Raw genomic sequence first — 109,273 nt, forward strand, 5'->3', positions numbered from 1 at the left:
CCGTCGCGACAATGCCCATCGAGCCCCCATGTCAATTTCATGTCACGACTTCCGGCTGCGAACCAAGGAGCCTAGGTGGTATCCGAACAGTACGAAGGAGTTGCGGCATGGCACGGCCGAAATCCAAGAACCCCGGCGGGGCGCCACTCCGCCCTCGTCGAACGTCGATCTGGGACGCGGTCATCGCCGCAACCATCCACGGGTGGTCGGCAACCATGCGCCTGTGCGTCCTGCTGGCGGTGATCTGCACTGCCCTCATCGTGGCAGCGCTGCTCAACGCGCGGCTGCTGACCGCGCTGACCACGCTGTTCGGCCGCTGAGGACACGCAAGATCGGCAGCGAACAGCCGCCTTGCTTCCAGCGATGCGAGCGTGAGCAGTTCTTGTCTCGGAACATTCCGTCACAGGGGTCGGGAGCTCGTGAAAGGGGCGTTACCGATCGAGGCAAACCCACCGGGTTCTTGACGAGTCGCACTGACCACCGAAACTTGTCGGTGGTCGAATGTATGTTCGATAACATGATTCAGTGGTGCGCCGCCGACAGCGATGCACCGGCTGCGCTTGTCGACCTCGTGGAGGCATTGACCCACTTGTCCGATTTAGAGCTGGCGGGTCTGCCTCCACGCGAGATCGTGACGGCCCTGCAGTCGCTGCAGCTGGTGCGCAATGCGCTGCCTGCCGTCGAACACCGGCTGCTGGCCGCGCTGCAGCGCCAGACGACACCCGCCGAGATGGGCGAGGCACCGACCTGGGCAGTGTGGTTGCGTGACCTGCTGCTGTTGTCATCGGCTGAGGCGCGCCGTCGGGTAGATCATGCCGAGGCGCTCGGGCCACGCGCCGCACTGACGGGCCAACCCCTTGGACCCGAACTGCCGGCGACGGCTGCCGCCCAGGCTGACGGGCTGATCACGGAAGCGCACGTCGCGGTGCTGGCCGACTTCGCCGCGCGGATTCCCGACGGTGTCGACCCGCAGGAGGTCGCCGAGGCCGAAGCCAACCTCGCCGAGCTGGCCGCTGCGTTCACGCCCGAAGAACTCCGCACACTGGTCGCCAAGCAGCTCTACTGCTGGAATCAGGATGGTCAGTTCACCGACGCCGACCGTGCGAAGAAACGCGGAATCGTCATCGGCAAGCAAGGCCCGGACGGCATGAGCCGAATCGTGGGCTGGCTGACCCCGGCGATGCGGGCCAAATGGGAAGCGGCCCTGAAGAAAGAGGCCGCCCCGGGGCACAACATTCCCGAGAATCCCACCGTCCTGGGCGCGGGGACCACCGAAGATCAGATCAAGGCCGACACGCGCACGCCCGCTCAGCGCAACCACGACGGGATGGAAGCCTTGCTCACCGCGTTCCTGGCCGCTGACGTCCTCGGCACCCACCGCGGGCTACCTGTCAAGCTCATCATCCGCGCCGACCTGGCTGACCTCGAAGCCCGCGCCGGCCACGCGTTGACCTCCAGCGGGTCAATGATGCCCATCTCAGATGTCATCGCACTGCTCGACGGCAAGCAGGCGCACAACTATCTGGCCATCTTCCAGGGCGCAAAGTCATTGCAGCTCAACGAAGGCCGATCCAAGCGTCTCGCCACCGCCGCCCAGCGCCTGATGCTGTTCGCCCGTGACGGCGGCAGCACGCGGCCGGGATCGACCACCCCGTTCGACCATTGCGAGGTCAACCACAACATCAGATGGGCCGCTCCACACAACGGGCCGACGGACATCGACGGACTGTCGCTGATGTCGGGACCTGACAACCGCATCCTCGAAAAGGGCGGATACACGGTCACCCTCGGCAACAGAGGTATCGAATGGCGGCCGAGCCGCCGATCCACCCGCCGCCGACCACCCCGCAACTACTACTTCAACCCCCATCAGATCCTGAAGAGAGGGGACTGCGCAGACGGCACGGATCCGCCATGACCAGCCAGGCCACACCATCCACTCGCCGATCACTGTGACCAGGTCTTGGTCACAAGCCGCGTCGCGACGTCGTTGCGCCCACCAACAGAGAAACCCCGGCCGAAGCCGGGGTTCATCCGCTCAAAAATGTGGGCGAAGGGGGACTTGAACCCCCACGTCCCGAAGGACACTGGCACCTGAAGCCAGCGCGTCTGCCATTCCGCCACTCGCCCAAAACAACCGGGGGAGCGTATCACGATCAAGGGGGTCAACCTCAAACTGCGCCCTCGGCTCAGACCAGCCTAGCGACCGTCGTCACACTGCCTCGCGTGCGTGCCTGACCTGGTGGAACGTGATTCTCAGAATTCTCATGGTGACGGGGCATCGACCTGGGCCGATACCATGCAGATGAATATTGGCGACCCGCGACACGCTGCGGTCTCGAGCTAGGCGGTGAGATGAGTAACCAGAAAGGTCTGGTTCAACGCATCGAGCGCAAACTTGAGAACACCGTCGGTGACGCGGTCGCCAGGGTGTTCGGCGGATCGATCGTGCCTCAGGAGGTAGAAGCCCTGCTGCGGCGGGAAGCCTCCGACAATGTGCAAACGTTGTCGGGCGAGCGTTTTTTGGCCCCCAATGAATACGTCATTACGCTCAGTGCGTCTGACTTCGGCAAGGTCAGCGCCGATCGCGATCTCACCACGGACACTTTTGCCAGACACTTGGACGGATACATCCGTGATCAGGGGTGGCAAACGTATGGTGAGGTGGTCGTCAGGTTCGAGCAGTCGCCGAACTTGCACACTGGCCAGTACCGTGCGCGCGGTGTCGTCAACCCCGACGTCGACCCCCACTCGTCCGTTGCCATACCCGCCCCAGGACAATCGAACCAGGCGTACACCGCAGAACCAGGAGTACCAGCGATGAGCGACAACCCGAACTACCGCGGCGACCAGGGTCAGGGGCGGCCCGGCGACGACTATTACGACGACCGCTACCCGCGTCCGCAGGACGATCAGCGCCCGGCCGGCGAGCCGCGCGCGCCCTACCAGCCCGAGCAGGGCGGCTACCCGCCGGCTCCGCCGAGCGAGCCGGGTTACGGCCAGCGGCCGAGCTACCCCGACCAGGGTGGCTACCCGGGCGGTCCCGGCTACGGCCAGGGCTACGAGCAGCGTCCCCCGGCCGGTGGCGGCTACGGCGGCGGCTACGACCAGGGCTACCGTCAGGCTCCGCCGCCCGGATACGGCGCGCCGTCCTACGGCCCGCCGCAGGGCTACCCGCCGGCCGCCCCGCCCGCCGGTGACTACGACTACGGCCGCGGTCCGGGCCGTCACGAGGACGCCGGCTACGGCCGTCCCGAGCCTCGCCCGGCCTATCCGGACCAGGGCGGCTACGACTACGGCCAGGCCGGTGGCGCCTACGCCCCTCGTCCCGAGTACGGCCAGCCGGAATACGGCCGCCCCGAATACGGCCAGGGCGGTTATGCCGACCCCGCGGTCCGCGACTACGACTACGGCCAGCAGGGCGGCGGTTACGCCGGCTACGCGCAGCCGCCGGTCGAACAGGGCGGCTACCCGACCGCCGGGCATGCGGTGACCCTGCAGCTCGACGACGGCAGCGGCCGCACCTACCAGCTCCGCGAGGGCGCCAACGTCATCGGCCGCGGCCAGGACGCCCAGTTCCGGCTGCCCGACACCGGTGTCTCGCGCCGGCACCTGGAGATCCGCTGGGATGGCCAGGTCGCACTGCTCTCGGACCTGAACTCCACCAACGGCACCACGGTCAACAACGCCCCGGTGCAGGAGTGGCAGTTGGCCGACGGCGACGTCATCCGGCTGGGCCATTCCGAGATCATCGTCCGCGTTCACTGAGGTCTGCGGGGGCCGCGCCTTGGGCGATGCGGAGTGGCTTCACCCGCAGACCCACTGGCGTCCCAGTATCGTGACGGTGCCGAAGGTGGCTCCGTACCAGCTGCTTTTGCCGGCACGACGACAGCGGCACGAGGACGGAGAGGACGCCGGATGCAGGGACTAGTTCTGCAGCTGACGCGTGCCGGTTTCCTGCTGCTGCTGTGGCTGTTCATCTGGTCAGTGCTGCGCATTCTGCGCAACGACATCTATGCCCCCACCGGTGCGGTGATGGTTCGCCGGGGCCTGGCGTTGCGCGGCTCGCTGCTGCCCTCGCGCCAGCAACGCAACACCGCCCGCCACCTGGTGGTTACCGAGGGAGCGCTGGCCGGCACCCGCATCACGTTGGGCAGCCAGCCGGTGCTGATCGGCCGGGCCGACGACTCGACCCTGGTTCTGACCGACGACTATGCCTCGACGCGGCACGCCCGGCTCTCGCCACGCGGTGCCGAGTGGTACGTCGAAGACCTAGGATCGACCAACGGCACATACCTCGACAGGGCGAAGGTGACGACGGCAGTACGCGTTCCGCTCGGCACGCCGGTTTCCATCGGCAAGACGGTAATCGAGCTGCGCCCGTGACCCTTGCCCTTCGCTATGCCGCCCGCAGTGACCGCGGCCTGGTGCGCGCCAACAACGAGGACTCCGTCTACGCCGGCGCCCGACTACTGGCGCTTGCCGACGGCATGGGCGGCCACGCCGCCGGCGAGGTGGCCTCCCAGCTGGTGATCGCCTCGCTGGCCCACCTCGACGACGACGAACCCGGCGGCGATCTGCTCAGCAAGCTCGACGAGGCGGTGCGCGACGGCAACTCCGCGATCGCCGCGCACGTCGAGATGGAGCCCGAACTCGAAGGCATGGGCACCACGCTCACTGCGATCCTGTTCGCCGGCAATCGGCTGGGCCTGGTCCACATCGGCGACTCGCGCGGCTACCTGCTGCGCGACGGCGAGCTGACGCAGATCACCAAAGACGACACCTTCGTGCAGACCCTCGTCGACGAGGGCCGCATCACCGCCGAGGAGGCCCACAGCCACCCGCAGCGCTCGCTGATCATGCGGGCGCTGACCGGCCACGAGGTCGAACCCACCCTGATCATGCGGGAAGCCCGCGAGGGTGACCGGTACCTGCTGTGCTCCGACGGCCTGTCCGACCCGGTCAGCCACGACACCATTTTGGAAGCCCTGCAGATCCCCGACGTCGCCGAGAGCGCTGATCGCCTCATTGAGCTGGCCCTGCGCGGTGGCGGTCCGGACAACGTCACCGTGGTGGTCGCCGAGGTCGTCGACTACGACTACGCCGGGCAGACCCAGCCGATCCTGGCCGGAGCGGTCTCCGGCAACGACGACCACGTCGCCCCGCCCAACACCGCCGCCGGCCGCGCCTCGATCATCGCCCCTCGCCCGGCCGCCGCCAAGCGTGTGATCGCCGAGCCCGAACCGCCCCCCAAACCGCGCTCCCACAAGCGGATCGCCATCGCGGCCGCGGTGGTGGTGCTGCTGGTACTGGCCGGGCTGGCCGTCGGCCGGGAGATCATCCGCAACAGCTACTACGTCAGCGCCTACAACGGCACGGTCGCCATCATGCGCGGCGTCGAGGGCTCGATCGTCGGCTATCCGCTGCAGGAGCCCTACCTGTTGGGCTGTCTCAACGATCGCGACGAGCTCTCCCAGATCAGCTACGGCCAGGCCACCGAGCAGCTGGGCTGCCAGTTGATGCGCCTGCAGGACCTGCGCCCCTCCGAGCGGGCCCAGGTGTCGGCCGGACTGCCCGCCGGCACGCTGGACAACGCGATCGGGCAACTGCGGGAACTGGCCCACAGCTCGCTGCTGCAGCCGTGCGCGCCGCCGCCGACCGCCACCCCGACGCCCACACCGGCCCCCAGCGCACCCACCGCTCCGGGGCCGGCGCCCACCTCGGCACCCCGGTCCTCGACGTCGGCGTCATCACCGTCGCCGAGCACCACCGCAACCACCACCCCGGCGACCACCGTCGCCGCTCCCTCGCCGGCGCCGAGCGCATCGGCCACCCCCACCGTCACTGACGAAAGTGACTCTTCCGCAACCACTTCGGTCGTTCCCGCACCGTCACCCTCGCCGTCGCCGACCGTCACCCAGTTGCCCGCGGCTCCACAAAAGCCGGGTACCGATTGCCGGGCGGCGGCATGAGCACCCAACCGCAGTCACCCGTCGCGTTGACCCCCGCGACGCCTACCCGGCGCAACGCCGAACTGGCAATGCTGTGCTTTGCCACGCTGATCACCGCCGTCGCGCTGATGATCGTGGAGGCCAACCAGGAACAGGGCATCCGGTGGGACCTGGCCAGCTCCACGTTGGCATTCCTGACCCTGTTCGTCTGCGCGCACCTGGCCATCCGGCGCTTCGCGCCCTACGCCGACCCAGTGCTGCTGCCCGTCGTCGCGCTGCTCAACGGCCTCGGCCTGGTAATGATCCATCGCCTCGACCTGGTCAACGGCGCCATCGACCAAGCCCGCGGCCCCAGCGAGGAGCAGCAGATGCTGTGGACGCTGGTCGGCGTGGTCGGCTTCTCCCTGCTGGTGGTCTTCCTCAAGGACCACCGGATCCTGGCGCGCTACGGCTACACCTGCGGGCTGGCCGGTCTGGTGCTGCTGGCGATCCCGGCGCTGCTGCCGGCTCACTTCTCCGAGACCAACGGCGCCAAGATCTGGATTCGCCTGCCGGGCTTCAGCATTCAGCCCGCCGAGTTCTCCAAGATCCTGCTGCTGATCTTCTTCGCCGCGGTGCTGGTGGCCAAGCGCAACCTGTTCACCAGTGCGGGCAAGCACTTCCTGGGCATGGACGTGCCTCGACCGCGCGACCTCGCACCGCTGCTGGGTGCCTGGATCGCCTCGGTCGGTGTCATGGTCTTCGAAAAGGACCTGGGCACCTCGCTGCTGCTCTACGCATCGTTCCTCGTGATGGTCTACATCGCCACTGAGCGGCTGAGCTGGGTAGTCATCGGGCTGACGCTGTTCGCGGTGGGCAGCGTGGTGGCCTACCACCTGTTCGGCCACGTCCGGGTGCGGGTGCAGACCTGGATGGATCCGTTCGCCGATCCCGAGGGCGCCGGCTACCAGATGGTGCAGTCGCAGTTCAGCTTCGCCACCGGCGGCATCTTCGGCACCGGGCTGGGCAACGGCCAGCCCGGCACCGTGCCCGCCGCCTCGACCGACTTCATCATCGCCGCGGTCGGCGAGGAACTGGGCCTGGTCGGCCTGGCCGGGGTGCTGATGCTCTACACCATCGTGATCGTGCGCGGGCTGCGCACGGCGATCGCGGTGCGCGACAGCTTCGGCAAGCTGCTCGCCGCCGGGCTGGCATCGACACTGGCGATCCAGCTGTTCATCGTCGTCGGCGGCGTCACCGGGTTGATCCCGCTGACCGGTCTGACCACGCCGTGGATGTCCTACGGCGGCTCGTCGCTGGTGGCCAACTATCTGCTGCTGGGGATCCTGGTCAAGATCTCCCACGCTGCCCGTCGACCGATCATGGGCAACCCACAGCCGTCCATCGCGGCGGCCGGTACCGAGGTGATCGAGCGCGTATGAACACTTCGCTGCGCCGCATATCGGTGATGATCATGGCCTTGGTCGTGCTGCTGTTGCTCAACGCCACGATCACCCAGGTGTTCCGCGCCGACGCCCTGCGTGCCGACCCGCGCAACCAACGGGTGCTGCTCGACGAGTACTCCCGCCAGCGCGGCCAGATCACCGCCGGCGGGCAGCTGCTGGCGTATTCGGTGTCCACCAACGGCCACTACCGGTTCCTACGGGTCTACCCGAATCCCTTTGTCTACGCACCGATTACCGGTTTCTACTCGCTGCGCTACTCCAGCACCGGGCTGGAACGCGCCGAGGACGGCATCCTCAACGGATCCGACCAGCGCCTGTTCGGACGCCGGCTGGCCGACTTCTTCACCGGCCGCGATCCCCGCGGCGGCAACGTCGACACGACGATCGTGCCGCGCATCCAGCAGGCCGCCTGGGAAGCCATGCAGCAGGGTTGCAACGGCGGCTGCAAGGGCTCTGTGGTGGCGGTGGAGCCGTCGACCGGAAAGATTCTGGCGATGGTGTCCTCACCGTCGTACGACCCCAACCTGCTGGCCACCCATGACACCGAGGAGCAGGGCAACGCGTGGCAGCAGCTGCGCGACGACCCAGGCTCGCCGCTGACCAACCGCGCCATCGCCGAGACATTCCCACCCGGCTCCACCTTCAAGGTGATCACCACCGCCGCGGCACTGCAGGCCGGCGTCACCGACACCGACCAGCTGACCGCCGCGCCGCGGATCCAGCTGCCCAACAGCACCGCCACCCTGGAGAATTACGGCGGAACGCCGTGCGGAAGCGGCCCGACGGCGTCGCTGCGCGAAGCGTTTGCCCGGTCCTGCAACACCGCATTCGTCGAACTGGGTATCCGGGTGGGTGCAGAGGCGCTGCGCAACACCGCGCAAGCGTTCGGGTTCGACACCCCGCCGGCGCAGATCCCGTTGGAGGTCGCCCAGTCCACCATCGGGCCCGTGCCCGACGCCGCCGCACTGGGGATGTCGAGCATGGGGCAGAAGGACGTAGCGGTGACACCACTACAGAACGCGTTGGTCGCGGCGGCGATCGCCAATTCCGGTGTGATGATGCAGCCCTACCTGGTGGACAGCCTCAAAGGACCGGACTTGTCCAACATCAGCAGCACCGCGCCGCAGGAGCAGCGGCGTGCGGTGTCGGCGCAGGTCGCGGCTAAGCTGACGGATTTGATGATCGGCGCCGAACAGATGACCCAGCAGAAAGGGGCGATCCCCGGCGTGCAGATCGCATCGAAAACCGGCACCGCCGAGCATGGCACCGACCCCCGCAACACCCCGCCCCATGCCTGGTACATCGCGTTCGCGCCGGCGCAGAGCCCGAAGGTGGCCGTCTCCGTGCTGATCGAAAACGGTGGCGACCGGCTCTCGGCGACCGGCGGTGCCCTCGCTGCGCCGATCGGACGGGCCACGATCGCGGCCGCTTTACAGGGGACATCATGAGTACCCGATGCCGAGCGAAGCGAGGCGAGCAATGAGTCCCCGCGTCGGTGTGACGCTGTCGGGCCGGTATCGGCTACAGCGGCTGATCGCCACCGGCGGCATGGGTCAGGTGTGGGAGGCCGTCGACAGCCGGCTGGGGCGCCGCGTCGCCGTCAAGGTCCTCAAGGCGGAGTACTCCTCGGACCCGGAGTTCGTCGAACGCTTCCGCGCCGAGGCCCGCACCGTCGCCATGCTCAACCACCCCGGCATCGCCGCGGTGCACGACTACGGCGAGACGGACATGGACGGCGAGGGCCGCACCGCCTACCTGGTGATGGAACTGGTCAACGGTGAGCCGCTGAACTCGGTCATCAAACGCACCGGGCGGCTGTCGCTGCGGCACGCGCTGGACATGCTCGAGCAGACCGGGCGCGCCCTGCAGGTGGCCCACGCCGCCGGTCTGGTGCACCGCGACGTCAAACCCGGCAACATCCTGATCACCCCGACCGGTCAGGTGAAGCTCACCGACTTCGGTATCGCCAAGGCCGTCGATGCCGCACCCGTCACTCAGACCGGCATGGTGATGGGCACCGCGCAGTACATCGCGCCGGAGCAGGCGCTCGGCCATGACGCCACTGCCGCCAGCGATGTGTATTCACTGGGAGTCGTTGGCTACGAAGCAGTTTCGGGCAAGCGGCCGTTCACCGGTGACGGCGCGCTGACAGTGGCGATGAAGCACATCAAGGAGACTCCTGCGCCGCTGCCCGCGGACCTGCCGCCCAATGTGCGCGAGCTCATCGAGATCACCCTGGTCAAGAACCCCGGCATGCGCTACCGCAACGGCGGTCAGTTCGCCGACGCCGTTGCCGCCGTTCGAGCCGGCCGCCGGCCGCCGCGGCCCAACTCCGCACCGACCATCCGCGCGACGCCCGCGTCGATCCCGGGCAGCTCACCGCGGATGCCGGCGGCGCCAGCCACCGGGATGCGGCCCCGCGCCACCACCGGAAGCCATCGGCCGCCGCCGCCTCGGCGAACGTTCTCCTCGGGTCAGCGAGCGCTGCTGTGGGCCGCCGGTGTGTTGGGAGCGCTGGCCATCATCAGCGCGATCCTTATCGTGCTGGCCGACAAGGACCGCAAAGATAACGCGCCCGTCGAGCAAACCGTCACCGACACCGTCAGCCCGTCCACACAGTCCGCCCCGACGGGTTGGACGGATGGCCCCCGCACCGGTCATCCTGGAGAACAAATCGGGACAATCCGATTCGCCGCCGCGACCGTGGCCAGTCTCCCCTCGGGTGCTGCGCGGGCCCAACCTGATCGATACGACGAGATACCGCAATGACCACCCCACAGCACCTGTCCGACCGCTACGAGCTGGGTGAGATCCTCGGCTTCGGTGGCATGTCCGAGGTGCACATGGCCCGCGACACGCGGCTGCACCGCGACGTGGCGGTCAAGGTGCTGCGCGCCGACCTGGCCCGCGACCCCAGCTTTTACCTGCGATTTCGCCGCGAGGCCCAGAACGCGGCCGCGCTGAACCATCCCGCGATCGTGGCGGTCTACGACACCGGCGAGGCCGAGACCGCCAACGGTCCGCTGCCCTACATCGTCATGGAGTACGTCGACGGGGTCACTCTGCGCGACATCGTCCACACCGATGGCCCGATGCCACCACGTCGGGCCATCGAGATCATCGCCGACGCCTGCCAGGCGCTGAACTTCAGCCACCAGCACGGCATCATCCACCGCGACGTCAAACCGGCGAACATCATGATCTCCAAGTCCGGTGCGGTGAAAGTCATGGACTTCGGTATCGCGCGCGCCCTGGCCGACGCCGGAAACAGCGTCACCCAGACGGCCGCGGTGATCGGCACCGCCCAGTATCTTTCCCCCGAGCAGGCCCGCGGTGAGCCGGTCGACGCCCGCTCCGACGTGTACGCGCTGGGCTGCGTGCTCTACGAAGTGCTCACCGGTGAGCCGCCGTTTGTGGGTGACTCCCCGGTGGCAGTGGCCTACCAGCACGTCCGCGAAGACCCGGTCCCGCCGTCGCAGCGGCATGCGGGGATCTCGCCCGAGCTGGATGCTGTGGTGCTCAAGGCGCTGGCCAAGAACCCTGACAATCGCTACCAGACTGCCGCCGAGATGCGCACCGACCTGGTGCGGGTGCACAACGGCGAGGCGCCCGAGGCTCCGAAGATTCTCAGCGCCGCCGAGCGGACCTCGCTGCTGTCGGCCACCCCCCGCCCGTCGCACAGCGACCACACCGAGCAGATTCCCCGCCACACCGGGTCATCGGACGGCGACCGCGCCGGCGGCTCCATCGGCCGTTGGCTGATCGCCGTCGCGATCCTGGCCATCCTCACCGTGGTGGTGACCGTGGCGATCAACATGGTCAGCGGCAATCCTCGCAACGTGCAGGTGCCCGACGTGCGGGGGCAGTCCCAGCAGGACGCCGTCGCCACGCTGCAGAACAAGGGCTTCAAGATCCGTACCGCCCCCAAGACGGACAACACGATCCAGCCGGACAAGGTCATCGGCACTGATCCGGCGGCCGGCTCGATGGCCGCCGCGGGTGACGACATCACCATCAATGTGTCGTTGGGTCCCGAGCAGCGCACGGTGCCCGACTGCACACAGGGCATCAGCTACGCCGAATGTGTGAAGAAACTCAAGGACGCCGGCTTCCTGAAGTACAAGGAGGTGCCCGGGACCTCGACGCCGGAGCAGCGCGACAAGGTGGTGCAGACCATCCCGGCCGCCAACCAGTCAGCGGCGATCACCAATGAGATCACTGTCGTCGTCGGCAATGGGCCACAGACCGCCGAGGTTCCGGTGGTGGCGGGCCAGCCCGTCGACGTCGCGGGTCAGATCCTGACGGCATCCGGTTTCCAGAAGCAGCTGCCGGTTCAGGTCGACAGCACCGAGCCGAGTGGTCAAGTCGTGGGCACCGATCCGGCAGCTGGCCAGACGGTGCCACAGGACACCCTGATCCAGATCCAGGTGTCCAAGGGCAACGAGTTCGTCATGCCTGATCTTCGCGGCCAGTTCTGGACGGATGCGGAGCCGAACCTGCGCGGACTCGGCTGGACCGGCATCCTGATCAAGGGCCCGGACGCCCAGAACAGCGGTCAGCGTTCGAACGCGGTCGTCACCCAAAGCCCGTCGGCGGGAACGCCGGTCAAGTTCAGCGACCCGATCACGCTCAGCTTCGCGTCGTAGTCGCCAGGTCACCGGCGGCGTTGATCCCCCGGTCGCTGCGCTCCTGCCCGCCGAGTGCGTGGCGGACGGTGTCAGCGACCTCCTGCTCGAGCCGGCGCACCAGCGCCTCGTCGGGACCCTGACCGCAGTAGCCGAGCCAGTTGGCCAGCATCCGGTGCCCGCCCTCGGTGAGGATCGACTCCGGGTGGAACTGCACACCGTGAATGGGGAGTTCGGTGTGGCGCACCGCCATGATGACGCCGCCGTGTTCTATCCCGTCGCTTCGCTCGCCCTGAGCACCTATCCCGTCGCTTCGCTCGCCCTGAGCGGTCCTTGCCGTCACCTCCAACTCGGCCGGGACCGTGTCGGGCAGGATCGTCAGCGAGTGATACCTGGTCGCGGTGAAGGGATTCGGAAGCCCTTGCAGCACACCAACATTCGTGTGGTACACGGTGCTGGTCTTGCCGTGCAGCAGCTCCGGTGCGCGGTCGACCGTTCCGCCGAACGCCACCCCGATCGCCTGGTGGCCCAGGCACACGCCCAGTAGCGGAGTGCCGGCCGCCGCGCAAGCCCGGACCAGCGGGATGGACGCCCCGGCCCGCTCCGGACTGCCAGGGCCGGGACTCAGCAGCACCCCGTCGAACTCGGCGGCCACGGCATCGATCTCGGCCTGCCCGCTCAACCGCGCGTCGTCATTGCGCCAGACCTGCGCATCCACCCCGAGTTGGCCCAAATACTGGACGAGGTTGAACACGAAGCTGTCGTAATTGTCGACGACCAACACCTGCATCAGGCCAGGTTACCTGGGGTGCGCCAACTCAATATCCGACGGGACCCGCCGGCTGGGCGTAGCGCATCCGCACCGGCTCGGTGTAACCGGCGACATCGACGTCGCCACGCACCTCCTCGGTGTAGCCCAGCCCGAATCGGACCACGTACTGCTTGTACAGCGTCACCAACGGCGCTGCGGCCAGCGCGGCCTGCATGGCACCCGCGTCACCGATGGCCGTGATGACGTACGGCGGGCTGTAGGTGCGCCCGTTGAGCAGCAGGGTGTTGCCGACGCAACGCGGTGCGGAAGTCGCGATGATGCGCTGGTCCTGCATCTGGATGGCCTCGGCGCCGGCGCTCCACAGCGCGTTGAGCACCGCCTGGATGTCCTGCTGGTGGACCACCAGGTCGTCGGGGGAGGCATCGCGCGGAAACCGGCCGTAGGCGTCGCGCTGGGCGTCGGACAGCGTCACGACCAAACCGGGCCCGTGTACCGGGTCCAGGCCGGCGTCACCGCTCAACTCGTCAGCTCGGGCCAGCATCGCCGCCAGCGCGGTGCCTGCCGAGGCGCCGTGGGTGGAGTCGATCTGCGACGCCAGGGCGTCGCGCTGGGAGCTGAGCCGGTCGACGGAACTCTGGGCATCGTGAACCAGGTCGACCAGCCGGGGAGAGTCGCTGCGGCGGATCTCACTGCCGCCGGAGACGCTGTGGGTGGCGGCCAGCAGCAGACCGGCGAGCAGGCACACCACCGGCACACCGAATCGCCACGGCGAGCGCTGCGGGCTCGTCGTCGCTGATGCCGGAGTTGTCTGGTGCGTACGTCGCTGCGTTAATCTCATAGTCGATCTGCGCACCATCGTCGCAGAAGATCCCGGCCCGAAGGTACCCATGCCCAAGTCCAAGGTTCGCAAGAAGAACGACTTCACCGTCAACGCGGTCAGCCGCACCCCGGTCAAGGTGAAGGCGGGACCGTCGAGCGTGTGGTTCGTGGTGTTGTTCATCAGCCTGATGCTGATCGGGCTGATCTGGCTGCTGGTCTTCCAGCTCGCCGCCTCCGGCTACGACACACCAAGTGCCCTGCAGTGGATGTCCAACCTGGGCCCGTGGAACTACGGCATCGCCTTCGCGTTCATGATCACCGGGCTGTTGCTGACGATGCGGTGGCGCTGACCGGCGGCGAGCAGACTAGTGGATCCTTGCTGTGTTATCAGCGTTTCAGGACTGGCAACCTTCTGGTAATCCAATCACACGCATGTGATTCATCCCCATTGTTGATAGCGCCTGTGGATAACTCCATCGGTCGGGCTAGAAGCACACAAGGACCCCGTGCAGCAAACTGAGTGGGCGCCCAGCGCCACCGCCGTCGCAGGTCTTGGCATCGCAGGCGTGCTGATGGCTATCGCGTGTGTGACGGTCGTCACAGATCCACCCGGGCGGATCCTCACTGGGATTGCCGCGGCCGGACTGGTGGCGTTCGCGCTGGGGTCATGGCGGGCCCGGCCGAAGCTCGCCATCACCGCCGACGGCCTGGTGTACCGGGGCTGGTTCCGCACGCAGACACTGCACCGCACGGACATCAGCCTGATCCGCATCACCGAGTTCCGCCGGATCGGGCGCAAGACGCGCCTGCTGGAGATCGACACCAGCGCCGACCGGCTGATCGTGCTCAGCCGGTGGGACCTGGGTGCCGATCCGCTCAGCGTGCTCGACGCACTGACCGACGCCGGCTACGCGGGGTAGCCGGCGCCTGTTGCGTCAGGAGATGGTGATCGACTCGATCACGACCGCCTCGGTGGGGCGGTCGTTGCGATCGACGGCGGTGGTGGCGATGGCGTCGACGACCTTCTGCGACTCCGGGTCGACGACCTCACCGAAGATGGTGTGCCGGCGGTTCAGGTGCGGCGTCGGGCCGACGGTGATGAAGAACTGCGAGCCGTTGGTACCCGGGCCCGCGTTGGCCATTGCCAGCAGGTAGGGCTTGTCGAACTGCAGCTCACCGTGGAACTCATCGGCGAACTTGTAGCCGGGGCCGCCGCGGCCGGTGCCGGTCGGGTCGCCGCCCTGGATCATGAAGCCGTCGATCACCCGGTGAAAGACGGCGCCGTCGTAGAACGGTCCGGAGGTGCTGCCCGAAGCATTCTGCGTCGAGTACTCCTTGGTGCCCTGGGCCAGGCCGACGAAATTGGCGACGGTCTTGGGGGCGTGATTACCGAAGAGGGCGATCTTGATGTCGCCGCGGTTCGTGTGCAGGGTCGCGGTCGCGGTTGCAATGGGGCTCGTCACGGGATGCCAGTGTGCCACCACCGTCGTCTGCCCCATCTCGCGGCCACCCTCCGCGGTGCTGTGGCAGTGTTGATGCGACGAAGCTGCCAGGGCAGGGAGGATCCACATGGGCCGCAAGACCGAACCCAAACTCACCTCACGCGAGCGGCTGACGCGTGGGCTGCACTACACCGCGGTGGGCCCGGTGGACATCACCCGCGGAGTCGTCGGTATCAGCGCCCACTCGGCGGAAGCCGCTGCAGCCGGGATCCGGCGCCGCGCCCGCGAAGCCCGCGCCGTGCGCGACGACGTCGCGAAAGAGGTCGCCAAGGAAGCGGCCGCAGTCAAGCAGGTGGTAGCCGAGCTGCCGCAGGCCCTGCAGGAGGCACGCAAAGCCCCGCGCCGGCGCCGCCGTCGGCTGCTGGTGTTCGGGGGGCTGGGGCTGGCGGTGATCGGTGGGGCCGCGGCGCTCGTCGTGATTCGGCGGTCGTCCCAGCCGGAACCGTCCGCGCTGCCGCCCAGCGTCGAGGTCACCCCCAAGCTCTAGCGCACACCGTGGCCGTCAGTGTCTTCGACCTCTTCTCGATAGGGATCGGCCCGTCGAGCTCGCACACCGTCGGACCGATGCGAGCCGCCGCCCGCTTCATCGACCGGTTGGCAGCGACGGAAATGCTCGACGCCGTGCACCGGGTACACGTGCAGCTCTACGGTTCCCTCGGCGCAACGGGCACCGGGCACGGCACCGTCGCCGCGGTGGTGCTCGGGTTGACCGGCGCGGACCCGGAGACGGTGGATCCCGACGTGGTCACCACCCTGGTGCAGGCGGTGCGCGACCAGCGGCGCCTAGCACTGCCGGGCAGCCGGGTGATCGATTTCGACATCGATACCGATGTGCCGATGAGCCTGCAGCGCTTGGACTTTCATAGCAACGGGATGGAATTCACCGCGTTTCGTGCCGATGGGACCGAGCTCGATCGGCGCATCTACTTCTCCGTCGGCGGCGGCGCGGTGCTCGACGAGGACGAGGCGGCCACCCCGGCCACCGCCGATGCTGATGTGCCCCATCCCTTCAGCACCGCAAAGCAATTGGTGGCGCTGGCCGTCGACCGGGGTTGCAGCATCGCAACCCTGATGGCCGACAACGAACGGGCGCTGGCCCGACATCCCGATCTGCAAGCGGGGGTGTTGCGGATCTGGGCGGTCATGCAGCAGTGCGTGACCGCGGGGCTCAGCCATGAGGGTGTCCTACCGGGCGGGCTGGGGGTTCGGCGCCGGGCCGCGCAGCTGGCCGCCCAGCTCGAGCGCAACCCCGACGACCCGCTGTACGCGATGGACTGGGTGACCGTCTACGCGCTGGCCGTCAACGAGGAGAACGCGGCCGGCGGGCGCGTAGTCACCGCCCCAACCAACGGCGCGGCCGGTGTCATCCCGGCCGTGCTGCACTACTACCGCCGGTTCGTTCCAGGGGCCAGCGACGAGGGCGTCGTGCGATTCCTGTTGACCGCAGCGGCAATCGGCGTGCTGTTCAAGTCGAATGCGTCGATTTCCGGTGCCGAGGTGGGCTGCCAGGGCGAGGTCGGTTCGGCGTGCTCGATGGCAGCGGCCGGGCTGACGGCGGTGCTGGGCGGGTCGCCCGCCCAGGTGGAGAACGCCGCCGAGATCGGCATCGAGCACAACCTCGGCCTGACCTGTGACCCGGTGCGCGGGTTGGTGCAGATCCCGTGCATCGAGCGCAATGCTGTTGCGGCGGTCAAGGCGATCACCGCGGCGCGGATGGCGATGCACGGCGACGGCACCCACTTCGTCAGCCTGGACACCGCGATCAAGACGATGCGCGATACCGGCGCGGACATGGCCGACAAATACAAGGAGACCGCGCTCGGCGGGCTGGCCCTCAACGTCGTGGAGTGCTGAGGGCTCCGCGACGGGACCCGCGACGCGACGGCCGCCCGCCGAATGAGACGGTCAGCGCGATCACCGTTTCCGCGTTCGATGCGCGGCGGCCGGAACCGGGTGCGGTGGATCGGGTGAGCGGTGAGATATGCCGGCGGCGGCGTCTGCCGGTGAGAGGGTTTGTGGAGCCTAGGAGATTCGAACTCCTGACATCTGCCTTGCAAAGGCAGCGCTCTACCAACTGAGCTAAGGCCCCGTCCGAATGCCTCGGTCGTCGAGGTTGTGCCAGATCTCACCACGGCGGTTGCGAATCAACACCGCGGCGCCGGCAAGCACCGCCAGCAGCAGCACAATCCTCACGGGCGCCCTTCCCGTCGACCAGGACATCGTGGGCCTAGGAGGACTCGAACCTCCGACCTCTTCGTTATCAGCGAAGCGCTCTAACCGCCTGAGCTATAGGCCCGTAATCGCATTACGACCGAGCGACGAGATTACCGTACCGGCACCTTCGAACCCAAACCGCGCTGTCGCTCGGAGGCGGGCACAGCTCACATACCGTCCTGAAACGGCGGCGCAGTGACCTGCCGGGGTGTCAATCCCGGTCGGCCAGCGTGACCTCGACGCCGCCGACGATGTCGGTGCTCAGGTTGTAGATGAACGCACCGGCGGTGGCCATCGCGGTCAACAGCACGATGTTGACCAGCCCGACCAGAGCCGCGCCGCCGAAAATCGTGCCGCTGGAGACCAACTCGCCGCCACCGCCGCTGGTGGCGGTGAGTAGATCGCCGACATTGCTGTTGAGCTTGCTCCATACCCCCATGCCGCCGAGCACGAGGTAAAGGAATGCCACCGCGATCATCCAGACGAAGAACAGCGCAATCGACAGCAGCAGCGACACCTTCAGCGTGCTCCACGGATCGATGTGCCGGATCTGCATGCTGGCCCGAACGGGGCCGCGCGAACGGCCCGCTGCGGCCTGGATCCGGGACGCTGCGCCGGCTGCACGGCTGGGCTGCTCGGCGGGGCGCTCCGGTGCGGGCTTGCGTTGGACCGGTTTCGGCGGGGTCTGCCCGGACAGGTCCGGCAACTCACTGCCATAGGCCTCCGACCGCGCCCCCTCGGTGCGCTCGGGCCGGTTGGGGGATGCGTCGTTCTCCTGACGGGGCGCAGACGGGCCGCCCGCACCGGACAGGTCGGGGGCCGCTGAGCCAGTAATGAACCGGCTGACCCTGGCCTCCACGTTCGGTCCAGGACCTGGCGGGGGTCCCGGCCGGGCGTCGGGTCGAGTCGGGCCCTCGCCGGGGCGCTGTGGGGGACCGCCCTGCCGGGCACGCGCGGCGCCGCGCTGCCATGGCGGGATCTCACCCGATCCGCCGTTGGCCGCCGGCGCGGGCCGGACCCCGGCCCGCTCGGCCGCGCCGTTCCCGTTACCGGGGCCGTCTCCCGGTCCGGGTTGGCCCGGCTCGTTCGGTGCGCTCACCGCCACTCCTAACCTTCTCGCCCAGCCGCGCTACGTTGCGTCGGTTTCAGGGTCCAGCTCGGCCACTTCGTCCGTGCTGTCCTGCTCCTCGGCATTGCGGGCAATGGCTAACAGTGTGTCGCCCTCACCCAGGTTCATCAAGCGAACGCCCTTGGTCTGGCGTCCGGCCTTGCGGACCTGGCGTGCGGCGGTGCGGATGACACCGCCGCCCGAGGTGATGGCGTACAGCTCACTGTCCTCGTCGACCACCAATGCGCCCACCAGACTGCCACGGCGGCGGTCGTATTGGATGGTCAGGATGCCTTTTCCACCGCGGCCCTGCGCGGTGTACTCCTCGATCGCGGTGCGCTTGGCGTATCCACCGGCCGTCGCAACCAGCAGATACGTTCCCTCCCGCACAACGTTGAGCGACAACAGCTGGTCATCGGCGTTGAACCGCATGCCCTGCACGCCCGAGGTGGCCCGGCCCATCGGGCGCAGCGCCTCGTCGGTCGCCGAGAACCGGATCGACTGGCCGTTGGCACTGACCAGCAACAGATCGTCCTCCGCCGAGCACAGCACCGCACCGACCAGCTCGTCGCCGTCGCGCAGGTTCACCGCCACGATGCCGCCCGAGCGGTTGGAGTCGAAGTCGGTCAGCTTGGACTTCTTCACCAACCCGGCGCGGGTGGCCAGCACCAGATAGGGCGCGTCCTCGTAGCTCTTGATCTGGATGACCTGAGCGATGCGCTCCTCGGGCTGGAAGGCCAGCAGATTCGCCACGTGCTGGCCGCGCGCGGTCCGCGAGGCCTCTGGCAGCTCGTAGGCCTTGGCGCGGTACACCCGGCCCTGCGTGGTGAAGAACAGGATCCAGTCGTGCGTCGAGCACACGAAGAAGTGCCGGACGATGTCGTCCTGCTTGAGCCCGGCGCCCTGCACACCCTTGCCGCCGCGCTTCTGGCTGCGGTACAGGTCGGTCTTGGTGCGCTTGGCGTAGCCGGTCTCGGTGATGGTGACGACGACGTCCTCGCGGGCGATCAGGTCCTCGTCGGAGACGTCACCGTCGGCGGCGATGATCCGGGTGCGCCGGTCATCCCCGTGCTTCTCGGCGAGCTCGGCCAGCTCGTCGCGCACGATGGCGCGCTGACGCTCCGGCTTGGCCAGGATGTCTTCCAGGTCCGCGATCTCGGCCTCGATCTTGGCCAGATCGTCGACGATGCGCTGACGCTCCAGGGCGGCCAGCCGACGCAGCTGCATGTCCAGGATCGCCTGGGCCTGGATCTCGTCGACGTCCAGCAGTTCCATCAAGCCCACCCGGGCCACGTCGGCGCTCTCCGACGCTCGGATCAACGCGATCACTTCGTCGAGAGCGTCGAGGGCCTTGACCAGACCGCGCAGAATGTGGGCCCGCTCGTTGGCCTTACGCAACCGGTAGGTGGTGCGCCGGATGATCACGTCGAGCTGGTGGGCGACGTAGTAGCGGATCATCTGGTCCAGGCGCAACGTCCTGGGCACGCCGTCGACGATCGAGAGCATGTTGGCGCCGAAGCTAGTCTGCAGCTGGGTGTGCTTGTAGAGGTTGTTCAGCACCACCTTGGCCACGGCGTCGCGCTTGATCTCGACGACGATGCGCAGGCCGACCCGGTCGCTGGACTGGTCCTCGATGTTGGAGATGCCGGTCAGCCGGCCGTCGCGGACCTGCTCGGCGATCGAGGTGATGAAGTTGTCGTGGTTGACCTGATACGGCAGCTCGGTGATGACGATCGACGTACGGCCGCGGGCGTCCTCTTCGATCTCGACCACACCGCGCATGCGGATCGACCCGCGCCCGGTCGTGTAGGCATCCTGGATGCCCTGGGATCCGACGATCAGACCGTGGGTGGGGAAGTCCGGGCCCTTGACCCGCTCGCACACTGCGGCCAGCGTTTCCTCTTCGTCGGCCTCGTGGTTCTCCAGGCACCAGTAGACGGCCTCGGCCAACTCCCGCAGGTTGTGCGGCGGGATGTTGGTGGCCATACCGACGGCGATGCCGCCGGAGCCGTTGGCCAGCAGGTTCGGGAACCGGCTCGGCAAAACTGTCGGCTCCTGCACGCGCCCGTCGTAGTTGGGAATGAAATCGACTGTCTCCTCATCGATTTCACGCAACATCTCCATGGCCAGCGGCGTCAGCCGGGCCTCGGTGTACCGCATCGCGGCGGCCGGGTCGTTGCCGGGCGAGCCGAAGTTGCCCTGGCCGTCGACCAGGGGATAGCGCAGCGACCACGGCTGGGCCATCCGCACCAGGGTGTCATAGATCGACGCGTCACCATGGGGGTGGTAGTTACCCATCGTCTCGGCAACGGAGCGTGCGGATTTCGCGTGACTGCGGTCCGGGCGGAAACCGGAGTCGTACATCGCGTAGAGCACGCGGCGGTGCACCGGCTTGAGACCATCCCGCACCTCGGGCAGCGCGCGCCCGACGATCACGCTCATCGCATAGTCGATGTAGCTGCGCTGCATCTCCTGCTGGATGTCGACCGGCTCGATCCGGTCGCCGGCTTCGTCGCCGGGGGGCAACGTGGTGTCAGTCATATGATCCTCTTTTGTCCCTACGCGGGGTTAAGCATCGTGAACGTCTCGAGCCGCATGAATGTCTCAGACATCCAGGAAGCGAACGTCTTTGGCGTTGCGGGTGATGAAGCTGCGCCGGGCCTCGACGTCCTCGCCCATCAGGATCGAGAACAGTTCGTCTGCCGCGGCAGCGTCGTCGAGCGTGACCTGGCGAAGCACCCGGACCGAGGGGTCCATCGTGGTCTCCCACAGCTCCTTGGCGTCCATCTCACCCAGACCCTTGTACCGCTGGATACCGTCGTCGGTGTTGATCCGCTTGCCCGCGGCCTTGCCCGCCTCGAGTAGCCCGTCGCGCTCCCGGTCGGAATAGGCGAATTCCGGTTCGCTGCGCTGCCATTTGAGTTTGTACAGCGGCGGCTGTGCCAAGAAGATGTGGCCGTGCTCCACCAGCGGCTTCATGAAGCGGAACAGCAAGGTGAGCAACAGCGTCGAAATGTGCTGTCCGTCAACGTCTGCGTCGGCCATCAGGACGATCTTGTGGTAACGCAGCTTGGACAGATCGAACTCGTCGTGGATGCCGGTTCCCAGTGCGGTGATGATCGCCTGGACTTCGGTGTTCTTCAGCACGCGGTCGATACGCGCCTTCTCGACGTTGATGATCTTGCCGCGCAACGGCAGGATCGCCTGGAACATCGAGTCGCGGCCGCTCTTGGCCGAGCCGCCGGCCGAATCACCCTCCACCACATACAGTTCGGACTTGCTGGGGTCGGTGGAGCGGCAGTCGGCGAGCTTGCCGGGCAGGCCGCCGATGTCGGTGGCGCTCTTGCGGCGCACCAACTCACGCGCCTTGCGGGCCGCGATGCGCGCTTGTGCCGACGAAACCGCTTTGTTCACAACCGTTTTGGCCTCGGTGGGGTTGGCCTCGAACCAGTGCGTGAGCTGCTCGTTGCAGATCTTCTGGACGAACGACTTCACCTCGGTGTTGCCGAGCTTGGTCTTGGTCTGCCCCTCGAACTGCGGCTGGGACACCTTCACCGAGATCACCGCGGCCAGGCCCTCACGGATGTCGTCGCCGGTAAGGTTGGCGTCCTTCTCCTTGAGCAACTTCTTGTCTTTGGCGTACTTGTTGACCACGGTGGTCAACGCCGCCCGGAAGCCCTCTTCGTGGGTGCCGCCCTCGTGAGTGTTGATCGTGTTCGCGAAGGTGTGCACCGACTCCGAATAGCCCGCGTTCCACTGCATCGCGATCTCGACCTCGTGGCCGGGGCCCTTACCGTCGAAGTCGATGACGCTGGGCTGGATCGGATTCTTGGTGCGGTTGATGTGCTTGACGAAATCGACCAGGCCGCCGGGGTAGTGGAACACCCGGTGCTTGACCTTGTGCTGGCCCGACGACGCCTCGGCGGCCTTGTCCTCGGCCGACTTCGGCGCCTCGGCGGTGTCGCTGACGACTTCGTCGACCACGTCTTCGGCCGCGACCCGCTCGTCGGTCAGCTCGATCGTGAGTCCCTTGTTCAGGAACGCCATCTCCTGGAGCCGGCGGGCGATGGTCTCGAAGTCGTAAGTGGTGGTCTCGAAGATGCTCGGATCGGCCCAGAACCGGATGGTGGTGCCGGTCTTGGTGGTCTTCTCACCCTGACGCAGGGTGCCGGGCACCGAGTGGTCGTAAGTCTGGAACCACTCGTGACCCCCGGTGCGCACGTCGGCTTCCAGCCGAGTAGACAGCGCATTGACCACGGAGACGCCGACGCCGTGCAGACCACCGGACACCTGGTAGGCGCCCTCTTCGAACTTGCCGCCGGCGTGCAGCACGGTCATCACGACGTCGATGGTGGGAATGCCGGTGGAGTGCATGGCCACCGGGATACCGCGGCCGTCGTCGGTGACCTGAACGCCGCCGTCCTCGAGGATCCGAACGTCTACTCGGGTGGCAAAACCCGCCATGGCCTCGTCGACCGCGTTGTCCACGACTTCCCACACCAGGTGGTGCAGGCCGCGCTCGCCGGTCGAGCCGATGTACATACCTGGGCGTTTACGCACTGCCTCGAGACCTTCGAGGACTTTGATGGATTCGGCACCGTACTGTTCTGTGGCAGCCACTAGCGGAACGCTCTCCTTGGGGTTCGCGGCGCACGGATCATCTGACCGGGCGCGAGTCTCGGTCCAGTCTACCGTCAAGTGAGGTTCGGACCGATGCTGTGGCGGCGTTTCTACACACCTAGTTGCGCCGTGCACGGAATTTCTCGGATCGGCATACGTCTTGACGCTTGAAGCGGGCGTCGACGAGCGTCTCGTGGCCGTCAGCCGACTGTGATACAGCGACTTATCCGTAGGTGTCGCGCGGCCCCCGCCCGGAGATGTGCAGCTTGCCCTTGCGCCACGACGGCGCGACCGGACCGGTGATCTTCAGCGTGGTCACCACGCCGTCCCCGACCGCGGCAGCGATCTTGGCGAGCAGTTGCGTCTGCACCATCCGCAGCTGGGTGGCCCACGCGGTGGATTCGGCCGCCACACTCAAGACGCCATCCCGCAAGGTGGTGGGCTGGGCATGCTCGGCGATCTGCTCCCCGACGACGGTCTCCCACTGGGCGAACACCGTGCCTTCGGCGACCCGGCCGGTCCACCCGCGCGTCTTGGCCACTTCACTGGCCGCCGAGCCCAGCGGTTGGGGATCACGACGGTCTGGGCCAGGACCCGACCACGCCCGACTACCGCGCGGTGTCGTCCGGCGAACTCCGGGGGAGCGGCGTCCATGGCCCACCTCCTTACCCTGACTCCGCGCGGCGCCGCGGGCCTCTTCCAAGGCCCGCCGTACCAGGTCCATCCCGGCCAGGCCGGCGAGATGCTCAGGCGGGCCGAGGGGATCGGCATCGTCGGGCTCGGTCATGACGCCAGCACCGACATCCGGCCGTTGTCGTCGTCACGCAACACGATCCCGATCCGGGTGGCGTCCCAGTCCGGCGGAATGTCCTCACCCACGGCGGCGGTGACCAAGACCTGCTCGGCGTCGGCGGCGACCCCCGCCAGCGCACGGCGCCGGGCGTTGTCCAGTTCGGCGAACACGTCGTCGAGTATCAACACCGGTTCACTCCCCTCGGTACGCAACAACTCATAAGAGGCCAGCCGCAACGCCAGTGCCATTGACCAGGATTCACCATGACTGGCGAATCCTTTGGCAAGCTGGTCACCGAGCCGCAGTTCGAGATCGTCGCGGTGCGGCCCGACAAGACACACCCCGCGCTCCAGCTCGGCGTCGCGGCGCCGGGCCAACCCGGCTAGCAATGCGGCCTCGAGGGACTCAACCCCGTGTTCGCCGTCGATTCGGTCAGAATCGACACTGCTGCGGTAGGCGATGGCGGCCGGGCGTGATGCCGGCGCCAGCAACTGGTAAGCCTTCTCCACCTCCGGGGCCAGCATGTTGGTCAGCTCCATCCGGGCAGCCATCAGCTCCGCGCCGTGGGCCGCGAGGTGACCGTCCCACACCTCGAGAGTCTCGACGATCCCCGAGTCGCTCCGAAACCGCCCTCCTGCAGCGGATTTCAGGAGCGCGGTGCGTTGCTTGAGAACTTTGTCGTAGTCGGCACGCACCGCCGCGATGCGTGGGCGGCGGACCGTCGCCAACTCGTCGAGATAACGGCGGCGCTCGCCGGGATCCCCGCGGACCAGCGCGAGGTCTTCCGGAGCAAACAACACCGCACGGACCGCACCCAATACCTCGCGCGTACTGCGCACCGGCGAGCGGTTCAGCCGCGCCTTGTTCGCGCGACCCGCCGCGATCTCGATGTCGACGGCCAGTTCCCGACCCTCGTTGACCACGATCGTCGACACCACTGCGCGGTCGGAACCGGCACGGATGAGAGGCGCGTCGGTTGCGACCCGGTGCGAACCGAGTGTGGCGCAATACCACAGCGCCTCAACAAGATTCGTTTTACCGAAACCGTTGGGGCCGACGAACACCGTGCGCCCCGGCGCCAACTCCAGATCGACGTGCTCCCAAGACCGGAAGTCGCGCAGTGCCAGGTGTCGTACGAACATCGGGTGCTATCCCGACAGCGGGGTCCGCTTGACCGCGTGTCCGCCGAACTGGTTGCGCAGCGCCGAGACCGCCTTCATCGTCGGCGAATCGTCCTGCCGGGAAGCGAATCGGGCGAACAGGGAGGCTGCGATCACCGGCATCGGAACCCGGTGGCGGATAGCCTCTTCCACGGTCCACCGGCCTTCACCGGAATCCTCGGTGTAGCCGGAAATGGCGTCGAACGATGGGTCTTCCTTGAGCGCCTTGGCGAGCAACTGTTGCAGCCACGACCGGACTACGGTGCCGTTGGTCCAGGCCTGGATGACCGCCTGGGTGTCCTTGATCAACGGCTCGGCGGCCAGCAGCTCGTAGCCTTCGGCGTAGGCCATCATCAACCCGTACTCGATCCCGTTGTGCACCATCTTGGCGTAGTGACCGGCACCGACCGGGCCCGCGTGCACGAAGCCGTCGGCCAGCTCGCCGGCCGGGCGCAGGGTGTCGAAGATCGGCATGACGCGGGCGACGTCGTCGTCACTGCCACCCACCATCAGCCCGTAGCCCTCTTCCAGGCCCCAGATGCCGCCGGAGACACCGGCGTCGACGAACGAAATCCCGTTCTTGGCAAGCAATTCGGCGTGCGGTCCGTCTTCGGTGTACTTCGAGTTGCCACCGTCGACGACGAGGTCACCTGGGCTGAGAACCTCGGCCAGCGAGCTGATCGTGTCGTTGGTGATGGGACCAGAAGGAACCATCACCCACACCACCCGGGGCGCCGTGAGGGCCTCGGCCAGTGCGGCCAGGCTGGGCACGTCGCTGACCTCGGGCCGCGGATCGAAACCGATGACTTCATGGCCTCCTTCGCGCAACCGCTGGCGCATGTTGAAGCCCATTTTTCCAAGGCCGACCAAACCCAACTGCATGTGTGCCCCTCTTGTCGGTGATCTCCGGTCAGCCGGGCAGTCGCACCGGCATCAACAGGTATACGTAGTCGGTTTGAACGGCAGGAAACGGTCCGGTGCCTTCCACCTGTGCGTCACCAGCCGGGCGCAACACCGCCGGACGGCTCGGGGTGGTGAAACCGAACGTCACCCGATCCGAATGCAGCGATCCCAAACCGTCAGTCAGGTAGGTCGGGTTGAACGCGATGGTCAGCGGTTCGCCGGCGAACTCTACCGGCAGATCCTCCTCGGCTCGCCCGACATCGTCGGCGCCGGCGGACAGCCGCAGGACGCCGTCACCGAATTCCATCCGCACCTGGGCGCCACGATCGGCGACCAGCGCCACACGCTTGATCGCCTCGGTGAGTTCCGAGACCGCAATCGTGGCCACCGCGGTGTGCTCGCTGGGCAGCAACTGGCGGAATTTGGGGAACTCGGCGTCGAGCAGGCGCGTGGTGCTGCGCTTACCGCCGCTGCGGATACCGAGCAGACCTTCCTTGCCGACCGACGAGCCGGCCCCGAGTGCAAGGTGCACCTCGGCTCCGGAGGTACCGGCCTTGGCCGCCTCGGCCAGCGTCTTGGCCGGTACGAGCACCGCGGCTTCCAGGCTAGGGGAGGACGTTGCCCAGGTCAGCTCACGAACAGCCAGGCGGAAGCGGTCGGTGGCCGCCAAAACCACTGTGTCGCCGGAAATCTCCACGCGGATGCCGGTCAGCATCGGCAGCGTGTCGTCACGTCCCGCGGCGACCGCGACCTGACCGATGGCCTCGGCGAACAGATCGGCTGAGACCACACCGGTCTCCTCTGGCAGGGAGGGCAGCGCCGGATAGTCCTCGACCGCCATCGTGGGCAGGGAGAACCGCGCGCTTCCGCAGGTCAGCGACACCCGGGTGCCTTCCACGGTGACGTCGACGGGCTTGGCCGGCAAGGCCCTGGTGATGTCGGACAACAGCCGACCGGACACCAAAACACTTCCTGGAGAAGCAATTTCAGCTGCGACCTGAACTTCTGTCGACACTTCGTAGTCGAAACCCGAGATGGTCAGCCCGTCCTCGGTGCCGGTGAGTAGCACGCCGGCCAGGACCGGCACCGTCGGCCGGCTCGGCAGGTTACGTGCGACCCAGGCCACCGCGTCGGCGAAGTCTTCCCGCACCAGGCGGAATTTCAAGTCGGAGCCAACCGTCGTCGTCGCCACGTCCATAGTGTCCCTTCATCACCGCACCAACCCCGACCAGCGCTCACTGCAGTGTGCTGGGCACTGGCAAGCGTGATCTGTGAGCGACAGCCGCTGAACGGCAGTCAGAAGAACAACCGTAGAGCGTCGGGCGCCAACTTGAAAGCTAAACGATTCGGGTGACAAGGCCGTGACGAGCGCGAGTCGGTGTGGCTGTGTAGGAGCTGTTCCCCAAGCCTGTCTTCATGTAAGGAAATTGAGTAGAGAGAACAGCAACAGTAATAGGGCCTGTGCAACCTGTGGATTACAGCGATGACGCCCTGCTGGGATGCGGTCGGGGTATGTGGATCACCTGTGCAGTGGTGAATGCCAATTTGGGCGCCGGTGTGTACAGCCTGATGTTGTCCACGACGATCCCGGGGATTCGGTGGTGCCGGGGGATGTTGTCCACAGTTGTGTGCACAACATGGGGATGTGGCCACTGATACGAGTGTTACTAAAGTTTTTTGTGTAAGACAGCCGGCGAACGCGGGATTTCAGCGCTTGGAGCGCTGGCGGATCCGGGTGGTGAGCTCCTTGACGTGATCGAACACCTCACGCCGGTGGGCCATTTCACCGCGGATCTTCTTCTCCGCATACATGACGGTCGTGTGATCCCGGCCGAATGCCTGCCCGATCTTGGGCAGTGAGAGGTCGGTGAGTTCACGGCAGAGATACATAGCGATCTGGCGGGACTGGGCCAGAGCGCGGGTCTTACCTGGCCCGCGGAGTTCCTCGACGCTGATGTCGAAGTACTCGGCGGTGGCAGCCATGATGGCCGCGGTACTGATCTGCATGGTGCTGGCATCGGATATCAGATCGCGCAACACGATTTCGGCCAGAGACTTGTCGATCGGTGTTTTGTTCAGCGAGGCGAAGGCGGTGACCCGGATCAGGGCGCCCTCGAGTTCGCGGATGTTGCGTTCGATGCTGCTCGCGATCAGTTCCAGGACGTCGTCGGGCACGTCGAGCCGTTCCATCTGCGCTTTCTTACGCAGGATGGCGATGCGGGTCTCCAACTCCGGCGGTTGGACATCGGTGATCAGACCCCATTCGAAGCGAGTCCGTAGCCGGTCCTCGAGGGTGGCCAGCTGTTTGGGCGGCCGATCGGAGGAGATGACGATCTGCTTGTTGGCGTTGTGCAACGTGTTGAAGGTATGGAAGAACTCCTCCTGGATGCCTTCCTTGCCTTCGATGAACTGGATGTCATCGACCAACAGCACGTCGATATCGCGGTAGCTGCGCTTGAACGCGACCTTGCGATCGTCACGCAGTGAGTTGATGAAGTCGTTGGTGAACTCTTCGGTGGAGACGTACTTCACCCGCATACCCGGAAAGAGTCGTTGGGCATAGTTGCCGGCCGCGTGCAGCAGGTGAGTCTTGCCGAGGCCGGATTCACCCCAGATGAACAGCGGGTTGTAGGCCCGGGCGGGCGCCTCGGCGATTGCTAGCGCGGCGGCGTGAGCAAACCGGTTGGAGGCACCGATGACGAACGTGTCAAAGGTGTAGCGCCGGTTGAGGCTGATGCCGGGAGCTTCCGCGGACGGATTGCTACGCGGCCGATCGATGAAATAGCTCGGCCAGGTCTCGTGCGCGCTGGCCAACGCCTCGCGGTCTTCGTCGACCTCGTCGAGTTCGTGCTCGACGGCGGTGGGCTCGGCGGTGGGTGGTTCGTCGTCGGATTGGTCCGCGGGCGGGGCGATACGGACCCCGAGCTCGACGCGCTGGCCGAGGCGCCGGCTAAGCGCGTCGACGATCTGGGTGCGCAGGTGGCGTTCGATCTCGTTCTGGACGAAGCTGCTCGGGACCGAGAGCAATGCGAAACCTTCAGCGATGGTCAGCGGCTGGACCAGCTTTAACCAGGCACGTTGCTGAGGAGTGAGCGGAGAGTCGGGGACCGAGCCATTGCCCGGGCGGGAGTCGCGAATACCGTCGCCGTTGAGCTCGGCGACGACGGAACTCCACACCGTGGCGAATGCTGAACCGGGATCATCGGTCAACGACAGATCCCCCTGGTCCGCAGGTCGGCAACAAACAAGTCAGACGCCGAAAAAACTGTCCACAAAGTTATCCACAGGTGTGGACAGGACAGTCGTTCGTGTCTCGCAGCATATCGGCGCAGGGTGTCGGGTCGGCGGCCAATCCGGTCAATCGGTGATGTCTGGATTGTCCGCTGCCCCGTGCCCCCACAACTGATGATCGCGTGCCGCCTCGGCTGAAGCGGCTTTGGCAGAAGCTAACAGTTTTCCCGGCAGGTGCCAACCGTTCTGCAACATTGCGATCACGGCGATTTCGGCTCTGCGCTGCGGCGCGTGACGGTTGAGACGGCAGTAAATTCGTGCGCAGATTGGGCGGCTGTATGACGCGGTTTGACCAGGCGAAGTGACGTCAGTACCCTCGAACAGTCGCCCGAACGTAGGCGACACGGCTGCGACCGGGTTTCCGGGACTGCGCCGGTTACGAGCGAGACCAGAGCTTACCAACGGCAGTCGCGTTCGTCCGGGTACACCACAGGTGTGTGCACCGGTCGGGCACTGCCAGACGCAACAAGGAGAGACAGCCGTGGCCAAGGGCAAGCGGACCTTCCAGCCGAACAACCGGCGCCGGGCGCGGGTTCATGGTTTCCGGCTGCGCATGCGCACTCGCGCCGGGCGCGCCATCGTGACAGGCCGGCGCCGCAAGGGTCGTCGTTCACTGACCGCCTGATCCGTAGGATCTCGCGGCGTGCTGCCGGCCCAGTACCGGATGACACGGTCTGCGGAGTTCGGCGCCACAGTCAAGCATGGGGTACGAGCGGCGCAGGCCGACATCGTCGTGCATGCCCGACGGGAATCCGACGGTGGTCCACGAATAGGTTTGGTGGTCGCCAAGTCCGTGGGCTCAGCGGTGCAGCGTCACCAAGTCGCACGACGGCTCCGTCATATCGCTCGCACTGTGCTCCCGGAGCTTGATCCGCGGGAACGCATCGTGATCCGTGCCCTGCCAAGTAGCCGCACCGCGGTGTCCGCAAGGCTGGAGCAGCAGTTGCGCGCGGGTCTGCGTCGCACCCACGATCTGATGGAGAAGGGTCGATGAGTACATCCTCTTCGTCCGGCTCTTCGTCGGACTCGTCCTGGTTGGTCCGGCTGCGGAGCTTTCCGGTCCGCACACTGATCTTTGCGATCGAGTTGTACCGCCACACGATCTCTCCGATGCGGTTACCGACATGCCGGTTCACCCCCACCTGCAGTCAGTACGCGGTCGACGCGTTGACCGAGTACGGGTTGATCCGGGGGAGCTGGCTTACCGCTGCCCGACTGGCGAAGTGCGGGCCGTGGCATCGGGGAGGATGGGACCCGATACCCGAGCGGTGCCCGCAGGCACCCGGGACAAGTCTCGAACCTGACGGCAGGAGCGCGCATGTTTAATTGGTTCAGCCTCGACATCATCTATTACCCGGTGTCGGGCATCATGTGGCTTTGGTACCGGCTCTTTGCGTTCATCCTCGGGCCGTCGAACTTCTTTGCCTGGGCCCTGTCGGTGATGTTCCTGGTGTTCAGCCTGCGTGCCCTGCTGTACAAGCCGTTCGTGCGGCAGATTCGCACCACCCGCCAGATGCAGGAGCTGCAGCCCCAGATCAAGGCACTGCAGAAGAAGTATGGCAAGGACCGTCAGCGGATGGCCCTGGAGATGCAGAAGCTACAGCGCGAGCACGGCTTCAACCCGATCCTCGGCTGTCTGCCGATGCTCGCGCAGATCCCGGTGTTCCTCGGTCTCTACCACGTATTGCGCTCGTTCAACCGCACTCAGGGCGGCTTCGGCCAGCCTCAGTTGTCCCCGGAGCTGAACCGATCGCTGGGTAACTACGTGTTCAGTGCTGCCGACGTGGGCCATTTCTTGGACGCCAATCTCTTCGGTGCGCCCATCGGTGCGTTTATTACGCAGTCGAAGGGCCTTGACGCGTTCACCGAGTTCAGTCGACCGGCCGTGATCGCGGTGTCCGTCCCGCTGATGCTGCTGGCCGGCGTCGCCACCTACTTCAACAGCCGCGCGTCGGTGGCTCGGCAGAGTCCCGAGGCGGCGGCCAACCCACAGACCGCGATGATGAACAAGCTCGCGCTCTACGTCTTTCCGCTCGGCGTGGTTGTCGGCGGACCGTTCCTTCCGATCGCCATCATCATCTACTGGGTCTCCAACAACATCTGGACCTTCGCCCAGCAGCACATTGTGTTCGGCAGGATCGAGAAGGAAGAAGAAGCCAAAAAGGAAGAGGCGTTGGCGCGCCGTTCGGCGAATGCTCCCGCACCCGGAGTGAAGCCGACCAAGCCGAAGAAGTCGACGACGTCCACATCCGGCAGCACCAACGGTGCGTCGGCGGACGAAGGTGAGACTGAGCCAGCGGGTGTCGAGACCGACACCGATGCTGCTGCCGGCGACTCGACCGATGGGGGTACGGCCAGCCGTACACCGCGGCCGGGGGCGCGGCCCAAGAAACGTAAGCGTTGACCGGAGATCGCTCCGGTGGAAGAGGGAGAGACACATGGCGGAAGCAGACACCACAGAATTGACCGACCCTGACGTCGTGGTCGCTAAGACCGACGACCTCGAGGACCGCCTCGTCGCCGAAGGCGAGATTGCCGGCGACTATCTGGAAGAGCTGCTCGATCTGTTGGACTTCGATGGCGACATCGATCTGGACGTCGAGGGCAACCGGGCGATCGTGAGCATCGACGGTGGGGAAGATCTCGCGAAGCTCGTAGGCCGAAAGGGCGAGGTGCTCGACGCGCTTCAGGAGCTAACTCGGTTGGCCGTGCACCAGAAGACCGGTGAGCGTAGCCGCTTGATGCTCGATATCGCGAACTGGCGCCGTCGCCGCCGCGAGGAGCTCACTGCCCTTGGTGGCAAGGTGGCCCGTCGGGTGCTGGAGACTGGTGAGCGGGAAGAGTTGGCTCCGATGACGCCGTTTGAGCGCAAGATCGTGCATGACGCAGTTGCGGGCGTCAACGGTGTGCACAGCGAGAGCGAGGGCGTCGAGCCGTCGCGGCGCGTCGTCGTATTGAAGGACTGAAGTTACATCGATGTAGTTCGGTGTGCGGCTGCCCGATGACCGGAGGATGTTTCACGTGAAACATGGCGAAGCGCCACCACCTCCCGAGGCTGCCGAGCAGGTCTTCGGTGATCGTCTGGCCGTGGCGCATCGCTATGCCGATCTGCTCGCGGGTCCCGGGGTGGAGCGCGGGCTGATCGGACCCCGCGAGGTGGACCGAATCTGGGATCGCCACATCCTGAACAGCGCGGCGCTGGCGGAGCTGTTGGAGCCTGAGACGGCGGTTGTGGATATAGGTAGTGGCGCCGGACTGCCGGGGATACCACTGGCTATCCTGCGCCCGGATCTTCGAGTCACGCTGGTCGAGCCGATGCAGCGCCGGACCGACTTCCTGAATGATGCGGTGGCGGCGCTCGGGGTTTCGGTGACTGTGATTCGTGGCCGGGCCGAAGAGGCAGGTGTGCGAGCCCAAGCCGGCAACGCGGATGCAGTGGTCTCCCGGGCGGTGGCGGCGTTGGACAAACTCGCTCGATGGAGCCTTCCCTTGCTGCGACCCGGTGGGCGGATGCTCGCCCTGAAGGGCGAGCGAGCCGAGGAAGAGGTCGCTGATAGTCGTCGTGAAATGGCATCGTTAGGCGCAACCGATGTCGGAGTGGTGAGATGTGGCGTGAGCTATTTGGAGCCTCCCGCGACCGTGGTGATCGCGGTGTGCGGGGAGCGGCCAACCGGCCGCAGGCGGACCGTGCGAAGGTCGGAGAGAAGAGGACCATGACTGTCCCACCGAACGCCGATCCCGGGAAGGCCGGCGCCGATGTTTCACGTGAAACATGGCCGACGCCCGACGACTACGACACTCCCATAGGTGCCGCCGCAGAGCGCGCCATGAAGGTTCTGCACACCGTTGCCGGCCAGCTACCTCGCCCGCCGCACCGCCGCATCTTCACCGTTGCGAACCAGAAGGGCGGCGTCGGTAAGACGACGACGGCGGTGAACCTGGCCGCCGCACTCGCCGTGCAGGGTGTGAAGACGCTCGTGATCGATCTCGATCCACAGGGCAATGCCAGCACCGCGCTCGGCATCTCCGAGCGCCACTCCGGTACACCGTCGTCGTACGAGGTGCTCCTCGGGGAGATCCCCCTGCAGGCGGCGATCCGGCAGAGTCCGCACAGCGATCGGCTGTTCTGTGTGCCGGCCACCATCGACCTGGCCGGGGCCGAGATCGAACTCGTCAGCATGGTCGCCCGGGAGAATCGGCTGCGTACCGCACTGGCCGCGCTCGACGGCTCCGACTTCGATTACGTGTTCATCGACTGCCCGCCGTCGCTGGGTCTTCTCACGATCAACGCGCTCGTCGCCGCCCCGGAAGTCCTCATCCCGATCCAATGCGAGTACTACGCCCTGGAGGGTGTCTCGCAGCTGATGAACAACATCGAGATGGTCCGGGCGCACCTGAATCCTCAACTGAACGTCTCGACGGTCATCCTCACCATGTACGACGGACGCACCAAGCTGGCGGATCAGGTGGCCTCGGAGGTGCGCCGGTTCTTCGGTGACAAAGTCCTGAAAACCGTCATCCCGCGTAGCGTCAAGGTGTCCGAAGCGCCCGGCTACAGCATGACGATCATCGATTACGACCCCGGCTCGCGAGGGGCACTGAGTTATCTCGATGCGAGCCGGGAACTTTCCCAGCGAGCCACTCCGGCATCAGTGGAGGCACAGTCATGACACAGCCATCGCGACGCGCCAAGGGCGGTCTGGGTAGGGGACTGGCATCGCTCATTCCCACGGGTCCGGCCGACGGTGGACCCCGGATGGGCGAAGCGGCCGCCGATGTGGTCATCGGGGGTGGCGTGATCGACGCCGATGCGGTGGGCGCGGTGTACCGCGAGATCGACCCATCCGCGATCGAGCCGAACCCTCGTCAGCCCCGCCAGGTCTTCGATGAAGAGGCACTGGCGGAGCTGGTGCACTCGATCCGCGAGTTCGGCCTGATGCAGCCGATCGTCGTGCGCGAGGTGGCGGACGCAGCGCCGGGTGCGCCCCGCCGCTACCAGTTGGTTATGGGGGAGCGTCGGTGGCGGGCAGCTCAGCAGGCCGGGCTGGCCACCATTCCCGCGATCGTGCGAGAGACCGCCGAGGACAACCTTCTGCGCGACGCTCTCCTGGAGAACATCCACCGCGTCCAACTCAATCCACTGGAAGAGGCGGCGGCCTACCAGCAACTGCTGGACGAATTCGGCGTCACCCACGATGAACTGGCCGCCCGGATCGGGCGGTCCCGTCCGGTGATCAGCAACATGATTCGGCTGCTGCGGTTGCCGATCGCGGTCCAGCGCCGGGTCGCCGCGGGGGTGCTGTCGGCCGGTCATGCACGCGCGCTGCTGTCGCTGGAGGCCGGCCCGGAGGCACAGGAAGAACTCGCCGCGCGAATCATCGCTGAGGGATTGTCGGTCCGTGCCACCGAAGAAGCGGTCACGCTAGCCAACCGGAGCGAGACGAAGGCACCAACGCCGCCGCGCCGCAAGCCGATCCAGATGCCGGGCCTCCAGGATGTGGCCGAGCGGTTGTCGAGCACCTTCGACACCCGGGTGACGGTGAGCCTCGGCAAGCGCAAGGGCAAGATCGTCGTCGAGTTCGGCTCGGTCGATGATTTGCAACGCATCGTGAGCATGATGGACGGCCAAACCGGCTGAATTCGCCGACCCCACCGTACCGGCGAATTACGTCACTGTGACACTAACCTCGGGCAACGTTCGCTGTACTATCCCGATAGCTAGGAATTGCTCAGTGCATGAACCGATTTCGGATCCTCGGTCTTTTACAGGTGGTTGCCCGGCCCGCACTGGCAGGGGAGAGGTTGGCTCTCCTATTCTGGAGGAGCTGTTGTGCCCGTCCGCACCGCGTGAAAGCCGGGGAGGCTAGTGTCTGTTCGCATCATGCCGCTGCGACTCGAGGCTTTCGAGCAGCTCCCCAAGCACGCCCGCCGATGCGTCTTCTGGGAAGTCGATCCCGCCACCCTGAGTAAGGGTGACTATCTTCCCGATCCCGAATTCGAGAAGGAAGCGTGGCTGTCGATGGTCATGCTCGAGTGGGGATCGTGCGGGCAGGTCGCCGCGGTCGCATCCACCGACGGGACTGACGCCGACGCCGAAGAGTCGTGCCTGGGCTACATCCTCTACGCGCCGCCGGGCGCCGTGCCTCGGGCCCAGCGTTTCCCGACGGGTCCGGTGAGCGCCGACGCGGTCCTGCTGACATCGATGGGCACCGAGCCGGGGCAGGGGGAGGCGCTGACCCACTCCCTGGTCACTCACGTCGTGACCGAGCTCGTCCGGCGCGGCGTGCGTGCCTTGGAGGCGTTCGGCCGAACCGCGGAGTCCGCCGAACTGCTCGACCCCGATAACGTCGACCCTGCCATGCGCCCCGCTATCGAGGTCCTCGGAGACTGCTCCTTCGAGCAGTGCATGATCGACGCCGACATCCTCCTGGACGCCGGCTTCACCGTGGTGGCGCCGCACCGGTACTTCCCCCGGCTGCGCCTGGAGCTCGACAAGGGACTCGGCTGGAAGGCCGAGGTCGAGGCGGCGCTGGAGCGGTTGCTGGAGAGTGCGCAACTCCAGCAGCCGGTGGGCGTCGGCGCGTCGGTGCGTGGGTCGGCGAGTTAGAAGGCCGGCCGGGCCTGCTCGACCGAGAGCTCATGGGCGAGAAGCTCTGCGAAGGTGAACGTGCCCGTTGGGCGGTCGTTCTTACCTAGCAGGTAGAGGCGCTTCACCGCCGCCAGAATTCCTTCGGCGATGGAGTCACGCATCTGGGTGGTCACCAGCATGCTCCGGTCCCGCGGGTTGGTGATGTAGCCGACGTCGACCTGGACGGTGGGCATCCTGGTGAGCCGCAGCAGATCCCAGGTCCGGCCGTGCGTACGGCAGTCACGTAACCCGGTGCGCGCCACGACTTCTCGCTGAATGAAGTCGGCGAGGTTGCGGCCGATCGTCGACACCGAACCGTGCGAGCTGCCGAAGTAGAACGACGCGACGCCGTTGGCTGACGGACTGGCCTGGGTTTCACAACGCAGACTGATCATCAGGTCGGCGCCGACGGTGTTGGCGGTAGACGCCCGTTCGGCGTCAGCGGGGCTGCGATTGGAGGGCCGGGACAGGAACGTCTCCATGCCGATGGCCGTCATTCGGCCTTCCAGCCGAGATGCCAAGTCCCACAAGATGTCTGCCTCGCTGATCGGCCCCTCGGGGCCGTGTGTGATCAGTCCGTGGTCGCTTCCGCCGCGGCCCGGATCGATGATGATCCGTTTGCCGGACAGCCGGGGACCGGAGCGCCGCACCAGCTCTTCTTCGCGAATCGCGTGCAGCGAGCCGCCGGTCACCCGCGAACCGAGAAAGTACAAGGAGCGCAACGTTTCCGGGCCACAGATGCCGTCGGCGGCCAGACCATACTCGCGCTGATAGGACATCAGCGCGTTGTGTGTCTGCAGCCCGAAGTAGCCGTCAACCAGAGCGGTGTAGAAACCCAGCTCTTGCAGTTTGGACTGCAGCGTGGCCACGTCGTCGCCATACATGGGGGCACCGAACTGGTGAACCAGTGTCCGGGCGCCGAGCCGGTAGGAGGCTTCCTTGAGCGCGCGGTAGGTGGCCTCGCCGACGATGCCGTCGACGATGAGGCCACGGCGCTGCTGGAAGGCCCGCACCGCATCGTCGAGTTCGGCGTCGAACAGGTCGGCGGCCACGTGCCGGCCGGTGGTGAGGTTCTCGTCGGGATTGTCGAGCAGCCCCAGTGTGGCAAGGGTTGCCCTGATCTCGACGACCGCACTGGTGCGGTCACCGAGACGGAGGACGTCACCTCGGCCGTTCCGGTGCCAGGAGGCGTCGCCTCCGGCACCGGGGCTGAGACTCGACATACTGGGCCCTTCGGTCGCCGTGGTCAGCTGGTGTCAATGCGGCTGACGATTGCACACAGGCTAGGAAGTATTCTCGCAGAAGCCAGCGCCATTCCGGAAAACGGCAAGCGAAGCCGCTGGTAACGGAATCGTCTCGGTCCCCGTGGTTCCGGTTGCCCGGCTCGGTGAGTCAGCGGGGCAGCGGCCGCGCAGCGTCGGTCTAGACGACGTCGGCGATCTCGCGGAGCAGGGCAGCCTTGCCCTTGGCTCCGACGATCCGCTTCACCGGCTGCCCGTCCTTGAACAGGATCAGGGTGGGAATCGAAACCACCTGGAAATCACGCGCCGTCGCGGGATTGGCGTCGACGTCGAGCTTGGCGACGGTCAGTGCGCCGGCCTTCTCGGTGGCGATCTCCTCGAGCACCGGGGCGACCATCCGGCACGGGCCACACCAGGTTGCCCAAAAGTCAACCAGCACAGGGGTATTGCTCGACAAGACGTCCTGTGCGAAGGAGTCGTCGGAAACCGTCACGGTTGCGCCGCCGTCGCTCATTGCTGTGCTCCAATCATCTCGGTGGTTCCGGTCGCGCCGGAGTCGTGTGCCTCGGCGAGCCAGCGCTCGGCGTCGATCGCAGCCGAACAGCCCATGCCCGCCGCGGTGATGGCCTGGCGATAGGTGTGGTCGACGAGGTCTCCGGCGGCGAACACGCCGTCCACCGACGTCGCGGTGGTGCGGCCCCGCACGACGACATAGCCCTCGGAGTCGAGCTCCACGGCCCCGCGAACCAGTTGCGAGCGCGGGTCGTGGCCGATCGCGACGAACACGCCGGTCACGGCCAGCGTGGACGCCTCGCCGGTGATCGTGTTGCGGATCCGCAGGCCGGTGACGGTCTTGTCGCCTTCGACGGCGTCGACCGCGGTGTTGGTCAGGAACTTGATCTTGTCGTTCTCCCGGGCCCGCTCGAGCATGATCTTGGACGCGCGGAACTCGTCGCGTCGGTGCACCAGGGTCACGCTGCGCGCGAAGCGGGTCAGGAAAGTGGCTTCTTCCATCGCGGAGTCACCGCCGCCGATAACGGCAATGTCCTGGTCCTTGAAGAAGAACCCGTCACAGGTCGCGCAGGCGCTCACGCCGCGGCCCAGCAGCTCCTGCTCGCCGGGTACGCCCAGGTAACGCGCGGCAGCGCCCATCGCGAGGATGACCGCGCGGGCCAGGTGGGTCTCGCCGTCGCCGGTGACCACCTTCTTGACGGGGCCGTCGAGCTCGACGGCTTCGACGTCTTCCATCCGCAGGTCGGCACCGAAGCGCAGCGCCTGCTCCCGCATCTCATCCATCAGCTCCGGGCCGGTGATGCCCGACCGGAAGCCAGGGAAGTTCTCCACCTCGGTGGTGGTCATCAATGCGCCGCCGAAGGACGTGCCTTCGAAGACCAGGGGCTGCAGCTGAGCACGTGCGGTGTAGATGGCCGCGGTGTAGCCGGCCGGACCCGATCCGATCACGATCACGTCATGAACTGGGTTGGCGCTCATACCAGCCTTTCTGCTCCGGTCCCGCTGCCACGGGCAAGGGGCCTGTGGTCGGGTGCCTGTAGGACACCTGGTCAAACACCAGCGTAGGCGGCGCTGTTCCCGGCCGTGAACTATGGGCGGCGCACGGCCGTGTCGGCGATCTTCGCGGTGTCGACGGCGCTGCAGTTCGGTGCGACGGCCACCCCGACGAGCTCGTCGGGGCGGTCGCCGGGCAGCACGAGCACGACCGCGGCGCGACCGTCGATCTGGACCTGTTCAGCGCCCAGAACCTGGATCGAGCCGGGGTAGCCCAGGCCGCTGAGGCAGGACGCCCGCCGCCGAGGATCGGCCAGCGGGCCGAAGTCGGGGCTGCGGGCGACCAGCGCGGCCAACTCCCGGCCGGACACCGGAAAGGTCGGCGTAACTGTGATGAGACTCGCGCTGGTCAGCGTGCTGGCGGCCGGCTCGGGGGAGCGCAGCAGCGCGGTGGTGCCGACACCGATCGCCGCGACGACCGCCAGTGCTCCGGCGGCCGCCGCGACCAGCCGGCCGGTGTGCGGCGCCGGGTGCCGGGTATGCGTGGCGGCGCCGGCGTGGTGTCCCGGGGCGACGGTGTGCGGCCCGGCGTCGGCGGGGGTGGGCTCCACGCCCACCAGTGTGCCGTCCCGGAGGTTCCGGTAGTCGGGTTCGGTCCGCTGTCTGTCAGGCGACCACCGCCGCGGTATCGGTGTGCAGCGGTGCCAGTAGTACGGCCAACCGGGCTCTGGCCCGCGCGCAGCGGCTCTTCACCGTCCCCTCGGCGATGCCCAGCAGGACCGCGGCGTCGGCCACCGAATAGCCCTGCATGTCCACCGCCACTACGGCGGCGCGCTGTTCGACCGACAGCCGCATCAGGGCTCGGCGCACCACCAGCGTCGTCTCCACCTCACGGGTGCGGTCGGCCACGGCCGCGTCGTCGCTCAGCGGTTCGACCGGCCGGTGGCGATCCCGGCGCAGGCGATCCAGGCAGGCGTTGACGACGATTCGGTGCAGCCAGCTGCCGACGGCGGCGTCGTGCCGGAAGGCGGAGGCGCCGCGGTGGGCGGCAAGCATGGCGTCCTGCACGGCGTCTGCGGCGTCTTCCGGGTGACCGGTGGTCTGCCAGGCCAGCCGGTAGAGCCGTCGGTGGTGCCGGTGGAACAGTTCGGCGAATGCGTCCCCGTCGCCGGCGACGTGGGCGGCCAGCAGCTCGGAGTCGCTGCGGAGACGGTCCGGGATGGGGAAGCTGGCCACCGGCCGGACAGTATTGAAACCGCCGCAGCAGGGCACTTCACCCGCGCCGCAGCCTGTTAGGAAGCGGCCTTGACGGTAAGCCCGGAGATCTCGGTGCGGTTCTTCCCATCGGTGGTCCCCATCGTGGAGATCCACACGACCAGATAGGACGTCGGCGTGGTGGCGTTGACGTTGATCGTGTTCGCGCCCGGCTGGAGCGTGGTGGGCTGGGTCAGCGCGGTGGTGTCCTCGAGGGTGGCCGGATTGGCCGTCGCGGACGCGCGGATCTGCACCTGGGTGCCGGTGCTGGGCACGGTCAGCGAGACGCTGCCCACGGTCGTCGGCTGCGGCAACTGCAGCAGCAGGCCCACGCCGTTCTTGAAGTTCGGGAACGGATTCGGGTCGGTGTAGGTGTCCGTCGACCAGCCGGTACCGGGTCCACCGGTCAGCGCGAGGTCGGCCTTGTCTGGGTTGTCGGCTCCACCCTGGGGCGAAAAGACAGTTGCCTTAACGGGTTTCACGGTCCCACCGGACGGCGCTGCGGCGCTGCTCTGCGACGCCGACGGATTGAGCCCCAACTGATCGCCCTTGAGCCCGCCGCCGACGTCACCGAAGACGCTGCTCAGCACCGAGGCCAGCACGATCAGCGCGACTATGAGGACCGTGGCGCCGACCCCAATGCCGATGAGCAGGTTGCGCCGCCGCCTGGCCTGCGCCTCGGGATCGTGCTCGGTGAGAGCAGGTGCCGAACCCGGGTTGGCGGTCGCGACCGGTTCGAGCAGTTCGGTGCGGTCGGCCAGTGCGGTCGCCTGCTGCAGCAGATTCAACAGCGTTGGGGCGGTGCGAATGCCACCGTCCACCTGGACCGAGCGGGCGGCGGCCGCAGAGATCTGGAAGGGGATCTCGCGGTTGACGGCTCGGGGTTCGAGCGGTTCACCGGCCGGGTCGGTCTCGGCGGCCGGCAGCCCACTGGGCACCCCTGCCTCCGGCAGCGGCCAGCGATCCACCAGTAGCGCGTACAACGTGGCGCCGATACCGCGGATGTCGGCTTCGGGGGTGGCGTCGGGCATGGTCGCCGGGAAGGCCAGCGCCACATCGCCTTCGATGCTCACCCGCACTCGGCTGGGGTGGTCGATCGACAACGCGACACCGGATTGATGCGCGGCGTCGGCGGCCGCCGCCAGCGACTGGACGGCGCGTGCCCCGCCGATCGGGGAGGGCGAGGTGTCGGCGACTTCCTTCAACGAGCCGCCGCGGATCCACTCCGAGACCACCAGGCCACCGGCGCCGGTATTGGCGACATCGAGTACGCGGGCCACACCGGGTCGCTCGATGCGGCTCAATCGCAGTGTGCGGGAGAGGATTTCCTGCACCTGCCCGTCCGGCATTGTGCCGTCGGGATCGACGAAGGTCAGTGCGACCTGCCGGTCGAGCGCGGTGTCCAGCGCCTGCCAGAACTGCAGGCCGGGAGGGCCACCGTGGAACACCAGCAAGCGATAGCGTCCGCCGGCGATACTGGCCCCGGGCATCAGATGGGCCTCATCGTCGGCGGCGGCGGACACTTCCATCGCCGGCTCCCGCGGGGAATCGAAGGCCATCGGCTCACGGGTCGGGTCGCCGGCGAAGTCCGCGTTCGGTCGCCGCGGCGGTACCGAAGTCAGTCCCCGGGTCGCTTCGCTCCTGCCCTCCGACGGGGCCACGGTGCCGACCTCGACCTCGTCCGGCACATCCGGCTGGAAATCGTCGGCGGCCTGCCGCGGGATCTTCGTGGTGGCGTCGCCGGGCTGGTCGACCGGAGGCATGCCCGAGGGTTGGTCGTTCACCTCCGGTCCTTTCCCCGTCGCTGCTCCGGTCACGTCCACCGAAGCGTCGTACCGCAGGGGCCGGTGCCCGGCAGCGGCCGAATTCCTGTGCTCAGGGTACGGGACCGCTGTCACCGGCTGGGGCCGGTCGAGCGCAACCGTTCCGGTGGCCGCGACCGGTGGCGTACGGATGATGCGCCGTTTCATTGCACGCCAGGCCGCAACCGCGTCGGGTACCCGCGCGGCGAGCATCACCGCGACCAGGATCGGGCCCATGATCAGGCCGAGCACCAGCAGGCGCAGTAGCGAACCGGCGCCGCCGGCGTGCTCGGTCAGCGACTGCAGGCCCAATAGCCGGTCGGCGACGTAACCGATCAGTCCGGCCAGCAACGACGCGGCCGTGGTGACCAGGATCGTGCGGATCACGTCGAGGTCGAGCAGCCGCCCGCGCTGCGGTTTCAACGTGCGGTGCAGCAGCACGTAGCCGAGTACCGCGCCGGCCAGGAAACCGAGGCCGTTGGCGAGCCCCAGATAGCCGGCGACCAGTTCCTTGTCGTCGGTCAGGTGCGGGGCCAGCAGTGAGGCGGCGATTTTCACCACCGTGATCGCGATGATGATGAGGATCGGCGTCCACGGTTGTTCGCGGGCGTAGAACACCCGCAGCTGCAACAACACCAGCGCGTAGGGGACCAGCGTGAACGACGACAGCGTGATCGCCATGCCCAAGTAGTTGGCGTCGACCTCGCCGAAATTGCCGTACGCGAACAGCGCGCTGCCGATCGCCGGACCCCCGACGGTCATCAGCGCGACGATCGGGATCAGGGTCACCATCGTCAGGCGGGTGGCCAGGGACAGGTCGGCCAACACGGCCCGGGTGTCGTCGGCGGCGGCGTTGCGGCTCAGCCGCGGCATCACCACCGTCAGCACGGTGACGCCGATCATCCCGAACGGCAGCTGCAGCACCAGCCAGGTGTAGGCGTAGATCGCCGGGCCCGAAGCGGCTGCGGTACTGGCGATCTGGTTGCCGACGATCAGGCCGACCTGGCTGATCAGCACATAGAGCACCATGGCGGCGGCCATCGCCCCGAATCGCTTGAGCCGGTCGTCGATGCCCCACAACGGTCGCAGGCTGATCCGCTCGGCGCGGATCGCGACCAGGAGCACGGCCGCCTGGGCCACCACACCCAGGGTGGTTCCGACACCGAGCACCAGCAGCTTGGCGTTGCCCATCTCCACGGGGTCCACCGAAAGCGGTCCCGGCACAATCACATAGAGACACAGCGTGGCGATCGCGACGACATTGTTGATCACCGGCGCCCAGGCCGGCGGTCCGAACACATTGCGGTTGTTCAGGATCGCCATGAACACCGAGGACAGACCGTAGAAGATCACCTGCGGCAGCAGCAGGTACGCGAACGCGATGGTCAGCGACTCGTTGACCTGTGGGTCACGGCCCAGCATCAGCCGCACCAGCAGCGGACCCGCAGCCACGGACACGACGGTGGCCGCCAGCAGCAGCGCGGTGGCCAGGGTGACCAGCCGGCGCACGAACGCCTCACCGCCGTCGGGGTCGTCGCGCTCGGCGCGCGCCAGCACCGGGACGAAGATGGCGGTGAACGTCGCCTCCAACACCAGTGCGGCGATCATGTTCGGCAGCTGGTTGGCGACAGTGAACGCACTGGACAGTGCGGCGCCCAGGATGGCGGCGAGCAGGACGATTCGGATGAAGCCGGTGATCCGGCTGACCAGTGTCGCCAGTGCCATGCCCCAGGAGCGTGACACCACCGCGGCGTCGGACAGTTCGGCGCGCACGGCGCGGCTGCGGGCACCCGGCCGGACGTAGGCAACCGGCCGGCGGGGCGGGGGTGTCATTCGGTGCCGCCGGTGGCTTCGGCGCGGCGCGGTCGGTCCAGGTCGGCGGGGTCGGGCTGGCCGCGGAAGCGGTGGTAGAGCCGGCGCCCCACGAGCAGCGCGAGCACTGTGCCGCCGGCCAGCGTGATGGCGAAGAGCACCTTGCCGTAGGCATTGGAATGCACCGACAGCCGAACCGGCTCGCCAAGTTGCAGCCCATCGGGGGTGCGCAGGCTGACGTCGACGGCGACCCGCTGGGTGAAGTGCACCTCGATGGGCACCCGCAGCGGCAGGTACCCCGGCGGCACCTGCTGTTCACCGAGGTCGGTGACCGTCATACCGGGTGGGGCGTCGACCTGCAGTCGAACCCGGATCGGGACGGCAAGGTCGTTCCGCACCGCCAGCGGGAGTGGACTGTGTTCGGTGGCCAGGGTGTACGAGCCGCCTGGGTTGACGATCGTTACCGCACCGAACAGGTCGTCGATGGTCGTGCCCACCACCGCCAGCCGGCGGCGGGCCAGATCGTTACGGCTGTCCGGCGGTTCGGTCTGGCTCAGGCTGCGCAGCATGTCCTCGCGCAGCGGCGCGGTGTACTGCGGGCCGGTCAGCCCGGTACGCGGGTCGGTGGTCAGCGCCGCTGTGAGGCCCCACAGCCGGCCGATCTGCCTGCTGATGGTCGCCACGACGTCGTCGTCGAACCGGCCCCGGGCCTCACCAGGAAGGCCGGCGCCGGGGCGCTGGTCGGCCACCGCGGCGGACTGGTTGATCACCCCGTCCAGCGGGCGCGGCACCGCCAGCCCGGAGCGGATCGTGGTGGCCAGCGCCGTGAGCATCGCCGCGGCGTCGTCGGGTTGCGGGCTCCACGTCATCGGCGGCACCAGGATTTGGTCGCGCGGTTCCGCGGCCGGTTGCAGCGCCCGCCACAGCATCGAGCCGATCGCATCCTGCCGGCGCGCGACGGTCGAGTCGTGGCTCAGCGGCACGCTCAGCGACGAATCCACGTAGGTCGGCGTTTCGGGGTCGGTGCCGACGGCGGCCAGAGCGGCGCCCACAGCCGGATCGAACGGCGCGATGACGACCTGCGGTGAGAGCCGCCGGGCGGTGACGTCGGCGATCATCTGCTCACCGGTCGTGGAGTTTTGAGCGGTGCAGTCGGCCGCGGCCAGCGCGACGGTCGAGCCCTGCCCGTTGAGGAGGGCCACCGCGCCCGGCGTCAGGGGCCCGTCACCGAAGATGGTGGCTCCACGCACCGAGGTGACGCCGAGGATCTGGTCGAGGATGTCGCCGGCGCTGGCCGTCGCGGCGGTGTTGAGGCCGGCGTCGCCGACTCGTTGCAGGGCATCGAGATCGGCCTGCGCGTACGGTGTCGGCGCCACGCACATCCGCTTGGCCAGCGCGCGCAGTTTGTCCAGCCACGCCACGGCTGCCGCCTGCCCGGTGCCCGGATGCGACGCCGGGCCCAGCCCGTCGGCGGAGTCGGCGACCACATATCCCGCCGTCATGGCATTGACGGTGACCAACAGGTCCGGGTCGACCGCCAGGCACAGCGCGCGGGTCACCTCACCACCGGGATCGACGGCGGCACTGGTGGCGAAGTCGACCGCGGACACAAGGGTGTCCAGGCGCCCACCGGGAGCCAGCGACACGGCGAGGTCGTCGTTCATCAACCGCACCGGCGTGGTGCCGCCGGGCACGCCCGGAGCCAACCGGGGCTGGTCGGCCACCGGCCACAGCATCGTCACGGCCACCGGTTTGCTGGTGTCGGGCGCGACGACGGCGGTCAGCGGGTCGCCGGTGGTGCTGGCCGGGTCGGGCGGCACACCGAGGACCGGAAGGAGGAAGCGCGCGTCGTCGAGCCGGGCGGCGTCGCCGTAGTCGGGCGTGCCGTTGACGTTGACCAGCAGCGGGTACACGCCGGGCTGCTCGATACCCAGGGAGGGTCCGCTAGCGGAGCGGATCGGATAGGTAAAGGTGAAGCCGACGGCTTGGCCGCGCTGGATCTGGGGAGAGATGTCGGTGAACTCGCCGACGGGCTGGTACTGGTCGTTGGCCCCGCCCAGATTGGTTCGCAACCCGGCCGAGGACGTCACCGCGGCAGCGTGTTCGAGGCGGGCCACGACGTCGCGGACCGGCCGGTCGCCGACGTTGGTGATTGTGCCGGTGACGGTGACGGTGGGTTCGCTGGTGGTCGTGACCAGGTCGGGGGTGACGGTGTCGAGGCGCACCCGCAGGAACTGCGTCGAGCCCGGTTCACCGGCCGCCGCGGGTGCGGCGTTCGTGGGCATTGCGAGCAGAGCGAGCAAACCGAGGATCAGCACGATCCGGGGCAGACCGCCGACCCGCCTCGGCATCGTCACGTCCCCGGTCCGCAGCCGTTCGTCCGCGGACCTGACTGACGCGGCCCGCCCTCGTCGGAGCGACGGTTGCGGGTGTGTGAATGCGTTTGCGGTCGCCGGCGGGGAGTCGTGCGGGGCAGCGGCGGCAGGGCCGACTTGCCGTCGCTCTGCAGCAGTTCGATCAGCTCACCGGCAACCTCGGCGAGCCGGCGCTCGTCGGCGTAGGCCAGCCGCTTCGGCAATTCCTGAAGAGGCACCCAAGCGACCTCGGTAACCTCGACGTCTTCATCGGAGAGTTCGCCGCCGGAGAACTGCATGAGGTAGTGGTGAACGGTCTTGTGGACGCGCCGGCCCTCGGTCACGAACCAGTAATCGATGCTGCCGAGCGCGGCCAGCACACTGCCGCGGATCCCGGTTTCCTCGGCGACCTCACGGATCGCGGTCTCTTCGGCGGTCTCACCCTGCTCGATGTGCCCTTTGGGCAGCGACCACAGCATCCGGCCGCGGCGATCCACCCGGCCGATCAGCGCCGCGACCTGGGTTTCGCGGGGGCCGTCGAGGCCGTCGATGACGAGGCCACCCGCCGACGTCTCGTGGACGGTCCGCAATCGGGTGGGGGCGCGGCGCGGGGAGCGGGGGCGATTGGGTTTGCCCGGCCGGGGCTTGGTGTTGTCACTTTTGGCGGCGGCGCTGGTGTCGGAGGCTTCCGGGGCTTGCGGGGCCCCGCCTTCGGCCGCGACGTGCTGCGGCGGACCGGCAGCGCGACGGCCACGGCGCCGACCCCGGCGCCGTCGTGGTTTGGCCTGTTCGCCGTCCGACACCCAAGCGATAGTAGCTGGCACGCCAGGGCGTTCCTGCCCGCACTCGCCGGGAGCGACCCACCGCTTGCATTGCCGGACGACTAGGCTCACGCCACGTGTCCGAAGCCACCCACGATGTCGAGCTGCTTGCCCGCGCCCTCGTCGAACTCAACCGACAGGGTGAGCTGCTGCGCGAGATCGGGGCGTTGTTCGCGGCGGCGGGCCATGAGCTCTACCTGGTCGGCGGCAGTGTGCGCGACGCCGTTCTGGGCCGGCTGACCACCGATCTGGACTTCACCACCGACGCCCGGCCCGAGGTCATTCAGCGGCTGGTGCGGTCGTGGGCGGACGCGCTGTGGGATACCGGCATCGACTTCGGCACGGTGGGCGTCGGCAAGGCCGGGCAGCGACTGGAGATCACGACCTTCCGGGCTGACAGCTACGACCAGGTGTCCCGTAATCCGCAGGTGCGTTACGGCGATCGCCTCGAGGACGACCTGGTTCGCCGCGACTTCACCGTCAACGCGATGGCGGTGCGTATCACCGCCGACGGCCCAGGCGACTTCATCGACCCACTCGGTGGGCTTGCGGCGTTGCGCAGCCGGATCATCGACACGCCGGCGCAGCCCGAGGTGTCCTTCGGTGACGACCCGCTGCGCATGCTGCGGGCCGCCCGGTTCGTCTCCCAGCTGCAGTTCACCGTCGCCGACCGGGTTCGACAGGCGATCGAGGCGATGGCCACGCAGCTGGAGCGCATCACCGTCGAGCGGGTCGCCGTCGAGTTGGACAAGCTGTTGTTGGGTGCTGACCCGGTCGCGGGTCTCGATCTGATGGTGCAGACCGGTATGGGCGACGTGGTGCTGCCCGAGATCGGCGGTATGCAGATGGCCATCGACGAGCATCACCAGCACAAGGACGTCTACCAGCATTCGCTGACCGTGCTGCGCCAGGCCATTGAACTGGAAGAGGCTGGAAGCCCGGATCTGGTCTTGCGGTGGGCGGCGATCCTGCACGACATCGGCAAGCCGGCCACCCGACGCCACGAGTCCGATGGCGGGGTGAGCTTCCACCACCACGAGGTGGTCGGCGCGAAGATGGTCCGCAAGCGGATGCGGGCGCTGAAGTACTCCAAGCAGATGGTCGACGACGTCTCCCAGCTGGTCTATCTGCACCTGCGGTTCCATGGCTATGGCGATGGCAAGTGGACCGATTCGGCGGTGCGCCGCTATGTCGCCGACGCCGGGCCGCTGCTGGCGCGGCTGCACAAGCTGGTCCGCGCGGACTGCACCACCCGCAACAAGCGACGGGCGGCGCGGCTGCAGGCCAACTACGACGAACTCGAGGCGCGGATCGCCGAGTTGGCCGCGAAGGAAGACCTGGCCCGCGTGCGTCCGGATCTGGACGGCAACGAGATCATGCGGCTGCTCGACATCCCGCCCGGCCCGCAGGTCGGCCAGGCGTGGAACTTCCTCAAGGAGCTTCGGCTGGATCGCGGCCCCCTCGACCATGACGAAGCCGTCGCCGAATTGCAGGCTTGGTGGAATCAGCGGAACGCACAGGGCACGTCCGGCGTCTGATCAGTCGTGGACTACTGCCTGGGACCCGGCGACGGTACCGCGGCGATGTACAGCGGACATCCCGGTGTGGACGTCGACGGGGACGGTGAACTCGACGGGGTGCAGCTCGATCTCGACGGTGACGGCGAGTTCGACGATGCGTTGGCCGACTTCGATGACGACGGCCTGGCCGACCATGCCGGCCTCGACCTCGACGACGACGGCACCGCCGGGCGCCTCTACACCGACGACGGCTCCGGGACGTGGACGCTGACGGCGGCCGGACCCGCCGCGCCACTGCGCTGGTTCGGTGTCGACGGTGTCGAGCACACGGCAAGCGGCGCAACAGATTTCGATGGTGACGGTCGTCTTGACCGGTTACTGGATGTCGACCGCGACGGGTTGGCCGATCGCGCTTTGCGCGCCGGCGTCGACGGCGGTTTCGACACCGGCTACGTCGACACCGACGGTGACGGCCAGTTCGACATCGTGCTGCTGGACAGTGATGGGGACGGCGCCGCCGACCAGGCCGGTACGCCCTAGCCGCTTCGGCCCAGGCCGGGCGGTCCGGCGAACGCCTGGGCGATCTCCAGCCAGCGGATCGCGTCCTGCCCCTGGGCGCGCACGTCGAGCTGGGCGCGCGCCCGCCGCTGGGTGACCAGACCGCAGAAATCCAGGGCCGAACCGCTGACCCGCTGGGCGGCGTCGTCGGGGCCCCAGGTCCACAGCCCGCCGTCGGGTGCGCTGAGTTCGACGCGGAACGGCTCGGCGGGCGGGGTCAGCCCGTGTACGCCGAACGCGAAGTCGCGGGTACGCACCCCGAGGTGGGCGATCGACTTCAGCCGGGCGGTGGGGGCGGGCTGTACGCCGAGGGCGTCGGCCACGTCGAGGCCGTGGGCCCAGGTCTCCATCATCCGCGCGGTCGCCATCGACGCCGCGCTCATCGGCGGTCCGAACCACAGCAACTTGCGGCCCTCGGGCACGGAGCGCAACGCGGTGTGCAGCTGACTGCGAGTCTGACGCCACTGCGCCAACAGGTCTGCCGGAGCTGTCGCAGCGAGGTCCGCAGCAGCGCTGTCGACGAAGCCCAACGGATCGGTGCTTGCAGCGCTCAGCACCTCTGCGAACGCCGGCTCGTCGAGTACCGAGGTCAACGCCACTCGGTCGGTCCACAACAGGTGCGCGATCTGGTGGGCGATGGTCCAGCCCGGTGCCGGCGTCGGGCGCGCCCAGCTCGCCGCATCCAGGGGGCCGACCAGCGCGTCGAGGGCCTCGCTCTCGTCACGCAGATCGTCGATGATCGGGTCCGCGGCGGCCATGGGCCAAACTCTAGAACTTCGGGGTGCGCCGTCGTCCCATAAATGCGTGCAGGGCGAGCCCCAGTAGGTAGACCACGGAGCCGGCCAGGGCCAGGCCCGGCGCGCGGCCGTCGGGCGGCATCACTGCCGCGGACGCGGTGGTCGCCAAGATGAACGACACCCAGAACAGTGAGTCCTGAACCGCGAACACATGTCCGCGCAGGGCGTCTTCCACGTCGATCTGCATGGCGGTGTCGGCGCACAGTTTGACCATCTGGCCGGCCAGCCCAAGCAGGAATCCACACGCGACCATGACCGCCAGCTGCAAGGTGGCGCCGGCCAGCTGCACGACCGCGGCGAACACCAGCGCGCCGTTGGCGGTGGCGTAGCGGCCCCACCGCTTGATCGCCGGCGGGGCCAGCACATTGGCCAGGAAGGAGCCGCCGCCGGTGGCGGCGACGAAGATGATGGCACTGCCGAAGCCGACGACGGTCTCGGTGTCGGTGTGCCGCACGATCACCAGCACCATCAGGGTGTTGATGCCGAACACCATGCGGTGGGCGGCCAGACCGGACAGGGTGGCCGCGACGGTCGGAGTGCTCAGCACGGTGCGCGCGCCGTAGAGCCAGCCGGTCGCCACGGCGTAGAACGCCGAGCCGTGGACGGCGCGTGCGCTGTCGTCCGGGCCGAGGACATGGCGGGGGAAACGCACCGACAGCACCAGCGCAATGGCCACCGGCAGCGCCACCGAGAAGATGATGGTGGCCGCGCCGGCGTCACCGGCACCGAACAACCACCGCGGCACCAACATGAAATTGGCGCCCAGAAACGTCGCGGTCGCGCCGGTCGCCGTGGCCACCGAGTTCATGGTTACGACCTGATCGCGCGGCACCACGTGCGGGAGCGCCGCCGACAGCCCCGACGTCACGAAACGGCTGAAGCCGTTGACGATCAGCGCGCCGCACAGCACGGCGAGGTCACTGGCACCCACCGCCAGCTGCACGCCGACGGCGATCACCAGCACCAGCCGGGCGAGGTTGGCCGCGACGAGCACCGCGCGGCGATCCCAGCGGTCCAGCATCGCCCCGGCGAACGGTCCGACGACCGAATAGGGCAGGAACAGCACCGCGAAGGCGCCGGCCACCGCCCACGGATCGGCGGCACGCTCGGGGTTGAACAGCAGTCCACCGGCGAGTCCGGCCTGGAACAGGCCGTCGCCAAACTGGCTCGCCGTCCGGAGCTCCAGCAGACGCCAGAACTCAGGCAGGCTGCGCACCGAACGCCAAAGCGAAGCGGATGCACGGGCGTCGACCATCAGCCCCACAGTACAAATATCCGGGCGTGCCCGTTCGCCACAGCGACCGGTGGGTGATGCCATGATGGTGGGGTGGCACAGCCCGAAGATCCCGAAGATTTCGTCGCGCCCGCGGCGAACCGGGTGCGCGCCGGGACCCTGCTGTTGGCCAACACCGACCTGTTGGAGCCTACGTTTCGGCGCAGCGTGATCTACGTCGTCGAGCACAACGACGGCGGCACCTTGGGCGTCGTGCTCAACCGGCCCAGCGAGACCGCGGTCTACAACGTGTTGCCCCAGTGGGCCAAACTCGCGTCCAAGCCCAAGACGATGTTCATCGGCGGCCCGGTCAAACGCGACGCCGCGCTGTGCCTGGGGACATTGCGGGTGGGTACCGATCCGCAGGGCATGCCCGGCCTTCGCCACGTCGCGGGCCGCATGGTGATGGTGGACCTCGACGCCGACCCCGACCTGATCGCCCCCGCCGTGGAGGGCGTGCGGGTCTTCGCCGGGTACTCCGGCTGGACGATCGGGCAGCTCGAGGGTGAGATCGAACGCGACGACTGGATTGTATTGTCGGCGTTGCCCTCTGATGTACTGGTCGAGCCGCGGGTCGATCTGTGGGCGAGGGTTCTGCGCCGTCAGCCGCTACCGCTGTCGCTGCTGGCCACCCACCCCATCGACGTCGGGCGCAACTGAGCCTCTCGAGGCCAGTGCCGCGCTCGGGCGACTATTTGCAGGACAGCGAGCAGCTGGCACAGCTACCTGCGCAGCTGGTTTCGGCTTCCCGGCGGGCGGCGTAGCGGGCGCCCTGCCACGAGCCGGCGGCCACCGTCCCTACCGCGCCGAGTACGCACACGACCAACGCCAACAGGCCGATGTGGGCGGGCGCCGTCAGGGCGACCGTCCCGCCGGCGGCCAGCATGACCGCAGCCGCCAGTTGGGTGGGGGCGACCGCCCGCAGAACCTGGCCGGTGACGTCGGAAGCCGCCGGCCGGGTCAGCGTCCACACGCCCGAAGCGCCGATCAATACGGCCAGGCACAGGCACACCACGCCGCCGATGAACATGCGGCCAGAATACGAGGCCGGGTTCAGCGCTGCGGAACGGGCTCCGCGCCGACGGCGACTGGGGCGGCTGCGGGGACTGCCGCCGGCACTCCGGGTGCCGCGGATGCCGAGGCGTCGGTCAGCGGGGCGGCGGCTGGGTCAGCAGCGGGTGCCGGCGGGGTGGCGGTCGGCGAGGTGACCCGGAAGCCGTTGACGATCGCGTCGGTGGCATCGGCGGTGGCGACGACCTGACTGGCAGCCGTCGTCACCGCCAGGGAGACGAGGTAGCGGTCGGTCCCGGAGGGCACGATGACCTGGCGGCGCGAGGTGTTCAGCGTCATGTCGTTCTCGCGGTACGTGCCCTCGATGATCGCCGAGGGGAATCCGCAGAATTCCGCCATCGAGGCGTCGGTGGTCTGCCAGTTGAACAACTGCTGGCTGTCGACGAAGCCGTGGCTGATGGCTTCCTTGGAATCGAACTCACCGACGAGCTTGTAGACCTTCAGCTGCGCGTTGGAGGTGTAGAGGCCGTCACCACCGACGCGGTCGGCGAGAACGGTGAACGCGTCGGGAACGTTGGGATCGGGAACCATGGTCCAGCCGCGCGGCATCGGCAGCACGATGCTGATCGCGGTGAAGCCCGCCGCCTTCTGCGGCTCCATCGCGACGCGCTTCTCCTTGAGGTAGTCGGCGAGCGTGCCGGTTGTCGCGGGCACGATCGTGTCCGGCGTGACGGCCGTCGCGACCGGTGCGGCCGCTGCAGGCACCTCACCGGAGGCGGTGGTGGCCGCTGGCGCCGCGACAGCGGAGGCCGCCTGCGGTACTGCCGTCACCGTTTCGGTGACGGTGGCCGGTGTGGGCGGAAGCGGAAGGATCGGATCGGCGGACGCGTTGGCGCCGGCAAACACGAGAACAGCGGCCGAGCCGGCCGCCGCACCACCAACTACTACCCGCCAGTTACGGGCAATCCTGATCATCGCAGCAGTCCTTTTCCAACGGTTGGGCCAGGTGAGACCCCGTGCCAGGCGCTGACTGTATCCCCGCGCCGGCGGCGCGGGGTAGGGCTGGAACAGAGCTGGGACCAAGCCCTGACCGCACTGCAACGCAACCGATATCGAGCTGTTGCCGGTGGTGCGACGGCCATCACAGTCGGAGCGGGTGGCATCGCTTGTCACAACGTCCGACGGGCTTCGACAAACGCCGTGGGCGCGGCTCCGAGCGGCCCTTATACCCTGTCTGCGTGACCGAATCATCCCCCGCCGCAGCGCAGAGCATCGTCGATCCCGAAGCCGACATGCCGCGGTTCCGGTACAACGCCGACCTGGCGGGGCGCATCGAGCGGTCCTGGCAGGACAACTGGCAGTCGTGGGGGACGTTCCACGTTCCCAACCCGGTCGGCACGCTGGCGCCCGCAGATTCCTCCGCGGTGCCCGAGGACAAGATGTTCGTCCAGGACATGTTCCCCTACCCGTCGGGGGAGGGATTGCACGTCGGTCACCCGCTCGGCTACATCGCCACTGACGTCTACGCCCGGTATTTCCGAATGACCGGCCGCAATGTGTTGCACGCGTTGGGGTTCGATGCCTTCGGCCTGCCCGCCGAGCAGTACGCGATCCAGACCGGTACCCATCCGAGGATCCGGACCGAGGCCAACATCGTCAACTTCCGTCGGCAACTGGGCCGGCTGGGTCTCGGGCACGACCAGCGCCGTAGCTTCTCCACCACTGATGTGGACTTCTATAAGTGGACACAGTGGATCTTCCTGCGGATCTACAACGCGTGGTTTGACCCGGCGCTGAACAAGGCCCGCCCCATCGACGAACTCGTGGCCGAGTTCGACAGCGGGGCAAGGACTCTCGACGACGGTAGACAGTGGTCCCAGCTGTCGGCGGGGGAGCGGTCCGACGTCGTGGACAGCTTCCGGTTGGTGTATCTGGCCGACTCGATGGTGAACTGGTGTCCCGGGTTGGGCACGGTCCTGGCCAACGAGGAGGTCACGTCGGAGGGGCGCAGCGATCGCGGCAACTTCCCGGTTTACCGTAAGCGGTTGCGGCAGTGGATGATGCGGATCACCGCCTACTCCGACCGGTTGCTCGAGGATCTCGATGTGCTGGATTGGCCGGACAAGGTCAAGGCTATGCAGCGCAACTGGATCGGACGCTCCACCGGCGCGTCGGTGTTATTCGACGCGGACGGCAACGACATCGAGGTGTTCACCACCCGGCCCGACACCCTGTTCGGCGCCACCTACCTAGTGTTGGCTCCCGAACACGACCTCGTCGACCGGCTGGTCGCCGCGCAGTGGCCCGACGGAGTGGATGCGCGGTGGACCTCCGGTGCGTCCACCCCGGCCGAGGCCGTGGCCGCCTACCGGCGCTCGATCGCGGCGAAGTCCGACCTGGAGCGCCAGGAGAGCAAGACCAAGACCGGGGTGTTCCTCGGCGCGTACGCGACCAATCCCGTGAACGGCCAACCCGTGCCGATCTTCATCGCCGACTACGTCCTCGCCGGTTACGGCACCGGAGCGATCATGGCAGTCCCCGCGCACGACCAGCGTGACTGGGAATTCGCCTCAGCGCTCGGCCTGCCGATTGTGGAGGTGATCTCCGGTGGTGACGTCTCTGAGGCGGCCTATGCCGGCGACGGTGTGCTGGTGAATTCGCAGTACCTGGACGGGTCGAGCGTGGCGGACGCCAAGGCGTTGATCACCGAGCGGCTCGAAGCCGACGGCCGGGGCTGGGCGCGAGTCGAATACAAGCTGCGCGACTGGCTGTTCGCCCGCCAACGCTACTGGGGTGAACCGTTTCCCATCGTCTACGACGCCGACGGCAGGGCACACCCATTGCCCGAATCCGTATTGCCGGTGGAGTTGCCCGAGATCGCCGACTACTCGCCGGTCATGTTCGACCCCGACGACGCGGACAGTGAACCGTCGCCACCGCTGAACAAGGCGACCGACTGGGTGCAGGTCGAGCTGGACCTCGGTGACGGCCTCAAGCCGTACACCCGCGACACCAACGTCATGCCGCAGTGGGCGGGCAGCTCCTGGTACGAGCTGCGCTACGCCGACCCGCACAATCCGGATGAGTTCTGCGCCAAGGAGAACGAGGCCTACTGGATGGGGCCGCGGCCAGCCGAGCACGGCGCCACCGATCCGGGCGGGGTGGACCTGTACGTCGGCGGCGTGGAACACGCCGTCCTGCACCTGCTGTATTCGCGGTTCTGGCACAAGGTGCTCTATGACCTGGGGGACGTCTCGTCGCGGGAGCCCTACCGCCGGTTGGTGAACCAGGGTTACATCCAGGCGTTCGCCTATACCGACTCCCGCGGTACCTACGTGCCGGCCGCCGACGTCGTCGAACGGGACGGCAAGTTCTTCCTGCCCGGGACCGAGGGCGACGGTCGCCCGGAAATAGAGGTCTTCCAGGAGTTCGGCAAGATCGGCAAGAGCCTGAAGAACTCGATCTCGCCGGACGAGATATGCGACAGCTACGGCGCCGACACCCTGCGGGTGTACGAGATGTCGATGGGCCCTCTCGAGGCGTCTCGGCCGTGGGCGACCAAGGACGTCGTCGGTGCGCATCGGTTCCTGCAGCGGGTGTGGCGCCTCGTGGTGGACGAGAGCACCGGCGCGGCAAGGGTTTCCGAGCATGAGGCACTCGACGAGGAGACGCTGCGGCTGCTGCACCGGACCATCGCCGGGGTCCGTGAGGACTATGCGGGTCTGCGCAACAACACCGCAGCGGCCAAGCTGATCGAGTACACCAATCACCTCACCAAGGAGGGTGTCAGCGCTCGGGCAGCGCTGGAGCCGCTGGTGTTGATGGTAGCCCCGCTCGCTCCGCACCTAGCCGAGGAACTCTGGCAGCGGCTCGGCCACGGTGAGTCGCTGGCCCACGGCCCGTTCCCGGTCGCCGACCCGCAGTACCTGGTGACCGACACCGTCGAATACCCGGTTCAGGTCAACGGCAAGGTCCGCGGCCACATCACCGTCGCCGCCGATACCGACAAGGCGAGCCTGGAAGCGGCCGCCCTGGCCGACGAGAAGGTGCAGGCGTTCCTCGCGGGGGCGACACCGAAAAAGGTGATCGTGGTCCCGGGCCGGTTGGTCAACCTCGTCGTGTAGCGATTCGGCGCATCAGCGCCGGCCGGTCGGGCGGAGCACCACCTGGTGGGTATGCCCGTCGGGCGGGGTGGCGATCACCTGTGCGACGGTCAGCGCCACGGTCTCGGCCGCCAGGAACTTCGCCGCGTCGTACTCCGCGCCCTCGTAGGCGATCAGTTCGCGCTGCATCTCGGTGTCGACCCGACCCGGGTGCACGGTGGTGACGCGCAGGTCGGGTTCGTCGGCCCGCAGCGAGTCGGCGAACGCCCGCTGGGCGAACTTGCTCGCCGAGTACGCAGCCAGTCCGGGAGAGACGTTCAGGCCGGCCCCGGAGTTGATGAAGACGACGTGACCGTGCGCCGCGCGCAGGGCCGGCAGCAGCGCCAGCGTCAGGGCCACCGGGCCGGTCACGTTCACCTCGAAGCACGCCCGCCACTGCTCGGGGACCGACTCGGCGAACCGGCCCGGATATCCCACCCCAGCGTTGTGGACAAGCACGTCGAGCTCGGCCAATGGTTCCGCGGCGGACTCGATGCTGTCGGGGTCGGTGAGGTCCAACGGCCAGGTCGTGGCGCCGAGGCGCTCGGCGAGGCTGTCGAGCCGCTTGGACGGGCGACCCGCGAGCAGCAGGGCGTGGGTAGGTGCCAGCGCCTCGGCGATCGCCGAACCGATGCCGCCGCCCGCGCCGGTGATCAGGGCCGTCCGTTGACCCGGGTCGCTTCGCTCCTGCCCGCTGGGTTTGGTCACCTGGTCGCTTCGCTCCTGCCCGCTGGGTTCCACGCACCCAACCCTACCGATCTGCGTTTCACCCCCGCGCGTCGCAGAATGAACCCGTGGCATACGACCCGAGCTTCGGACCGACGCAGCTGGCCGCCCGCGCGGCCTACCTTCTGCGCGGCAATGACTTGGGTGTGATGACCTCCGCCGCCCCGCTGCTGTATCCGCACATGTGGAGCTGGGACGCCGCCTTCGTCGCGGTGGGTCTGGCCCCGCTGAGCGTGGAGCGCGCAGTCGTCGAACTCGACACGCTGCTCTCGGCGCAGTGGTCCAACGGGATGATTCCGCACATCGTGTTCGCCAATGGTGTCGACGGGTACTTCCCCGGCCCGGCCCGCTGGGCCACCTCGGCGCTGGCAGCCAATGCCCCGCGCAACAGGCACACCTCCGGCATCACCCAGCCGCCCGTGCACGCGATCGCCGTGCAGCGCATCCTGGACCGCGCCCGTAGCCGGGGCCGGTCGACGCGGGCCGTGGCCGAGGCGTTCCTGGACCGGCGCTGGGCCGACCTGGTGCGCTGGCACCGCTGGCTTGCCGAGGCACGAGACCAGAACGAACGAGGCCGGATCACGCTGTACCACGGCTGGGAATCCGGCATGGACAATTCGCCGCGTTGGGATCCCGCGTACGCCAACGTCATTCCCGGCAATGTTCCGGAATACCAACGCGAAGACAACCACATCGTCACCGACGCGAGTCAGCGCCCGTCCGACACCGAGTATGACCGTTACCTGTGGCTGCTCGAGGAAATGAAATCCGTTCGCTACGACGATGATCTGCTTCCGAAGGTGATGAGCTTCGCCGTCGAGGACGTCTTCGTCTCGGCAATCTTCTCGGTGGCCTGCGACGTGCTGGCCAACATCGGCGAGGACTACAAACGGCCGCACGCCGACGTGCGTGACCTGTACTCCTGGGCGGAGCGGTTCCGCGTCGGCGTTGTCGAGACCACCGACGAAAGAACCGGGGCAGCAAGGGATTTCGATGTCCGCGGTGGAAAGTGGATCGCCACTGAGACAGCCGCGCAGTTCGCACCACTGCTGTGCGGCGGATTGCCGCACGACCGCGAGCGCGCGCTGCTGCGGATTCTGGAGGGCCCGCGCTTCTGCGGCCATCCCGACCTGAAGTACGCGTTGATCCCCTCGACGTCACCGGTGTCCAAGGATTTCCGGCCCCGCGAGTACTGGCGCGGCCCGGTTTGGCCGGTGCTGACGTGGTTGTTCTCCTGGGCTTTCGCCCGGCGCGGCTGGTCCGAGCGGTCCCTGCTGCTGCGCCGCGAGGGCCTGCGCCAGGCCAGCGACGGCACCTTCGCCGAGTACTACGAACCGTTTACCGGCGAGGCGTTGGGGAGCATGCAACAGTCCTGGACCGCGGCGGCCGTGCTGGACTGGCTGGGTTGATCCCCGAGTCGCTGCGCTCCTGCCCGCCGGGCGTTGATCCCCGAGTCGCTGCGCTCCTGCCCGCCGGGCGTTGATCCCCGAGTCGCTGCGCTCCTGCCCGCCGGGCGTTGATCCCCGAGTCGCGGCGCTCCTGCCCGCCGGGCGTTGAAGTGCGCTAGCTTTCGGCCTGTTCGGCCAGGCGCTCCAATGGGCGCAGTGCCTTGCTCAGGGTCTCGCGCTCCTCATCGTTGAGCTTGGACAGCATTGTGGCGAGATTCGCGCGGCGCACGGCCAGCGCCTCACGGTGCTGCACCAGCCCCTGCGGGGTGACTTCGACCAGGACGGCGCGCAGATCGGAAGGGTCGCGTGAGCGCTTGACCAGTCCGAGTTTCTCGAGCCGGCGGATGGCAACGGTCGTGGTCGGTGTGCGCACCCGTTCGCGGGCAGCCAATTCGGTCATCCGGATCGGGCCCTGGTCCAGCAGGGTCAGCAGGATCGACAGCTGCGCCAGGGTTAGGTCACCGCCGGCGGTGCCGGTCTTGGTGTCCCCCCGGCGCAGGACCGAAAACAACTTGGAGAGGACCCGCTGCAGGTCCGCAGAAAGGTCGGTGACCTGCGGCTCGGCCTCAATCATAGTTCGACAGTCTAACCGGTCGGTGCCCACCGACGACGATGTTGCAGCATTTGTTCACTGAGCAACTCAGAGGACCTGGGACAGGAACCGCTGCAACCGGTCGGTTTCGGCGGCGGTGAAGATCTGCTCCGGCGGCCCGTACTCGACAACCGCACCGTGGTCCATGAACACCACCGAATCGGCCGTCGAGCGGGCAAAGCCCATCTCGTGGGTGACCACCACCATCGTCATCCCGTCGGCGGCGAGTTCGGCCATCAGGGTCAGGATGCCCTTGACCAGCTCCGGGTCCAGCGTCGAGGTCGCCTCGTCGAAGAACATGACCTGCGGCGCCATCGCCAGTGCGCGGGCGATTGCAACCCGTTGTTGCTGTCCACCGGACAGGGTGGTGGGCCGCACATCGGCCTTGTGGCGCAGCCCAACTCGGTCGAGCTGGGCCAGAGCCAGCTCACGCGACTCATCGGCGGCCAGTCCTTTGAGCTTGCGCGGTGCCAGGGCGACGTTGTCGAGGACGCTGCGGTGTGGGAAGAGGTTGAACTGCTGGAACACCATGCCGATCCGCTGTCGAAGCCTGTCGGGATCGTCGCGCAGCACCGACTTTCCGTGCACCGCTTCGGCTCAAGACGAGGGCAAGTCGCCGAAGATGCCGCGGCGTTGCAGGTCGGTGATCAGCACGTCGGCCATCAGGTCGGCCCGGTCCGTACACGCCCGTCGGGCAAGTTCGGGCACGCCGTTGTGAATCGCCTTGTGCTCGATCTCGGCGAACGGCAGCAGCAGCGTGCGGATGCCGTCGTATTCGAGCCAGAACGTTCTGACGATAAGGCTGCGCGAGGCCGCGACGGCGGCGCGCAGGCGGGGTCCGGCATAGGCTGCGACGACGGCGGCGCGGTATCGCTCCGACCCGTGGAAGTAGGTGGGCGGATCGTCGGTGGTGCTTAGCATCTCGAAGATGGCGTCGAGCTCGCCGAGCACCTCGGGTCGCGGATCGGCCGCGGCCCGTGCAGCGATCGCGCCGGTCAACAGACCGTGAATTTCGTGGTGCTCGCGCAGCGTCTCCTCGTCGAAGCGTTGGACGAACGCGCCACGGTGGTAGCGCGTCTCCACGATGCCGTCGTGCTCCAGTTGCCCGAGAGCCTCCTGGATGGGGATTCGGCTTACGCCGAGCGCGGCTGCGATCTTGTCGCGGTCCACCCGATCACCGGAGCGCAGCCGACCGGTCAGCAGCAGATCGAGAATGTGCGCACAGACCAACTCTTTGTCTTTGATCCCATAGCGTTTGGGCATCGTCCTCACAGTCGCGTCCCGGATGGGTGAGGGGCGCCGCGTCCATCCTGCCGCCTCGCCGTGCAGGACAGCATCGGATTCGGCCAAACACCGAAACAAGACGGACAGCCTTCGGCACGCCGCCGACCAGGACCCGCACCACGCTGCCCGACGACTGCTACGCGGTGGCGCCGATGTCCGGCGGGCAAACCGCTGCGATGGCGTACCTGCGCAGACGGGCCCGGTCTGTCGGGGTCGGGGAGACCTCGCTGATCGACGGGGCGTGCTTCGCCCAGCGGTATCCGGACGGAGCCACGCGCAATCAACTTCGCAACGCTAATATAAGTTTGCCCAGCGGGGGAGGGCTGTCTGCTGCGGCTGGTATCCGGTGACGAACAGAGGATTTCTGCGTGGTAGCGAAGTGGGGCACGGGCATGGTCGGGGTGGTCGCCGCGGTCGCGTTTGCCGCCGCCGGGTGCGGGCACAAGGATTCAGCCGCGAAGCCGTCGGAATCATCGGTGGCGAGCTCCACCGCGGAGATCACATATCCGACAGCTACGGCGACCGACGTCAACGACAACGGCACCCCGGACAGCGATCCTTCCGACAAGGACTGGCCCGGCAAGATGACCGTGGTCTACGAGGATGCGACGACACCCGAGGCGATCCGCGGCCGTAAGTTCATGGAGGACAACAACTTGCTGCCGCAGCTTGCCGACGACATCAACGAGACGTTGAAGCTGCCCTACGACATCCCGGTCAAGGGCGTGCAGTGCGGCGAGGCCAACGACTTCTGGAGCCCCGGCAACAAGGCCATGACAATGTGCTACGAGGACGTCGCGGCCAACCTCGACACCTTCCAGAAGGCCAACGTCCCGGATCCGGACACGGCGACTTTCCATGCCGCGATTGCTGCGTTCTATCACGAGACCGGTCACATGATGATCGACATCTACGACCTGCCGGCCCTCGGCCGGGAGGAGGATGTCGCCGACCAGGCATCGGTCTATCTCCTGCTGCGCCCCAACGACGACGGGAAGATCGACCAGGACAGCATCGACGCAGTCAGGGACGGAGCGGCCACGTTCGCCGCGCTCAGCGATGCGAATGACGGCCAGGTCAGCCCGGAGGAGCTCGCAGATGTCCACTCGCCGAACATGACCCGGATGGTCAACATGGTGTGCTGGGCCTACGGTGACGACCCCGACGCGATGCAGGATGTCGTCACCAACGGCTTACTCCCCGAGGACCGCGCCGCGAGCTGTGACGACGAATATCAGAAGCTCGACCACGCCTGGACCACGTTGCTCGCGCCCTACCTGAAGTAACGCCGTTGCTTGTCTGGGCCAGTACGAGTGCGACCTGAGCCGATCGTCACCCAGTGGTGACGCCGAAGGCTGCGTCCTGCTGCGCCGGCGCCGTCGGCCACGGTGCGGGCACCGGCCGGGTTCGGACACGCTGGGGCCACCAGAACCATTTGCCCAGCAGCGCCGCGATCGACGGTGTCATGAGGGATCTGATGACAAGGGTGTCGAACAGCAGCCCCAGACCGATGGTGGTGCCGACCTGACCGATGACGGTCAGCTCGCTGACCGCCATCGACATCATGGTGAACGCGAAAACTAGGCCCGCGGAGGTCACCACCGAGCCCGTCCCGCCCATGGCGCGGATGATGCCGGTGTTGATGCCGGCGTGGATCTCTTCCTTGAAACGGGCGACCAGCAGCAGGTTGTAGTCGGCGCCGACGGCCAACAAGATGATGACCGACATGGCCAACACCATCCAGTGCAGTTCGAGCCCAATGATGTGCTGCCAGATCAGCACCGACAAGCCGAACGATGCGCCCAGGGATAGGACCACGGTTCCCACAATCACGGCCGCTGCGACAGCGCTGCGGGTAATCACGAGCATGATGATGAAAATGAGGCAGAGCGAGGCGATTCCGGCGATCAATAGGTCGTAGTTGGAGCCCTCGTGCATGTCCTTGAACATCGATGCCGTGCCGGCGAGATAGATCCTGGACCCCTCCAGTGGGGTGCCTTTGAGGGCCTCTTTGGCGGCGTGCTTGATGGCATCGATGTGCGAGATCCCCTCGGCGCTCATCGGATCGCCTTCGTGGCTGATGATGAATCGGACGGCGTGGCCGTCGGGGGACAGGAACATCTTCATGCCGCGCTTGAAGTCCGGGTTGTCGAAGATCTCGGGCGGCAGATAGAAAGAGTCGTCGTTCTGGGCAGCGTCGAACGCTTCGCCCATCGCCGCGGTGTTGGACGACGCCGCACTCTGCTGATCCTGCTGACCCTTCTGGGTGGCGTACATGGTCAGCATCATCTTCTTCATATTCTTCATAGTGGCGATCATCGACGGCATGATGGCGACCATCTGAGGCATCAGGGTGTCCAGACGTTCCATGTCGGGCATGAGGTCCTGGATGTCGTCGGTCATCGTGTCCATGCCGTCGAGCGCGTCGAATATCGAGCGGATCGATTGACACGACGGTATGTCGTAGCAGTGCGGTTCCCAGTAGAGGTAGCTGCGTATGGGGCGGAAGAAGTCGTCGAAATTGGCGATGTTGTCGCGTAATTCGCCGATGTCGATCGTCATGTTCTTCATCCTGGCGACCATGCTGTGCATCACGTCGGCCATCTGCTCGGTGATGGCCGACATCTTCTCCATCGAGTCGATGGTCGACTGCATGTCGTTGGCCTGTTGGAGCATCGTGGCCATCAGGTCCTGGTTGTACTTCTCGTTGAGCTTCTGGGTGGTCGCCTGCATGCTGATCTGAAAGGGGATCGACGTGTGTTGGATCGGAGTGCCCTCCGGCCGGGTGATGGCCTGTACTCTGCCGACGCCGGAGACACGGAAGACAGCTTTGGCGATCTTGTCGATAACCAGGAAGTCGGCAGAGTTCCGCAGATCGCGGTCGGTTTCGATCATCAGCATTTCCGGATTCATCCTGGCTTGGGAGAAGTGCCGGTCGGCCGCGGCGTACCCGGAGTTGGCGGGCAGATCGGCCGGCATGTAGTTGCGATCATTGTAGTTGGTCCGGTAGCCAGGAAGCGTGAGCAGCCCGATGAGCGAAAGTCCTATCGTGGCAATGAGAATGGGGCCGGGCCACCGCACGATCAGGGCCCCGAGCTTGCGCCAGCCCCGCACTCGCAGCGCGCGCCGAGGTTCGAGGACCTTACCGAAGCGGCTCGCCACGGTGATCACCGCGGGACCCAGCGTCAGTGCGGCGAAGACCACGACCACCATACCGACCGCGAGCGGCAGACCCAATGACTGGAAGTAGGGCAGGTTGGTGAAGTGCAGGCAGAAAGCGGCCCCGGCGATGGTCAGGCCGGACCCGAGGATCACGTGCGCGGTGCCGTGGAACATCGTGTAGTACGCGGTCTCACGATCCTCGCCCGAGCCGCGGGCTTCCTGGTAGCGGCCGGTCAGGAAGATGGCGTAGTCGGTCGCGGCGGCGATCGCGAGGGTGACCAGCAACGTGGTGGCGAATGTCGAAAGGCCGATGAGATGGTGATGCCCGAGGAAAGCGACGACACCGCGTGCCGCGGCGAGTTCGAACGCCACCATGGCCAGCGTCAACACCACGGTGATGATCGATCGATAGACGAACAGCAACATGGCGATGATCACCGAGAACGTGAGCACCTCGATCATCCGCATGCTGCGATCACCGGCTAGTTGTTGGTCGGCGGCCATGGCCCCCGGACCCGTCACATAGACGTTCAGACCGGCTGGTGCCGGCACGCTTTCGACGATATGGCGGATCGTTTCGATGGATTCATTGGCCAGTGCTTCACCCTGGTTGCCCGCGGTGTACACCTGGACATAGGCGGCCTTGCCGTCGGCGCTCTGTGCGCCGGTCGCGGTGAGCGGGTCGCCCCAGAAGTTCTGGACGTGTTCGACGTGCTTGGTGTCCTGCTCGAGCTTGGCCACCATGGCGTCGTAGTACCGGTGCGCCGCGTCGTCGAGTGGGTGGTCGCTTTCCAGCACGATCATCGCGGAGCTGTTGGAGTCGAACTCCTGGAAAGCCTTCCCGATCCGCTTCATGGCAATCATCGATGCCGCCTTGGCGGGCGTCATCGACACCGATTGCTCCTGGCCGACGACCTCCAGTTGGGGCACAACGGTATTGACCACCACGATGAGCCCGATCCAGGCGAGGATGATCGGCACCGCGAATCGGCGAATCCAGCGCGCCAGACCGCGGTGTGGTGTCAACCCCGGCGCGGCGGGCATAGCCTCCGTGATGGCGTTCATGCCGACTTCACCAGGCAGAAGGTCTGGGCGGCGACTCCGGTCGAGGTGCGCTCGTCTTTGACCTTGTCGTCGACGGTGATGCGGCAGGTGATGGTGTCACCGTCGCCTTGGGCGACGATGTTCGGGAAGGCCGAGGGGGCGGTGGTGTCCAGGGTCAGCGACCAGGGCAGCGGGGTGTCGTCGAGGCGTTGGGGATGGGCGCCGAGGTCCAAGTAGTTTATGTTCGCGTAGGTTCCGTTGCCGAACACCTCGTAGGTGACCACTTTCGGTTCGAACGGTTTGGTGTCGTCGTCGGCGGCGCTGGTGACGCTGGCATCGTTGGCGACACCGAAGAACGTCCGGATCCGTGCCACGGTCGTCGCCGCGATGATGATGACGATGACGATGAGCAACGGCATCCAGGCTCGGCTCAGGACCTTCACGTTCGAGAAACCCTTCAGCAGTGGGGCATTCGATGGGGGCAACCGCTGGCGCGCCGGCGTGGCTACGGGTGGGCAGCCCGCCGCTGTGACAGCCGCCACCTTCGCTGTGCGTGTAAGGCAGATTAGCCGTACGGCTAATTGCACACAAGTGTTCCGGCTATGTGGCGCGGAGGGCAATACTGGGGATCAGCGGCGTCTTACCTCGCCGACCGGACGATCAGAGGGATTGTTGGTGTCCAGACCAGTCGCGCAGCGGAGTTCCGCTCGTCAACGGGTTCTCGACGCCGCCGTCAGCCTGTTCGCCGAGCATGGCGTCAGGGGGACGTCGCTGCAGATGATCGCCGACCATCTCGGCGTTGGCAAAGCCGCTGTCTATTACCAATTCCGTACCAAGGACGAGATTGTCCTCGCGGTGGTACGCCCGGTGTTCGAGGACATGGCGCGGGTGATCACGATCGCCTCCGCACTGCCGGCCAGTGAGGCGCAACGCGACACCGCGTTGAGCGGGTTGGTCGAATTCTCCGTACGGCACCGCGATGTGGCGTCGCTGTTGTTCGGGGACCCCGCAGTCGGCGCCATGGTGCGCTCGGATCCGGAGTTCGAGCGCACTGCGCACCAGCTAAGGAGTCTGTTGGTCGGCGCGGATCAGAGCGTCGGCAACAGGGTCACTGTCGCGATGATCATCGCCGGGGTCCTCATCAGCACCGCCGACCCCTTTCTGAGCGACATCTCCGATGCCGACCTGCACGCCACCCTGATGACGTGCTCGCAGTGGATGCTCAAGCTGCCCCACCCCGATCAGTGAATATCTTCAGCGGCTGTCGCGCCAGCGGATGAGCGCCTGCGCCGGCCCCAGGTCGTAGTCCGGTCCGTTGGCGCCGACGGTCATCAACGTCACCCCCAGCTGGGCCAGTGCCTCGGCGTTGGCCACCAGTGTGCCGGGGTCTTTGCCTTCGACGCCAGAGGAGCGTTCGATGCTTGCCGGGTCACGGCCCACCTCGGCGCAATGCCGGTCGAGCACCTCGGCCTTGCCGGGGTAGGTCTCAGCAGTGGTGAATCCATGCCACTGGTCGGCGTATTGGGCCACCAGGCGCAGCGTCTTGCGCTCGCCCTGCCCGCCGATGAGGATCGGAATGTCGCGCGTCGGCGCGGGATTGAGCTTGGCCAGCCGGGACTTGATCCGGGGCAGCGCCGCGGCGAGGTCGTCGAGTCGGCTGCCGACCGTGCCGAACTCGTAGCCGTATTCGTCGTAGTCCTTCTGTTTCCAGCCCGATCCGATGCCCAGGATCAGCCGTCCGCTCGAGATGTGGTCGACGGTGCGGGCCATGTCGGCCAGTAGCTCGGGGTTGCGGTAGGAGTTGCAGGTGACCAGCGCGCCGATTTCCACACGCGAGGTCTGCTCGGCCCACGCGCCGAGCATGGTCCAGCACTCGAAGTGGGCACCGTCGGGATCACCGTAGAGCGGAAAGAAGTGGTCCCAGTTGAAGACGACGTCGACACCGATGTCCTCGCAGCGACGTACCGCGTCACGCATCTGGTTGTAGTCCTGGGAATGCTGCGGCTGCAGTTGCACGCCGATCCGGATGGGGAAGGTCACATCTAAAACGGTACGTCGTCTCAGACGCCGATGCTGCCGCCGGGTTTCCACACCGCGACTATCGACGGCCGGGCGGTGCCGTTGCCACCCTCTGGCCAGTTCGAAAGGGGATCGTCGATGCTGTTGTCGTCATGCTCGCCGGGGTGCTGGACGGACACGGTCACCAGGTCGTCAGCGACGATCGGTCCGCACGTCTCGGCTCCGATCGGCACCGTGAGGAACTGGCGCGTCTCGCCGCGGTGAGGCCCTTCCAGCGCGACGGCGAAGAGTCCGTCGTTGGAGTCCAAGGCGTTGCCGTCGGTGGCGATCCACAGATTGCCGTGTTTGTCGAAGGCCAGATTGTCCGGGCAGGAGATCGGGCTGACCTTCGACTTGTCGAAGCCCCCGTAGTAGGTGTCGGCCGCGGCGGGGTCCCCGCACACCAGCAGCAGATCCCAGGTGAATTGTGTGCCGGCGTGGTCGTCGGAGATCTCCAGGACTTGGCCGTTTTTGTTGTCGTTGCGGGGATTCGCGGCGTCGGGGGCGGCCTTGCCCGGGGCTCCACGTTCGTTGTTGTTGGTCAGGGCGACGTAGAGCTTGCCGCTGCGGGGGTTGGCTTCGAAATCCTCGGGTCGGTCCATCTTCGTCGCGCCGGCCTTGTCGGCGGCGAACCGGGTGAACACCGCGACCTCCTGGGGTGTCATGCCGGCGACCATGGAGTCGGCTTCGCCACCAGAACCGGAGCGCAACAACGGAATCCAGGTTCCCGAACCGCGGAACGCGCCATCGGCCGGCAACGTTCCCGATCCGTCGATCTGGTCGGCCGGAATGTCGGTGGACAGCTTGGCGACGTAGAGGGTGCCCTCGTCGAGAATGGTCATGTTGTGCGCCATGGCCGCAGCGTCGCGGCCGGGCAGCACCTTCTTGCTGGAGACGAATTTGTAGAGGTAGTCGAATCGCTCGTCATCACCGCTGTAGGCGACGACCGTTCCGTCGGTGGTGACGTAGACGGTTGCCGCTTCGTGTTTGAAGCGGCCCAGCGCGCTGTGTTTGACCGGTACCGACTGGGGATCCCAGGGATTGAGTTCGAGCACGTAGCCGAAGCGGTTGACCTCGTTAGGTGACTTAGTGGGATCGAAGCGAGGGTCGAACGTCTCCCAAAGCCGCTCGCTCGGCTTGATTTTGATGCCATAGCGCTTCCAGCGGTCAGCGTCGATGGGGGTCGGCGGCTGTGCTCCCTCTGCCGAGCCGAAGTAGGAGTTGAAGTTCTCCTCCCCGGAGAGCACGGTGCCCCACGGGGTGATGCCGCCCGAGCAGTTGTTGACGGTGCCGACGACGGTGCGCCCGCCTGCGTCGGCCGCGGTCTTGACGAAATCGCTTCCGGCTGCCGGTCCGACGAGGGTGAACGGCGAATCGGCGGTGATGCGGCGGTTGTAGCGGCCCATCACCGGCTCGAGACCCGCCGCAGTGCGCCGAACTTCGACGACAGTCAACCCGTGCGCGGCTACGGCGGTTTCGAATTGCTCACGGGTTGGTTGCTTTTCGTCGTAACCGGGGAACATGAACCGCTCGGTGGTGTACTCGTGGTTGACGACGAGAAGGAAGTGGCCGGGGGAGTCGTCGATCGGCAGCAGTCCGGCGAAGTCGTTGTTGAATCCGAACTGCTGGCGCTGGGCGGCGGCGGTCTGCTTGGTGACGTCGAATGCGGGTGCCCCGGGTAGCACGGGGTCGCCCCAGCTGATCACGACGGATTGTTGGTAGCCCTCGGGGACGATCACGGCGTCGTCGGTGTTGGGTGCGACGGCGGTGAAATCCATGCCGGGCGGCGGTCCTGACGGCGCCGACGAGGTCGAGGTCTGTGCTGTGGGCTTGGGGCCGTCCGAGCACGCCGCCAGCGCCGAGGACGCGCTGACTGCGAGCACCGCGAGGCCGGCGGCCTTCAGGGCCGATCGCCGTGACATCGCCTCGCGCACAAGATCGCCGAAGTACGCGTTGTCGCTGGTGTTCGGTGCCGGGTGCGCGCAGGCGTCACCGCAGCGGTAGCGGCAGGTGACCCGCTGCCGCGCGGAGCGTCCGTCGTGACTGATAAGCAGATTCAGTGGTACCAAGGCCATGCCGCGAAACTATGGCAGGCTGGGAATCAACCGGAGATCTGCTGGGAATCTACTGGTGAACAACTGGGAAACGGCTCAGTCGGCGAGGACGGTGCGCAGGATCTCGACCAGTGCGCGCGGCTGATCGCCCTGCACCGAGTGGCCGGAGTCCGGCACTACGACGACCTGTTGGAAACCCGGTGCGGTGCGGGCGAATTCGTCGGCGTCCTCGTCGTTGACAAAGAACGAATTGGCACCACGCACCAGCGTCGTCGGCATGTGTAACGCGGGCACGTCGCCCCATAGCCCCTCGAAGCCGTCACCGGTGCGGAAGCTGTCGTAACGCCATGTCCAGCTGCCGTCGTCGAGTTGTTTGGAGTTGTGGAAGACGCCGCGGCGCAGCGACTCTCGGCTTCGGGTCGGCGAGGCGGCGATAGTCACGTCCAGCATGGCCTGGAAGCTGGGGAACGTGCGGTCACCCCGGACCAGGGCGACGCTGCCCATCTGGGCCTTGGTCATCTGTTCGTGTCGTTCCGGCGCGGACGGGGTGACGTCGACCAGCACCAGCCTGCGCACCAGGTCGGGGGCGGCCGTCGCGAGCCGCAGAGCGGTCAGGCCGCCGAGTGACATCCCGACCACCAGGTCGGCGTCGGACGCCAGCTCGCGCACCACGGGTTCGACGGCGACGGCGTTGAGCTTGGGGCCGTAGTCGCCGTCTTCCCGCCACGCTGAGCGGCCGTGGCCGGGCAGGTCGACGGCCAGCGCCGGCACACCGAGTCCGAGGATGACGGTGTCCCAGGTGTGGGCGTTCTGGCCGCCGCCGTGCAGGAACACCGCCCGAACGGGGTCGCTGCCCCAGCGGATCGCGCTGATCGGTTCGCGTTCGATGCGTTCGACGGCCGGCAAAGGTCCGCTCACCCCGGCCTGCGCGGCGTTCTCGGGCAGTAGCGCGAATTCGTCGAGGCCGAGCAGTTCGTCGTCGGAGATGTGCGGGTCAGCCACGATGCTGACCCTACAACGCGATTTGGGCGCGCCCACCGCCGTTCACCGGCAGAAAACGCGCCCAAATCGTAGGCCGGTCAGCCCTCGATGAAGTCCTCGAGCTGCGCGCGCGCGATGTCGTCGGGCAGCTGCTTGGGCGGGCTCTTCATCAGGTATGCCGACGCGGCGACCACCGGTCCGCCGATGCCTCGGTCCTTGGCGATCTTGGCCGCGCGCACCGCGTCGATGATGACGCCGGCGGAGTTGGGGGAGTCCCACACCTCGAGCTTGTACTCCAGGTTCAGCGGTACGTCACCGAAGGCACGGCCCTCAAGGCGGACGTAGGCCCACTTGCGGTCGTCGAGCCAGCCGACATGGTCCGACGGGCCGATGTGGACGTCCTTGGTCTTGAACTCCTTCTGCAGGTTGCTCGTGACGGCCTGCGTCTTGGAGATTTTCTTGCTCTCCAGGCGCTCCCGCTCGAGCATGTTCAGGAAGTCCATGTTGCCGCCGACGTTGAGCTGCATGGTGCGGTCGAGCTGAACGCCGCGGTCCTCGAACAGCTTGGCCATCACGCGGTGGGTGATGGTGGCACCGACCTGGCTCTTGATGTCGTCACCGACGATCGGCACACCGGCGTCTTCGAACTTCTTGGCCCACACCGGATCCGAGGCGATGAACACCGGCAGCGCGTTGACGAACGCCACCCCGGCGTCGATTGCGCACTGGGCGTAGAACTTGTCGGCCTCCTCCGAGCCCACCGGCAGGTAGGACACCATGACGTCGACTTGAGCGTCCTTGAGGACCTTGACCACGTCGACGGCGCTTTCGTCGGAGAGTTCGATGGTGTCGGCGTAGTACTTGCCGATGCCGTCGAGCGTCGGGCCGCGCTGCACGGTCACGTTGGCCGGCGGCACGTCGGCGATCTTGATGGTGTTGTTCTCCGAAGCGAAGATGGCCTCGGACAGGTCGAAGCCGACCTTCTTGGCGTCGACGTCGAACGCGGCGACGAACTTGACGTCGCGGACGTGGTACGGACCGAGCTTGACGTGCATCAGACCGGGGACGGTGGCGTTGGCGTCGGCGTCCTTGTAGTACTGGACACCCTGGACCAGTGAGGATGCGCAGTTGCCGACGCCGACAATGGCGACGCGCACATCTGTCGAGGTTCCCGGCGCGGTGTGCTCAGTCATGGAACGTTCTCCTTACTCGTACTTCTTCTGGCTGTTCGGTTCTGCGGTGACCGGCGTCAGACCTGGTCGGGGTGGCTCTGGGCAACCCGTTCGGCGGCAATCAGCTCGTTGAGCCACTTGACTTCCCGCTCGCTGGACTCCAGGCCCAGCTGATGCAGTTGCCGGGTGTAGCGGTCGAAGGAAGTGCTCGCCCGTGCGATGGCCTCCCGCAGACCTTCGCGGCGTTCCTCCACCTGGCGACGGCGGCCTTCCAGAATCCGCATCCGGGCCTCGGCCGGGGTGCGGTTGAAGAACGCCAGATGCACACCGAATCCGTCGTCGGTGTAGTTCTGCGGACCGGTGTCGGCCACCAGCTCGGCGAAGCGCTGCCGGCCGGCATCGGTCAGTTGATACACCCGCCGGGCACGGCGCAACACCGTCGTTCCGGCAGGCGCGGCGTCTTCGGCGATCAACCCGTCGGCCTGCATTCGGCGTAGCGCCGGGTACAGCGAGCCATAGGAGAACGCACGGAAGGCCCCGAGCAGACCCGTCAGTCTCTTGCGCAGCTCGTAGCCGTGCATCGGGGACTCGAGGAGAAGACCCAGGATGGCAAGCTCCAACATCGGGTCACCTCCTTTGCTCGTCCGTTACGGTGCTTCGACACCTCGGGCAATAGTATCGCCCCGATATATATCGGCGCCAGCTGGATGCCATCGCCGCAGGTTGAAGCGCACTCCGGAGAAATTTGTCAGACCACAGTGACGGCCGACGGGGCGGGAAGCCGACTTAGGGGTAGTTGATCTGCTTGGTCGAGCCGTCGGGGTTGAGCTGGATGTAGCCGCTACCGAAGTCGCTGGAGACATAGATCGAAATCGACACCGCTTCCGGTGTGGTCGGATCTCGGCTCGGGTCGACGATCAGATAGGTGCTCTTGACATCGCCTGGCTTGATGTTGAGTGTCTCGGGCGCCCCCCGTAGGACGCCGACGACGGCTTTGGCGTCGAACTTGCTCAGGTCGACCACGCGCGCGTCGCTGCTGCTGGCGGAGGTGCTCGGGTCGTCCCAGCCGCCGCGATAGGTGTAGTTGAGTTCGCGGCGCCCGTCGTTGGGATCGGGGCGGCTCAGCGAGGCGTAGTCGGGGTAGATCACCAGCCGAAAGCCGGTGGTGTCGCCGAACTTCTTTTTCATCTGCTCCAGCAGACCGTTGATCCCGCCCAGCGAATGCAGCTGCCGAGGCGGGGTCAGCACCACCGGCGCCACCCCGTCGGACTTGGCGCCGGGGTCGGAGGTGAAGTTCAGCGGTGAAGGGGTGTTGCCGTAGAGGCCCCAGCCGATGCCGATGCCCAACAGCACCAGCACCGCGGCGACCGCCGCGCGGATGCCCCAGCCGGGCTGGGCGCCCGGCACGGACACCCGAGGCTTCTTCAGTGCGGCCAGCTGAACCGGTGCGTTGGCGGTCTGCAGATCCGAGACCAGGGCCCGCAGGTCGCCCAGCGTGCTGGCGGTGGTGGCCGCCTTAACCCGCTCCTGGTGTTCGGCCATGGACAGCTGCCCCTCCGACAATGCGGTGTCGAGGATCTGGCAGATGTCGTTGCGGTCGGTGTCCCTGGCGCGCGTGTTGGCCGTCTGCGATGTCGCCACGGCGATGATCGTAGGAGTTCGCGGCCCATGTCCGCAGACCAGCCGCACAATCGGGGGCACCACGAGTCGGTTGCGCGTCGGCGCTGGGATCACCGACGTACTCTGGTCATCGTGCGACTGCAGCGACAGGTGGTGGACTACGCCCTCCGGCGACGCTCCCTGCTGGCCGAGGTGTATTCCGGCCGCACGGGTGTCACCGAGGTGTGCGATGCCAATCCCTATCTGCTGCGCGCCGCCAAGTTTCACGGCAAGCCCAGCTCGGTGATGTGCCCGATCTGCCGCAAGGAGCCGCTGACCCTGGTGTCGTGGGTGTTCGGCGACCATCTCGGTGCGGTGTCGGGATCGGCGCGCACCGCCGAGGAGCTGGTGTTGCTGGCAACCAAGTTCGACGAGTTCTCCGTACATGTGGTGGAGGTATGCCGGACCTGCGAGTGGAACCACCTGGTCAAGTCCTATGTGCTCGGAGCGCCGCGGCCCACCAACGGGACTCGAGGACGCCGGGGCACCCAGACGGCGCGTTCCGGCGCGCGTACGGCCAGTGAATAGCGAAGGGCGTCACGACCGGCCTGCCACCGACATCCGCACGGGATCAGGGGCCGACGGTGCGTCCGAAGCGCCCGAGTCGCCGACCGCAAAGTTCCCGGTCGCCGGAAACAGCGAGCCCTCGACACCCGCGCGCAGCGCGCCCCGGCGCCAGGTTCCCCCCGACGACCGCCTGACGGCGATCATCGAGCCGGTCCGCGACGACACCATTCCGCTGCTGCGCGACCCGATCGACGTGGTCAAACGGGCCCTGGATGGGACACCGCCGCCCAAGCTGCCGCCTCCGCCGCCCCCGTCGGGCGGAGGCCCCGGGGGGCCGGGCGGCCCGGGTGGACCACCGCCGCGGCGGCCGACCTTCTCTCAGCAGATCAGCTGGAAGTGGGTGCGCCGGTCGCTGTACCTCGCGGCGGTGGTGCTCATAGTGCTGCCGCTGATGACCTTCGGGATGGCCTACCTGATCGTCGACGTGCCGCAGCCGGGTGACCTGCGCACCAACCAGGTGTCGACGATCCTGGCCAGCGACGGCTCGGAACTGGCCAAAATCGTTCCCCCCGAAGGCAACCGGGTCGACGTCAACATCGACCAGGTGCCGGTGCATGTCCGCAATGCGGTGATGGCTGCCGAGGACAGGGATTTCTACACCAATCCCGGGTTCTCGCTGTCGGGCTTTGCCCGCGCGATCAAGAACAACCTGGTCGGCGGCGATCTGCAGGGCGGGTCGACGATCACCCAGCAGTACGTCAAGAATGCGCTCGTCGGTGACGCGCGCTCGGGTATCGGCGGACTGGTCCGCAAGGCCAAGGAGCTCGTCATCTCCACCAAGATGTCGCGCGAATGGTCCAAAGACCAAGTGCTGCAGGCCTACCTGAACATCATCTACTTCGGTCGCGGTGCCTACGGCATCTCCGCGGCCAGCAAGGCCTACTTCAACAAGCCGGTCGAGCAGTTGACCGTCGCCGAGGGCGCATTGCTTGCTGCCGTCATTCAGCGCCCGTCGACCCTGGACCCCGCCGTCGACCCCGAGGGAGCGGCCCAGCGGTGGAATTGGGTGCTCGACGGCATGGTGTCGATGGGCGCACTGCCGAAGGAGGAACGCGCCCAACAAGTCTTCCCGCCGACGGTCCCGCCGGAGCTGGCCCGCTCGGAGAACGTCACCACCGGACCCAACGGTCTGATCGAGCGTCAGGTCACCAAGGAACTGCTCGATCTGTTCAACATCGACGAGCAGAGCCTGAACACCCAGGGGCTGCAGATCACCACCACCATCGACCCGCAGGCCCAGCAGGCCGCCGAGGACGCAGTGTCGAAGTACCTCGACGGTCAGATGCCGGACATGCGTTCGGCGGTGGTGTCCATCGACCCGAAGACCGGCGGGATCAAGGCGTACTACGGCGGGTCGGATGCCCAGGGCTACGACTTCGCGCAAGCGGGGTTGCCGACCGGTTCGTCGTTCAAGGTGTTCGCGTTGGTGGCTGCCCTCGAGCAGGGGATGGGCCTGGGCTACCAGGTCGACAGCTCCCCGGTGAACCTCAACGGGATCACCATCACCAACGTCGAGGGCGAGGGTTGCGGGGTGTGCAACATCGCCGAGGCGCTCAAGCGGTCACTGAACACCTCCTACTACCGGCTGATGCTCAAGCTCAAGAACGGCCCGGCCGACGTGGCGGACGCCGCCCACCGCGCCGGGGTCGCCGAGAGCTTCCCGGGGGTGTCGCACACGCTGTCCGAGGACGGTAAGGGCGGCCCGCCCAACAACGGTGTGGTGTTGGGCCAGTACCAGACCCGCGTCATCGACATGGCCTCGGCGTATGCCACGCTGGCCGACTCGGGGGTCTACCACAAGCCGCACTTCGTCCAGAAGGTCGTCAACTCCCGCGGCGAGGTGCTCTTCGATGCCAGCACCTCCGACAACAGCGGCGAGCAACGCATCCCGAAGGCGGTGGCCGACAACGTGACCGCCGCGATGCAGCCGATCGCCGGTTGGTCTAACGGGCACAATCTGGCCGGTGGCCGGGCGTCGGCGGCCAAGACCGGGACCGTGCAGCTCGGTGACACCGGCGCCAACCGCGACGCCTGGATGGTCGGCTACACGCCGTCGTTGGCGACGGCGGTGTGGGTGGGCACTACCGACGGCACGCAGCCGCTGGTGACCAAATGGGGCGGGCCGGTGTACGGCTCCGGGATCCCGTCCGACATCTGGAAGGCCACGATGGACGGTGCCCTGAAGGGCACTGACAACGAGTCGTTCCCCAAGCCGACCGAGGTCGGCGGTTACGCCGGGGTGCCGGCCGCGCCGCCGCCCCCGCCGCCGCCGCCCCCGCCGAGCGTGACGGTCATCCAGCCGAGTATCGAAGTGGCCCCGGGTATCACGATCCCGCTTGGACCGCCGACCACCATCACCGTGCCGCCGGAAGCGCCCGCGCCGGGAGCCCCGGAATCGCCGGCGCCGGTTGCGGGCGGTGATCCGAACGCGGTCGGTGCACCGCCACCGCCGTGACCGACGACGTCGACGCGGTCGCACCGCAGGATCTTTCGGCGTACCGGCCGGCCAGCGAGCCGGCCGGCGGACCGTATGTGGGGCAGGGCCGGCCCACCGTCTCGCCCCAGCCGCTGGCCGAGGATCTTCGCAGCGCTGACGACCGGGACATGCCCAGCCGCAACGACACTCTCGGCTCGGCGCTGTCGGAGGTCGTCGGCGGCCCGGTTGGCCGCCACGCCCTGATCGGCCGCAGCCGGGTGTTCACCCCGTTGCGGATCATGTTCATGATGGCGCTGGTGGTGCTGGCGCTGGGCTGGTCCACCAAGGCGCCGTGCCTGCAGACGGTCGGCACCGGGCCGCCTGACAAGCTGGTGGCCAACTGGCAGAACCAGCGCGCCTACTTTGAGTTGTGTTACTCCGACACCGTGCCGCTCTACGGCGCGGAGTTGTTGAGCCAGGGCCGTTTTCCGTACAAGTCGAGTTGGATCGAAACGGATTCCAGCGGTCGGCCGCAGGTCCGCTACGACGGCAGACCGGCGGTGCGCTACATGGAGTATCCGGTGTTGACCGGGGTCTACCAGTACGTGTCGATGGCGCTGGCGAAGACCTACACCGCGGTGGCCAAGGTGATGTCGCTGCCGGTGATCGCCGAGGTGGTGATGTTCTTCAATTTCGCCGCGCTGGGGCTGGCGTTGGCGTGGTTGACGACGGTGTGGGCGACGTCGTGGTTGGCGGGCCGGCGTGTCTGGGATGCCGCACTGGTGGCGGCCTCACCGGTGCTGGTGTTCCAGATCTTCACCAACTTCGACGCGCTGGCGACGGCTTTGGCGGTCGGTGGCCTGCTGGCGTGGGCACGTAAGAAGCCGGTGCTGGCCGGCGTTCTGATCGGGCTCGGGGTGGCGGCCAAGTTGTATCCGGCGCTGCTGTTGCTGCCGCTGGTGGTGCTGGCCATTCGCAGCGACCGGGTGCCCGACGCCGCGCGGACGGTGGTGGCCGCGGTGGCGGCGTGGTTCGTGGTCAACGTGCCGGTGATGGTGCTCTATCCGCGCGGCTGGTCGGAGTTCTTCCGGCTCAATTCGCGGCGCGGGGACGACATGGATTCGCTCTACAACGTGGTGAAGTCCTTCACCGGCTGGGACGGCTTCGATTCGAATCTGGGGTTCTGGCAGCCGCCGGTGGTGCTGAACACCGTCGTCACCATCCTGTTCGTATTGTGTTGCGCAGCAATTGTTTACATCGCTTTGACGGCGCCGCAGCGACCACGTGTGGCGCAGCTGGCGTTCTTGACGGTGGCCGCGTTCCTGTTGGTGAACAAGGTGTGGAGCCCGCAGTTCTCGCTGTGGTTGGTGCCGCTGGCGGTGCTCGCGCTGCCGCACCGGCGAATCCTGCTGGCGTGGATGACGATCGACATGCTGGTCTGGGTGCCGCGGATGTACTACCTCTACGGGGAGGGCAACAAGGGTTTGCCCGAGCAGTGGTTCACCGCGACGGTGCTGCTGCGCGACATCGCGGTGATGGCGCTGATGGCGTTGGTGGTGCGCCAGATCTATCGCCCGGAGCTGGACCTGGTGCGCTGGGAGGGCCGGGTGGACGACCCCGCGGGTGGGGTGTTCGACGGCGCCGAAGACGCTTTCCCGGCTCGCTTCCCGCGTTGGCTGCGACCGCGGGTCAACTCCCTGGCGAGCCCCGAGTCCGAGGAGGTGCCGGATGCAAGTCGCGATAGCACTGTTCCCGCGTAACACCGCGCTGGACGCCATCGGCCCCTATGAGGTGTTGCAGCGGATCCCGTCGATCGACATCGTCTTCGTCGGGCATCGGCGCGGTGAGGTGCGCAGTGACAACGGCATGTTGGGGCTGACCTGCGACGCCACCTTCGACGAGGTGACCAGCCCCGACGTTCTGGTGTTCCCGGGCGGGATCGGCACCCGTACCCTCGTCGGTGACGACGTGGTGCTCGACTGGGTGCGGCAGGTGCATCAGAACACCGTGTTCACCACCTCGGTGTGCACGGGCAGCCTGGTGCTCGCCGCGGCCGGACTGCTCAGCGGCCTGGAGGCCACCACCCACTGGCGGGCCACCGAGTTGCTGGAGTCGTTCGGCGCGGTCTACACCCCGCGGCGGGTGGTCGAGCACCTGCCACAGCGGATCATCACCGCCGCCGGGGTGTCCAGTGGTATCGATATGGCCTTGCGGCTGGTGGAGCTGCTCGTCGGGCGGGACGCGGCACAGGCCAGTCAGCTGATGATCGAGTACGACCCGCAGCCGCCGTTCGACGCCGGCGACCCGGCCACGGCGTCGGCGCAGACCCGCCGATTGGCGATGGAGTACTACACCCAGCGCAGCTGATTTCGCTGTTCAGGCCGCTGTCCGGTAACCTGGGCAGGTTGCCGACGCAGGCGACTCTCCTGCCACGGAACTACCGTGGCCGCTACGACCACAGGAGGTGATGAGGTTCCCATGCGTCCATACGAAATCATGGTCATCCTTGACCCCACTCTTGACGAGCGCACCGTTGCTCCGTCTCTGGATACGTTCTTGAACGTCGTCCGCACCGACGGCGGCACCGTCGACAAGGTGGACATCTGGGGCCGGCGCCGGCTGGCCTACGAGATCGCCAAGCACGCCGAAGGCATCTATGCCGTCGTCGACGTGAAGGCGACCCCGGCCACGGTGTCCGAGCTCGACCGTCAGCTCAACCTGAACGAGTCGGTGCTGCGCACCAAGGTGATGCGGACAGACAAGCACTGAGTCCGAGTCCGGACTCGCCAAGCAGCTGAGTGGATAACCTCGCCGCGCGTCGGAGCTGTTCCGTAGGCTTCGCGGTGAATCCACCCGCCTATGCCAGGAGGACCTTGTGGCCGGTGACACGACCATCACCGTCGTCGGAAATCTGACCGCCGACCCCGAACTGCGGTTCACTCCGTCCGGTGCGGCCGTCGCCAATTTCACGGTGGCGTCCACTCCGCGGATCTTCGACCGCCAGAGCTCGGAGTGGAAGGACGGCGAAGCGCTGTTCCTGCGCTGCAACATCTGGCGTGAGGCGGCCGAGAACGTGGCCGAAAGCCTCACCCGGGGGTCCCGCGTCATCGTGACCGGCCGGCTCAAGCAGCGGTCCTTCGAAACCCGCGAGGGCGAGAAGCGCACCGTTTATGAGGTCGAGGTCGAGGAGATCGGCCCATCCCTGCGCTACGCCACCGCCAAGGTCAACAAGGCCTCGCGCAGTGGCGGCGGTGGTGGCGGCTTCGGCGGCGGCGGAGGCGGCGGGGGCTCTCGCCCACCAGCGGCCAGCGAGCCCACCGAGGACCCGTGGGGCAGTGCCCCGGCATCGGGCTCCTTCGGTGGCAGCGACGACGAACCGCCCTTCTGACAACCAAACAAAACCTTTGCGCGCCATCGGCGCGCTGTATGACAAAGAGAGATTGATCCATGGCCAAGTCCTCCACGAAGCGGCGCCCGGCTCCTGAGAAGCCGGTCAAGACCCGCAAGTGCGTGTTCTGCTCCAAGAAAGGCAAGGGGCAGAACATCGATTACAAAGACACCGCGCTCCTGCGCACCTACATCAGCGAGCGCGGCAAGATCCGTGCTCGTCGGGTGACCGGAAACTGCGTGCAGCACCAGCGCGACATCGCCATCGCCGTCAAGAACGCGCGCGAGGTTGCCCTGCTGCCGTTCACCTCGTCGGCCCGGTAAAGAAACGGAAGTATCGAGAATGAAGCTGATCCTGACCGCCGAGGTGGACCACCTCGGTGACCCCGGTGACACCGTCGAAGTCAAGGACGGATACGGACGCAACTACCTGTTGCCTCGCGGCTTGGCCATCGTCGCCTCCCGTGGCGCCCAGAAGCAGGCCGAGGAAATCCGCCGCGCCCGCGAGGTCAAGACCATTCGTGACCGCGAGCACGCCGACGAGCTGAAGGCCGCTATCGCGGCGCTGGGTCCGATCACGCTGCCGGTGAAGGCCGCCGCTGATTCGGGCAAGCTGTTCGGTTCGGTGACCGCCGGCGACATCGTCGCGGCGATCAAGAAGGCGGGCGGTCCGAGCCTGGACAAGCGCACCGTCGACCTGCCGAAGGCGCACATCAAGGCGACCGGCACCCACACCGTCGGCGTGCACCTGCATTCCGGGGTGAACGTGGACGTCACGCTGGACGTCGTCGCCCAGAGTTAGCCCCAGCGTCTTCTTCCCCGGGTGGCGGCCATCGACGGCTGCCCCCGGGGAATTGCTGTATTTCCTGGCGAACTCTTTCCGACGTCGTCGCCACAGCTAATCTAACCGGCCGTTAACCTTGCGCATAACCTCCCGCAACACAACACGCCCGGGACCGCAACCTGGCCCGACACGCCGGTGAACTTACCATCCACAGTGCCCACCGGGGATTACTCTGCTCCCATCTGGGCAAATGTCGAAAATACGGATGTTCATCCACAGGTTCTCCCCAACGACTCAACACCACTATCCCCAGCTATGCACAAGCCACTAACAGGTTGATCAACAGGTCCGGTTTGCGGTGGCTGCAGCAACGTCTAGCGTGAGCCGTCGGCGATGCGTACCGGCGTCGGGCAAGCCGACTTTTGTCGGAGCCGCACGGTAGACATCTGAGCAACAGGTCGAACTCGCGTTCGAGACCGAGGAGGTGGGGGAACTCGATGGCGGTGGTCAACGACCTGGGTCAATCCGGGATGGATGGGCCTCCACCTGCCGAGGACTTCGGGCGGCAGCCGCCCCAGGATCTCGCGGCCGAGCAATCGGTGCTGGGCGGGATGCTGCTGTCGAAGGACGCCATCGCCGACGTGCTGGAGCGGCTGCGCCCGGGCGACTTCTACCGGCCCGCCCACCAGAACGTCTACGACGCGATCCTGGACCTCTACGGCCGTGGTGAGCCCGCCGACGCCGTGACCGTCGCCGCCGAGTTGGATCGCCGCGGACTGTTGCGCCGCATCGGCGGAGCCCCCTATCTGCACACCCTGATCTCCACGGTGCCGACCGCGGCCAACGCCGGCTACTACGCGGGCATCGTGGCCGAGAAGGCGCTGCTGCGCCGGCTGGTGGAGGCCGGCACCCGGGTGGTGCAGTACGGCTACGCCGGCGCAGAGGGTGCCGACGTCAACGAGATCGTCGACCGCGCGCAGGCTGAGATCTACGACGTGACCGAGCGGCGGACTGCCGAGGACTTCCTGCCGCTCGAAGATCTGCTGCAGCCGACGATGGACGAGATCGACGCCATCGCCTCCAGCGGCGGCATGTCCAAAGGTGTGCCGACGGGGTTCACCGAATTAGACGAGCTGACCAACGGGTTGCATCCCGGTCAGATGATCGTGGTCGCGGCCAGGCCCGGTATGGGGAAATCGACGCTGGGATTAGATTTTTTGCGTTCCTGCTCGATCAAGCACCGATTGCCGAGCATCGTGTTCTCACTGGAGATGAGCAAGTCCGAGATCGTCATGCGGTTGCTATCGGCCGAGGCCAAGATCAAGCTCGCCGACATGCGTTCGGGCCGGATGACCGACGACGACTGGACGCGGTTGGCGCGGCGCATGAGTGAGATCAGTGAGGCGCCGCTGTACATCGACGATTCGCCGAACTTGACGATGATGGAGATTCGCGCGAAAGCCCGTCGCCTGCACCAAAAAGCGGGGCTGCGGCTGATCGTGCTCGACTACCTGCAGCTGATGACCTCCGGCAAGAAGGTGGAGTCTCGTCAGCAGGAAGTCTCCGAATTCTCCCGTCAGATCAAGCTTTTGGCCAAAGAGCTGGAAGTTCCGGTGGTCGCGATGAGCCAGCTGAACCGCGGTCCCGAGCAACGCACCGACAAGAAGCCCATGCTGGCCGACCTTCGCGAGTCCGGTTCGATCGAGCAGGACGCCGATATGGTCATCCTGCTGCACCGCCCGGACGCCTTCGAGACCGACGATCCGCGTGGTGGTGAAGCCGACCTGATCATCGCCAAACACCGTGCGGGGCCGACACGTACGGTGACGGTGGCGCATCAGCTGCATCTGTCGCGGTTCACGAACATGGCGCGGTAACTGTCATTGTTTGTAGGTTCTCAAATTTGATGTCCAATTCTCGACTCAAATGTCCACTTGGACATTTCGGTGAGAATTCGCCCCGCGATGACGGCAGACCCACACTGAGCGCGCAGCTGGCCGCATTCACCGGAGAGATCTGACGACGGGGTGGCTGCTGCGAGTTGTCGCCGGACACGGCGTTGGCCCTAGTCGCGGTCGTGGTGGCAGACGGCTTCGAGTTTGAGGCCGAATGGGTCTAGCCAGAAGGTGGCGTAGTAGTGGCCGGAGTACTTGGGGAAGTGCTGAGGAGCGTAGAGGACGGTGTTGCTGTGGCTGAGGGTGAAGTCATGTGCGGCCTCGACGTGGGAGCGTCGGGGAACGATGAAGGCGAGATGCTGTAGCCCGGTTCGGTCTGGTGAGTAGTCGCCGTCTGTGGTGGATGGATAGAAGAACAGATAGGTTCCGGGTTTGCCATTGGTGGGCCTGAAGGCGAACTGGTCATCGGTGCCAATCTTCGTCAATGGCGTCGCTACTCCGCTATGCCCGGTCAGCCGCATCCGCGCGCTGGGCGCCGCCGTCGGTGCGGCGGCTACATCACTGGGCAAACGCGTAGCGTTCCTGGCTTCGGGCGGCCTCTCGCACGACCCGCCCGTCCCGGTGCTGGACGGGGCGCCGCCGCGGGTGGCCGACGCGCTTATTGAGGGACACCCGCCCACTGCCGAACAGCGGCAGCGCGGCGAGGACAGAGTGGTTCAAGCTGGCCGCGACTACGCCAGCGGGTCCACGACAATGATCCCAATCAATCCCGAATGGGACAACCACCTGCTCGACATCCTCGAAGCAGGGGCGCTGGCCGACCTCGACGACTGGACGCCCGAGGCCATGGCCCGCGCGGGCGGGGGTTCGGCGCACGAAGTCCGAACCTGGATCGCGGCGTACGCCTCGCTGGCCGCCTCTGGCCCGTACACGATGGATTTTCGGTATTACGAAGAGCCATCCCGGAGTGGATCGCCGGCTTCACGGTGACGACCGCCATACGCACCGCAGCACCGACTCCGGCCAGTGCCTAGATGCGCCGTCCTGACGCGGAGGGACGGCGGACTTCGCCGGCAACCTCTATTCACGCCAGCGCCGGGACGATGATGTATACCGGTACGGCCGCAGGACAGTTTCGAGTCTGAATGCAGTTCTCCGCAACCGGACGGACGTTACCTGCCATTCATGCCCCGGCTGCCGACGGCTGATGCTTTGGCTAAGATCGCGCGAGCATCTACGGGACTTGCCTCAGAGGTCACGACCGCAAGACCGCCAGAGGACTGCGGGGGGCGATGGTCCACGCAGCGACATCGCCGTCACCCGTGCACCGGAAAGTAGGTCTGAACCGGCACGACGCTGAGTCAAAGATCGCGCGGACAACCGGTCCCCTAGCGCTTCCCGGTCGATTTAGGTCGTGAGAGGAAAGGTGCGGCGCCTCCTGTTCTGACCCGAACTCACGCAGTGCCTGCACGATGCTTCGAGCAGCCCACGCAGTGAATGGACCGCGAGCGAGATCCGACAGCCGGGCCCGCACCTTGACCCGAGCCCGAGATTCTGCATACAGTATTAGCGACCAAGAGGAGACGTCGTAATGACCCCGAGTGACGCTGGTCCGCGGCACCCCGCCCCTGATGTGGTGTGGCGTCCCACTCCGGATATAGAACGCAATAGTGGCTTGGCCGCCTACCTCGAATGGCTTGACGGCCATCACGATTTGCAGTTCGGGGACTACTTGGACCTGTGGCGGTGGTCGATCGACGAACTGGACAGTTTCTGGCGTTCCATCGATGAGTTTGAAGGGCTTGGCCTATCGCACGGTGGCCCCGCACTTTCCGAATCTCTGATGCCCGGTGCCCAATGGTTCCCACATGCGCAACTCAACTACGCTGAGCAGGCGTTCCGCCGCATCCCTGATATGAACGCACCGGCCTTGATCCTCGTCGACGAGGTGGGTGATGTGACGGTGACGTGGTCGGAGTTGCGACGACAGGTGGCGGCGTTCGCCGCCCACCTGCGGAAATCCGGAATTGGTTCCGGCGATCGGGTCGTCGGTTATCTGCCTAACACCGAGGTCGCGATCGTGGCCTTCCTCGCCTGCGCTTCGGTCGGCGCCGTATGGTCGGTGTGCTCACCGGAATTCGGCAACAAATCGGTGGTGAACCGCTTCAGCCAGCTGCGCCCTAAGCTCCTGGTGGCGACCACCGGCTACATTTACGCTGGTAAGTACCGTGACCGTGTTGCCGACGTCACCGACATCGCCGGCCAGCTGGAGTCGCTAGAGCACATAGTTTGCGTCGACGCGCAACGCCCGCCGCAGGCTACCGCATCCATCGTTTCCTGGTCTGATGCAACCGCCGGCAGTCCGTCGCTGGAGTTCACTCGGGTCAGTTTCGATCACCCCCTGTGGGTGTTGTTTTCCTCCGGTACAACGGGCCTACCCAAAGGGATCGTGCACGGTCACGGCGGCATTGTGGTGGAGCATTTGAAAACGCTGCGTTTACAGAATGACCTTCGTTGTGAGGACCGGTTTCTCTTCGTCGGATCCACCAGTTGGATGGTGTGGAATCTGATGGTCAGCGGTCTGCTGGTGGGGGCCACATTGGTCGTGCTGGACGGCAGCCCCGTGCAGCCCGACTTGGGACATCTGTGGCGCGTCGCCGCTCGCCACCAGGTCACAATCCTGGGAATGGGGGCCGGGCTGATCAATACTTACCGCAATGCGCAACGCCACCCTGGCCTCGAAGCCGACCTGACCGCGCTGCGTTCGATCATCGTGACTGGATCCCCTTTGGGCGCAGACGGTTTCAGCTGGGTTCGCGATGAGGTCGGCCCGAGCACCTGGCTTGCCTCCTGCAGCGGCGGAACCGACATCTGTTCGGCGTTCGTGGGTGGGGCACCTTCACTTCCGGTGCGCGCGGGTCGCATTCAGGCGCCCAGCCTCGGAGTGGCGGTGGCAGCCTGGAACGACAACGCCCAACCCGTGGTCGGGCAGCCCGGTGAATTGGTGGTCACCAAACCGATGCCATCGATGCCGCTTTATTTTTGGGCCGACAGCGATGGCACGCGCTACCTCGATAGCTATTTTCGGATGTTCCCCGGTGTGTGGCGCCACGGCGATTACATCGAATTCGACGAAGACGGCAGTTCAGTCATTCACGGCCGGTCCGATTCCACGTTGAACCGGCAGGGCGTACGAATGGGATCGGCGGAGATTTATTCTTCCGTTGAACACCTGCCGGAGGTCGTCGAGGCGCTGGTGGTGGGTGTGGAGCATCAGGATGAGTACTACGTCCCGTTGTTCGTGCAGCTGTCCCCCGATGCTGATCCCGCTGCGGCCACCGAACGGATTCGCGACGCGATTCGCACGTCGCTATCGGCCCGACACCTACCAGATGACGTCATCGTGGTCCCAGGAATTCCTCACAACCGCGTCGGGAAGAAGTTGGAGATCCCCGTCAAGCGTTTACTACAGGGCGCTCGGCTCGAAGACGTCGTCGATGCCGGATCGGTCGACAATCTAGAGGTACTCGCCCACTTTGCAGAAGCAGGTCGTCGCCCCGCGCAGCGTGCTACGACCCCGGCGTCGTCGTCGTAACGGCGCGCCGCACTGACCGGATCTCCCGTTGTTTCTTCCCCACTAATTAAGGAATCGCTGTGCGCCTTGTGACCTATGACCGCGGCCAGGGGCCACGCCCTGCCCTGCAGCACCGGCAAGACTCCGAACTCATCGATGTCGCCACGCTGGCCGGCATTGCCGGTATTGAGGGTTTTGGTGATGCCGATAGCGACATCATTCCTATCCTGGCGCTCGGCGCCGAGGGTTCGGCGCGTCTAAGAGAGTTGGCGACCAAGCACGAGGATGAACTGCGCGACCGGGGCGCCCTTCACGATCACGAGTCAGTCACGTTGTGCGCGCCGGTCCTCAAACCGGAGAAATTCATCTGCATCGGCCTCAACTATCACGACCACGCCGCCGAGACCGGGCAGCCGATACCCAGTGAACCCATTTTCTTCGGAAAGTTCGCGAATTCGCTCATTGGTCACGGCGCTGCCGTGCGTCCCCCGGCAATCACGTCTCAAGTTGATTACGAAGCCGAGTTGGCCGTGGTGATCGGTAAGGCGGGGCTCAACATCCCCGCCTCGAAGGCCCTTGACCACGTCGCAGGGGTGATGCCGCTAAACGATGTCAGCGCTCGCGACCTGCAGATGGCCAACCAGCTTTGGACCGGAGGCAAAGCAATCGACACCTTCGCCCCGGCTGGCCCGGCGCTGGTGCTGCTCGACGAGATCGGTGACGTGCAGGCGCTGCCCATCAAGGCGCGTGTGAACGGAACGACCGTCCAGGACTCCAACACCTCCGCCATGATCTTCACCGTGGCCGATCTGGTGGCGTACCTGTCGCGGATTATGACCCTGGTGCCCGGAGACATCATCGCCACCGGAACCCCGGCAGGGGTAGCTCGCTCACACGGACCTATGACCTTCCTGCAGACCGGCGATGTCGTCGAAGTCGACATCGACGGTATCGGATTGCTGCGCAACCCCATTGGCGAGCCAATTCCGGCACCACCACGTGAGACTGTGGCCGAGGCAGCCCGGTGAGCGTCGCCGTGCCGGCCGAGTTATCCAGCGCCGACCACCAAGTGCTCACCGAGCTCATCATCGAACACGCCTGGCTGCTCGACCACGGCCGCTGGCATGACGTTGCCCAGCTTTACGTCCCTAACGGCAGTCTTCGACTGGGCCCCAACAGTGTCCAGGGCCATGACGGTCTCCGGGAGTGGGCTGATCGGCGCGCCGCCAATACGGCCCGACATACCCACCATCAGTGCACCAACATTCGCCTGCGCGCCGAGGCTCCTGGTACCGCAAGCGGTACGGTCATGCTGGTCTTGCACGTCGTCGAGGGCGATGGCGGGGCAAAAATTGAGTTTGTGGGCGAGTACCGGGACCTGTACACCCGCACCGGAGAAGGCCAGTGGCACTTTCAGTCACGGGCGCTATTCCCGCTCGGTCACACCGACACGCAGAACGGATCCACCGATGCCTAAGCGCGTCATTCACGCACAACTGTCCTCCTTGCCTCAAGAAAGCATCGCCGGCGGAGCGCTAGTGCGCACCGCCGTACGCAGTGACGATTCGCTGGTGACGATCAACTGGTTCCATCCCGGCCATGACGTCCCTACACCACCGCCGCATTCACACCCTTTTGACCAACTCAGTTTCGTCTTCGCAGGAGCAGTGGGCTTCGAGGTCGACGGCCAGGTTTATGAGGTCCGCGCTGGAGAGGTGCTTCAAATCCCCGCGGATGCGCCGCACACAGCGTGGCTGATCGGCGAGGATGTGGCGCTCAACGTCGATGTCTATGCGCCTGTGCGAGAAGATTATCGTTACCTCGTCGATCACCAGGCTGATGCGTTCGACGACTAAGGACGCGCAGACGGCACGACGTCGACGTCGGTGATGGTGGCTCCCGTGGCAGCCGCTGGCTGCGAGAACAACTGGCTAATCCGCGGTGGTCTGCTCCTCACACAGGATCTGTCGTTAGGTACGCTCCGGGGCGACGTCCGGATTGTCGATGGCCGCATTGACGCCATCGGCGACGTCGCCGCTCCGCCAGGAGCGCGCATCATCGACGCCACCGGGAAAGTGGTGTTGCCCGGGTTTGTCGACACCCACCGCCACAATTGGCAAGGTGCGTTACGGCTGGCCGGTCTCGGATGGGATTTTCCCACCTACCGCCAACACGTTCAGCTGACCTGGGGTCCTCGCTTCACCCCCGAGGACACCTACCTCGGTGAGCTTGTCGGAGCTCTGGCCGCGCTCGATGCGGGCATCACCACGCTGCGCAGCGAGTCCCACATCCAAAACAGCCCGGACCACGCTGATGCGGTTGTTGCCGCGCTCCGCGACAGCGGCATTCGTGCAGTCTTCGCCCATGGATGGCCTTGCCGTGACTCCGATGCCTGGATGCTTGATAGTACGAGAACCCACTTGCGCGACATCAGCCGCTTGCGCACCGACGTTTTGGCCGACGACACCGCGTTGGTAACTCTGAACGCGATGCTGCGTGGACCTGATATGAGTACCCCCGAAGTCACCGCCCATGACCTAGCCTTGGCGCGCGCACTCGGCGTGCGATCAAGCATGCACGTCGGCTGGCGCCCAGGCGGTATCGCGCATCTGCGTGACGCCGGACTCCTCGACAACGACCTACTGTTCGTGCACTGCTGCGCCTCCAGCGACGACGAGCTGCAGATGGCGGCCGATGCCGGGGCAGCCACCTCGGTGGCCTCGACTGTGGAGATCACCATGCCGGGGTTAGGGCCGCCGGCAACTGATCGGATCATAGCGACGGGGTCCAGGCCCAGCCTCAGCAGCGATACCGAGGTGTGTGTCGCCGGCGACATGTTTGCCGCGATGAGAGCCGCACACGCGGCATCAGCGCTGCACGCAACGATCCACCCGGGGGACGAGTGGGCCCTGCCCTCGGCGACCGACCTGCTGGCGTTCGCTACGCGAGACGGCGCGGTCGCCGCCGGGTTGAGCGATCGGATAGGCACCATCACCCCCGGTAAACAGGCCGACCTGATCATGATCGATCTCACCGCCCCGCATTTAGCGCCCGCCACCGAACCCGTCCAAGCGATCGTTGCCGCCGCGACAGCCGCTGATGTCACCTTGGTCATGGTCGCCGGACGTGTCCTCAAAGACTGCAGTCTGACTCATCGAGGTATCGGGCAGGTGTACGACGAGGCGCGACGTTCCCGAGAGGCCGTCATGCGGCCCTAACTGTATGCAGAAGAGTGCGCCCGCAGGTAGGGTGGAGATCGCCAGAGAGCAGAATCCCCAGTGCCACACACCGGGGGCGGGGGCAGCGCTGCGGCCGGGCTCTCCACCAAAGAAACTTCTAGGAAGAGACACGATGGCAGAGTTGACGGCCGTAGCGCCGCGCGAGGATGCAGCTGTGGTGGCCCTGGAGCCGGTCAACACCACGGCCCAGGCGTACACGATCATCCGTGCCGCGATCATCAACGCCGAGCTGAAGCCAGGTGCGGTGGTTTCGCAGGTGCAGTTGGCGGCCCACCTCGACATCAGCCGCACCCCGTTGCGAGAAGCATTGCGCCGACTGCAAAGTGAGGGTCTCCTCGAAGGCGACTTCAATCGACGTCTGCGGGTGGCTCCGCTGTCGGTCACCGACCTCGAACAGGTTGCGGCGATGCGCATCGTCTTGGAGACGCTTGGCGTACAAGCCAGTGTGCCCAGCCTCGACGAGACACAACTGGCAACTGCGGCCGCGGCTTTCGAACAAATGGATCGAGCGTGGACTGACACCAGTGGCGGCTCTTTCCAAGACTTCCGTGTGCCCCACCGCATATTCCACACCACCTTGTTCAGCGGCGCCGGCACTCGGGTGCGCTGCCAGCTCGAGGAGCTCTGGGATCACGCCGAGCGCTATCGGGCGTTTTATCGCGAGTCAGCCCACGATGCCGCGGTGCTCGCCCACATCGCACATGACGAACATGCCGCCATTTTGGCTAGCGCGCGCAATCGTGACGCCCGAGGCTGCGCCAAACTGACCGCGGCCCACCTAGCCCGGACCGCGCTGACCACGCTGGCTAAGCTCGACCCCACCCACGATCCCGCGATCGTGCGGCAAGCGACCATGTTGGCGACGGGCGACGGTTAGCCAGTGCCGCCGACCCGCAATACGCGCTTGCCGAGGTTGGCACCGTCGAATAACCCGGCCAGTGCGCTAGGGAATTCAGCGACCCCGCCGTCCACGATGTCCTCGACAGCGATCAACTCTCCCGCGTGCAGCCACGCCGCAATCTGCTGTTGCGCTTCGGAATAGCGGTGCACGTAGTCGAAGATCAGGAAGCCTTCCATCCGTGCCCTTTTAACGAGGAGTGCGCGGTGATTTCTCAGACCCTCCCAATCCTCGGCGTTGTACTGAGAAACGGTGCCGCACAGGATTACTCGCGCGTTCAGGCGCAGGCGCGCCAGCGCTGTGTCGAGTTGGGTTCCACCCACGTTATCGAAGAATATGTCGATGCCTTCGGGTGCGACCTCATCAAGTGCTTCTGCGACATCCTGCGACTTGTAGTCGATGGCCGCATCGAAGCCGAGTTCGTCAATGAGCCATTGGCATTTGCGAGCGCCACCAGCGATACCGATCACCCGGCAGCCCAAGATCTTGGCGATCTGCCCGGCAATACTGCCCACCGATCCCGCCGCGCCCGAGACCACCACCGTCAAGCCCGCAACGATGGCAGCGACGTCGGTCATGCCGAAGTACGCTGTCATCCCCGAGATGCCCAGCGCCCCTAGATACCTCGGCAGCGGGGCCGAAGTATCAGCGAGCGCAGTCAGCTCACCGCCGTCGACAGTGCTGTACTGCTGAACACCGAGGCGACCGGTCACAATGGTCCCGGCCGGCATCCGTGCACTAGCGGAGGCTAGGATCCGGCCCACCCCGAATGCGGGCATCACCGCGCCGAGGGGAACCGGATCGATGTATGACCCGCCCGCGCTGATCCAATTACGCATTCCCGGATCGATAGACAGGAACAAGGTCTCGACGACAACCTCGGCATCGGCTGGACTTCGCACCGGTTCTTCTGACACCGACCAGCAATCGGCACTAGGAATGCCCACGGGTCGAGAGACCAGTCGCAACACCTGGTTGGTTGCAGGAACGCAATCACCGGAACGCGCAGAAGGCGCCGGGCAGGAGGGCTGCGTCACGCAGGGGCGCCGGCATTAGACCCGGCGTGGTGACCCCAGGCGCTGATGCGGTCATACTTGACGACTTCCCAGTCATCGTCGACGGTGACCGCTCCGGCGCCCAGCTCGAAGTTCACCCCACCAGGCCCAGCACTGTAGAAGCTAAACATCCGGTCGTTGGGATGGCGGCCCAAATCACGCGCGATCGCGTAGTTCCCCTTCAGGGCACGGTCATAGGCGTGACCGACATTATCCATGGAGACCGTCTCGATCATGATGTGATCGAGTTTTTTCGGGAACTCGGGCACGGGCACGAAAATCAACGCCAACGAATGGTGCCGCCCGTTGCAGTGATAGAAGTTGCCCGTCACCTCCAGACCGTTCATGTCGATGACAAGGTAGTCCGACAGCTTGAAAGCCAAGGCATTGATCGCGAACGCGTCCGCCGCGGCGAAATCGTCAGGTCCCCCCGCCACGAAGAACACGCTGTGCCCTAACCCCAGGTCACCGGTGAGGAATCCACCGGGCAGCAGCGGAGACTCGAAAGGCTCGTCGGTGTTGGCCAGTTCTAACGCGATTTCGATGCGGACGCCCCAAGGTGCGATGACGTGCACCATTTTTTTCACTTTGCGTGTAGTGATCTCGTCGTCAGAACCTGGTACCGGCTCGTAGCCCTGCTGACGCAGCCGGTCGAGCGTGGCGTCGAACTCAGCACTGTCGGCGACCACAAAGCCGGCATAGGCGGCGTCGTCGAGGGGGCCCTCGGTGACCAGCAACCGGTGCGCCTTATGGTCCATGCGCCAAGCGCTGGTCCCGTCCACTGGTGGCTGGCTGGGAATCAGTCCCAATACGCCGGACAAATACTCGCTAAAGGCGTCGGTATCGGATACCTCAAGACCCATGTAGCCCAGTTCCATCTTGGATTCTCCTTCAATCTTGGTGTCAATCGCGTTGATGATGTTGGTTCGATGCTGGCGCAGGGATTGCGCCGGGACCATCGGTCGCTGCTTCGGCGCTCTTATGACTTCGCAGTCAGCGGTCTCGACCGCGTGGCGCAGCAACCAGGTGCAATTGTCATGGTGACTCCGAGGCCACCAGTGGAGCATTGCGCTCCCGGCCGGCGTCGTGCAGAACGACGTGCTCCACGTGGGGCCGAGTATCGGCAATCGAGAAGTGCTGCGGCACAAGGCTATCGCGTTCGCAGCCGAACACGATCCGGTCGGGTCGGATAATAACAATCCGTGCGTCGTGCCGCCGAAAGTACCTCTCGAGTTCTCCGGAGTCATCACGAAACTCGTTGTCCGCCAGGCGCTGCAGCTTGAGACCAGCAGGGCGCACCGTTAGGAACTTGGCCCCGAGGCTTCGCCAGGCGGTGGTCACTTCTGGAGACAGGACGGCATCGGGTCGAACGTCGTAGCCCAATACCACGAATCCGTGACCAAGTAGATCATCCATCGGTTGAGCAGCGCCGTCGGAGGTGCTGACCGCCGGTTGCCACACCGGCCGGCCAGCTGGACTGCGCAGGCCGCGACGGGCGGCAAGAAAACCACTGGTCAGCCGCAGCTGGGGCTTCCACCGCTGGTTGTACAACCATCCTGAAAGTACCGGCAGCCGCGACGCGGTGCGCAGCACCTTATTGCGCGCGGAGGCCAGCCTCCGACTACGGATATTGACCAGACGCCCCAGGGTAAGCGTCATCCTTGTCATGGCCTCGACGTGCGGGCGCCGCTCGGTGTCGTAGGTCTCCAGTAGCGCAGGCTCAGCGCGACCATGCACTACCTCGGCCAACTTCCACGCCACGTTCGCAGCGTCGCGCACCCCCGAACTCATGCCCTGCCCAGCGAAGGGAGGCATGATGTGGGCGGCGTCACCGCACAACAGCACCCTGCCCTTTTTCCACTGCGTGGCAGTGCGGACGTGGAAGGTATATATCCAATGACGTAAAATATCGATTTCTTTGGCATCAACGCCACGCTCGGCAAGCAAGCGGGCGATGTTCTCCGGGCGCTCCACCTCGGCGGGATCCTCGTCTGCTCGCAACCGGAACTCCCACCGGTGGTGGCCCATCGGTGCCTGACAGTCGATCCCCACACGCTCGGGGCTGGCAAGGAAAATGAAATCCACCGGACCGTTGGTGGGACGCTCATAAATGGCCTTGGCTTGAATGTCGAGCCACGGCTCAGGCAGCGACCGACCCGCAAAGGACATCCCCAACATTTTGCGCACAGGACTCGAACCTCCGTCGCAGGCCAGCACATAACGCGCCCGCACCGACCGCACCTGCTTGGTCGCGACGTCCTCCACCGTCAGCACAACGACCTCGCCGGTGTCTTCGACGCCGACCACCTGCTGCCCGCAGTCCGTGTGCACATGCGGGAAAGCAGCAAGATTCGCCCGCAGAATTGATTCCACCTTCGGCTGATGAAAGAAGGCGCTTCCCGGCAGGCCCTGCGAGCCGGGCGCGGACAGGTCAAAGGAGAAGAACACGTCTTGACCGTCGGTGTAATGCACTGTGACCGATTGATCGAGATCCTCTGCAATAGCGTCTAGCAAACCCAGCGACTGCCATACGCGCAGCGCATCCTCGTCCGCGGCGATAGCCCGCTGGCGGGGATAGGTATCAACGTCACGTTCGAGCACCACGGTAGCCACCCCACGCTGGCCCAATAAGTTCGCGGCCGTCACCCCGGTTGGACCCATCCCCACGATCGCCACGTCGAAGTCAACGTCGCTATCACCGAACGGGCCATCCACTTTTGCAGGCATTGCGGTACTCCTGAGTTCACTCGTGGCTGCGTCATCACCGCGTACACGCGGCAAAACACTTGTCGGACATACGTTTAAGCTAAAGCTGGAAGCTGGGAATCCCCACCGCATATTTGCGCCTCTGCTGACGCGAGCCGCCAATAGCTTGGCCTGCAGGGGCCTGTACGCGCCACCTCGCGTGCCGCGCGCTCGCCTGGTCGGTCGAAATTGGATATGGCAGTGCGCACCGACACGTCCTCCTCCTTCTCCGAAACCGCGCTCACCCCCTTCCACCTCACTGCGGCTGGGGTTCGCCCGTTCCTGCACTGGCGGAAAATCTGTATGCAGGACTACTATACCCGAGTGTGGTCGACATCACCATCGTGCGAACACGAATCTCGACCCGCAGAACCGCTCTCTACCAAACACACAAGTTAACGCCGCCTTGCGGAGGCCCACCTTGAATGCCCGCGCCGAGTGGATCGTTGCCCCGATCCGCGGCTGCTGCACACAGAACCAACATCCTCTCGCTCAGAACACGTTCCACCCTGCGGCACGGCCGATCTCATGGCTGCTGCACATTGAGCACACTATGTGCACCTGATCACACCGTCTCCACCACTAAGGCGTCGATGAGCAGGCAAAGCAATAGAAAGGTAGGTGCACCATGACGTACCGAGCGCATACTCGGACAACCGTTGAGACCCTGGCGGGCCGCCACGAGGAGGCGCGAGGATGACCATCGCTGACAGCTCTCGTCCAGAAGTTGTGGCCAACCCGCCCCAAGACCCCGACGACAACCGTCCCTATGACATCGCCATTGTCGGTTACGGTCCCGCCGGCGAGGCCGCGGCCAACCTGGCGGGCCAACTCGGCCTGCGCACCATCGTGGTCGAACGCGACGCCGATGTGTTTCCTCGCCAGCGCGCAATCTCCATCGATGCCGAATCGCTGCGCATCATCGGCAACCTCGGACTCTACGACCAGGTAACGGCCACCATGCACCGGGGAACCACGCTTCAGTTCACCGGCTTAAACGGAAAGCCGTTCCTGAGTGTGCTGCCGGTCCCCACTGACCACTGCGGCGAAACGCAAGCCAACTTCTTCCACCAACCGTGGCTAGAAGCCACGCTGCGCGAGGGCGTGCAACGTTGGCCATCGGTGACGGTGCAATGCGGATGGGAGTACCGCGATTTCACCCAAGACGCCGACCTGGTAACCCTAGAAATCGAAGAAATTACCACCGGCGCCATCAGCACCATCCAGACACGATATCTTCTGGCCTGCGATGGGGGCAGCAGTCCTGTGCGCAAACGGCTAGGCGTGCCGTTCGCCGGCGATTCCTACTCCGAGCAGTGGATGGACGTCCAAGCCCGCGTAAAACGCCCAATACACGTATCCCCCCACTTCCAATTCATCTGCCTACCGGACCGCCCCGGTATTCGGTGCCCGTGTCCGGGCGGCTACTACCGATGGGAATGGAGAATCAACCCTGGTGAAGACGCAGAAGAGATGCTTCGGCCCGAAAACATATGGAAGGTCCTCGCCGCCGAAGGCATCACCGAAGACGACGTCGAGATCGCCCGCACGTGGAGCTACACCTTTCACGTTCGCAAATGCAAACAATGGCGCGTCGGCCGAGTGCTGATGGTCGGCGACGCCGCCCACGTCATGCCCCCGTTCGCCGGACAAGGATGCTCGGGCGCCTTCCGCGACGCCTCGAACCTCATCTGGAAAATCGAAGCCGTACTCCGCGGACGCGCCGACGACGCCTTGCTCGACACGTATCAAGCCGAACGTGAACCCCACCACGACGCTATGTCCGCCGCAGCGGTGCGCATCGGCCGCCTCGTCATGCCACCCAACCGCATCACCGCCCAAATCCGCGACACTGCACTACGTTTGGTGCAAAAGGTCCCTGGAGTCGAGCGAGCCCTCAGCGTGGCAGTCCTGCGCCCCGCGCCCCTCACCAACGGATTCCTCGACCGCCGCGGCGACCCACCCAAAACAAGCGCGGTCGGACACCTCATCAAAGCGGTGACCGTCGCCACTCCAGGGGTGTCCCTCGTGCCCCTCGACGAAGCACTAGGGGCCGGCTGGGCCATCCTCGGCCTCCGCGACCCCGTCGACTCCATCCCCGCCGACATACAACAAGCGTGGGAGCGCTTTAAACCAACGTACCTAACGGTGAGAGCGGGCACTTCCCTGGTCGATACCGGTGAAATCGGTGATCCCACCGGTCAGCTGCACGACTGGATGATCAAGCACCACTGCCGCTTTGTCGTCGTGCGCCCCGACCGATACGTCTACGCCACCGCCGACGACCCTCGTCAGCTGCCCTCACCAAATTTGATCCCGACCACCCTGACACCCCATCTGCTTTGACGAGTCAGGTGCCAAGCGAGACCTGAATTGAACGGTCTATGACAACCCCCTGCCCGCGGGCCAACCCCCCCATCAGCCACCGCATCATCGACCTCAGCGAAATATCGATGCACATCGCCGAAGTCGGCGAAGGACCCCCGCCGGATGGGGATCGCGCGGAATACGGTGTGTTCGGCGCTGCGCGGTGAGGTAGCTCCGCGGCGAGAGCGGGGACCGCGGGCCAAGCTGGCCGATGACGTCGAGCCCCGGATTCGAGTGTTGTTGGCGCAGTGGCCCACGATGCCGGCCACGGTGATCGCCGAGCGCATCGGCTGGCAGCCACTCGATGACCACGCTCAAGGACCGCGTGCGACTCATTCGGCCGGAGTATCTGGGGGTCGATCCGGTCGACCGGATGGTCTACGAGCCCGGTCAGGTGGCGCAGTGCGATCTGTGGTTTCCTGCGACGCGGATTCCGGTGGCAGCGAGCCAGGACCGGGTGTTGCCGGTGCTGGTGATGATGCTGAGCTTCTCCCGCTTCCTGACCGCCACGATGGTCCCTTGGCCCCACCACGGGACCCCGAATACAAGGGATTGGTCGAGCGTGCCAACGGCTACCTGGAGACGTCGTTTCTGCCGGGCCGGGTCTTCGTCTCGGCGCAGGACTTCAACACCCAGCTGCAGGACTGGCTGGTGCGGGCCAATCAACGCACGGTACGCGCGGTCCACGGTCGGCCCGCCGACCTGCTGGAGACCGAGTACCTGTCGATGTTGCCCCTACCTCCGGTGGTTCCACCGATCGGCCTGAACCACCGAATCCGTTTGGCCCGTGACTATTACGTCCGGGTCGACGGGTGCGACTACTCGGTCGACCCGCGGGTCATCGGTCGCTTCGTCGACGTCACCGCCAGCCTGACCGAGGTCGTGGTCTACTGCACGGATAGGTGACAGTTTGACCTGTCCTACCTGTTGGGTTCCAGGCGTGGTGGCTAACTGACGGCGGTGAGGGCTGTCGTTGGTGAAGGATAGTTCGTACTCGATCGGGGTGCGGTAGTTCAGCGCCGAGTGGCGGCGTTGGCGGTTGTGGAAGATCTCGATGTAGTCGAAGATCGCGTTGGCCAACTCGACGCGGGTTTTCGACTTCTGGCGGTCGAGCAGCTCGATCTGCATGGAGGACCAGAAGCTTTCCATCATAGCGTTGTCCAGGCCGTCGCCGATTGATCCGAACGATGGGACCAGTCCGGCAGAGCGGATCTTTTCGCCGAAAACTTATGAGGTGAAATGGGTTCCGTGGTCGGCGTGAACGATTCCGCCGGCTGCTGGCCGGCGGTTGCGGATGGCCATATCCAACGCGTTGACCACGAGCGAGGCATCGGCCTTCGAGTCCATCGACCAGCCCACGATCCGGCGGCTGAACGCATCCAGCACAGCGCAGCAGTACAGCCATCCTTCACGAGTACGATGCTGCGTGATGTCAGTGACCCACAGTTCATTTGGCGACAGTCGATGAAACTTTCGATTGACCAGATCATCGGCAGCGACGACCCCACGTAGCCGTTTCACCCGCACTGGCCCGGGCAGGCCGTAGATGCCGGCCAGAGTCATCAGAACCGACACGGTGCGCGGGCACACCGTAATTCCCATGCCGAGGGTCAGTTCGGCATGGACACGGCGATAGCCGTAGGTCCCACGGGAGGCGACGTGGATCTCGCGGATCAGTCCGGTCAGCCATTGGCGGCGCAACTGGGTGGCTGTGGTCGGTTTTCGTTTGTGTTTGTAGTAGTTCTGGCGGGCGATGCCAAGCACTTTGCAGCAGCGATCCACAGGCGCTCCGGCGTCGACGAGTCGGTCGATCACCGGATAGATCCTTGTGGGCGGGGCTTGCCCTCCCCGAGGAACGTGGCGGCCTGGCGCACGATGGCCAGCTCCCGGATTCGTCGCCGCGCAGCGCGCAACTCGGGTGATTCGCTCGTCGGGACACCGGGACGCCCCCCCGCGGTCGATGTCGTCCTGCTTGATCCACGTCGACAACGTGACCGGATGAATCCCGAGGTCGTCAGCGGTCTGTTTCTGCGGCTTGCCGGCGCGCACGAGCGCGATCGCGCGAGCACGGAACTCGGCCGGATAGGGGCGGGCCATGACGGTCAGCCTTTCGTACAGGCCGTCACTTAGCCACCGAATCTGGAACCCAAACCGTGGGTCAGGTCAAGATGTCACCCATTCGTGCAGCAGACCCGTCCCTCATCCGGAAGCTAGGCGGATTCGGTTCGGCGTTCTCCGTCGATGATGGCGACCGTGCCGATGATGTGCTGCCGCATGGCCTCTCGTGCCGCGTTTTCGTCACGGTCGCGGATGGCTGCGGCGATGGCTTCGTGGTCACATTGACGCTGGGGAAGTGCGCTCGACAAGGGGTTGCTTATCCCGGCTGTATTGATGAGGAAGTCGGAGAGGTCCCACATGCGCTGGCTGGTTTCTTCCATGATGCGGGAGTGCGACATGGCGTGAATCGCAGCATGAAATTCTCGGTTGTGGATGCGGTATCCACGTGCCCGCACAGCGGGATCTGCAGATTCGAGGAGATGGTCGACGTCGGTGAGTGTGCGGCGCAGGGTGTCGAGTTGGCGGTCGGTTCGTCGTGATGCCGCGACGGCGGCGATGGTGGCTTCGAAGTCGCTGAAGAGCAGATAGAAGTCTTCGATCTCTCGGTGACTGTAGCGGACGACCTCTATGCCGGACTGCGGGATGATCGCGACGAGCCGGTCGGCGGCCAGGCGTCGAAGTGCGTCCATGACGGGTTGCTTGCTGACCTGAAATTCCTGTCGTACCTGCTCGACGACGATACGGTCGCCGGCGGCGTAGACACCATCCAGTAGGCGCGACTTCAGGGTGTCATAGAGCACCGCCGAGAGTCGAGCGCCGGAGAGCCGAGCGGCGGCCGACGTGTTGTCGTCGAACGTTGAGGGCATGAGGTGCTCCTTCGGCTGCGCTGCTGCACTAGGAGGCCGACACGGAGGGGCCGGTGTGCAGCACAACTAGCATTCTAGTACTTGTGGGCCCCGTCACTTTCGGCTATGGTGCGTTGGAACGCTAGCATTCCAGTTGAACCCAGGGCGAATCGAGGCTCCTCACGGGATCTACGTGTGGATGTGGCCCGATAGCGTTGCAGTACAACATTGTTGGAGTAGTCAATGCAGATTAATCCTCAGTCGACGGCCCTGATCGTGGTTCACTGTCAGGGCCACATAGTGGGACCCGACGGAGCCTTTAGCGAGTTGTTCTATGGCCAGGTTGTCGAGCGGAACATCGTCAGCGCCATCGAGCGACTTGCCGACGCATTCCGCACCGCGGGTAGCGCAGTGTTCTACACCCGGGCGGTGTGGAAGCCTGATTTCTCCGATCTGGACGCGAACTCGCCGATCCTGGGCATCGTCGCCACTTCTGGATGCCTCAAAGACGGCGACCCGCTCTCCGAGATTGTTGCGCCATTAGCACCGAGGGAGTGCGACACGGTGATCACCCATACCCGGGTTGGTGGGTTCCAGGGCTCGGAGCTCGACGAGGCGCTGCGGAGCAGGGGCATCTCGACCGTGTGCTTTGCCGGAGTAGCGACGAACTTCTCCGTGGAGGGAACGGCCCGCACGGCCAGCGACCTGGGCTATCGCGTTGTGATTGTCGAAGACGCCTGCTCTGCCCGCGATGAGGCTACCCACCTGGCCAGTATTGACTCGCTGAGTCTCCTTGCGGAGATCGCCACCGCCGACGAACTCGAGTCCGCGCTGGCGCCGTCGCGGCGCAACCCCTGAAGTTTGTCACCACCGACCCGACTAGGAGTACTCATGACTTCCACCATGGTGGCCGCTCGGCTACATGCCATCAACGAACCAATGCAGATTGAAACTCTGCTCATTCCGCAGCCGCGGGCGACCGACGTCCTCGTCGAAGTCAAGGCTTGCAATGTGGTGCCCAATTTGGGCAACGTGTTGGCCACTTACGCAGAGTGGTTTCCCTACCTGCCGCTGCCCAAGCTGCCGGCGGTCTTTGGGTTGGATGCCTCCGGGGTTGTTGCCGAGGTGGGCTCCCATGTCAGCGGCGTTAACGTCGGTGACCGCGTGTATGTCAATCCCGGTCTGAGTTGTGGTGCCTGCCGTGCATGCCGCTTGGGGGTCGATCAAAACTGCAACAGCTATGCCTTCATGGGCTATTTCGCGTTCGGGGAAAACGGGCAGGAGTTGTTCGACGCTTATCCGTACGGCGGTTTGAGCCAGTATTTGACTGCACCGCAACGCAATCTGGTAAAACTCCCCGATAGCGTGTCGTTCGAAGAGGGCGCACGGTTCGGCTACCTGGGCACTGCATACTCCGCACTGCGCAAGGCTGGCGCCGGCCCCGGCGCGACGGTACTCATCGACGGTATCTCCGGCACGCTGGGCCTCGGTGCTTGCCTCAACGCGTTGGCATTGGGTGCCAGCCGGATCTTCGGCACCGGGCGTAACCGGGAACTGCTTGACGACGTGGCCGCACTCGCCCCGGGTCGGATTCTGGTGACCAACGACGACACCGACCTCGGTGGGTGGGTGCGCCGGAACAACGACGGCGAGGGCGTCGATATCGTCCTCGACTGCCTGGGCCCTGGAGCCCCGGTCGCGGCTTTCGCGAACGCCTTGTCGACCCTGCGGCGCGGCGGTACCGCCGTCGACATCGGCGGAATGATGGAACGCGTCGAGGTCGACATGTTCGCCATGATGTGCGCGCAGCAGAGCCTGCTCGGCAGCCTGTGGTTCAGTACCGCCGAAGCGCAAGAGATGGCCGAACTCGCCGGCGCCGGGGTGTTGAACCTGTCGGTCCTTGAGCATCATCCGTTCCCGCTCGAGAAGATCAACGAAGCGCTGGAGACATTGCCGACTCGCCACGGCGGGTTCACCAACTTCGTGTCCATCCCCTGACCACCGCGGCGCCGCTCTCAGTTCCCTCGCAGTAGAGACATACCTGACCCGGGGAGCGAGCGTCTACTTCCAACTCGACGTCTAGAATGCTAGCCTTGACGGCGAGAGGGTCAATGGCCATCCGTTTTTGCGGCCGCGTTGCGCGCGGTCCAGCCTTCGGGTCGACACAGCTAAGGACCTAGCCATGACCACCACCGCATCGCACGCCACCCCGGGGACAGGGAGGCGTCGGCCAGCATCAGCGGCACCCCCTGTACTCCGCGACCGGCAACTCCACCTTGATCATCGCCTACCTCGTTGCCGCATCGGCGATCTCGGTGGTCTGGGTGAGCCTTCTGGCCGGTGGCTGGGGCAAGGACGGCGCCCGCCGCCAGCCCGGTAACGACCGCCGCGCCAACACGATCGCCGCCCGAAGCCCCCAACCCGCCACAGCGGCTGCCCAGCCCGCCCGCACAGAGAAGTGAACTGTCATGACCGCACCTAACTCCCCAGCTGCTGCCACCGACTTCGACACCGACGTCCTGATCGTCGGAACCGGCCCGATGGGATCGGCGACCGCGCTCGCGCTAGCCACCTACGGCGTGCGTGTGCACCTGGTGAACCGACGCAACTGGCTGGCCAACACCCCCCGGGCCCACATCACCAATCAACGCACTGTCGAAGTGCTGCGCGACCTCGGCGTCGACCAAGACGCCGAACGCTACGCCACACCCTGGGAACTGATGGGCGACACCCTGTTCACCACCAGCTTGGCGGGTGAGGAGGTCGCCCGGCTACGCACCTGGGGCACCGGAGATGACCGCGCCGCCGACTACATCGCCAACAGCCCCTGCCGGCTGCTGGACATCCCCCAGCTCTACATGGAACCGGTGCTGTTCAAAAACGCCGCTGAACGTGGCGCCACCTCGGCGTTCAACACCGAATACGTGTCGCACACCCAGGACGAGCACGGGGTGACCGTCGAGCTGGCCGACAACATCACCGGTCGCCGGTACAGCATGCGCACGCGCTACCTGGTCGGCGCCGACGGCGCCCGCTCGAAGGTCGCCGAGGACATCGGCCTGGAGATCGACGGCGAGATGGCCCGCGCAGCCACCGCATATGTCCTGTTCCACGCAGACTTGAGCCGTTACGTCGAGCACCGGCCCAGCATCCTGTACTGGATCCTCACCCCTGGTGGAAGTTTCGGCGAGATCGGCATGGGCCTGCTGCGCGCCATCCGGCCGTGGGACACCTGGATCGCCGGCTGGGGATTCAACATGGCCGACGGTGAACCTGACTTCGCCCCTGACGACGTGCTAGCCAAGATCCGTACCCTGGTCGGCGATGCTGACCTCGACGTCGAGATTGAGTCGACCTCGGTGTGGTACGTCAACCAGGCTTACGCCACCACCTACTCCAAAGGTCGGGTGTTCTGCGGCGGTGACGCCGTGCACCGGCACCCGCCCAGCAGCGGCCTGGGGTCCAACACTTGCATCCAAGACGGGTTCAATCTCGCCTGGAAACTCGCGTTCGTCCTCAACGGTTACGCCGAGCCGAGTCTGCTGGACACCTATTCCGCAGAGCGCCAGCCCGTCGGCGCGCAAATCGTGGCCCGCGCCAACCAGTCCCGCAAGGAATACGGACCGATTAACGCATGTTTTGCCACCGAAGGCGCCGCCGATCCGGTCGTTGCGGGCCTGGCAAAGGTGCGCGACCCAGGACCCGCCGGGGTGGCGGTCCGCGATGCCCTCGCCGAAGCGCTGGAACTTAAGAACTACGAATACAACGCCCAAGGTGTCGAACTCAACCAGCGGTACGCCTCCCAAGCGGTGATCGTTGATCCTGACGCCGGCGACGAGATCTGGCACCGCGACCGGCAGCTGTATGTCCAGCCCACCACCCGGCCCGGTGCGAAGATTCCACACGCCTGGCTCGTTAATGCACGCGGACAGAGGGTTTCGACCCTCGACGTCACCGGCAAAGGGAAGTTCAGCATCGTCACGGGGCTGGCGGGACGAGCATGGGCCCACGCCGCGGCGAAGCTCGACCTGCCCTACCTGAGGACTGTGGTGATCGGCGAGCCCGGCACCGCCGACCCGTACTGCGCTTGGCACAAGCTCCGGGAGATCCACGAGGCCGGTGCATTGCTGGTGCGCCCGGACGGCTACATCGCCTGGCGTCATGTCGAGGCGGTGTGGGATGACAACGACGCCTTTGACGCCTTGGTCTCAGCGTTGACGCAGGTGCTGGGCACCAGCCCGGGTGGAACCGCCACGTCCCTGAAGATCACAGTCGCGCCTGCGCTGTCTGCCACCTAGACAACGCCCCACCGACGGAAGGAACAGCTATGACCGTCGCCTTGTGCACGCTGTCGCATTCACCGCTGATGGGTCGCAACGACCCCGACGCCGTCGTCCTCAATGAGGTCAACACCGAACTGGCTGCCGCCCGCAGCTTCGTCGAGGACTTCAAACCCGATGTGGTGGTGATCTTCGCCCCCGATCACTACAACGGCGTGTTCTACGACCTGCTGCCGCCATTCTGCATCGGCCGCGCCGCAGTATCGGTCGGTGATTACGGCACCCAGGCCGGGCCGCTGAACGTCGACCGCGACGTTGCCCACTTCGTTGCCGAGCACGTACTCAATTCCGGCGTCGACATTGCACTGTCGGAGCGGATGCACGTCGACCACGGCTTCGCCCAGCCCCTGGAGCTACTGTTCGGATCAATCAGCGCAATCCCTACCGTGCCGATCTTCATTAACTCCTTGAGTACCCCACTGGGACCGGTGCAACGGGTCCGGTTGCTTGGGGAGGCCGTCGGCCGCGCTGTTTCCGGCCTCGATAAGCGGGTTCTGCTGCTGGGATCTGGGGGCTTATCCCATGATCCCCCGGTGCCGCAGTTCGACACCGCACCCGAGCCGGTTCGCCAACGTCTCATCGACGGCCGCGGCATCAGCGCCGACGAACGCGCTGCCCGCGAGAACCGAGTTATCACCGCCGGACGCGATTTCGCAGCCGGCACCGCCACCCTACAGCCGCTCAATCCCGACTGGGACAACCACCTGCTCGACCTCCTCGCCGGCGGTGACCTCACCCCGATCGACACCTGGACGGTCGCCGACTTCGTTGCCGCAGCCGGCAATTCGTCTCACGAGGTGCGCACCTGGATTGCCGCCTACGCGGCCCTGTCCGCGTGCGGGCCTTACCTGATGAGCACGCGCTACTACCGGCCTATCCCGGAATGGATCGCCGGATTCTCCATCACCACCGCCACCACCAACCCCACCCAACCCTCACCAAGGAGCACCCGATGACCACCACCGTGGCAATTCCTGACTACACGACCGACGACTTCTTCGGTCTGGACGACAAATGGCTGGTCACCGCCGACGGCGAGCTCACCCACTATCACGAACTCGGTGAGGGCGCCCCGATCCTGTTCCTGCACGGCTCCGGCACCGGTGTCACCGCAGCGGCGAACTGGTGGCTAAATCTCCCTCAACTCAGTAACTACGGTCGCTGCATCGCCATCGACTCGATCGGCTACGGCCAGACCGTCGTCGCGCCAGGCACTACCTATGGCATCCGAGAATGGGTTCGTCACGCCGTGCGCGTCCTTGACGCCCTCGGCATTGACAAAACCTGGATCGTCGGCAACTCCCTTGGTGGCTGGCTGGCGTTTCAGTTCGCCATCGACTTCCCAGACCGATTGCTGGGTATCGTGTCCATGGGCACCGGCGGCGCTACACTCACCGGAGCCCTGAAAGGGCACTCGAATCCGACCCTCAGCGTAGAAGGCGTCCGGAATACGTTGGAGCAGTTTGTCGTCGACAAATCCCTTGTGACCGATGAGCTGGTCTCATTGCGGTACGCATCGGCACTCAACGACACCGCATCGGACCGGCTCAAAGACGTGGTGGCGGCGCGTGACCGCGACCGCACCGCTCTGCCTTTGGATTTCGAGGTGCTCGCGCGACTGGAGATTCCGGTACTGCTGATCCACGGGGTTCAAGATGTGGTAATCCCGGTGTCACGGACCTGGGAGCTGCTCAACGTTATCCCGCACGCCGACGCCCACATCTTCAGCCAGTGCGGTCACTGGTCCCAGGTGGAGCGCGCTGACGAGTTCAACGACATCGTAGGCCGCTTCCTGAGTCGTCACCTCGCCTGACAAGAACTCGCAGCAGAGAGGAGGGCACCGCGGAGATTCGGTCTTGCCGCTGGATGTTGTGTCCGTCATGGGGCAACGTCCTGTAAATCGGGAAGCGGTGTGCTCACGATGGGGCTGACGTCGAACCAACTCTGGACAGCACCCGTGAGAGACCCAGGGCTGCTGTGCACACTGCGGGCGCAAGCTCTTGAGGGAAGGCGTGTCTTAGCAAAATGATTGAAGGTCATCGCGTGCCTTGTGAGTGTGTGTTGTAGCGATTCGGCCGTCTGAGTCGCCGTCGGGATCGGTAGCGATGCCAGGGACTGACTCACGCATGACTTGGCCGCCAGGTTGGTGTGCCATGCGCAGGAACCGCCGTTGCTGGCGTCGGCACCGGCCCGCCCCACCTGCTGGCCTGATGAGAGGTCAGTCTGTGCTGTCGTGGCCCGTGACCCATCACAGATATGCCGCCCAGCGAGACACTCACGCATAGGCGATGACCGCATGGCCGGACCCCGTGGAACAGTTCAGGGGTTCCGGCACAGGCAGTTTGGATCTGGCGATCCCTAGGCTGCGGCACTGCTCGTCCGTCCCGGACTGGCTGCTGAAACGCCCCAAACGTGCCAAGCGAGCCCTGGGGTGGCCACCTGCTCCCTGCTGGGGGTTGTCGACGCGGCGGATGGACAAGCTCGTCGAGACTCTGGGGATTACATCGCTATCGAAGTCGCCGGTGTCGGTGATGGCTAAAGAACTCGACACTGCAGTCGAAGCTTTCCGGACCGGGCCGCTGGACGCTGGCCTCTGCACGCCCTGATCGCCGTAGGGGTCAACGCCGAGGGCGACCGAGAGATCCTGGGCGTGGATGTCACCACCGCTGAAGACGGCGCAGGCTGGCTGACGCTCCCGCGGTCGCTGAGGTGTCAGGCCGGTGACCCCCGATGCCCATGCCGGGCTTGTGGCCGCGATCGGCGCGACCCTGCCCGCGCTACCTGGTAGCGCTGTCCCACGCCCTACACGACCAACTTGATGGCCGCTACACCCAAGGCGTCCTGGCCGTGGGTGCGCCCCCTGCCGCACTCGGTGTTCGACAACCCCGACGCACAATCCGTTGCCGCACAAGACGACCGGATCATTGACGCGCTAGCCGACAAACTTCCAAAGGCCGCCGAACACTTGAATGCGGACCGCCCGGACCTGCGGGCGTTTACCGCGTTCCCCAAGCAGATCTGGCGGCAGATCTGGTCCAACAATCCCCAGGAGCGTCTCAACAAGGAGATCCCTCGGCGCACCGATTGATGAGCCTGACTAGAAGTGATGTGCGGCAGGCATTTTCGGTTCTATAGCAGCACGCCGATGGCTAGGCAACTGCTCGCAATGCGAGCGCTTGCGGCCGAGCATTTCACAGTTCCGCGGGAACTTCCGCCGAATCTCACCGCAGCGCTTGACAACCCCCCGAGGCCAGATCACTATACGAGCAGACGCTTGCATAGTGATCTAGATGAACTCTGATCCGACCTGTGCGACCCGGCTACGAGCCGCACCCGAATACCCGAAGGGTCACAAATGACGGACACAGCGGCAGCTGGTTCCCACTCGGCCGCGGAGCCTATTGCGGTAGGTGCCACTACTGGTCTGCGCGGAAACATGGGCACCGTCAAGTTGATTCTGACGGTACTGGCCCTGGCCGCCCCCCTCGGGGCGATCGGCGGCCTAGCGCCCGTGATCATCGCCAACGGCAACGGACCCGGTACTCCGCTGACGTTCGGAGTCATCGGCGTGGTGATGCTGCTGTTCGCCGTTGGCTTCACGACGATGACCCGGCACTCTAGGTTGGCGGGTGCGTTCTACGCTTACATCACGGTTGGGCTCGGGCGCCCGCTAGGTCTGGGTGCCGCTTTTATCGCGATGTTCGGCTATTTCACTCTGATGGTCGGCGCGTACGCGATGTTCGGCCAGTTCGCGGACGGGCTTGTCAGTGGCCTGTTCGGCGGTCCAACTTTGCCCTGGTGGGTGTATACGCTCGGCTGCTGGGTCGTCATCACCGCGTTGGCGAATTTCAACGTCGAACTCTCCGGGCGGGTGCTGGCCGTCTTGATGGTCCTTGAGGTGGTCATCGTGATGTGCCTGAATATTCCGGTACTCATCAGCGGCGGGCCGGAAGGACGATCACTGGAACCGTTCACCTTGGGGGCATTCACCTCAGGCGCTCCGGCCACCGGCATTCTGCTCGCCAGTGCCTGTTTTCTCGGGTTCGAGGCCACCGCGATCTACCGTGCCGAGGTCAAGGATCCTGACCGCACCGTTCCGCGGGCGACCTACCTGGCGGTGACCCTCATCGCACTCTTCTACATCCTGTCGAGTTGGGCGTTGATCAACGCTGTCGGTCCCTCGCAGGCGGTATCGGTCGCTCAGCAGACCACGGCCACGATGTTCTTCGATCAACTCGGCGCCTACGCCGGCGTTGTCGCCAAGGACATCGCCCAAATACTGGTTGTGACGAGCGTGTTCGCCTCGGTGTTGTCGTCGCACAACCCGATTGCCCGCTACGCTTTCTCGCTGGGGAAAGACGGCGTCTTCCCCGAGTTCTTCGGCCAGGCGCATCCCAAGCACGCGTCTCCCGCGCGGGCGTCCCTGGTCACCTCGCTGGTGGCACTCGGCCTGACCGTGCCGTTCGTCCTGGCCAAGGTCGACGTCGTCAGCTTCTACTCGTGGATGTTCGGACTGGGCGCCTACGCGCTGCTTATCTTGATGGCGGTGACCTCACTGGCCGTCATCGTCTACTTCCGGCGCCACCGCAGCGAGGAACGGCTGATCAATACGACCGTCGCCCCCGTGCTCGGGATCGTGGGACTGCTCGCCATGCTTACTCTCATCAGCGCCAACTTCGAAGTGCTCATCGGAGGGTCAAAGCCCGTTGGCATTGCCCTGCAGATGTTCACGATCGGTCTTGGCGTTCTCGGAATCGTGCTTGCCCTGATCTGGCGCCGCTCCCGGCCCGAGGTCTATCAGCGTATCGGCGGGCAGGCGAGCGAACAATTCGACACCTAGCCAGCTCCAGGGGCGAGCACTTGCCCTCGGCGCGTACGGGCCAGATCGATTTCTGAAGCCGGTACGCGCCGATTCGGCTCTTCGCGAAAACTGTTGTCACACGAGAGGAGAATTAGTGACGGGCCGGGTTCGAGGCCGAGTGGCCTTGGTGACAGGCGGCGCACGGGAGCGGGGTCAAGGCGCTGCGCACGCGGAGTGGCTAGCGCGTGAGGGCGCCACCGTGGTCATCGGTGACATCCGCGACGAGGAGGGCTCCGCTACCGCCGAGCGGCTCCGCGCGGCAGGCGGCGACGTGCACTACGTGCGGTTGGACGTGCGTAAGTCCGAGGACTGGTCGCGGGTGATCGGCGATATCGAGACTTCGCACGGAAAGCTCAACGTACTGGTCAACAACGCCGGCGTCATGTCGTGGCAGGACGCCGAGAATGCCACCGATCAGGAATGGCACGACGTCATCGCGGTCAATCAGACCGGGGTCTTTTTCGGTATCCGCGCCGCCGTGCCGGCCATGAAGCGCGCCGGAGGTGGTTCGATTATCAATATCGCCTCAGCGGTTGTCAGCCTGGGGACGCCCGGGATCTTCGGCTACCAGGCCACTAAGGCCGCCGTGGTGGCCATGACGAAGTCTGCGGCGGCCGCATACGGCAAGTTCGGTATTCGGGTCAATGCCGTCGGTCCCGGATTGGTCTTTACACCCATGCAGGACGATATCCGGGACGTCTGGCCCGACTGGGATCCGGTGGCTCAGGAGTTGCCCTCACAAGCGATCGCCGTCCGCGCGACCGGGCATAACATCGCTCCGATGGTCGTCTACTTCGCCTCCGACGAATCGATCTTTCACACTGGCGATTTCGTAACCATCGATGGGGGGCAGAACGTCGGTGGCAATTTGGTAGACGCCCCTGGCGAGTCCCCGATTCTGAGTCCACCCGGTTCTTGAGTCGGGGTGGTGTGATCCAGTTTCAGTTGATGTTGCAGTCCATCGGGGTGTGGGTGCAGCTGCAGACGGCAGCGTACTCGGCCGGGGTGCGGTAGCCCAGGGCCGAGTGGCGGTGCCGGTAGTTGTGTTCGTGCTTGAAGTCGCCGATGACCACGCGGGCTTCGAGCAGGGTGTTCCAGTGGTTGCGGTTGAGGCACTCCTTGCGTAGTCGGTTGTTGAACGATTCGATGTGTCCGTTGTTCCATGGCGCTCCTGGCGGGATATACGACATACCAGTCCGACCGTCACAGAACTGCTGCAGCGCTTGGGAAATGAACTCCGGACCGTTGTCCATCCGCAGCACCTTCGGCGGCCCACCCGCTGCGGCGAACACGTTGGCGAGATCGGCGACGAGTCGGTCGGCGGTGATCGACCGCTCAACGATGTGCAGCAGTGAGACGCGGGTGTGCTCGTCGATCATCGAGGCGATCTTGATGGCCTTGCCGTCGACGGTGGAATCGAACTGGAAGTCGATCGCCCACACCACGTTCGGGGCATCGGCCTCGATCGATGGGATCGACGACACCCCGGCCCGCTTGCGCGGACTGTGCACCCGCACCTGCAGCCCTTCCTCGCGCCACAGCCGGTGGATCTTCTTCAAATTGACCTCACGGCGCTCGTCGTAGCGCAACGCCGCCCAGGCACGGCGGAACCCATGGCATGGGTTCTTCGTCGCGTACGTGCGCAGCCAGGCCCGCATCTCGGCATCGGGATCGGCGGGGGTCTGCGACAACGGCAGGCGACGGCAGGTGGAGCGGGGCAGCCCAACGGCTTTGCACGCCAACCGTTCCGACATGCCCATCATGGAGGTGAGCATGCCGACGGCGCGGCGCTTGGCAGCTGGGCCTAAAATTTTCCCTTTGCGACCTCCCGCAAGGCGTCTTTGACCAGCTCGGCCTCGGCCAGTAATCGCTTCAGTCGGGCGTTCTGTTCGCGCAATTCCTTGAGTTCCTTGGCGGCATCGGTGTCCATCCCGCCGTAGGCGCGACGCCAGTTGTACAACGTCGCCGCAGACACCTCGAGTTCGGCTGCGATTTCCTCGCCGGTCTTGCCTTCGGCGGCCAGTTCGTCCGCACGGCGCAGTTTGCGCACGATGTCTTCTGCGGAGTTCCGCTTCCGACCAGCCATACGTTCATCGTCCCTTCTCGCCCACCATCGGGCTACAGGACTCTAGAACTTGCT

The 109,273-nt window shown here is 66.0% G+C and carries 95 protein-coding genes, 3 tRNA genes and 6 pseudogenes (1 of these 104 cut by a window edge); 57 read left to right on the forward strand and 47 right to left on the reverse strand.

Annotation, left to right across the window (positions count from 1 at the left end; translation table 11 throughout):
* On the reverse strand, positions 1–19 hold the start of the coding sequence (locus ACXDF8_RS02190; RefSeq protein ID WP_457221593.1) for a hypothetical protein. It extends 791 nt beyond the left edge of the window; the window shows 19 of its 810 coding nt (coding positions 1–19); it begins with the start codon at positions 17–19; its stop codon lies beyond the left edge, outside the window.
* 88 nt (positions 20–107) lie between these two features.
* Here ACXDF8_RS02190 and ACXDF8_RS02195 point away from each other — a divergent pair, with 88 nt between their 5' ends.
* Together ACXDF8_RS02195 and ACXDF8_RS02200 are read left to right on the forward strand one after the other, a co-directional pair.
* Positions 108–320 (forward strand): hypothetical protein, encoded by a 213-nt coding sequence (locus ACXDF8_RS02195; RefSeq protein WP_457221594.1) that lies wholly within the window; start codon positions 108–110, stop codon positions 318–320.
* Positions 321–517: 197 nt separating this feature from the next.
* The gene (locus ACXDF8_RS02200) at positions 518–1,918 is read left to right on the forward strand and encodes a 13E12 repeat family protein (protein WP_457221595.1); all 1,401 of its coding nucleotides are present in this window, start codon (positions 518–520) and stop codon (positions 1,916–1,918) included.
* Between the two features lie 129 nt (positions 1,919–2,047).
* Here ACXDF8_RS02200 and ACXDF8_RS02205 read toward each other — a convergent pair.
* Positions 2,048–2,130: transfer RNA gene (locus ACXDF8_RS02205), tRNA-Leu, on the reverse strand.
* Positions 2,131–2,355: 225 nt separating this feature from the next.
* Here ACXDF8_RS02205 and ACXDF8_RS02210 point away from each other — a divergent pair.
* From ACXDF8_RS02210 to pknB, 7 genes are all read left to right on the forward strand, one after another.
* Positions 2,356–3,768 carry an FHA domain-containing protein gene (locus ACXDF8_RS02210; protein WP_457221596.1) on the forward strand — a complete coding sequence of 471 codons (1,413 nt, stop codon included), beginning with the start codon at positions 2,356–2,358 and terminating at the stop codon, positions 3,766–3,768.
* A 150-nt stretch (positions 3,769–3,918) separates the two neighbouring features.
* A complete protein-coding gene (locus tag ACXDF8_RS02215; protein ID WP_457221597.1) occupies positions 3,919–4,386 on the forward strand; it encodes an FHA domain-containing protein FhaB/FipA in 468 nt (155 codons plus the stop codon).
* On the forward strand, positions 4,383–5,972 hold the full coding sequence (locus tag ACXDF8_RS02220) for a PP2C family protein-serine/threonine phosphatase (RefSeq protein ID WP_457221598.1): 1,590 nt from the start codon (positions 4,383–4,385) through the stop codon (positions 5,970–5,972). Before ACXDF8_RS02215 ends, ACXDF8_RS02220 begins: the two co-directional genes overlap by 4 nt.
* Positions 5,969–7,372, forward strand: a complete 1,404-nt coding sequence (locus tag ACXDF8_RS02225; RefSeq protein WP_457221599.1) for a peptidoglycan glycosyltransferase RodA — start codon at positions 5,969–5,971, stop codon at positions 7,370–7,372. Before ACXDF8_RS02220 ends, ACXDF8_RS02225 begins: the two co-directional genes overlap by 4 nt.
* On the forward strand, positions 7,369–8,844 hold the full coding sequence (pbpA, locus tag ACXDF8_RS02230) for a D,D-transpeptidase PbpA (protein ID WP_457221600.1): 1,476 nt from the start codon (positions 7,369–7,371) through the stop codon (positions 8,842–8,844). The genes ACXDF8_RS02225 and pbpA overlap by 4 nt, the downstream gene beginning before the upstream one ends.
* 31 nt (positions 8,845–8,875) lie before the next feature.
* Positions 8,876–10,165 (forward strand): protein kinase domain-containing protein, encoded by a 1,290-nt coding sequence (locus ACXDF8_RS02235; protein WP_457221601.1) that lies wholly within the window; start codon positions 8,876–8,878, stop codon positions 10,163–10,165.
* Positions 10,162–12,042 carry a Stk1 family PASTA domain-containing Ser/Thr kinase gene (gene pknB, locus ACXDF8_RS02240; protein ID WP_457221602.1) on the forward strand — a complete coding sequence of 627 codons (1,881 nt, stop codon included), beginning with the start codon at positions 10,162–10,164 and terminating at the stop codon, positions 12,040–12,042. The genes ACXDF8_RS02235 and pknB overlap by 4 nt, the downstream gene beginning before the upstream one ends.
* Here pknB and ACXDF8_RS02245 read toward each other — a convergent pair.
* Entirely contained in the window at positions 12,026–12,811 is a 786-nt protein-coding gene (locus tag ACXDF8_RS02245; protein ID WP_457221603.1) for an aminodeoxychorismate/anthranilate synthase component II, read from the reverse strand. The two genes, pknB and ACXDF8_RS02245, sit on opposite strands and share 17 nt — an antisense overlap.
* Positions 12,812–12,839: 28 nt before the next feature.
* Positions 12,840–13,631: a DUF881 domain-containing protein gene (locus tag ACXDF8_RS02250; RefSeq protein WP_457221604.1), complete on the reverse strand. Its 792-nt coding sequence runs from the start codon at positions 13,629–13,631 to the stop codon at positions 12,840–12,842.
* A gap of 49 nt (positions 13,632–13,680) precedes the next feature.
* Between ACXDF8_RS02250 and crgA the strand changes: the two genes are divergently transcribed.
* On the forward strand, positions 13,681–13,962 hold the full coding sequence (crgA, locus tag ACXDF8_RS02255) for a cell division protein CrgA (protein ID WP_457221605.1): 282 nt from the start codon (positions 13,681–13,683) through the stop codon (positions 13,960–13,962).
* 156 nt (positions 13,963–14,118) lie between these two features.
* Complete coding sequence (locus ACXDF8_RS02260) at positions 14,119–14,532, forward strand: PH domain-containing protein (protein ID WP_457221606.1); 414 nt, start codon at positions 14,119–14,121, stop codon at positions 14,530–14,532.
* Between the two features lie 15 nt (positions 14,533–14,547).
* Here ACXDF8_RS02260 and ACXDF8_RS02265 read toward each other — a convergent pair whose 3' ends face one another.
* Entirely contained in the window at positions 14,548–15,075 is a 528-nt protein-coding gene (locus ACXDF8_RS02265) for a peptidylprolyl isomerase (RefSeq protein WP_457221607.1), read from the reverse strand.
* A gap of 106 nt (positions 15,076–15,181) precedes the next feature.
* Between ACXDF8_RS02265 and cwsA the strand changes: the two genes are divergently transcribed.
* Both cwsA and ACXDF8_RS02275 read left to right on the forward strand, forming a co-directional pair.
* A complete protein-coding gene (cwsA, locus tag ACXDF8_RS02270; RefSeq protein ID WP_457221608.1) occupies positions 15,182–15,601 on the forward strand; it encodes a cell wall synthesis protein CwsA in 420 nt (139 codons plus the stop codon).
* A gap of 8 nt (positions 15,602–15,609) precedes the next feature.
* On the forward strand, positions 15,610–16,968 hold the full coding sequence (locus ACXDF8_RS02275; RefSeq protein ID WP_457221609.1) for an L-serine ammonia-lyase: 1,359 nt from the start codon (positions 15,610–15,612) through the stop codon (positions 16,966–16,968).
* A 162-nt stretch (positions 16,969–17,130) separates the two neighbouring features.
* On the opposite strand, the gene ACXDF8_RS02280 is transcribed toward ACXDF8_RS02275, so the two are convergent.
* The 10 genes from ACXDF8_RS02280 to dnaA form a co-directional block, all read right to left on the reverse strand.
* Positions 17,131–17,203: transfer RNA gene (locus tag ACXDF8_RS02280), tRNA-Ala, on the reverse strand.
* 133 nt (positions 17,204–17,336) lie between these two features.
* Positions 17,337–17,410 (reverse strand) — tRNA-Ile (locus tag ACXDF8_RS02285).
* Positions 17,411–17,539: 129 nt separating this feature from the next.
* On the reverse strand, positions 17,540–18,427 hold the full coding sequence (locus ACXDF8_RS02290; RefSeq protein ID WP_457221610.1) for a DUF3566 domain-containing protein: 888 nt from the start codon (positions 18,425–18,427) through the stop codon (positions 17,540–17,542).
* 30 nt (positions 18,428–18,457) lie between these two features.
* Positions 18,458–20,977 (reverse strand): DNA gyrase subunit A, encoded by a 2,520-nt coding sequence (gyrA, locus tag ACXDF8_RS02295; protein WP_457221611.1) that lies wholly within the window; start codon positions 20,975–20,977, stop codon positions 18,458–18,460.
* Positions 20,978–21,040: 63 nt separating this feature from the next.
* A complete protein-coding gene (gyrB, locus tag ACXDF8_RS02300) occupies positions 21,041–23,056 on the reverse strand; it encodes a DNA topoisomerase (ATP-hydrolyzing) subunit B (RefSeq protein ID WP_457221612.1) in 2,016 nt (671 codons plus the stop codon).
* 223 nt (positions 23,057–23,279) lie between these two features.
* Entirely contained in the window at positions 23,280–23,843 is a 564-nt protein-coding gene (locus ACXDF8_RS02305; RefSeq protein WP_457221613.1) for a DUF721 family protein, read from the reverse strand.
* Positions 23,840–24,991 carry a DNA replication/repair protein RecF gene (recF, locus tag ACXDF8_RS02310; RefSeq protein ID WP_457221614.1) on the reverse strand — a complete coding sequence of 384 codons (1,152 nt, stop codon included), beginning with the start codon at positions 24,989–24,991 and terminating at the stop codon, positions 23,840–23,842. Before recF ends, ACXDF8_RS02305 begins: the two co-directional genes overlap by 4 nt.
* A gap of 6 nt (positions 24,992–24,997) precedes the next feature.
* Positions 24,998–25,891 carry a phosphogluconate dehydrogenase (NAD(+)-dependent, decarboxylating) gene (gene gnd / locus ACXDF8_RS02315; RefSeq protein WP_457221615.1) on the reverse strand — a complete coding sequence of 298 codons (894 nt, stop codon included), beginning with the start codon at positions 25,889–25,891 and terminating at the stop codon, positions 24,998–25,000.
* Between the two features lie 28 nt (positions 25,892–25,919).
* A complete protein-coding gene (gene dnaN, locus ACXDF8_RS02320) occupies positions 25,920–27,104 on the reverse strand; it encodes a DNA polymerase III subunit beta (RefSeq protein ID WP_457221616.1) in 1,185 nt (394 codons plus the stop codon).
* 515 nt (positions 27,105–27,619) lie between these two features.
* Positions 27,620–29,122 carry a chromosomal replication initiator protein DnaA gene (dnaA, locus tag ACXDF8_RS02325; RefSeq protein WP_457221617.1) on the reverse strand — a complete coding sequence of 501 codons (1,503 nt, stop codon included), beginning with the start codon at positions 29,120–29,122 and terminating at the stop codon, positions 27,620–27,622.
* A 562-nt stretch (positions 29,123–29,684) separates the two neighbouring features.
* On the opposite strand from dnaA, the gene rpmH reads away from it, so the two are divergent.
* The 9 genes from rpmH to ACXDF8_RS02370 all read left to right on the forward strand — a co-directional run bounded on the left by rpmH (position 29,685) and on the right by ACXDF8_RS02370 (position 35,810).
* Positions 29,685–29,828 carry a 50S ribosomal protein L34 gene (gene rpmH / locus ACXDF8_RS02330; protein WP_005142265.1) on the forward strand — a complete coding sequence of 48 codons (144 nt, stop codon included), beginning with the start codon at positions 29,685–29,687 and terminating at the stop codon, positions 29,826–29,828.
* An 18-nt stretch (positions 29,829–29,846) separates the two neighbouring features.
* Positions 29,847–30,197: a ribonuclease P protein component gene (rnpA, locus tag ACXDF8_RS02335; RefSeq protein ID WP_457221618.1), complete on the forward strand. Its 351-nt coding sequence runs from the start codon at positions 29,847–29,849 to the stop codon at positions 30,195–30,197.
* Entirely contained in the window at positions 30,194–30,529 is a 336-nt protein-coding gene (yidD, locus tag ACXDF8_RS02340) for a membrane protein insertion efficiency factor YidD (RefSeq protein ID WP_457221619.1), read from the forward strand. Before rnpA ends, yidD begins: the two co-directional genes overlap by 4 nt.
* Positions 30,522–31,607, forward strand: a complete 1,086-nt coding sequence (gene yidC, locus ACXDF8_RS02345; RefSeq protein ID WP_457221620.1) for a membrane protein insertase YidC — start codon at positions 30,522–30,524, stop codon at positions 31,605–31,607. Before yidD ends, yidC begins: the two co-directional genes overlap by 8 nt.
* A gap of 34 nt (positions 31,608–31,641) precedes the next feature.
* Positions 31,642–32,169 (forward strand): Jag family protein, encoded by a 528-nt coding sequence (locus ACXDF8_RS02350; RefSeq protein WP_457221621.1) that lies wholly within the window; start codon positions 31,642–31,644, stop codon positions 32,167–32,169.
* Between the two features lie 46 nt (positions 32,170–32,215).
* On the forward strand, positions 32,216–32,920 hold the full coding sequence (gene rsmG / locus ACXDF8_RS02355) for a 16S rRNA (guanine(527)-N(7))-methyltransferase RsmG (RefSeq protein ID WP_457221711.1): 705 nt from the start codon (positions 32,216–32,218) through the stop codon (positions 32,918–32,920).
* Entirely contained in the window at positions 32,917–33,873 is a 957-nt protein-coding gene (locus ACXDF8_RS02360) for a ParA family protein (RefSeq protein WP_457221622.1), read from the forward strand. The genes rsmG and ACXDF8_RS02360 overlap by 4 nt, the downstream gene beginning before the upstream one ends.
* Positions 33,870–34,841, forward strand: coding sequence for a ParB/RepB/Spo0J family partition protein (locus ACXDF8_RS02365; RefSeq protein ID WP_457221623.1), 972 nt, complete (start codon positions 33,870–33,872; stop codon positions 34,839–34,841). The genes ACXDF8_RS02360 and ACXDF8_RS02365 overlap by 4 nt, the downstream gene beginning before the upstream one ends.
* A gap of 228 nt (positions 34,842–35,069) precedes the next feature.
* A complete protein-coding gene (locus tag ACXDF8_RS02370) occupies positions 35,070–35,810 on the forward strand; it encodes an acetyltransferase (RefSeq protein ID WP_457221624.1) in 741 nt (246 codons plus the stop codon).
* On the opposite strand, the gene ACXDF8_RS02375 is transcribed toward ACXDF8_RS02370, so the two are convergent.
* From ACXDF8_RS02375 to ACXDF8_RS02410, 8 genes are all read right to left on the reverse strand, one after another.
* A complete protein-coding gene (locus ACXDF8_RS02375; RefSeq protein ID WP_457221625.1) occupies positions 35,807–37,054 on the reverse strand; it encodes an N-acetylmuramoyl-L-alanine amidase in 1,248 nt (415 codons plus the stop codon). The two genes, ACXDF8_RS02370 and ACXDF8_RS02375, sit on opposite strands and share 4 nt — an antisense overlap.
* A gap of 199 nt (positions 37,055–37,253) precedes the next feature.
* Positions 37,254–37,586: a thioredoxin gene (gene trxA, locus ACXDF8_RS02380; RefSeq protein WP_457221626.1), complete on the reverse strand. Its 333-nt coding sequence runs from the start codon at positions 37,584–37,586 to the stop codon at positions 37,254–37,256.
* Positions 37,583–38,563, reverse strand: coding sequence for a thioredoxin-disulfide reductase (gene trxB, locus ACXDF8_RS02385; protein WP_457221627.1), 981 nt, complete (start codon positions 38,561–38,563; stop codon positions 37,583–37,585). The genes trxA and trxB overlap by 4 nt, the downstream gene beginning before the upstream one ends.
* A 110-nt stretch (positions 38,564–38,673) precedes the next feature.
* Positions 38,674–39,189 carry an RsmA family anti-sigma factor gene (locus ACXDF8_RS02390; protein ID WP_457221628.1) on the reverse strand — a complete coding sequence of 172 codons (516 nt, stop codon included), beginning with the start codon at positions 39,187–39,189 and terminating at the stop codon, positions 38,674–38,676.
* A gap of 55 nt (positions 39,190–39,244) precedes the next feature.
* The gene (sigM, locus tag ACXDF8_RS02395; RefSeq protein WP_457221629.1) at positions 39,245–39,814 is read right to left on the reverse strand and encodes an RNA polymerase sigma factor SigM; all 570 of its coding nucleotides are present in this window, start codon (positions 39,812–39,814) and stop codon (positions 39,245–39,247) included.
* Positions 39,815–39,870: 56 nt separating this feature from the next.
* Complete coding sequence (gene murJ / locus ACXDF8_RS02400) at positions 39,871–43,467, reverse strand: murein biosynthesis integral membrane protein MurJ (RefSeq protein ID WP_457221630.1); 3,597 nt, start codon at positions 43,465–43,467, stop codon at positions 39,871–39,873.
* Positions 43,464–45,797, reverse strand: coding sequence for a hypothetical protein (locus ACXDF8_RS02405; protein WP_457221631.1), 2,334 nt, complete (start codon positions 45,795–45,797; stop codon positions 43,464–43,466). The genes murJ and ACXDF8_RS02405 overlap by 4 nt, the downstream gene beginning before the upstream one ends.
* Positions 45,798–45,799: 2 nt before the next feature.
* The gene (locus ACXDF8_RS02410; protein WP_457221632.1) at positions 45,800–46,603 is read right to left on the reverse strand and encodes an NUDIX hydrolase; all 804 of its coding nucleotides are present in this window, start codon (positions 46,601–46,603) and stop codon (positions 45,800–45,802) included.
* A gap of 95 nt (positions 46,604–46,698) precedes the next feature.
* Between ACXDF8_RS02410 and ACXDF8_RS02415 the strand changes: the two genes are divergently transcribed.
* Positions 46,699–48,159, forward strand: coding sequence for a CCA tRNA nucleotidyltransferase (locus tag ACXDF8_RS02415; protein ID WP_457221633.1), 1,461 nt, complete (start codon positions 46,699–46,701; stop codon positions 48,157–48,159).
* 6 nt (positions 48,160–48,165) lie between these two features.
* On the forward strand, positions 48,166–48,681 hold the full coding sequence (locus ACXDF8_RS02420) for a pullulanase (protein ID WP_457221634.1): 516 nt from the start codon (positions 48,166–48,168) through the stop codon (positions 48,679–48,681).
* On the opposite strand, the gene ACXDF8_RS02425 is transcribed toward ACXDF8_RS02420, so the two are convergent.
* The gene (locus ACXDF8_RS02425; protein ID WP_457221635.1) at positions 48,678–49,457 is read right to left on the reverse strand and encodes a TIGR03084 family metal-binding protein; all 780 of its coding nucleotides are present in this window, start codon (positions 49,455–49,457) and stop codon (positions 48,678–48,680) included. The genes ACXDF8_RS02420 and ACXDF8_RS02425 overlap by 4 nt on opposite strands.
* A gap of 10 nt (positions 49,458–49,467) precedes the next feature.
* Positions 49,468–50,751, reverse strand: a complete 1,284-nt coding sequence (locus tag ACXDF8_RS02430; RefSeq protein ID WP_457221636.1) for an MFS transporter — start codon at positions 50,749–50,751, stop codon at positions 49,468–49,470.
* A 72-nt stretch (positions 50,752–50,823) separates the two neighbouring features.
* Between ACXDF8_RS02430 and ACXDF8_RS02435 the strand changes: the two genes are divergently transcribed.
* On the forward strand, positions 50,824–51,429 hold the full coding sequence (locus ACXDF8_RS02435; RefSeq protein WP_457221637.1) for a YqgE/AlgH family protein: 606 nt from the start codon (positions 50,824–50,826) through the stop codon (positions 51,427–51,429).
* A 31-nt stretch (positions 51,430–51,460) separates the two neighbouring features.
* On the opposite strand, the gene ACXDF8_RS02440 is transcribed toward ACXDF8_RS02435, so the two are convergent.
* On the reverse strand, positions 51,461–51,799 hold the full coding sequence (locus ACXDF8_RS02440; protein ID WP_457221638.1) for a hypothetical protein: 339 nt from the start codon (positions 51,797–51,799) through the stop codon (positions 51,461–51,463).
* Between the two features lie 23 nt (positions 51,800–51,822).
* Positions 51,823–52,755, reverse strand: a complete 933-nt coding sequence (locus ACXDF8_RS02445; RefSeq protein ID WP_457221639.1) for an LpqN/LpqT family lipoprotein — start codon at positions 52,753–52,755, stop codon at positions 51,823–51,825.
* A gap of 317 nt (positions 52,756–53,072) precedes the next feature.
* On the opposite strand from ACXDF8_RS02445, the gene leuS reads away from it, so the two are divergent.
* Entirely contained in the window at positions 53,073–55,904 is a 2,832-nt protein-coding gene (gene leuS, locus ACXDF8_RS02450) for a leucine--tRNA ligase (RefSeq protein ID WP_457221712.1), read from the forward strand.
* Between the two features lie 12 nt (positions 55,905–55,916).
* On the opposite strand, the gene ACXDF8_RS02455 is transcribed toward leuS, so the two are convergent.
* Positions 55,917–56,630: an SDR family oxidoreductase gene (locus ACXDF8_RS02455; RefSeq protein WP_457221713.1), complete on the reverse strand. Its 714-nt coding sequence runs from the start codon at positions 56,628–56,630 to the stop codon at positions 55,917–55,919.
* 86 nt (positions 56,631–56,716) lie between these two features.
* Here ACXDF8_RS02455 and ggh point away from each other — a divergent pair, with 86 nt between their 5' ends.
* Entirely contained in the window at positions 56,717–58,057 is a 1,341-nt protein-coding gene (ggh, locus tag ACXDF8_RS02460; RefSeq protein WP_457221640.1) for a glucosylglycerate hydrolase, read from the forward strand.
* Between the two features lie 154 nt (positions 58,058–58,211).
* On the opposite strand, the gene ACXDF8_RS02465 is transcribed toward ggh, so the two are convergent.
* From ACXDF8_RS02465 to ACXDF8_RS02475, 3 genes and pseudogenes are all read right to left on the reverse strand, one after another.
* Positions 58,212–58,670 carry a MarR family winged helix-turn-helix transcriptional regulator gene (locus ACXDF8_RS02465; RefSeq protein WP_457221641.1) on the reverse strand — a complete coding sequence of 153 codons (459 nt, stop codon included), beginning with the start codon at positions 58,668–58,670 and terminating at the stop codon, positions 58,212–58,214.
* Between the two features lie 66 nt (positions 58,671–58,736).
* Positions 58,737–59,270: pseudogene (locus ACXDF8_RS02470) on the reverse strand (amino acid ABC transporter ATP-binding protein); the annotation flags it as partial.
* 15 nt (positions 59,271–59,285) lie between these two features.
* Complete coding sequence (locus ACXDF8_RS02475) at positions 59,286–59,951, reverse strand: GntR family transcriptional regulator (RefSeq protein WP_457221642.1); 666 nt, start codon at positions 59,949–59,951, stop codon at positions 59,286–59,288.
* 389 nt (positions 59,952–60,340) lie between these two features.
* On the opposite strand from ACXDF8_RS02475, the gene ACXDF8_RS02480 reads away from it, so the two are divergent.
* On the forward strand, positions 60,341–61,258 hold the full coding sequence (locus tag ACXDF8_RS02480) for a DUF4344 domain-containing metallopeptidase (RefSeq protein WP_457221643.1): 918 nt from the start codon (positions 60,341–60,343) through the stop codon (positions 61,256–61,258).
* 46 nt (positions 61,259–61,304) lie between these two features.
* Here ACXDF8_RS02480 and ACXDF8_RS02485 read toward each other — a convergent pair whose 3' ends face one another.
* Positions 61,305–64,199: an MMPL/RND family transporter gene (locus tag ACXDF8_RS02485; RefSeq protein ID WP_457221644.1), complete on the reverse strand. Its 2,895-nt coding sequence runs from the start codon at positions 64,197–64,199 to the stop codon at positions 61,305–61,307.
* A complete protein-coding gene (locus tag ACXDF8_RS02490; protein WP_457221645.1) occupies positions 64,196–64,621 on the reverse strand; it encodes an MmpS family transport accessory protein in 426 nt (141 codons plus the stop codon). Before ACXDF8_RS02490 ends, ACXDF8_RS02485 begins: the two co-directional genes overlap by 4 nt.
* Before the next feature lie 232 nt (positions 64,622–64,853).
* On the opposite strand from ACXDF8_RS02490, the gene ACXDF8_RS02495 reads away from it, so the two are divergent.
* Positions 64,854–65,426 carry a TetR/AcrR family transcriptional regulator gene (locus ACXDF8_RS02495; RefSeq protein ID WP_457221646.1) on the forward strand — a complete coding sequence of 191 codons (573 nt, stop codon included), beginning with the start codon at positions 64,854–64,856 and terminating at the stop codon, positions 65,424–65,426.
* 6 nt (positions 65,427–65,432) lie between these two features.
* Here ACXDF8_RS02495 and ACXDF8_RS02500 read toward each other — a convergent pair whose 3' ends face one another.
* From ACXDF8_RS02500 to ACXDF8_RS02525, 6 genes are all read right to left on the reverse strand, one after another.
* Complete coding sequence (locus ACXDF8_RS02500; protein ID WP_457221647.1) at positions 65,433–66,218, reverse strand: LLM class F420-dependent oxidoreductase; 786 nt, start codon at positions 66,216–66,218, stop codon at positions 65,433–65,435.
* A gap of 20 nt (positions 66,219–66,238) precedes the next feature.
* Positions 66,239–68,311, reverse strand: a complete 2,073-nt coding sequence (locus ACXDF8_RS02505) for a PhoX family protein (protein WP_457221648.1) — start codon at positions 68,309–68,311, stop codon at positions 66,239–66,241.
* 75 nt (positions 68,312–68,386) lie between these two features.
* Positions 68,387–69,292, reverse strand: coding sequence for an Rv0045c family esterase (locus tag ACXDF8_RS02510; protein WP_457221649.1), 906 nt, complete (start codon positions 69,290–69,292; stop codon positions 68,387–68,389).
* A 77-nt stretch (positions 69,293–69,369) separates the two neighbouring features.
* Positions 69,370–70,464 carry an inositol-3-phosphate synthase gene (locus ACXDF8_RS02515; RefSeq protein WP_457221650.1) on the reverse strand — a complete coding sequence of 365 codons (1,095 nt, stop codon included), beginning with the start codon at positions 70,462–70,464 and terminating at the stop codon, positions 69,370–69,372.
* 56 nt (positions 70,465–70,520) lie between these two features.
* The gene (locus ACXDF8_RS02520; RefSeq protein ID WP_457221651.1) at positions 70,521–71,066 is read right to left on the reverse strand and encodes a PadR family transcriptional regulator; all 546 of its coding nucleotides are present in this window, start codon (positions 71,064–71,066) and stop codon (positions 70,521–70,523) included.
* A 163-nt stretch (positions 71,067–71,229) separates the two neighbouring features.
* Complete coding sequence (locus tag ACXDF8_RS02525; protein ID WP_457221652.1) at positions 71,230–72,084, reverse strand: DUF1707 SHOCT-like domain-containing protein; 855 nt, start codon at positions 72,082–72,084, stop codon at positions 71,230–71,232.
* A 111-nt stretch (positions 72,085–72,195) separates the two neighbouring features.
* On the opposite strand from ACXDF8_RS02525, the gene ACXDF8_RS02530 reads away from it, so the two are divergent.
* The 9 genes from ACXDF8_RS02530 to dnaB all read left to right on the forward strand — a co-directional run bounded on the left by ACXDF8_RS02530 (position 72,196) and on the right by dnaB (position 81,133).
* Positions 72,196–72,630, forward strand: coding sequence for a DUF5318 domain-containing protein (locus ACXDF8_RS02530; protein WP_457221653.1), 435 nt, complete (start codon positions 72,196–72,198; stop codon positions 72,628–72,630).
* Between the two features lie 169 nt (positions 72,631–72,799).
* On the forward strand, positions 72,800–75,124 hold the full coding sequence (locus ACXDF8_RS02535; RefSeq protein ID WP_457221714.1) for a transglycosylase domain-containing protein: 2,325 nt from the start codon (positions 72,800–72,802) through the stop codon (positions 75,122–75,124).
* A gap of 77 nt (positions 75,125–75,201) precedes the next feature.
* Positions 75,202–76,845, forward strand: coding sequence for a glycosyltransferase family 87 protein (locus tag ACXDF8_RS02540; RefSeq protein ID WP_457221715.1), 1,644 nt, complete (start codon positions 75,202–75,204; stop codon positions 76,843–76,845).
* Positions 76,814–77,452, forward strand: a complete 639-nt coding sequence (locus tag ACXDF8_RS02545; protein WP_457221654.1) for a DJ-1/PfpI family protein — start codon at positions 76,814–76,816, stop codon at positions 77,450–77,452. Before ACXDF8_RS02540 ends, ACXDF8_RS02545 begins: the two co-directional genes overlap by 32 nt.
* A 111-nt stretch (positions 77,453–77,563) precedes the next feature.
* Complete coding sequence (rpsF, locus tag ACXDF8_RS02550) at positions 77,564–77,854, forward strand: 30S ribosomal protein S6 (RefSeq protein ID WP_457221655.1); 291 nt, start codon at positions 77,564–77,566, stop codon at positions 77,852–77,854.
* 106 nt (positions 77,855–77,960) lie between these two features.
* Positions 77,961–78,473: a single-stranded DNA-binding protein gene (locus ACXDF8_RS02555; RefSeq protein ID WP_457221656.1), complete on the forward strand. Its 513-nt coding sequence runs from the start codon at positions 77,961–77,963 to the stop codon at positions 78,471–78,473.
* Positions 78,474–78,532: 59 nt separating this feature from the next.
* Positions 78,533–78,796 (forward strand): 30S ribosomal protein S18, encoded by a 264-nt coding sequence (rpsR, locus tag ACXDF8_RS02560; RefSeq protein ID WP_078021645.1) that lies wholly within the window; start codon positions 78,533–78,535, stop codon positions 78,794–78,796.
* A gap of 19 nt (positions 78,797–78,815) precedes the next feature.
* Complete coding sequence (gene rplI / locus ACXDF8_RS02565) at positions 78,816–79,274, forward strand: 50S ribosomal protein L9 (protein ID WP_457221657.1); 459 nt, start codon at positions 78,816–78,818, stop codon at positions 79,272–79,274.
* Between the two features lie 479 nt (positions 79,275–79,753).
* Positions 79,754–81,133, forward strand: coding sequence for a replicative DNA helicase (dnaB, locus tag ACXDF8_RS02570; RefSeq protein WP_457221658.1), 1,380 nt, complete (start codon positions 79,754–79,756; stop codon positions 81,131–81,133).
* A 188-nt stretch (positions 81,134–81,321) separates the two neighbouring features.
* On the opposite strand, the gene ACXDF8_RS02575 is transcribed toward dnaB, so the two are convergent.
* On the reverse strand, positions 81,322–81,636 hold the full coding sequence (locus ACXDF8_RS02575; RefSeq protein ID WP_457221659.1) for a VOC family protein: 315 nt from the start codon (positions 81,634–81,636) through the stop codon (positions 81,322–81,324).
* Between ACXDF8_RS02575 and ACXDF8_RS02580 the strand changes: the two are divergent.
* The 7 genes and pseudogenes from ACXDF8_RS02580 to ACXDF8_RS02610 form a co-directional block, all read left to right on the forward strand.
* A pseudogene (locus tag ACXDF8_RS02580) lies at positions 81,620–82,185 on the forward strand (DODA-type extradiol aromatic ring-opening family dioxygenase); the annotation flags it as partial. The gene ACXDF8_RS02575 and the pseudogene ACXDF8_RS02580 sit on opposite strands and share 17 nt — an antisense overlap.
* A 557-nt stretch (positions 82,186–82,742) precedes the next feature.
* Entirely contained in the window at positions 82,743–84,746 is a 2,004-nt protein-coding gene (locus ACXDF8_RS02585; RefSeq protein WP_457221660.1) for an acetoacetate--CoA ligase, read from the forward strand.
* A gap of 59 nt (positions 84,747–84,805) precedes the next feature.
* Positions 84,806–85,753: a fumarylacetoacetate hydrolase family protein gene (locus tag ACXDF8_RS02590; RefSeq protein ID WP_457221661.1), complete on the forward strand. Its 948-nt coding sequence runs from the start codon at positions 84,806–84,808 to the stop codon at positions 85,751–85,753.
* Complete coding sequence (locus tag ACXDF8_RS02595) at positions 85,750–86,202, forward strand: nuclear transport factor 2 family protein (protein ID WP_457221662.1); 453 nt, start codon at positions 85,750–85,752, stop codon at positions 86,200–86,202. The genes ACXDF8_RS02590 and ACXDF8_RS02595 overlap by 4 nt, the downstream gene beginning before the upstream one ends.
* Complete coding sequence (locus ACXDF8_RS02600) at positions 86,195–86,581, forward strand: cupin domain-containing protein (RefSeq protein WP_457221663.1); 387 nt, start codon at positions 86,195–86,197, stop codon at positions 86,579–86,581. The genes ACXDF8_RS02595 and ACXDF8_RS02600 overlap by 8 nt, the downstream gene beginning before the upstream one ends.
* A gap of 45 nt (positions 86,582–86,626) precedes the next feature.
* Positions 86,627–87,943, forward strand: a complete 1,317-nt coding sequence (locus tag ACXDF8_RS02605; RefSeq protein ID WP_457221664.1) for an amidohydrolase family protein — start codon at positions 86,627–86,629, stop codon at positions 87,941–87,943.
* 133 nt (positions 87,944–88,076) lie between these two features.
* Positions 88,077–88,841, forward strand: coding sequence for a GntR family transcriptional regulator (locus tag ACXDF8_RS02610; RefSeq protein WP_457221665.1), 765 nt, complete (start codon positions 88,077–88,079; stop codon positions 88,839–88,841).
* Here ACXDF8_RS02610 and ACXDF8_RS02615 read toward each other — a convergent pair.
* From ACXDF8_RS02615 to ACXDF8_RS02625, 3 genes are all read right to left on the reverse strand, one after another.
* Positions 88,838–89,824 carry an NADP-dependent oxidoreductase gene (locus ACXDF8_RS02615; RefSeq protein ID WP_457221716.1) on the reverse strand — a complete coding sequence of 329 codons (987 nt, stop codon included), beginning with the start codon at positions 89,822–89,824 and terminating at the stop codon, positions 88,838–88,840. The two genes, ACXDF8_RS02610 and ACXDF8_RS02615, sit on opposite strands and share 4 nt — an antisense overlap.
* Positions 89,825–89,895: 71 nt before the next feature.
* Positions 89,896–90,876, reverse strand: a complete 981-nt coding sequence (locus tag ACXDF8_RS02620; RefSeq protein WP_457221666.1) for a VOC family protein — start codon at positions 90,874–90,876, stop codon at positions 89,896–89,898.
* Positions 90,877–90,952: 76 nt separating this feature from the next.
* Positions 90,953–92,644: a bifunctional 3-(3-hydroxy-phenyl)propionate/3-hydroxycinnamic acid hydroxylase gene (locus ACXDF8_RS02625; RefSeq protein ID WP_457221667.1), complete on the reverse strand. Its 1,692-nt coding sequence runs from the start codon at positions 92,642–92,644 to the stop codon at positions 90,953–90,955.
* 714 nt (positions 92,645–93,358) lie between these two features.
* Between ACXDF8_RS02625 and ACXDF8_RS02630 the strand changes: the two genes are divergently transcribed.
* Positions 93,359–95,008, forward strand: a complete 1,650-nt coding sequence (locus tag ACXDF8_RS02630; RefSeq protein WP_457221668.1) for a bifunctional 3-(3-hydroxy-phenyl)propionate/3-hydroxycinnamic acid hydroxylase — start codon at positions 93,359–93,361, stop codon at positions 95,006–95,008.
* 138 nt (positions 95,009–95,146) lie between these two features.
* Positions 95,147–95,923: pseudogene (locus ACXDF8_RS02635) on the forward strand (Mu transposase domain-containing protein); the annotation flags it as partial.
* Between the two features lie 105 nt (positions 95,924–96,028).
* Here the strand turns inward: ACXDF8_RS02635 and ACXDF8_RS02640 are convergent.
* The 3 genes and pseudogenes from ACXDF8_RS02640 to ACXDF8_RS02650 form a co-directional block, all read right to left on the reverse strand.
* A pseudogene (locus tag ACXDF8_RS02640) lies at positions 96,029–96,241 on the reverse strand (integrase core domain-containing protein); the annotation flags it as partial.
* A gap of 15 nt (positions 96,242–96,256) precedes the next feature.
* Entirely contained in the window at positions 96,257–97,126 is an 870-nt protein-coding gene (locus ACXDF8_RS02645; protein ID WP_457221669.1) for an IS3 family transposase, read from the reverse strand.
* A gap of 113 nt (positions 97,127–97,239) precedes the next feature.
* Positions 97,240–97,953 carry a GntR family transcriptional regulator gene (locus ACXDF8_RS02650; RefSeq protein ID WP_457221670.1) on the reverse strand — a complete coding sequence of 238 codons (714 nt, stop codon included), beginning with the start codon at positions 97,951–97,953 and terminating at the stop codon, positions 97,240–97,242.
* A gap of 222 nt (positions 97,954–98,175) precedes the next feature.
* Here ACXDF8_RS02650 and ACXDF8_RS02655 point away from each other — a divergent pair, with 222 nt between their 5' ends.
* From ACXDF8_RS02655 to ACXDF8_RS02700, 10 genes and pseudogenes are all read left to right on the forward strand, one after another.
* A complete protein-coding gene (locus tag ACXDF8_RS02655; protein WP_457221671.1) occupies positions 98,176–98,790 on the forward strand; it encodes a cysteine hydrolase family protein in 615 nt (204 codons plus the stop codon).
* 33 nt (positions 98,791–98,823) lie between these two features.
* Positions 98,824–99,930: an alcohol dehydrogenase catalytic domain-containing protein gene (locus tag ACXDF8_RS02660; protein WP_457221672.1), complete on the forward strand. Its 1,107-nt coding sequence runs from the start codon at positions 98,824–98,826 to the stop codon at positions 99,928–99,930.
* 278 nt (positions 99,931–100,208) lie between these two features.
* On the forward strand, positions 100,209–100,394 hold the full coding sequence (locus ACXDF8_RS02665; protein WP_457221673.1) for a hypothetical protein: 186 nt from the start codon (positions 100,209–100,211) through the stop codon (positions 100,392–100,394).
* Positions 100,395–100,400: 6 nt separating this feature from the next.
* Positions 100,401–102,230, forward strand: coding sequence for an FAD-dependent oxidoreductase (locus ACXDF8_RS02670; RefSeq protein ID WP_457221674.1), 1,830 nt, complete (start codon positions 100,401–100,403; stop codon positions 102,228–102,230).
* Positions 102,231–102,259: 29 nt separating this feature from the next.
* Positions 102,260–103,228 (forward strand): 3-carboxyethylcatechol 2,3-dioxygenase, encoded by a 969-nt coding sequence (locus ACXDF8_RS02675; RefSeq protein WP_457221675.1) that lies wholly within the window; start codon positions 102,260–102,262, stop codon positions 103,226–103,228.
* On the forward strand, positions 103,225–104,085 hold the full coding sequence (locus tag ACXDF8_RS02680; protein ID WP_457221676.1) for an alpha/beta fold hydrolase: 861 nt from the start codon (positions 103,225–103,227) through the stop codon (positions 104,083–104,085). The genes ACXDF8_RS02675 and ACXDF8_RS02680 overlap by 4 nt, the downstream gene beginning before the upstream one ends.
* Before the next feature lie 523 nt (positions 104,086–104,608).
* Positions 104,609–104,865 (forward strand): annotated as a pseudogene (locus ACXDF8_RS02685) (transposase); the annotation flags it as partial.
* 57 nt (positions 104,866–104,922) lie between these two features.
* A pseudogene (locus ACXDF8_RS02690) lies at positions 104,923–105,360 on the forward strand (transposase).
* Positions 105,361–105,708: 348 nt separating this feature from the next.
* A complete protein-coding gene (locus tag ACXDF8_RS02695) occupies positions 105,709–107,112 on the forward strand; it encodes an APC family permease (RefSeq protein ID WP_457221677.1) in 1,404 nt (467 codons plus the stop codon).
* A gap of 148 nt (positions 107,113–107,260) precedes the next feature.
* Positions 107,261–108,052: an SDR family NAD(P)-dependent oxidoreductase gene (locus ACXDF8_RS02700; RefSeq protein WP_457221678.1), complete on the forward strand. Its 792-nt coding sequence runs from the start codon at positions 107,261–107,263 to the stop codon at positions 108,050–108,052.
* A 22-nt stretch (positions 108,053–108,074) separates the two neighbouring features.
* Here the strand turns inward: ACXDF8_RS02700 and ACXDF8_RS02705 are convergent.
* Positions 108,075–109,219 (reverse strand): IS3 family transposase gene (locus tag ACXDF8_RS02705; protein WP_457221679.1). Its coding sequence is split into 2 segments (ribosomal slippage): positions 108,075–108,952 and positions 108,952–109,219, totalling 1,146 coding nucleotides; the frame shifts between segments, so codons are not numbered across the junction.
* Between the last annotated feature and the right edge of the window lie 54 nt (positions 109,220–109,273).

The organism is Mycolicibacterium sp. CBM1, from assembly GCF_054073305.1.

Bases quoted from the DNA above. Each gene is read 5' to 3' on its own strand.
- ACXDF8_RS02195 (WP_457221594.1), top strand. From the start codon at position 108: ATGGCACGGCCGAAATCCAAGAACCCCGGCGGGGCGCCACTCCGCCCT.
- ACXDF8_RS02200 (WP_457221595.1), top strand. From the start codon at position 518: ATGATTCAGTGGTGCGCCGCCGACAGCGATGCACCGGCTGCGCTTGTC.
- ACXDF8_RS02210 (WP_457221596.1), top strand. From the start codon at position 2,356: ATGAGTAACCAGAAAGGTCTGGTTCAACGCATCGAGCGCAAACTTGAG.
- ACXDF8_RS02215 (WP_457221597.1), top strand. From the start codon at position 3,919: ATGCAGGGACTAGTTCTGCAGCTGACGCGTGCCGGTTTCCTGCTGCTG.
- ACXDF8_RS02225 (WP_457221599.1), top strand. From the start codon at position 5,969: ATGAGCACCCAACCGCAGTCACCCGTCGCGTTGACCCCCGCGACGCCT.
- pbpA (WP_457221600.1), top strand. From the start codon at position 7,369: ATGAACACTTCGCTGCGCCGCATATCGGTGATGATCATGGCCTTGGTC.
- ACXDF8_RS02235 (WP_457221601.1), top strand. From the start codon at position 8,876: ATGAGTCCCCGCGTCGGTGTGACGCTGTCGGGCCGGTATCGGCTACAG.
- pknB (WP_457221602.1), top strand. From the start codon at position 10,162: ATGACCACCCCACAGCACCTGTCCGACCGCTACGAGCTGGGTGAGATC.
- ACXDF8_RS02245 (WP_457221603.1), bottom strand. From the start codon at position 12,811: ATGCAGGTGTTGGTCGTCGACAATTACGACAGCTTCGTGTTCAACCTC.
- ACXDF8_RS02250 (WP_457221604.1), bottom strand. From the start codon at position 13,631: ATGAGATTAACGCAGCGACGTACGCACCAGACAACTCCGGCATCAGCG.
- crgA (WP_457221605.1), top strand. From the start codon at position 13,681: ATGCCCAAGTCCAAGGTTCGCAAGAAGAACGACTTCACCGTCAACGCG.
- cwsA (WP_457221608.1), top strand. From the start codon at position 15,182: ATGGGCCGCAAGACCGAACCCAAACTCACCTCACGCGAGCGGCTGACG.
- gyrA (WP_457221611.1), bottom strand. From the start codon at position 20,977: ATGACTGACACCACGTTGCCCCCCGGCGACGAAGCCGGCGACCGGATC.
- ACXDF8_RS02305 (WP_457221613.1), bottom strand. From the start codon at position 23,843: ATGACCGAGCCCGACGATGCCGATCCCCTCGGCCCGCCTGAGCATCTC.
- recF (WP_457221614.1), bottom strand. From the start codon at position 24,991: ATGTTCGTACGACACCTGGCACTGCGCGACTTCCGGTCTTGGGAGCAC.
- gnd (WP_457221615.1), bottom strand. From the start codon at position 25,891: ATGCAGTTGGGTTTGGTCGGCCTTGGAAAAATGGGCTTCAACATGCGC.
- yidD (WP_457221619.1), top strand. From the start codon at position 30,194: ATGAGTACATCCTCTTCGTCCGGCTCTTCGTCGGACTCGTCCTGGTTG.
- yidC (WP_457221620.1), top strand. From the start codon at position 30,522: ATGTTTAATTGGTTCAGCCTCGACATCATCTATTACCCGGTGTCGGGC.
- ACXDF8_RS02350 (WP_457221621.1), top strand. From the start codon at position 31,642: ATGGCGGAAGCAGACACCACAGAATTGACCGACCCTGACGTCGTGGTC.
- rsmG (WP_457221711.1), top strand. From the start codon at position 32,216: ATGTTTCACGTGAAACATGGCGAAGCGCCACCACCTCCCGAGGCTGCC.
- ACXDF8_RS02360 (WP_457221622.1), top strand. From the start codon at position 32,917: ATGACTGTCCCACCGAACGCCGATCCCGGGAAGGCCGGCGCCGATGTT.
- ACXDF8_RS02365 (WP_457221623.1), top strand. From the start codon at position 33,870: ATGACACAGCCATCGCGACGCGCCAAGGGCGGTCTGGGTAGGGGACTG.
- ACXDF8_RS02375 (WP_457221625.1), bottom strand. From the start codon at position 37,054: ATGTCGAGTCTCAGCCCCGGTGCCGGAGGCGACGCCTCCTGGCACCGG.
- trxA (WP_457221626.1), bottom strand. From the start codon at position 37,586: ATGAGCGACGGCGGCGCAACCGTGACGGTTTCCGACGACTCCTTCGCA.
- trxB (WP_457221627.1), bottom strand. From the start codon at position 38,563: ATGAGCGCCAACCCAGTTCATGACGTGATCGTGATCGGATCGGGTCCG.
- murJ (WP_457221630.1), bottom strand. From the start codon at position 43,467: ATGACACCCCCGCCCCGCCGGCCGGTTGCCTACGTCCGGCCGGGTGCC.
- ACXDF8_RS02405 (WP_457221631.1), bottom strand. From the start codon at position 45,797: ATGCCGAGGCGGGTCGGCGGTCTGCCCCGGATCGTGCTGATCCTCGGT.
- ACXDF8_RS02425 (WP_457221635.1), bottom strand. From the start codon at position 49,457: ATGGCCGCCGCGGACCCGATCATCGACGATCTGCGTGACGAGAGCGAG.
- ACXDF8_RS02430 (WP_457221636.1), bottom strand. From the start codon at position 50,751: ATGGTCGACGCCCGTGCATCCGCTTCGCTTTGGCGTTCGGTGCGCAGC.
- ACXDF8_RS02440 (WP_457221638.1), bottom strand. From the start codon at position 51,799: ATGTTCATCGGCGGCGTGGTGTGCCTGTGCCTGGCCGTATTGATCGGC.
- ACXDF8_RS02445 (WP_457221639.1), bottom strand. From the start codon at position 52,755: ATGATCAGGATTGCCCGTAACTGGCGGGTAGTAGTTGGTGGTGCGGCG.
- leuS (WP_457221712.1), top strand. From the start codon at position 53,073: ATGCCGCGGTTCCGGTACAACGCCGACCTGGCGGGGCGCATCGAGCGG.
- ACXDF8_RS02465 (WP_457221641.1), bottom strand. From the start codon at position 58,670: ATGATTGAGGCCGAGCCGCAGGTCACCGACCTTTCTGCGGACCTGCAG.
- ACXDF8_RS02475 (WP_457221642.1), bottom strand. From the start codon at position 59,951: ATGCCCAAACGCTATGGGATCAAAGACAAAGAGTTGGTCTGTGCGCAC.
- ACXDF8_RS02485 (WP_457221644.1), bottom strand. From the start codon at position 64,199: ATGAACGCCATCACGGAGGCTATGCCCGCCGCGCCGGGGTTGACACCA.
- ACXDF8_RS02505 (WP_457221648.1), bottom strand. From the start codon at position 68,311: ATGGCCTTGGTACCACTGAATCTGCTTATCAGTCACGACGGACGCTCC.
- ACXDF8_RS02515 (WP_457221650.1), bottom strand. From the start codon at position 70,464: ATGACTGAGCACACCGCGCCGGGAACCTCGACAGATGTGCGCGTCGCC.
- ACXDF8_RS02520 (WP_457221651.1), bottom strand. From the start codon at position 71,066: ATGTTGGAGCTTGCCATCCTGGGTCTTCTCCTCGAGTCCCCGATGCAC.
- ACXDF8_RS02545 (WP_457221654.1), top strand. From the start codon at position 76,814: ATGCAAGTCGCGATAGCACTGTTCCCGCGTAACACCGCGCTGGACGCC.
- rpsF (WP_457221655.1), top strand. From the start codon at position 77,564: ATGCGTCCATACGAAATCATGGTCATCCTTGACCCCACTCTTGACGAG.
- rpsR (WP_078021645.1), top strand. From the start codon at position 78,533: ATGGCCAAGTCCTCCACGAAGCGGCGCCCGGCTCCTGAGAAGCCGGTC.
- rplI (WP_457221657.1), top strand. From the start codon at position 78,816: ATGAAGCTGATCCTGACCGCCGAGGTGGACCACCTCGGTGACCCCGGT.
- dnaB (WP_457221658.1), top strand. From the start codon at position 79,754: ATGGCGGTGGTCAACGACCTGGGTCAATCCGGGATGGATGGGCCTCCA.
- ACXDF8_RS02585 (WP_457221660.1), top strand. From the start codon at position 82,743: ATGACCCCGAGTGACGCTGGTCCGCGGCACCCCGCCCCTGATGTGGTG.
- ACXDF8_RS02600 (WP_457221663.1), top strand. From the start codon at position 86,195: ATGCCTAAGCGCGTCATTCACGCACAACTGTCCTCCTTGCCTCAAGAA.
- ACXDF8_RS02610 (WP_457221665.1), top strand. From the start codon at position 88,077: ATGGCAGAGTTGACGGCCGTAGCGCCGCGCGAGGATGCAGCTGTGGTG.
- ACXDF8_RS02620 (WP_457221666.1), bottom strand. From the start codon at position 90,876: ATGGTCCCGGCGCAATCCCTGCGCCAGCATCGAACCAACATCATCAAC.
- ACXDF8_RS02625 (WP_457221667.1), bottom strand. From the start codon at position 92,644: ATGCCTGCAAAAGTGGATGGCCCGTTCGGTGATAGCGACGTTGACTTC.
- ACXDF8_RS02630 (WP_457221668.1), top strand. From the start codon at position 93,359: ATGACCATCGCTGACAGCTCTCGTCCAGAAGTTGTGGCCAACCCGCCC.
- ACXDF8_RS02645 (WP_457221669.1), bottom strand. From the start codon at position 97,126: ATGGCCCGCCCCTATCCGGCCGAGTTCCGTGCTCGCGCGATCGCGCTC.
- ACXDF8_RS02650 (WP_457221670.1), bottom strand. From the start codon at position 97,953: ATGCCCTCAACGTTCGACGACAACACGTCGGCCGCCGCTCGGCTCTCC.
- ACXDF8_RS02655 (WP_457221671.1), top strand. From the start codon at position 98,176: ATGCAGATTAATCCTCAGTCGACGGCCCTGATCGTGGTTCACTGTCAG.
- ACXDF8_RS02660 (WP_457221672.1), top strand. From the start codon at position 98,824: ATGACTTCCACCATGGTGGCCGCTCGGCTACATGCCATCAACGAACCA.
- ACXDF8_RS02670 (WP_457221674.1), top strand. From the start codon at position 100,401: ATGACCGCACCTAACTCCCCAGCTGCTGCCACCGACTTCGACACCGAC.
- ACXDF8_RS02675 (WP_457221675.1), top strand. From the start codon at position 102,260: ATGACCGTCGCCTTGTGCACGCTGTCGCATTCACCGCTGATGGGTCGC.
- ACXDF8_RS02680 (WP_457221676.1), top strand. From the start codon at position 103,225: ATGACCACCACCGTGGCAATTCCTGACTACACGACCGACGACTTCTTC.
- ACXDF8_RS02695 (WP_457221677.1), top strand. From the start codon at position 105,709: ATGGGCACCGTCAAGTTGATTCTGACGGTACTGGCCCTGGCCGCCCCC.